The sequence below is a fragment of the Achromobacter sp. ISS7 genome (assembly GCF_056523125.1).
Genome location: NZ_JAWRZD010000001.1, coordinates 5,395,337 through 5,510,679, shown reverse-complemented (window position 1 = coordinate 5,510,679; position 115,343 = coordinate 5,395,337). Strand labels below are relative to the sequence as shown.

The following is a 115,343-nucleotide window of genomic DNA, read 5'->3' as shown; positions in this document are numbered from 1 at the left end:
CGACCAGCAAGACGCAAAAAAACGGGGGTGGGCCGAACGCCCGACCGACGCCTGGCGTCAGTCGACGAACAGCGAGCTGACCGATTCCGCGTTCGAGATACGCAGGATGGTCTCGCCCAGCAGCGCGGCGCACGACAGCTGGCGGATCTTGCCGCTGGCCTGGCCTTGCTCGGAGAGCGGAATGGTGTCGGTGACGACCAGTTCGTCCAGTTCCGACGCCTCGATGCGGTCGATGGCGCCGCCCGACAGCACGGGGTGCGTGCAATAGGCGTAAACGGCGCCGGCGCCGCGGTCCTTCAGGGCCTGGGCCGCCTTGCACAGCGTGCCGGCGGTGTCGACCATGTCGTCCATGATGATGCAGGTGCGGCCGTCGACTTCACCGATGATGTTCATCACTTCCGACACGTTGGCGCGCGGACGACGCTTGTCGATGATGGCCAGGTCGGCTTCGAGCTGCTTGGCCAGCGCGCGGGCCCGCACCACGCCGCCGATGTCCGGGGACACGACGACCAGGTTCGAGAAATTGCGGCGCCAGATGTCACCCAGCAGGATCGGGCCCGCGTAGATGTTGTCCACGGGAATGTCGAAGAAACCCTGGATCTGGTCGGCGTGCAGGTCCATCGTCAGGACGCGGTCGACGCCAGCCACTTGCAGCATGTTGGCCACGACCTTGGCCGAGATCGCGACGCGCGCCGAACGCGGGCGGCGGTCCTGGCGGGCGTAGCCGAAATAGGGAATCGCGGCGGTGATGCGGCCGGCCGAGGCGCGGCGCAGGGCATCGACCATCACCATGATTTCCATCAGGTTGTCATTGGTAGGCGCACAGGTGGGCTGCAGGACGAAGACGTCCTTGCCGCGCACGTTCTCGTTGATCTCGACCATCACCTCGCCGTCGGAGAAGCGACCAACGGTCATCTTGCCCAGGGACATGTCGAGGTGGTTGACTACGTCCACGGCCAGCCGAGTATTGGCCGTGCCCGTGAAGATCATGAAGCTATCGTTTGCCATGATGGATGATGCGATGGTCGTTTCGAGACACTAACGAGGTGATGCGAGAACCTGCTGAAACCGGAAAATAAAAAAGCTGCTGAACCCGGGCCAGTGTCTTACAGGCGTGTTCAACAGCTTTTTTATGTATTCGGTTGGCTGGGGAGGAAGGATTCGAACCTTCGCATGCCGGAATCAAAATCCGGTGCCTTAACCAGCTTGGCGACTCCCCAACTATCTTGCAATCCAATTCCGCAACGGATGCTCAGTCAACCCAGGACATGCCTGCACTAACCGGAACCGTGGTTGCGTTGTGCTGTTGAGTTTGCAGTTTGCTTCAACAGCGCCGCGCATTGTAGCGGTAATTTCCGTTTTCGCCAAAACGGCCTCCGAAAGTTCGGAAAACTCGGCGTATAAACACGCGCCAGATCCCGACATGCGAACTTGGGTACCCGTGTCTTTCAACACACCCTGCTCTGCAAGCCACCGCGATGCCCTGAGAACCTCAGGATAAAGACGGTAGACCACCGGCTCCAAATCATTTTTCCCGAAGGAAAATGTAGGCGAAGCAAGAAAGTCCGCTATTGTGATGTAAGAAGAATCCCTTGTCAAATCGGGTGCGGAAAAAATTCCAACAGTCGGCACGCTCGCGTCCGGCTGCGCCACCAGATAGGCCCGCGCCGGCAGGTCCAGCGCCGTCAGTTTCTCGCCCACGCCCTCGGCAAAAGCGGACTGGCCGAATACGAACACCGGCACGTCCGCGCCCAGCGGCAGCGCCAGGTCCATCAGCTCGCGCCGCGACAGGCCGGTGCCCCACAGGCGGTTCAACGCGATCAGCACGGTGGCCGCATCGCTGGAGCCGCCGCCCAGGCCGCCGCCCTGCGGGATGCGCTTTTCCAGCGCGATCTGCGCGCCCTGGCGCGTGCCGGTGGCCTGTTGCAGGGCGCGGGCGGCGCGCAGGGTAAGGTCGTCCTGTTCCGACACGCCGGGCAATTCCGTGGCGCGGCTGATGACGCCATCGGCGCGCGCCTCGAAATGCAGCGTGTCGCACAGGTCGATGAAGCGGAAGGCGGTCTGCAGCAGGTGGTAGCCGTCGGGACGGCGGCCCACCACATGCAGGAACAGGTTCACCTTGGCGGGCGCGGGTACGTCGTAGAGGGTCACGGCGGATCGGAAAAAAGGACGGTTGCGTCGATTTTAGCGATCCGCCGGATGTGGCGACGCGGGGCGCGGCAAAACCGGACCGCCGCCGCCCGCGATGCCACCCGCGATCAGGCGATCTGCGGCGCGGCGCGGCCGGCCAGGCGCTCGGCCGGGGCCTCGATCACCTGCCCTTCCGGCAGCTTGAACACCGCCACGGCGCCCGCCAGCTGGCGCGCCTGCTCTTCGAGCGCGCCGGCCGCGGCGGCGGCCTGCTCCACCAGCGCGGCGTTCTGCTGGGTCACGCCATCCATCTGCGTCACGGCGCGGTTGACCTGGTCGATGCCGGTGGCCTGCTCTTCCGAGGCGGCGGAGATCTCGCCCATCAGGCTGGTCACGCGCTGCACCGAGTCGACGATCTCGCGCATCGTGGCGCCCGCGGTTTCGACCTGCTCGGAACCGACGCCGACCTTCTGCGCCGAGTCTTCGATGAGCTGCTTGATTTCCTTGGCGGCGGCGGCGCTGCGCTGGGCCAGCGTGCGCACCTCGCTGGCGACCACGGCAAAGCCCTTGCCCTGCTCGCCGGCGCGCGCGGCTTCCACGGCGGCGTTCAGCGCCAGGATGTTGGTCTGGAAGGCGATGCCGTCGATCACGCCGACAATATCGGAAATGCGCGACGAGCTGCCCGAGATGGCGCGCATCGTCTCGACCACGCTGGAGACGGCCTCGCCGCCGCGTTGCGCCACGGCGGCCGAGGCCGCGACCATGCGGTTGGCTTCGCGCGCGGTGTCGGCGTTCTGCTTCACGGTGGTGGCCAGTTCTTCCATGCTGGCGGCGGTTTCCTCGAGCGAGGCGGCCTGCTCTTCGGTGCGGCTGGACAGGTCGGCATTGCCGGACGAGATCTCGCGCGCGCCGACGTTGATCTCATCGACGCCGCGGCGCACCGTGGACACCGTGCGCACCAGGCTGTCCTGCATCGCGCGCAGCGCGTTCAGCAACGCGCCGATCTCGTTGCGGCCGCGATCGGCCACGCGGCGCGTCAGGTCGCCCTCGGCGATGCGGCGGAAGATCTCGCCGGCTTCCAGCAGCGGACGCACGATCATGCGGCGGATCAGCACATGCGCGCCCACCGCCATCAACAGGCCCAGCACCAGGATGCCGGCCAGCAGGTAGGTGAAGATCATGTGGAACAGCGAGATCTCGTCCATCACCTCCTGCCCGGTGGTTTCGGCGCGGCGCATGAAGGCGTCGCGCTCGGACACCAGCAGTTCCTGCACCTGCTGCGTGCCCTGCTTGAAGTAGGCGTCCATGTCGCCGGCCTCGAGCACCTTGCCGACGCTCTGCAGGTTGCCGCTGAGGTTGTTGTAGGCCTCGATCAGGTCCTTGGACTCGGTCTTCTCCTGTGCCGACAAGCCGCCGGCAAAGGTCTGGAAGGCGCGATCGCCCGCGGCGATGCGCTGGCGCGCCAGCCGCAGCGCGGTGGTGTCGCTGGCATTGCCCTGCGCCACGCGGGTGGCGTAGCGGCTCAGGTCGGTGCGCGCCGCCACCAGCGACAACGCGGCCGTGTTCACGGCGTTGACCTGTTGCGAAGACAGGCGATAGAGCTGGCCGACGTCCTGGTTGGTCTGGCGCAGCGCGACGAAACCCATGCCGCCCACCAGCAGCTGGAAAGTGAAAAACACCGCGATGATCCCCAAGAGCATCGTCGCGATTCGCGTATTCCTGAACATTGGCATTCTCCGTAAAAAAGCGGCGGCGCGATCCGCGGCCACCGGCCTTGCATGCCGCGCGCAGGGGTCGTGCGCGCGGGTATCGGAAGAATTATTCAGGTTAAACAGAATCTATCAATCAGTAACAGAGTCGGTTTTGCAACGCTTATTTGCCAAATTGAAGCCGGAGGGACGTGCTACCGACCGACGACAAAACGGCCCCGAAGGGCCGTCGCGGTGGGCACGAAACAGCAGGAATCAGGGCTTGTTGACGACCAGCCGCACCATGATGCGGCGGCCTGGTTCCTGGCGCTCGAGCACCAGCATCTGCGGGCCGAGCGTGTCGTAGCGCGACAGCCGCGCGCGCCAGCCGCCCTGCTCGAACGCCACGGGGCGGCCCAGTTCGTCGTTGGAGACGTCGGTGGCCTCGGGCTGGCCCGGCAGCCTGCCGCGCAGCCAGTCGCGCAGGCCGGACACCGGCATGCTGCTGCCCAGGGCGTCTTCGGCCAGGGCGTCGGGGTTGTCGGCCACCAGGCGGGTGCCGTCGGCCTTGGTCAGGCTGGCCGCGCCGGGCTGGCCCTCGACCCGCGCCTCGGTCGAGCCGAGCGGGTTGGTCAGGTCCAGCACATAGCGGCGGCCGTCGTCCGACCAGGAAAAACCGCCTTGCACGGCATTTTGCTTGCCGCTTTCCTCGTTGACCGTGATGGCGAAACGGCCGATGCGCGAGAAGGCGTCGGCCGAGGTGCCTTCAATGGGCTTGGGCGTGGTGGTGCAGGCCGCCAGCGCGAAGGCCAGCAGGGCCAGCAAGGCCCAGCGCAGCCAGGCCATGCCGGCGGCCAGGCCGCGAGGCGTCGAGACTGCCGCTGCCGTCACAGGCTGACCCCGAGGCGCTTGACGACCTCGAGCACGGTCTTGTTCTTGGGATCCTTCAGCAGCGCGGCGCGCAGCAGCTCGACCGCCTGGTCGCGCTTGCCCTGGGTCCACAGCACTTCGGCCAGGTGGGCGGCGATGTCGGCTTCCGGACGCACGCTGTAGGCGCGGCGCAGGTAGTCGGCGGCGGCGACCTGGTCGCCCATGCGGAATTTGACCCAGCCCATGCTGTCCAGGATGAACGGGTCGTTGGGCGACAGTTCCAGCGCCTGGGTGATCAGGTCCAGCGCCTCGGGCAGGCGCTGGTTGTGGTCGGCCAGCGTGTAGCCCAGCGCGTTGTAGGCGTGGGCATGCTCGGGATCCAGCGCGATGACCTGGCGCAGCATGCGTTCGAGGTCGGCCAGGCGGTCCTGGCGCTCGTACAGCATGGCCAGTTCGTACTTGATCTCGACGGTGTCGGGCAGCGCCTGGTCGGCCGCTTCCAGCACCGACACGGCCTGGCCGACGCGGTCGGCGTCGCGCAGGATCTGGGCCTTGGTCAGCACGCCCAGGGTGCGTTCTTCCTCGTCCTGGGGCGCGGCGGCGTCGACCATCTTGATGGCGTCGTCGATCCGGCCCGACTTGGCGCGCAGGGCGGCCTGGCGCATGCGCGCCGAGAAGCGCAGCGACGGATCGTCGATGCGGCCGAGTTCGGCGATGGCTTCGTCGTACTGGCCCTGGTCTTCGGCGATGCGCGACAGCAGCACGTGGGCATCGGCCGCGGCGGCGCCGGCGTCGGTGGCGCCCGGCACGATGGCGCGCTGGCGCTGGTTCTGGACGTCCAGGTACTGCTGCAGCAGCGTCTTGGCCTGCGGCAGCTGGCCGGCCTTGTAGGCCAGCTGGGCCTGCATGAAGAGCAGGTCGAAATCTTCCGGCGAGCGCCGCGACATGGCCTGCAATTCGGCCAGGGCGCCGTTGTAGTCGCCGGCGTCGGCCATCTGGCCGGCCAGCATCAGCCGGACCTTGCGGGCGTTGGGATTGCGGTTGATATAGGCGCGGGCATCGGCCTGCGCGCGCTGCGGGTCGACCTTGGCGCCGTACTCGAGGACGCGCTGGGCGGCCGGTTCGGACTTGGGGTCGGCGGCCAGGGCGGCATGGGCCTCCTGGGAGGCGCGCGGGTAGTCGCCGGCGGCGGAGGCCACGTCGGCCAGCGCCAGATGGGCGGCGGGCAGCTTGCGCACGCTGTCGCTCAGGGCTTCGTCAAGGATGCGCAGCGCCAGGCGGCGGTCGTTCAGGCGGCTCAGCACGGCCAGGGCCTGGCCGATGGCGGCCGGCTTGTCGCGCGAGGCCTCGATGCGGTTGCGCAGGGCCTGCGACAGGCCCTTGGTCTGGCCGTTGGCGGCGGCCAGCGCCAGCTCGGTGGAGCTGGCTTCCAGGTCGTTGGGCGACAGGCGGGCCCAGACGCGGGCGGCGTCCAGGGCGCCCGGCAGGTTGCCGCCGGCCAGCTGGAATTCCAGGCCGCGGCGCGCCAGGCGGGGATCGCCGGTGTCGCGCGCCAGGCCGACCATGGTGTTGGCGGCGGTGCCGTACATGCCGCGCTGGGCCGCGATTTCCGACGCCAGGACGCGGTAGAAGATGTCGGCGGTCAGCGAGACGTAGGGCAGCTGGCCCGGACGCAGGCGGATCACCTCGGTTTCTGGCTGGCGGTTCTGGGGCGCCATGCGGGGGCCGGTCGCATCCCGCGTCCGGCTGTCGGCGGCCTGGGCCTGGGGGGCCAGGGCGGAGGCCAACGCAAGCGCCAGCGCGGCAATCCCGATATTCATTTGTTTGAAAGACGACTTCACGCGGCCCGTCCGGTTGGTGGCACAATCTTCGTACACGCAATTGATGATCTTACACTGGCTCATGCCGGAACTGCCTGAAGTTGAAACCACGCGTCGCGGAATCGACGCCGTCATCACCGGCCGCCCCCTCACGCGGCTGGTCGTCCACGAGCCCCGGATGCGCTGGCCCATCCCGGCCGACCTGCCTGCCCTGCTGGGCGGCCGGACCGTGCTGGAATGCGGCCGTCGCGGCAAATACCTGCTGCTGCGCTTCGACCACGGCACCCAGATCGTGCATCTCGGCATGTCCGGGTCGCTGCGCAGCGTGGCTCCCGGTGAATTCCTGCGCAAGCACGACCACGTCGAATGGATCTTCGACCAGGCCGTGCTGCGGCTGCACGACCCCCGCCGCTTCGGCGCGGTGCTGTGGCACCCCGATGCGGACGGACCGGTCGAAAACCACCCCCTGCTGGCCAAGCTCGGCATCGAGCCGTTCGACCCGCGCTTCGACGGCGCCTGGCTGCACCACCACTTCAAGAACCACGGCGCCGCGATCAAGCAGGTGCTGCTGGCCGGCATGGCGGTGGTGGGCGTGGGCAACATCTACGCCTCCGAAAGCCTGTTCCGCGCCCGCATCAACCCCAAGACCCCGGCCAACAAACTGTCGCGCGCCCGCTGCGACCGCCTGGCGGACATGGTGCGCGCCACCCTGGCCGACGCCCTGACCTCCGGCGGCAGCACCCTGCGCGACTACGTCGGCGCCACCGGCGAGCCGGGCGCGTATTTCGAGATCCACGCCGCGGTCTACGAACGCGCCGGCCAGCCCTGCCGGGTCTGCGGCACGCCGATCAAGCGCATCGTCCAGGGCCAGCGGGCAACCTATTACTGCCCCAAGTGCCAGAAGACCTGAGCGGGCCCATCGACACATCCCATCCCCTCGGGCCGCCCGCGGCCTGAAAGGTTCCCGTCCGGGCCGCCCTGCGCGGCCCGGATGCATTTGGGCAAGCCCCGCAAACCCAAGGGAAATCCCTGGCAAAAAGGGTCAATTCGTTTATAGCAAACGTATTGCACAACCACTAACGTCAAGCTATAGTCCGTCCACACACCCTATTCCTATAAAAGTGGAAGGAGCCTCCATGAGCAAGCAATTCGCTTCGCACGCCGACCTGACCGACAAGGTCGTCTCGTTCGAAAAGCTGTCCGACAACGCCTATGCCTACACCGCCGAAGGCGACCCCAACACGGGCGTGATCATCGGCGACGAGGCCGTCATGGTGGTCGACACCCAGGCCACGCCGGTCATGGCGCAGGACGTCATCCGCCGCATCCGCGAAGTCACCGACAAGCCGATCAAGTACATCCTGCTGTCGCACTACCATGCGGTGCGCGTGTTCGGCGCCTCGGCCTATAACGCCCAGGAAATCCTGGCCAGCCGCGACACCTACGACCTGATCGCCGAGCGCGGCGAGCAGGACAAGGCCAGCGAAATCGGCCGCTTCCCGCGCCTGTTCCGCAATGCCGAATCGATTCCCCCCGGCCTGGTCTGGCCCACCATGACGTTCAAGGGCGAGATGACCGTCGACCTGGGCAACCTGGAAGTCAAGCTGCTGCAGGTCGGCCGCGGCCACACCAAGGGCGACACCATCGCCTGGCTGCCCGAGCAGAAGATCCTGTTCGCAGGCGACCTGGTCGAGTACCAGTCCACCCCCTACTGCGGCGACGCCTACTTCCGCGACTGGCCCAGCACGCTGGACGCGCTGTCGGGCTTCGAGGCCGAGAAAATGGTGCCCGGCCGCGGCCCGGCCCTGAAGAACGCCACCGAAGTGCGCCAGGGCCTGGCCGGCACGCGCGCCTTCCTGACCGACCTGTACGGCGCGGTGAACCGCGGCGTGGCCGAAGGCAAGGACCTGAAGACGATCTACCGCGAGGTCTACGACTTCATGAAGCCGCGCTACAGCGACTGGGTCATCTTCGACCACTGCATGCCGTTCGACGTGTCGCGCGCCTACGACGAGGCCAGCGGCCACGTCCACCCGCGCATCTGGACCGACAAGCGCGACCTGGAAATGTGGGCCCAGCTGGAGGGCTGATCCCGCGCGGCCGGTTCGCCGGCCGCGGTTCCACCGATTGAAACGGCGCCGCACGGCCCGCCGGCCCGAGGCCGCGGGCGACGCGCGACGCCGCGCATAAAAACAAAATGACCCACACAGGAGACAACCGTGGGAGACATCGACTTTCAGGCGATGGAGTTCGCCTATGAGAAGCACGCCGACCAGGCCGCCGCGACGCAGGCGCGCCACCCGGTGGTGGTGGTGGGCGCCGGCCCGGTCGGCCTGACCACGGCGCTGGACCTGGCGCGCCAGGGCGTGCGGGTGGTAGTGCTGGACGACGACTACCGCCTGTCCACCGGCTCGCGCGCCATCTGCTTTTCCAAGCGCACCCTCGAAATCTGGGACCGCCTCGGCGTGGGCCAGCGCATGGTCGACAAGGGCGTGTCGTGGAACGTGGGCAAGGTGTTCTTCCGCGACCAGGAGGTCTGGCGCTTCGACCTGCTGCCCGAACCCGGCCACCGCCGCCCCGCCTTCATCAACCTGCAGCAGTACTACGCCGAAGGCTATCTGTACGAGCAGGCGCGCCAGGAACCGAACATCGACCTGCGCTGGAAGAACAAGGTAGTGGGCCTGGAACAGGCGGGCGACGGCGTGGTGCTGTCGATCGACACGCCCGAAGGCGGCTACGCGCTGCACGCCGACTGGCTAGTGGCCTGTGACGGCGCCCGTTCGCCGGTGCGCAAGCTGATCGGCCAGGAGAGCCACGGCCGCATCTTCCGCGACCGCTTCCTGATCGCCGACGTCAAGATGAAGGCCGACTTCCCGGCCGAGCGCTGGTTCTGGTTCGACCCGCCCTTTCACCCCAATCAATCGGTGCTGCTGCACATGCAGCCCGACAACGTCTGGCGCATCGACTTCCAGCTGGGCTGGAACGCCGACCCGGTCGAGGCCGTCAAGCCCGAGAACGTGCTGCCGCGCATCCGCGCCCTGCTCGGCCCGGACGCGCAGTTCGACCTGGAATGGGTCAGCGTCTACACCTTCGCCTGCGAACGCATGGACAAGTTCCGCCATGGCCGCGTGGTGTTCGCCGGCGACTCGGCGCACCGCGTCTCGCCGTTCGGCGCGCGCGGCGCCAACAGCGGCGTGCAGGATGCCGAGAACCTGGCCTGGAAACTGCGCCTGGTGCTGGCCGGCCACGCGCCCGAATCGCTGATCGACAGCTACGCCGCCGAGCGCGAACACGCCGCCGACGAGAACATCCTGAATTCCTCGCGCGCCACCGACTTCATCACGCCCAAGAGCGACATCAGCCGCAGCTTCCGCAACGCGGTGCTGAACCTGGCCCGCACCCATGCGTTCGCGCGCACGCTGGTCAACAGCGGCCGCCTGTCGCTGCCCGCCACCTACGCCGATTCGCCGCTGAACAGCCCCGACGGCGACACGTTCGCCGGCCGCATGCGGCCGGGCGCGGTGGCGCTGGACGCGCCGGTGCGCGGACCCGGCGACTCGCCGTGGTGGCTGTCGCAATTGGACGCCGGCTTCACGCTGGCCCTGTTCTGCGGCGACCAGCCGCCCGCGATCGACACCTTGCAGGCCCTGCGCGCGCTGCGCCTGGCCGCCGTGCCGGTGAAGGCCGTGCTGGTGGCCGGCCCCGGCTGCGACACCCCCGGCTGGCCGGAAGACATGGCGCGCGTCGTCGACAGCGAGAGCCTGCTGGCCCAGCGCTATGACGCGCTGGCCGGCACCGCCTATCTGATCCGCCCCGACCAGCACATCGCCGCGCGCTGGCGCGCCTTCCAGCCCGACGCGGTGGCGTCGGCCGTCAACCGCGCGATTGGCCGCGCCTGAACCCGGAGGCCCTATCCATGCTGAACACCGAAACCAACCTGGCCGCGCCGGACGACTTCTACGAAGCGCTGATCGACGCCCATCGCGACCTGAGCAACGAGCAGAGCCAGGAAATGAACGCCGCGCTGATCCTGCTGCTGGCCAACCACCTGGGCGACATGGCGGTGCTGCGCGAAGCCCTGGCGCAGGCGCGCGCGTCGGTCACGCCGGCGACGAACCCACCGCAAACGCATTGACGATCAGGGCGCGCAGCCACTGGTTGCCGCCATCGCGGTCGTAGCGGCGCTGCCAGTACATATTGGTCTGCAGCGCCGGCACCTTCACCGGCGGCGTCATGTAGCGCAGGCCGAACGGCGGCGCGGCGCTGGCCGCCAGCTTCTCGGGCACCGTCGCCAGCAGGTTGGTGGCGCTGACGATGTATGGCACGGCCGAGAAATGCGGCACGCTGAAGTGCTCGGCCGGCATCACCCCGGCGCGCTCCATCGACTGGACCACCTGACCGTAGGGCGCGGCGCGCGACACGATCAGGTGGCGCTCGGCGCGAAACGCCTTCAGTCCCATGCCGGCATGCGCGGTCGGATGCGCCTGGCGGAACAGCGTGGCGTACCCCTGCCGGAACAGCATGCGCTGCAAGGTGCCCGCCCCCATCTCGTCGAACGCGCCAATGGCCAGGTCGACCCGGCCCGCCTCCATCTCGCGCGGCAGGTCGGGCCCCTGCACCCGCACCGAATCGATGCGCACCTGCGGCGCGACCTGCACGCAGACTTCCATCAGCCGCGGCATGAAGTGGATCTCGCCGACGTCGGTCATCGCCACGCGGAAACGCCGCGTGCTGGTGCTGGCGTCGAACGCGTCCTGGTCCTGCAAGGCCTGCGACAGCATCGCCAGCGCCTCGCTCACCGGGCCGGCCAGGCGCTGCGCGCGCGGCGTCGGCAACATGCCCTGCGCGGTGCGCACGAACAGCTCGTCGCCGAACGCCAGCCGCAACCGGCGCAGGGCGTTGCTGACCGCCGGCTGCGACAGGTCCAGCCGCCGCGCCACGGCGGACAGGTTGCGGTCCTCCAGCAGGTGCTGGAACAGGATCAGCAGGTTCAGGTCGACGTCGCGCAAATCCGCCATTCAGGCACCCCTACTATTCACAAAATTTATAGTTGCTATTTTTGCATTCCCGTAGCCGTGGCGGGGGATTTTTCCGACAATGGCGTATCGACGCCGGACATCCCCATCCGGCGCGCCACGACCAAGACCGCGCGGCCATGCATCGCGCGCCACCCAGGAGGATTCCATGGAACTGCAATACCAGACCGGCTTCGGCAACGACTGTGCCACCGAAGCCCTGCCCGGCGCGCTGCCGCTGGGCCGCAATTCGCCCCAGCAATGCCCTTACGGCCTGTACGCCGAACAGCTGTCCGGCACCGCCTTCACCGCGCCGCGCAGCGAGAACCGCCGTTCGTGGCTGTACCGCATCCGCCCGGGCGCCCAGCACCTGCCGTTCGAGCCGTTCGGCGGCGCCGCGGGCTGGGAAAGCGCGTTCGGCCACGGCCCGGTCACGCCCAACCAGCTGCGCTGGAGTCCCCTGCCCATCCCCACCGCGCCCACCGACTTCGTCGAGGGCGTGAAGACCTGGGGCGGCAACGGCGGCCCCGACGAGCAAAGCGGCGTCGGCATCCACCTGTATGCCGCCAACCGCTCGATGCAGGGCCGCTATTTCTACAACGCCGACGGCGAGTTGCTGCTGGTGCCGCAGCAAGGCCGCCTGCGCCTGGCCACCGAACTCGGCCTGATCGACCTGGAGCCGCTGGAGATCGCCGTGATCCCGCGCGGCGTGCGCTTCAGCGTGCAACTGCTGGACGACACCGCGCGCGGCTACATGCTGGAGAACTTCGGCGCCGCGCTGCGCCTGCCGGAACTGGGTCCGATCGGCTCGAACTGCCTGGCCAACGCCCGCGACTTCAAGACGCCGGTGGCCTGGTACGAAGACGTGGAAGGCGACTTCGAACTGATCGCCAAGTTCACCGGCGGCTTCTGGCGCGCCGCGATCGGCCATTCGCCGCTGGACGTGGTGGCCTGGCACGGCACGCATGCGCCGTACAAGTACGACCTGCGCCACTTCAACACCATCGGCTCGATCAGCTACGACCATCCGGATCCGTCGATCTTCACGGTGCTGACCGCGCCGTCCGACACCCCGGGCACGGCCAACATGGATTTCGCCATCTTCCCGCCGCGCATCCTGGCGATGGAAAACACCTTCCGTCCGCCCTGGTTCCACCGCAACGTCGCCAGCGAATTCATGGGCCTGATCCAGGGCGTGTACGACGCCAAGGCCGACGGCTTCGCCCCCGGCGGCGCCAGCCTGCACAACTGCATGAGCGGCCACGGCCCGGATGCCGGCACGTTCGAGAAAGCCTCGCACGCCGATACCAGCCAGGCCCACTACATCCGCGACACCATGGCCTTCATGTTCGAGACGCGGCGCGTGATCCGCCCGACGGCGCAGGCGCTGGCCTCGGTAGAATTGCAGGGCGACTATTACCGGTGCTGGCAGGGCCTGAAGAAGCACTTCGATCCCCGCAAGGCGTGACCGGCGTTTCCGCCGTCACGCCCGACCACGGCGATGCGCGCAAGCGCATCGCCGTTTGGCTTTGGATTTTCCCGGCGCCCGCCGGCCCCTTACAAACACTGAACGAGACATTCCCGCCATGACCTCTCCCATCAACGAAACCCACGACCCGTCCCTGAAGAGCTGGATCGCCAGCGCCAACACGGGCACGTCGGACTTCCCGGTGCAGAACCTGCCCTACGCCGCGTTCCGCCGCAAGGGCTCGCAGGAATCCTTCCGCCCCGGCGTGGCCATCGGCGACCAGATCGTCGACCTGGCCGCGCTGGCCGCCGCCAAGCCGTTCGAGGGCGCCGCCGCCGAGGCGCTGGCCGCCTGCCAGGGCGACAGCCTGAACGCGCTGATGGCCCTGGGCCAGGCCCACTGGAGCGCGCTGCGCCTGGCGCTGTCGCGCGCCCTGCGCGAAGGCGCCGCGCTGCGCGCCACGGTCGAGCCGCTGCTGGTGGCCCAGGCCGACGCCGAATACACCACGCCCGCCCGCATCGGCGACTACACCGACTTCTACATCTCGGTGCACCACGCCACCGCCGTGGGCAAGCAGTTCCGCCCCGACAATCCCCTGCTGCCGAACTACAAGTGGGTGCCGATCGGCTACCACGGCCGCGCCTCCAGCATCGGCGTGGACCAGAAGTTCGCGCGCCCCGTCGGCCAGACGCGTCCCGCCAACGGGGGCGAGGCGCCGCAGTTCGGCCCGTGCGCGCGGCTGGACTATGAGCTGGAACTGGGCATCTTCGTCGGCACCGGCAACGCCCAGGGCGACCGCATCGCGCTGGCGGACGCCGACGCGCACGTGTTCGGCCTGTGCATCCTGAACGACTGGTCGGCGCGCGACATCCAGGCCTGGGAATACCAGCCGCTGGGCCCGTTCCTGGCCAAGAACTTCGCCTCGACCATTTCGCCGTGGATCGTCACGCTGGAAGCGCTGGAGCCGTTCCGCACGCAATGGAACCGCGGCCCGTCCGAGCCGCAGCCGCTGCCTTACCTGGCCTCCGACGCCAACCGCGCCAAGGGCGCCTACGACGTGCGGATGGAAGTGCTGCTGACGACCGAACAGTCGCGCGCCGGCAAGCAGGCGCCGGCCCGGCTGTCGGGCAGCAACTTCCGCGATGCCTACTGGAACGTGGCGCAGCTGATCACGCACCACACGGTCAACGGCTGCAACCTGCAGCCGGGCGACATGCTCGGCACCGGCACGCTGTCGGGCCCGCAGCCGTCGGAAGCCGGCTCGCTGCTGGAACTGAACCACGGCGGCAAGAACCCGATCGAGCTGCCCTGGGGCGAGAAGCGCACCTTCCTGCAGGATGGCGACCAGGTCATCATGCGCGCCGAGTGCGTCAAGGCCGGCTACCCGCGCATCGGCTTCGGCGAATGCTCGGGCACGGTGCTGCCGGCGCGGGTCTGAGCGGCGTCCGTCACGATCGGGGCGTGGCGGCCGCATCGGCCGCCAACGCCTCGATCTCGTCATCCTTGGCCTGCCACTGCTGGCCCAGCCAGTGGTGGAATTCGGTGCGGAAAGCCTTGTCGCGGCTGTAGTCGCCTTCGCAGAAGGCCGGCGGCACCGGCACGTGGTGCATGCGCACCCGCACCTCGCCCATGCGGCCGCAGGCCATGTCCCAGAAGCTGGGCACGCCCGCCGGATAGGCGATGGTGACATCGATCATCGAACGAAAACGCGTGCCCATCGCGTTCAGCGATACCGCCAGGCCGCCCGCCTTGGGCTTGAGCAGGTGGCGGTAGGGCGATCCCTGCGCGTCGCGCTTGGCCGGCGTGAAGCGCGTGCCTTCGGCGAACACCATCACGCTGGTCGGCACCAGCGAGAACTTCTGGCAGGCGCGGCGCGCGGTCTCCTGGTCCTGGCGGCCCAGGGCCGGATTGCGGCGCAGGGCCGCCTTGCCGTGGCGTTTCATGAACGGAAAATCCAGCGCCCACCACGCCAGCCCGATCACCGGCACGTAGATCAGCTGTTGCTTGAGGAAGAACTTCAGCAGCGGGATGCGGCGGTTCAGCGAGCCTTGCAGCACGAAGATATCGACCCAGGACTGGTGGTTGCAGTTGACCAGGTACCAGTCGGCGTAGCGCAGGCCGGTGTTGCCGCGCACGTCCCAGGGCGCGCGCTGGATGCGCGTGAACCAGGCGGTATTGACGCTGATCCAGGCCGTGGCGATGCCGTTCAGCACCGGATCGATGCGGCGCCTGGCCGCGGCGAACGGCAGCGCCAGTTTCAAGAGCGCCATGGGAAACAGCAGCAGGCACCAGAACAGCGTGCTGACGCCGATCATGAGCGTGCTGAACACGCCAGTCAGCCAGGCCAGGCGGCCACGCGGCACCGGCCAGCCGCGCCAGCGCGGGGCCGGGGCGGACGCGGGCGCGTCGGTTGCATCAGCGACAGGGGGCCGGATCGGGCCGGCGAGCGGATCGGGAAAAGTCATGAGCGCGAGTGTGCGAGGGCTGGCTTCGGGCCGGTTTGAGCGGGATCAAACCGGCCCCAGCCCCGGACGGGGTGAAGTCAAGGCAGGCGGTATTTTTCTTCGCGATAGACCCAGCTGGCCCATAGCGCGTGCGCCAGCGCCTCCTTGGTCAGCGCGTCATCCGCGGGCTCGACCGGTTCGTAGGTCTCGTCCTGCCCGACCGGCGCGGCGCGGTAGCGGAATTCGCGCGGCGCCTTGGACGGTTCCAGCACCAGCAGCTTGTCGCCTTGCAGGTAGCCGAAGTTGTCGGCGTACTGCATCAGCGCGCGGTTGGGATCGCGTTGCGTCAGGTCGGCGCCCAGCATCGGATTGACGTTGTCCAGCCCGATCAGCGACAGCAGCGTGGGCGCCATGTCGATCTGGCTCACGATGCGTTCATCCTGGCGCGGCGCGATGCCCGCGCCCAGGATCAGGGCCGGGATCTGGAAGTGCCGCACCGGCACCGGGATCGAGCCGTACACACGGGAATCATGGTCGGCAATCACCAGGAACACGGTGTTGTCCCAGTACGGCGCCTTGCGCGCCTTGTCGAAGAACTGGCCCAGCGCCCAGTCGGCGTAGCGCACGGTGTTGTCGACGCTGGCCGGTTCACCCACCGGCTGGATGCGGCCCGCCGGATATTCCCACGGCGAATGGTTGCTGACCGAGAACGCCAGCGTGAACACCGGCTTGTCGCCGTCGGCGCGCAGCAGGCGGTCGACCTGGGTGAACATGTCTTCGTCGGACGCGCCCCACGAGCCTTCGAACACCGGGTTCTCGAACTTCGGACGATCGACCACCTCGTTGAAGCCGTTGCCCAGGAAGAAGGCGCGCATGTTGTCGAAGTGCGATTCGCCGCCGTACACGAAGCGCGAGTGGTAGCCATGCTTGCCCAGCGCCTGCGCCAGCGTGAAGAAGCCGGTCTGCGAGCGCGGCAGCTTCACCACGGCGTCCGCCACGCTGGGCAGGAAGCCCGCCGTGACCGCCTCGATGCCGCGCACCGAGCGCGTGCCGGTGGCGTAGGCGCGGTGGAACATCCAGCCTTCCTTGCTGAGCCGGTCGATGTTGGGCGTGAGGTCCTTGCCGCCCAGGCTGCCGACGTACTGCGCGCCCAGGCTTTCCTGCAGGATGATCACCAGGTTGAGCGGCTTGTCGCGCCGCACCGTGGCCTTTTGCTCGTGCAGGCTGGGGTAGCGCGCATCCAGCGGCGCGCCCGTCAGGCCCGCCTTGTCGCGCACGATGGCGTTCATCTCGTCCACCGGCATCTTCGGATACATCGCGGCCGACGAACGTTCGTCGCGCATGCGGTAGGCGGCGTCGAACACGCTGTAGAGCGAATTGAGCGCCAGCGAATTGACCATGGCGTCCGAGCTGAAGGCGACCTTGGCCGGATTGATGGGGCGATGCTCGAGCGTGCCGCGCGCGCCCAGCACCACCAGCGCCAGGATCGCCAGCGACGCCAGCGGGCGCTTCCACCACGCCAGGAACGGATCGCGCACCCGCGCCGGGAACAGCTTGACCGCCAGCCAAGCGGCCACCAGCAGCACCACCAGGGCGGCCAGCAACACGCCCTTGTAGCCCTGCCACAGCATCGAGCCGACTTCCTTGGGGTTGAGCAGGTAGATGAAATACAGGCGGTTCGGGCGCGTGTCGTATTCGGCGATGAACTGCGGCGTGGAGACTTCCAGCAGCACGTACAGCATCCACCAGACGCGGAACCACCAGGCGGTGACGCGCGCGGCCCAGGGACGATGCCCCAGCCACGGCGAGAACACCGCCGGCAGCGCGATCACCATGGACAGCAGGCAGACGTCGATGCGCAGGCCGCCGAACAGCACCGGCCACAGGCCGCCGGCCGCCTCGACCCGATCCCACATCCACAGCGACAGGCCCAGCCGGCTCAGCGTCAGCAGAACCAGCACGGACAGTATGAAACGGAGCGTCAGGCGGCGCATGCGGCGGCCCTCCCCAGACAAATGGAATCCGTTGATGCGCCGCGATTACCCAGCCAAACCATGCCTGCCGTCCGGTGATTGAAAACGGCCAAGGTTAACGCGGATTGACGCGCCGCAGCGCCGCCAGCGGCTCGGCGCGAGGCCCGTATCAGGTGGATGACAACCTTGTCATGTTGTATGACATCCGATTTCAGTGCCAACGCGTAACGCAAGGCGCCCAGCTAGCCTCGAGCGCGCTCGCGGATCGGCGTCATTGCGCGCGGCGCAGGCGTTCGCGGCTGTTGCTCAGGTGGGTGCGCATCGCGGCGCGCGCGCCCTCGGCATCCTGGCGCAGGATGGCGCTGTAGATGTCCTCGTGCTCCAGGTTGACGCGCGCCAGGTAGGCGGCGCGGTCTTCGTGGGCGAACTTGGCGGAGTTGATGCGGGTGCGGGGAATGATGGCCGAGCCCAGGTGCGACATCAGGTCGGCGAAATAGCGGTTGTCGGTGGATTGCGACACCAGCAGGTGGAACTGGAAGTCGGGCGTGATGGTGTCGCCGCCGCTGTCCAGCGCGCTCTTGAAGGCGTCCAGCGCCCGCCGCATCTCGGTCAGCTGGGTCTCGCTGCGGCGCGTCGCGGCCAGGCCCGCGGCCTCGCTTTCCAGGCAGATGCGCAGTTCCAGCAGCACCAGCACGTCGCGCACCGTGGCGATATCGGCCGGGTCGACGCGGAAATCGCCGCTGCCGCTGGGCTCGAGCGCGTAGGTGCCGACGCCGTGGTGCGTTTCGACCAGGCCCGAGGCCTGCAGCCGCGACAGGGCTTCGCGCACCACGGTGCGGCTGACGCCGAACTGCCGCATGATCTCGGATTCGGTGGGCAGCTTGTCGCCGGGGCGGATATCGCCGCCGCGGATGCGTTCGGAGATGCTCTCGACCAGGCCCTGGGCCAGGTTCCGAGGACGACGCTGCGGCAAGACGGGGGTATCGACAGGAGCGTTCATCAGGGATTATCCGAGAGCGGTTGCGTGGCGCTTGACTGCAAAATTTCGTGCTTATTATACTTTGGACAGGTTGTACGATAACGTACCAGGTAAGTCCACTCCACCGCGCCATCCACCGAGCGTTGCGCCATGAGCCTAGCCGTCGACCGCATGCCTGCCTCCCCCCGCTGTCATCGCCTGTTATTGACCGGCGCGGCCGGCAACCTGGGCCGGGTCCTGCGCCCGCGGCTGAAAGCCCATGCCGACGTGTTGCGGGTCTCCGACATCGCGGCCATGGCGCCCGCCGCGGCCGGCGAGGAAGTCGTGCCGTGCAACCTGGCCGATCCCGCCGCCGTCTCCGAGCTGGTGCGCGGCGCCGACGCCATTGTGCACCTGGGCGGCGTTTCCGTGGAGCGTTCTTTCGAGGAAATCCTGCCGGCCAACATCCAGGGCGTGTATCACGTCTACGAAGCGGCGCGCATCCATGGCGTGCGGCGCGTGGTGTTCGCCAGCTCAAACCACGTCATCGGCTTCTACGAGCAGGGCGCGCGCCTGGATGCCGACGTGCCGTTGCGGCCCGACGGCTATTACGGCCTGAGCAAGGCCTATGGCGAAAACCTGTCGCGTTTCTACTACGACCGCTACGGCATCGAGACGGTCTGCCTGCGCATCGGCTCGTCGTTCCCCGAGCCCAGGGACCGCCGCATGATGGTGACCTGGCTCAGCTACGACGACCTGACCGACCTGGTGGCGCGCTCGCTGTTCACGCCGAATGTCGGCCACCTGATTGCCTATGGCGCGTCGGCCAACCGCGACAGCTGGTGGGACAACCACGGCGCCGCCGCGCTCGGTTTCGCCCCCAGGGACTCCTCCGAAATTTTCCGCGCGCAGGTCGAGGCGCAGCCGCCGCTGGCGGCCGACGACCCCGCCGCGCGCTACCAGGGCGGCGCGTTCGTAAAGGCCGGCCCGTTCCCCTTCCCCCCGCGCTGACCCCCCCCTTCCCCACCATGGCAACCTCGGCCGAACGCATCGGGACCCTGCTTTGCGGCGTGGGCGAAAGCCCCGTATGGCGCGCCGCCGACCAGGCGTTCCACTGGACCGACATCCCCGGCCGAGCGCTGTGGCGCTGGACGCCCGCCAGCGACCGGCTCGATCACTGGGCGCTGCCGCAGATGGCCGGCTGCATCGCCCCGCGCGGCGACGGCTGGCTGCTGGCGATGGAGGACGGCCTGTACGCCTGCGGGCCGCTGGTGGCCGGCGAACCCTGCCAGCCGCGGGCGCTGGCGCACGTGCGCCACGGCGCGCCCGGCATGCGCTTCAATGACGGCCGCTGCGACCGCCAGGGCCGTTTCCTGGCCGGCACCATGGTCATGGACATGGGCCTGGCCCGCAACGCCGGCAAGCTGTACCGCCACGGCCCGGGCCAGCCGCTGGAAGCGATCGTCGACGACCTGATCGTGCCCAACGGCCTGGCCTTCAGCCCGGACGGCAGGACCATGTACCTGTCCGACTCGCACCCGTCGCGGCAGGTGGTCTGGGCCTTCGACTACGACATCGACAGCGGCCTGCCGCGCAACCGCCGTGTCTTCATCCCGAAGCTGCCGGCCGGCCGGCCCGACGGCGCCGCGGTCGACGCCGACGGCGGCTACTGGATCTGCGGCAACGAAGCCGGCCGCATCTACCGCTATACGCCGGACGGCCGCCTCGACCGCAGCCTGGAGGTGCCAGCCGCCCGCGTCGCCATGTGCGCCTTCGGCGGGCCGGGCCTGGACCTGCTGCTGGTCACGTCCATCCGCCCCGCGGACGCCGCCCCCGACTCCGTCGCCGGCGCCGTCTTTGCCCTGCGCCCCGGCGCGCGGGGCCTGGAGGAAACCGCAAGCGCCGGTTAGCACCCGACCGCGGCGCCCCAGGCGCCCACGCACGAGTAGTGAGCAGGTCCGTACACATCGAAGAGCTTCGGGGCCGCAATGGCCCTCAACGAAACGCCGTACTCCAACCGGAGGTAGACATGTTGCGCCCGACCCTGACCCGCGCCATCCTGGCCGCGGCCGCTTTGCTGACGCTGATTCCCGCCACCCATGCCGCCGAGCTGCGCTCCGCGGACATCCATCCCGACGATTACCCCACCGTGCAAGCCGTGCGCCAGTTCGGCGAACTGGTCAAGCAGCGCACCAACGGCCGCATCACCGTCAAGGTGTACGCCGGCGGCGCGCTCGGCAATGAAGACGACTCGATCGAGCAGGTGAAGATGGGCGCGCTGGCCATGGCGCGCGTGTCCAGCGCGGCCATGCACAACATCTGCCAGACCACCCGCGTGCCGTCGCTGCCGTTCCTGTTCCGTTCCAAGGACCACCTGCACAAGGTGCTCGACAGCGAGATCGGCGAGCAGATCCTGAAGTCCTGCGAGTCGGCCGGCTTCGTCGGCCTGGCCTGGTACGACAGCGGCTCGCGCTCGATGTACACGCGCAACAAGCCGATCAAGACGCTGGCCGACGCCAAGGGCCTGAAGATCCGCGTGCAGCAATCGGACCTGTCGGTGGCGATGGTGGAAGCCATGGGCGGCAACGCCACGCCGATGCCGATGGGCGAGGTCTACACCTCGCTCAAGACCGGCCTGGTGGACGCGGCCGAGAACAACTATCCGAGCTACGAAAGCGCGCACCACTACGAGGTCGCCAAGTACTACGCGCTGACCGAGCACACCATGACGCCCGAGATGCTGATCTTCTCGAAGCGGCAATGGGACAAGCTGTCGGCCGAGGACCAGAAGATCCTGCGCGAGGCCGCGCGCGAATCGGTGCCCTACATGCGCAAGCTGTGGGACGAACGCGAACAGAAGTCGCGCGCGGTGGTCGAGAAGGCCGGCTCGCAGATCGTCGAGGTGGACAAGGCCTCGTTCCAGGCGGCGATGAAGCCGGTGTACGACCGCTTCGTCACCACGCCCGATATGAAAGACCTGGTCGCCAAGATCCAGGCCGTCCAATAAGGAATCCGCATGTTGGCTACCTCCACCCATGACCCGGATGTCGCGGCGGGGGGCCGGGCGCATGCCCCGGCTGCCCCGCTGGACGCCTTTTCCCGCGGCTGCGCCCGGCTGGCGCGCCTGTGCATGTGGACCAGCGTGTTCGGGCTGGTCTGCCTGATCATCGCGGTCACCTTGCAGATCTTCGGCCGCCACGTGCTGAACAGCACCCCCACCTGGGCCGAGAGCCTGGCGCTGCTGCTGGTGCTGTACGTCACCATGCTGGGCGCCGCCGTCGGCGTGCGCGACGCCGGCCACATCGGCTTCGAGTCGCTGGTCGACGCGTTGCCGGCGGCCGGCCAACGGCGCTTGAAGATCTTCATCCACCTGCTGGTGCTGCTGTTCGGCGCGCTGATGGCGTGGAACTGCGCCCTGCTGGCCGAATCCGTGTGGGCCTACAAGATCCCCAACCTGGGCATCTCCAACGGCTGGAAATACGTGCCCGCGGCCCTCTCCGGCGTGCTGATCATGCTTTTCTCGATCGAGCACGTCATCGCCTTGTCGCGCAACCAAAAGGTGGTACCGGCATGGCGCTGACCCTACTCTCGTTCACCTTCATGGGCTTCCTGGTGATCGGCGTGCCGGTGGCGTTCGCCATCGGGCTGTCGTCCATCACCGCGATCATGTACGAGGACCTGCCGCTGGCGGTGGCCTTCCAGCAGATGACCTCGGGCATGAATGCGTTTTCGTTCCTGGCCATCCCGTTCTTCATCTTCACCGGCGAACTGATGCTGTACGGCGGCATCGCCGACCGCATCGTCGCCTTCGCCAAGTCGCTGGTGGGCCACGTGCGCGGCGGCCTGGGCATGTCCAACGTGGTGGCCTGCACGCTGTTCGGCGGCGTGTCGGGCTCGCCGGTGGCGGACGTGTCGGCGATGGGCTCGGTGATGATCCCGATGATGAAGCGCGAGGGCTACCACGCCGACTACGCGGTCAACGTCACCACCCACGCGGCGCTGGTGGGCGCGCTGATGCCGACCAGCCACAACATCATCATCTACACGCTGGCGGCGGGCGGCAAGGTGTCGATCGCGGCGCTGATCGCGGCCGGCGTGGTGCCGGCGCTGATCCTGACGCTGTGCAACCTGGCGGCGGCGTATTTCGTGGCCCGCAGCCGCGGCTATCCGGCCGGCACGTTCCCCGGCTGGCACATCGTGGCGCGCTCGCTGGTAGCGGCGACGCCAGGGCTGTTCGTGGTGGTGCTGATCATCGTGGGCATCCTGAGCGGGGTCTTCACCGCCACGGAATCGGCCGCGGTGGCCGTGCTGTACGCGCTGGCGCTGACGGTCTTCGTCTATCGCTCGCTGACCTGGGACCAGTTCGTGCGGGCCGCCAGCAAGGCGGTCAAGACGACCGGCGTGGTGCTGCTGCTGATCGGCATCTCGGCCACCTTCGGCTACCTGATCAGCTTCTACGGCGTGGCGGAAAAGACCGGCGAGCTGATGGCGTCGGTGTCCACCAGCCCGTGGGCGATCTTCCTGATGGTCAACGTGATCCTGTTCGTGCTGGGCACGTTCCTGGACATGGCCGCGACCATCCTGATCTGCACCCCGATCTTCCTGCCGATCTGCATGCAGTACGGCATGGGGCCGGTGCAATTCGGCATGGTGATGCTGCTGAACTGCGCGCTGGGGCTGAACACGCCGCCGGTGGGCACCACGCAATTCGTGGGGTGCGCCATCGGCGGGGTCTCGGTCGGCACCGTGATGCGGACCATCTGGCCGTTCTACGGCGCCTTGCTGGCGGCGCTGGCGCTGGTCACCTACGTGCCGGCGTTCTCGCTGTGGCTGCCGGGCGTGCTGCTGAATTGAACCCCGGGCATGCGGGCCGGGCCGCGCGAGGCGGTCGGGCCCCGCAGCACCGGCCAGAAGAACAGCGCGGCCAGCAGCCACATCAGGGCCGCCGACCAGAGCGTCTGGCTCAGGAAATGCGCGCCCTGCAGGACGCGCACGACCGAGAACCCGAGGCCCGCGGCGATGCCCACGGCCAGCCCCCACCAGCGCCATCCGGGCCGCTGCGCGGCCCAGCCGGCGAAATACAGGGTCAGCATCGAGTAGCCCGCGCCCGCGTGGCCGCTCGGCAGCGCACCGCCCGCCTTGGCGCGATCCCAGGTCCACCACGACAGCGGATACGGGGTGTATCCGCCCAGCGTTTCCAGGTCAAAGGGGCGCGGCAGGGTGGTGTGGTGCTTGAGCTGCGTGACGGCCAGCTGCCCCACGATACAGGTCGCCGCCACCGCCAGCGCGGCGCCGCGCAGGTGGCGCCACGCGGGGATGCGATAGCTGGCCGCGACCACGCCGATCGCGCCCAGCGCCATGCCGATCGGCAGGGCCAGCACCATGCGATGGCCGATCAGTTCGAGCCAGCGGTTGGTGTGCAGGGGAAAGTCGTCCAGCGGCGCGCTGAACAGGGCGCGGGCGATGGCCAGGTCCAGGCCGGAGGCGTTGGCCCACCACGCCAGGCACGCCAGCATCAGCGTCACCCCGAGGACATGCGTGGAAAAGTAGAAAGCGGGCGTCGGCCGGACGGCCGCTGGCGGAGAAATGGGTGACATGTAGCGCGGGGGACGATGGCGGTCGGCCGAAGCAAACAGCTTAGGCGGCCGATAGTCGAAAATTCGTCAAATTCGGCTTCGGCGGGACCGGGCCGCCCCCCCCTTCATAGCCCCTTCAGTAGCCCCTGCCGCCGCCCCCGCGGTCGCCCTACGCCGCGCCCCCCGCCGCGTCCAGGCGCAAGGTGAAACGGGTGCCGCGCTGCGGCCCCTCGCGCGAGGAGTCCACCGTCAGCGTCCAGCCCTGCATGTCGCAGACCCGCTTGGCGATGGCCAACCCCAGGCCGCGCGCGGTTTCATCGCGCCCGGCCGTCCCCGAATCCCGCAGGCGGCCGCTGTAGTAACGGCGGAACAGGAACGGCAGGTCGTCCGCCGCGATGCCCTTGCCGTCGTCGCTCAGCTGCAACGCGCCGTCGGCGCCCAGGCTGGCCGTGAGCGTGGCCGGCGCCGCATGTTCGACCGCGTTGCGCACCAGGTTGCGCAGCACGGTCAGCAAGGCGTAGCGGTCGAGGATGCGGATGTGGTCCGCCGGGATGAAATTGTCGAAGCGCAGTTCGGCCATGCCGGCCTGGGTTTCGTAGCCGCGCCAGGCGTCCAGCATGCATTCGGACAGGTCGACCGGCTCGGGCGGACGCATCTGGTCGCGGGCCATCGCGCGGGCGCTTTCCAGGCAGACGATGACGTCGTCGACGTTGTCGATCACCCGCGTCAGCCGCTGGCGCTGGTCGGGCGTCAGGTCCTGGGTCAGCAGCATCAGTTCGCTGTCGGAGCGGATCGCGGCCAGCGGCGTGCGCACCTCGTGGCTGAGGTTGCCGGCGAACTCGCGTTCGCGCGCGATCGAGCGGTCGACCTGGTTCTGCACCCGGTTGAAGGCCTCGATCAGCCGGCCGGCCTCGTCGTCGCGGGTCACGGCCAGGTCCGGCGCGCCGGGCGCCCAGGTCGACAGGCGGTCGGTCAGGTCCAGCAAGGGCCCCACCGCCACCGCCGCCACCCGCCGCGACAGGGCGTAGGCCCCGACCACGCAGATCGCGCCGACCCCCAGCACGATCAGGCCGAAATCGTGCACCCGCTCTTCGTTGTCGGTGGCGTCATACAGCAGGTAGACCTTGCCGTTGCCGGTGTCGGCCACCATCACGTGCCAGGTGTAGGCGCCGGGTTCGATCAGGTGCAGGCCGTTGTCGAGCCCGCGGATTTCCTCCGGCATGCCGACGGGCGCCTCGCCGTCGACGCTGAGCCAGGCGCGCATCGAGCCGCCCAGTTCGCGGGCGCCGCGGCGCGGCAGGAACTGGTCGCTGGTGCGGGCATGCTGCACCAGGCGGTCCATTTCGGTGTTGAGGATATCGTTCACCAGATCGTCTTCCATCTGGTCGAACGTCAGGTAGGCGAGCAGCGCCAGCGCCGTCACGAACAACGCCACGGTGCCGGTCAGCGCCCACACCACCCGTTGCGTCAGGGTCCCGCTGCCCGCGATCCGGCTCATGCGCCGCGCTCCCCCGTCACCAGGCGCCAACCGGTGCCGTGCATGGTCTCGATGCCGTCGAAGCCGGCGTCGGCCAGGGCGCGGCGCAGCAGGTGCACCTGGCTGCGCAGCGCATCGGACGACGGCGGCTCGCTGCCCCACAATTGCGATTCCAGCTCCTCGCGCGACACCACCCGGCCCGGATCGCGCAGCAGCGCTTCCAGGATGACGATGGCCTTGCGCGTCAGGTGCACCGGCTTGCCGCCGATCGACACCATGCGGCTGCGGGTGTCATAGGACAGGTCGCCGAACACCCGCACCGTATCCACGGTCGAGCCCTTGGCGCGCTGGATCAGCGCCAGCAGGCGCGCCTCGACCTCGAGCAGCGCGAAGGGCTTGGTCAGGTAGTCGTCGGCGCCATGGGAGAAACCGGCCAGCTTGTCGTCAAGGCTGTCGCGCGCCGTCAGCACCAGCACCGGCAGGGGCAGGCGCCGGTCCGCGCGCAGGGTGTGCAGGACCGCGTGGCCGTCCATGCCGGGCAGGCCGATGTCCAGGATCATCGCGTCGAACCGCTGCTCTTCCAGGCGCTTGAGCGCGGCGGGGCCACTGTAGGCCACGTCCGGCAGGAAACCGCGCGCTTCCAGGAAGGAGTACAGATTGCCGGCGATGATGTGATCATCCTCGACGATCAGGATCCGGTGATTCGCACCCGCTGCGGGACTGGCCGCCATGTTCTCGTTCCCCATGGAAAGAAGGTTGTGTGCGCCCCGCTCAGGCTTGCAGCACCTTGCCGGGATTCATCAGGCCTTGCGGGTCGAGCGCGCGCTTGATGCGGCGCATCAGGGCCAGTTCGACCGGACTCTTGTAGCGCGGCAGCTCGTCGCGCTTGAGCTGGCCGACGCCGTGCTCGGCGCTGATGGAGCCGGCATGCGCATGCACGCTGTCGTGCACCACGCCGTAGATATCGCTTTGCAGCGCCAGCAGCTCGGCCTCGGTCTGGCCCGGCGCGTTGGCGACGTTGTAGTGCAGGTTGCCATCGCCCAGGTGGCCGAAGATCACGTGGCGCACGCCGGGAAAGCGCGCCTGCAGCAGGCCGTTGGTCTGGTGCACGAAACCGGCGATGGCCGAGATCGGAATCGAGACGTCGTGCTTGACCGACTTGCCCAGCTCGGCCTCGGCCAGCGGGATGCTTTCGCGCAGGTGCCACAGCGCCTTGCTCTGCGCGACATTGGCGGCGATGGCCGCGTCGTTCACCAGGCCGGCCTCGATGGCCTCGCCCAGCACCGTCTCGAAGCGCTCGCGCGCATGCGCCTCGCTTTCGCTGTCGGACAGCTCCAGCAGCGCGAACCACGGCGAGGCGGCGGACGCGCCCTCGAACGGCAGGCGCTGCTGCGGGAACAGGCGCACGACCGCCTGCAGGCAGTCGCCGCTCATCAGTTCGAAGCCGGTCAGCGCGGCGCCGAAGCCGGCGCGGGCGCGCGACAGCAGCTCGACCGCGTTGTCGATGCTGTCCAGCGTCAACAGCGCGGTGCAGGACGCCACCGGCCGCGGGAACAGCTTGAGCGTGGCCGCGGTGATGATTCCCAGCGTGCCTTCGCTGCCGATGTAGAGATCGCGCAGGTCGTAGCCGGTGTTGTCCTTGCGCAGGCCGCGCAGGCCGTTCCAGATCTCGCCCTCGGCGGTGACCACTTCCAGCCCCAGCGCCAGGTCGCGCGTGTTGCCATAGCGCAGCACCTGGGTGCCACCGGCGTTGGTGGCAAGGTTGCCGCCGATGGTGCAGCTGCCCTCGGCCGCCAGGCTCAGCGGAAACAGCCGTCCGGCGTCGGCCGCGGCCTGCTGCACGGCCTGCAGGATGCAGCCGGCTTCCACGGTGATGGTGTCGTTGTCGGTATCGAGCGCGCGCACCCGGTTCAGACGCGCGGTGGACAGCACCACGGCGTTGCCGGAACCGTCGGGCGTGGCGCCGCCGCACAGGCCGGTATTGCCGCCCTGCGGCACCACCGGCACGCCATGACGCGCGCACAGCTTGATGGCATCGGCCACTTCCTGCGTGGAGCCGGGCCGCACCACGGCCAGCGCCTGGCCGCGATAGCGGCGGCGCCAGTCCAGCGCGAAAGGTTCGGCATCGGCGCCGGTCAGCACATGGGACTCGCCCAGGAGGGACTGCAATTCGCTCAGCAAGGTCATAGGCGCCGCACGGAAAAATCGCGCCGGGCCGCGCCCGGGCGCTGTTCAAGGTTAGTGCGGACTATTGTAGAGGCAGAGCGGGCGCGGCGGCCTCAGCCGACCGCCTGGTCCAGGCGCGTGCCCGTCAGGCCCGTGCAATAGGCGCGCGAGGCGATGCGGTTCATCAGGAACGCCCGGTCGACGCCGGCGGGGCCGGGCATTTCGGACAGGGCGCGATAGGCGCGCCGCAGCGCTTCGCCGCGGGTGGCGCCGCACACCAGCAGGTGCGTGCACGGCATGTGGCGATCGGCGCAACCGTCGATGCGCACTTCCAGCGCATGCGCCGCGACCGGCTCGAAATCGGCCACGGCGGCGCCCGAACGCGGCTGGGCCTCGGCGCGGATCACGCGGAACACGCCGCTGCGGTCATCCAGCGAAAAGGCCACCGTGCCCATGCCCTGCCAGGCGCGATCCCGCGCCACGCTGGCGGCGATCCCGCGCAAGGCGCTTTCGACCGAGGCCGGCAGATGCGGCGCCGGGCATTCGGCGATCAGCACGCGCGCGTCGCGCCAGACGCAGCGCTCCCAGGCGCGGCCCGTGGCCAGTTCGCCCTCGGGCGATACGAATACATGAACGTCGAGCCGGCGCTCCCGCCCGGCCGCCGGCCCGGCGAAGTCCGTGGGCGGCCCGCGCCTGCGCCTGGCGCCGCCCGATGACGTGACTGTGGATACTTTGGCTCCCATGGGCCCCTCCGGTCTTTCTGGTCTTTCTGCTTGCATGACAAGCGTATCACCTTCGGATGACCAGCAAGTTCCATGCCATCGGCCGCCAAGACAGGAAGGGTCCGGTTCCGTTGCGCCGGCGCACCGGAACAAGGCGAAAAAGGCCCCCATCGCGCACCAGATCAGGGCGGCACGCGGCCGGCCAATGGAGGATAATTCAACTCCGCCCCCCTGGGCCGGCATGCGCCGGCATCCGGGTTTACCAGCAGGCCGCCGCCCTCCCGGACGGTCCTGCCGCGGCAAGCCGTAGCAAACAATAAGGATCCGACGTGGCCGACAACGCGCAATTCCCCTCCTCCGTCTTCAAGGCGTATGACATCCGCGGCACCGTGCCGGATCTGATCGACGCGCGCTTTGCCCGCTCGCTGGGCGCGGCGCTGGCCGCGGTCGCGCGCGACCAGGGCGTGCAGACGCTGGTGGTGGGCCGCGACGGCCGCCTGAGCAGCGAGATGCTGTCGCAGGCGCTGCAGGAAGGCATGCTGGAGGGCGGCGTCGATACCCTGGATATCGGACAGGTGCCCACGCCGCTGGTGTACTTCGCCACCCATATCATGCAAACCGGCTCGGGCGTGGCCATCACCGGCAGCCACAACCCGCCCAAGTACAACGGCTTCAAGATGATGATGGGCGGCCGCGCGCTATATGGCGAGGACGTCCAGGCCCTGGCGCGCCGCATGAACGGCGCCCCGGACGCGCCCGCCGCCCGCACCGGCGTGCGCCGCGAACTGGACCTGGTGGCCGCGTACATCGCGCGCGTCGCCTCGGGCGTGAAGCTCGCCCGCCCCATGAAAATCGCGATCGACTGCGGCAACGGCGTCGCCGGCGCCATCGCCCCGAAACTGTTCCGCGCCCTGGGCTGCGAGGTCACCGAGCTGTTCTGCGAAGTGGACGGCACCTTCCCCAACCACCATCCCGACCCAGCCGAACCGAAGAACCTGCAGGACCTGATCCACTGCCTGGCCACCACCGACTGCGAACTCGGCCTGGCCTTCGACGGCGACGGCGACCGCCTCGGCGTGGTGACCAAGTCCGGCCAGATCATCTGGCCCGACCGCCAGCTGGTGCTGTTCGCCCGCGACGTGCTGGAACGCAATCCCGGCGCCACCATCATCTACGACGTCAAGTGCAGCCGCCATGTCGGGCTGTCGGTGCAGGCGGCGGGCGGCGAGCCCCTGATGTGGAAGACCGGCCACTCGCTGGTCAAGGCCAAGCTGGCCGAGACCGGCGCGCCGCTGGCCGGCGAGATGAGCGGCCATATCTTCTTCAAGGAACGCTGGTATGGCTTCGACGACGGGCTCTACACCGGCGCCCGCCTGCTGGAAATCGTCTCGCGCCACGCCGATGCCGGCGCGCCGCTGGAGGCCCTGCCGCAGGACGTCTCGACCCCAGAGTTGAAGCTGGAAATGGAAGAAGGCCAGCCGTTCACGCTGGTGCAGGCGCTGCAGGAGCAGGGCCAGTTCCCCGGCGCGGTGCGCGTGGTCACCATCGACGGCGTGCGCGCCGAGTATCCCGACGGCTTCGGCCTGGCGCGCCCGTCCAACACCACTCCGGTCGTGGTGCTGCGCTTCGAGGCGCAAACCGCAGAGGCGCTGGCGCGCATCCAGGGTGACTTCCGGCGTGAACTGGCTAAACTGGCGCCCGACGCCTCCCTGCCCTTTTAAGAACATGTCCCTGCTCAACAGCCCCGCCTGGAAACGCTTCGCCACCGAGGCACGCAACGCCGACCGGCGCGGCGAGCAATTGCGACTGATCAACGCCCCCGGGCTGCGCCTGGACCTGACCGCGCAGGCGCATTCGCCGGCCTTGCAGGAGGCCGCGGCCGAGCTGCTGGAGCAGCAAGGCTTCGAGGCCGCGCGCGCGCAACTGTTCGACGGCGGCAACGCCAACTGGACGGAGCAGCGCCCGGCCTGGCATACCGCGTTGCGCGCGCCCCAGCCGCCGGCCATGGTGGCCGCCGCGGTGCTGGCCGAGCGCGAGCGCGTGCGCCAGTTCGTGCGCGAGGCCGACGCCGCCAAGCGCTACCGCTGCGTGTTGCACCTGGGCATCGGCGGCAGCGATTGGGGCCCGCGCCTGGTCAACCGGGCGCTGCGCTACGGCGGCATCCACCGCGAAGTGCACTTCGCCTCGAACGTCGATTCGCATTCCGTGGCCGACGCCATGGTGCGCCTCGACCCGCACGAGACGCTGGTGATCGTGGCGTCCAAATCGTTCACCACCACCGAACCGCTGGCCAATGCCGAAGTCGCCATGAACTGGCTGCGCGACGCCGGCGTGGCGGATCCGATCAAGCAGGTGGTGGCCGTGACGGCCAACGTCGAGGCCGCGCTCAACCTGGGCATCTCGCCGGACCACATCTTCCAGCTCTGGGATTGGGTCGGCGGGCGCTATTCGCTCTGGTCGGCCATCGGCCTGCCGGTCGCGCTGGCGCTGGGCAACGACACCTTCGATCAACTGCTGGTCGGCGCGGCCGCCATGGACGAGCATTTCCGCCATGCGCCGCTGGCCGAGAACGCGCCACTGCAACTGGCCCTGGCCGGCGTCGTCAACCGCAGCGTGCTGGGCTTCGACTCGCTGGTCATCGCGCCGTACGATTCGCGCCTCTTCCACGTGGTGCCTTGGGCGCAGCAGCTCGAGATGGAATCGCTGGGCAAGGTGGCCACGGCGGACGGCAGCCCCACCGGCGTGCCGACCGGCCCCGCCGTCTGGGGCATGCCGGGCACCGACTGCCAGCACACCTTCTTCCAGTGGCTGCACCAGGACACCGCGGGCGCGCCCGTCGACTTCATCCTGTGCGAACAGCCCGACCACGCCTATGCGCGCCACCATGAACTGCTGATCGCCAATTGCCTGGCCCAGCGCGCCGCGCTGTTGCGCGGCAAGTCGTTCGAGGAAGCGCTGGCCGAAACCTCGCAGGTCGAGGCCGATCCGGCGCGCGCGCGCCTGCTGGCGCAGCACAAGGTGCATCCGGGCGGCCGGCCGTCGTCGCTGATCGTGTTGCCGCACCTGGAGGCCTACACACTGGGCGCATTGCTGGCGCTGTACGAGCACAAGGTGTTCGCGCAGGGCGTGATCTGGGGCATCAACCCGTTCGACCAATGGGGCGTGGAATTCGGCAAGGCCCTGGCCAAGAACATCATCCGCGAACTGGACTCGCCCTCGCAGCAGGTCGCGCCGCAGGACCCCTCCACCCGCTTCTGGATCGACGCCATCGCGCGACGCAACCCGGGGTAGGCACCCGCCGTGGAGGCGGGCCCGGCGATGCACCGGCAAGGCCCGCCCGCTCCGGGGCCGCTATGGACAGGACGCCATGACGGGCGAATAATGGCCCGTCGTCCCACCCGGAGCGCCCCATGCCTACGCTAGCCCGCAGCACCGTACGGTTCCTGGCCGCCATCGCCTTGTGCGCGGCCGCCTCCGCCCAGGCCCAAGCTCAGACGCAACCCCAGACGCAGGCTGGCATGGTCGCCGCCGCCAATCCGCTGGCCGCTGCCGCCGGGCTCGACGCCCTCAAGCGCGGCGGCAGCGTGGTCGACGCCGCCATCGCCGTGCAGATGGTGCTGACGGTGGTAGAACCGCAATCGTCCGGCCTGGGCGGCGGTTCGTTGATGCTGGTGTGGGACCAGGGCAGCGCCACGCTGTCGGCCCTGGACGGCCTGGCCGCGGCCCCGGCGCGCGCCACCGCGAGCCTGCGCACCGACGTCAACGGCGACACCCTGCCGCTCAAGGACGTGGCGCGCTACGGCCGTCCGGTCGGCGTGCCCGGCACCGTGCGCGTCATGGCGCTGGCGCACCAGCGCTATGGCAAGCTGCCGTGGGCCAGCCTGTTCCAGGCCGGCATCCGCAGCGCTGAAGACGGCTTCCCGATGTCGCCCTATCTGCACGACAGCCTGCAGCGGCTGCCGCGGCTGGCCGAGAACCCGGCGATCCGCAAGGTCTTCTACGACGCGCAGGGCCAGGTGCTGCCGGTCGGCGCCACTGTCCGCAATCCGCTGTTGGCCGATGCCCTGCGCAAGGTCGCGGCCGATCCCGACGCCATCAACCAAGGCGCGCTCAGCGCAGACGTCCTCGCCGCCGTGGGCGCGGGCAAGTATCCCAGCCTGATCCAGGCGCAGGACCTGGCCGCCTATCGTCCGGTCGAACGCACGCCGATCTGCGGCCCCTTCCTGTCATGGAAGGTCTGCACCTTCCCGCCCCCCAGCTTCGGCGGCGTGTCCGTGCTGCAGCAGCTGGGCATGCTGGCCGCGCGCCGCATCGATACGCTGGCGCCCGGCTCGGCCGCGGCCGACCATCTGCTGATCGACACCGCCCGCATCGCCCGCGCCGACCGGCTGGCCTATATCGGCGATCCGGACCAGGTCAAGGCGCCGGTGCGCCAGCTGATCGCGCCCGACTACACGCGCGAACGCGCCGCGCTGCTGTCCGCCAAGGCCGTGACGCATCCGCGTCCCGGCGTGTTCGCGGGGGTGCCGGCGCCGGCCGGCGCCGAAGCGCCCGGCACCACCGAGACCAGCCAGGTCGCCATCGTCGACGCGCACGGCAACGCCCTGTCGATGACCACCACCATCAACCTGAACTTCGGCTCGTGGCTGATGCCGCACGGTTTCTTCCTGAACAACGCGCTGACCAATTTCTCGTCGGCGCATGGCAAGGGCGCGCCCAACGCCATGGCGCCCAACAAGCGGCCGGTCACGTCGATGGCGCCCACCATGGTGTTCGACCGCGACGGCAAGCTGGCGCTGGTCACCGGTTCGGCGGGCGGCGGCTACATCGTCGACTACATCGCCCAGGCCGTGGTCGGCACGCTGGCCTGGGGCCTGCGCCCGGCCGATGCGCTGGCGCTGCCGCACGTGGCGGGCAACACCGGCCGCAGCCAGGTCGAAAAGGGCCGCGTGCCGGCGGACGCCGCCGCACGGCTGGCCGCGCAGGGCCACAAGATCGAACAGGTGGAAATGAAAAGCGGCGCCGCCGCGATCCGCGTGACGCCGCAAGGGCTGGATGGCGCCGCCGACCCCCGCCGCGACGGCGCAGCACTGGGCCACTGAGGCGGACTCAGGCGCTCAGCGTGTCGTACAGCTCGACGTGGATGCGTGCCACCCGCTCGATGTTGAATTCGCGCTCGGCCAAGGCGCGGCCGGCCACTCCCATCGAGTGGCGCAGCGCCGCGTCGTCCACGAGCCGAGCAATGGCGTCGGCCAGGGCCTGCGGGTCGCGCACCGGCACCAGCAGCCCGGTCTTGTCCGGGTCGATCGCGTCGCGGCAGCCCGGCACGTCGGTGGTCACCACCGCGCGGCCGCAGGCGGCCGCCTCAATCAGCGACTTGGGCAGGCCTTCACGGTAGGACGGCAACACGGCGATGTGCGACGCCGCATACAGCTGTGGCACATCCGAGCGTTCGCCCAACGCCTCGACGCAGCCTTCGCGCTGCCAGGCCTCGACCTCGGCGGGCGTGGCCGAGGTCGGGTTGCCGGCATCCACGCCGCCCACCAGCCGCATGGTGACGGGCACGCCGCGCGCGCGCAGCAACCGCGCCGCCTCGACGAATTCCCACACGCCCTTGTCGCGCAGCAACCGCGCCACCATGGTGGCCACCACCGGCGGCGCCGCCGGCTCGGGCAGCGCCTGGCACAGGTCCAGATCGACGCCGGCGCCGCGAATCAGTACCACCTGTTCGTCACGCACGGCGCCCAGCGACTTGAGCAGGTCGCGGTCGCTGGCGTTCTGGAAGATCACCCGGCTGTTGGGATGGCCCAGCGCCAGGCGATACAGGCGCGCCACCACCGCGCGCACCAGGCGCATCTTCAGGGAATTGGACAGGAACACGAAGCCCAGCCCGGAAATCGCGGCCACCATGCCCGGCACGCGCGCCAGGCGCGCGGCGATGCCGCCGTACAGCACGGGCTTGATGGTCACCAGGTGCACCACCCGCGGCCGCAGGCGCCGGAACAGGCGCAGCAGCGCCAGCAGCGTGCCCAGTTCCTGCAGCGGACGCTTGCCGCTGCGCGTCATCGGAATCACGTGATGGGTCATGCCCAGCGCGACGATGTCGGCGACGGCGGGGCCGTCCATCGTGGCCACGTGCACGTCGTAGCCGGCGCGCTGCGCGGCCTGCGCCACCGGCAACCGGTGCGACATGAAGAACGCCGGGTTGTTGACCACGAACAGCAGACGACGGGCGGCGCTCATGCCGATGCTCCGGACAGACGGCGCCACACCGCGGCGTAGCTTTGCACCATGCGCGCCAGGTCGAAATTCTCAAGCACCCGGGCCCGTCCGGCCTCGCCGGCGCGGCCGCGGCCGCGCGACGCCACCTCGCGCAGCGCGGTCTCGATGCCGCGCGCCAGCGCCTCGGGTTGCTCGGGCGGCACCACCACGCCGGTGTCGCCGATGATATAGGCGGCATCGCCCACGTCCGTCGCCACGCAATAGGCGCCGCAGGCCATGGCCTCGGCCACCACGTTGGGGAAGCCTTCGGCACAACTGGACAACACGTGCAGGTCCAGTCCGTTCATCACGGCGGGCACGTCGTCGCTGGCGCCGGCCAGCACCAGCCGTTCGCGCAGGTCGAGCTTGTCGACCAGCGCCATCAATTCAGGGTTGTCCGCGGTCATGCCGCGTCCCACCAGCACGCAGCGCAGGCCGCCGTCGCGGCCGTCGCGCACCAGCGCCGCCACCGCGCGCAGCAGATTGGCGTGATCCTTCAACGGGTCCCAGCGCGCCACGCAGCCGATCACCGGCACGTCGCCGGCCAGGCCCCACTGGCCGCGCACCCGTTCCCGCGCGGCCGCGTCGGGCGCGTAGCGCGACAGGTCGTAGCCGTTGGCGATCACCACCATGCGGTCGCGGCGATAGCCCTTGGCCGCATGCCGTTCGGCCGCGTCCTGCGCGGCGCAGACGATGGCGCCGGGCAGCACGCCCGACAGCAGCGCGCAGGCGCGCAGCACCATGCGGGCCGACCGGCTGCTGCGCTCGAGATGGGCGCCGGAATTGCGGATGCCCCAGGCAATGGCGCGCACGCCCGCCAGCCGCGCCGCCAGGCCGCCGATCAGGTCGGCGTGGTACATCCAGGTCTGCACGGCGTCGGGGCGGGCAGCGGCGATCAGTCGGCGCAAGGCCATGAAGCCGCCCAGCGTGATGCGGCCGCGCGGCATGCCCAGCGTATGCACCGTCACGCCGGCGGCGCGCAGCCGCTCGCCGTAAACGCCCTCGTCGGTCAGCGACACGACGATGTGCTCGACCGCCTGCCCCGGATAGGTGGACAGGCGCCACAGCACGGATTCGGCGCCGCCCTGCCCCAGGCCGGCGATCACATGCACCACGCGCAAGGTCGCCGCGCTCATCGGCCTTCCCTCACGGCTTCGAACAATTCGTCCCATTCCGTCAGCACGCTGGCCAGCGCATAGCGCTGGCGCACCGCCGCGGCGCCGCGTTGGCCGAATTGCCGGCGCAACGCCACGTCGCCGAGCAGGCGGCGCAGCGACTCGCGCAGCGCGTCGCGGTCGCCCGCGGGCACCAGCAGCGCGTCCTGGCCGTCGCGCGTCATTTCGCGCGGGCCGCTGGGGCAGTCGAAGGCGGCGCAGGGCAGGCCCAGCGCCATCGCTTCCAGCAGCACGTTGGGAAAGCCCTCGACCAGCGAACTGAGTACGAAGGCCTGGCCCTGCGCCAGTTCATCCCAGGGCGTTTCGGTGCGGCCCGGCAGGCTGATCCGCGCCTGCAGGCCCAGGCGCGCGACCTGTTCCTCCAGCGCGCCGCGCTCGGGACCTTCGCCCCAGATGCGCAGGTTCCAGTCGGGAAAGTCCGGCGCCAGTTGCGCGAACACGTCGATCAGCAGGTCGAACTGCTTGTCGGTCACCAGGCGCCCCATCGCCAGCAGCGTGCGCGGCGCGCCATCGTCATGCTGCGGCACCAGCGGCGCGTCCAGCAGCGGCGCGGGCAAGGGGTTGGGAATCACGGCCAGGCGCTTGATGCCCGGCACCTGGCGCGAGAACGGGCCGGCCGTGTCGGCCGCCTGCACCGTCACCATGTCGGCGCGCGGATACAGCAGCCTGCGCAACCGGCGCCAGACCGTGCCGGTGGTGGTCTCGGCAACCGGGTTGGTGCGCTCGCAGACGATCAGCGGCACGCGCAGGCCGCGGGTGGCCAGGATGGCGGCCACGTTGACGTTGGTCAGGAACGACACCACCACGTCCGGCGCGGTGTCGCGGATGTGGCGGCGCAGCGTCAGCAGGCGCTTGAACGCGGCCATCGGCCCCGACACGCGGGTACCCGCCAGGTCCGCCAGCCAGTCCAGCTTGACCTTGTCCGACAGCGGGTAGAAGCAGGTGCCCTTGGACGAATAGGTCGGCGTCAGGGTGACGTCGTCACCGCGTTCGGCCCACGCATTGACCAGCGTGGCGGCCACGCGCTCTGCGCCGCCGGCGTGCATGGAACTGACCAGCATCAGTATCTTCATTCGTCAGCGACTCCCAACCGATCCTCCCTGTTCGCCACCGGCGCGGTAGCGGTCCAGCCAGGCCTGCATCATCAGCACGCCCCACAGATGGCTATCCCAATTGCGGTGCCCGGACACGTGCTCGCGCCATTTGCGCAGGATGGGTTCGGGCTCGAACCAGCCTTCCTGGCGCAGGCGCGCCGGATCCAGCAGCGCCTCGGCCCAGTCGCGCAGCGGTCCGCGCAGCCAGGATGCCAGCGGCACGGCGAAGCCGCGCTTGGGGCGGTCGACCAGCGCCTGCGGCACATGGCGGTACAGCACCTGGCGCAACAGCCACTTGCCGGTGGCGCCGCGCACCTTGTACTGGTGCGGCAGGCTCCAGGCGAATTCGTAGACCCGGTGGTCGATCAGCGGCACGCGGGTCTCCAGGCTCACCGCCATGGCGGCGCGGTCCACCTTCACCAGGATGTCGTCCGGCAGGTAGGTCACCGTGTCGAGCTTCATCATGGACTCGAAGGTCGAGCCGCGCATGGCCTGCGCGAATTCGGACACGGGTTCCACGCCGCCCTTGACCACGCGGGCCGGGTCCGACCAGTACGACACGAACAGGCGGTAGAAATCGCCGCGGCTGTCGGCGCGCAGCAGCTCGCCCAGCTTGCCGACCTTGCCGCGCCAGGCGCCGCGCCCCGGCAGGTGGGTCGAGGCGCTGAGCAGCGCGCCGGCCGGCGTGCGCAGCAGCGACGGCACGCGCTCGAACTTCTGCCACCAGTTGTTGACGCGGAAATAGCGCGAGTAGCCACCGAACAGTTCGTCGCCGCCGTCGCCGGACAGGGCCACGGTGACGTGCTGGCGCGCCATGCGCGTCACCAGCGAGGTCGGGATCTGCGACGAATCGGCGAACGGTTCGTCGTACATGTCGGCCAGCCCCGGCACCACCGCCAGCGCGTCGTCGGCGGTGACGTACAGCTCGGTGTGGTCGGTGCCCAGGTGCATGGCCACCGCCTTGGCGTGCTGCGCCTCGTCGTAGCCTTTTTCATGGAAACCGATGGCGAAGGTGCGCACCGGCTGCGAGCTCTGCGACTGCATCAGCGAGACGATGGTGGACGAGTCGATGCCGCCCGACAGGAAGGCGCCCAGGCTGACGTCGGACAGCATCTGGCCGCCCACGGCCTTGGACAGCACGCCTTCGAGCGCGTCGGTCGCCTGCGCGTCGGAATCGAACGACAGCAGCGATTGCGCCGCGGTGTCGGCGGCTTCGCGCGCCGACCAGTACACGCGCGGCTCCGGCATGCGGCGGCTGCGGGTGTCGTCGGCGGTGAATTCGATCCAGGTGCCCGGCGGCAGCTTGGCGATGCCTTCGTAGATGGATTGCGGCGCCGGAATGTAGTTGTGCCGCATGAACGACGCCAACGCATTGCGGTTCAGGTTGCGGCCGAACCCGGGGATCGGCATCAGGCCCTTGAGCTCGGAGGCGAACACCAGCTCGGCGCCCGAGTAGCCGTAGTACAGCGGCTTTTCGCCCATGCGGTCGCGCGCCAGCACCAGCTTGCGCGAGGCGCGGTCCCACAGTGCGATGGCGAACATGCCGACCGAGGCCTGCAACGTGGCCTCGATGCCCAGCGCGGTAAAGCCCGCCAGCAGGGTCTCGGTATCCGAATGGCCGCGCCAGGACGGCGCCAGGCCCGAGGCCTCGAGCTGCTGGCGCATGTCCATGTGGTTGTAGATCTCGCCGTTGAACACCATCACGTAGCGGCCGCAGGCGGACACCATCGGCTGATGGCCGGCTTCGGTCAGGTCCTGGATCGCCAGGCGCACGTGCGCCAGCGCCAGCTCGGCGCCGGTGTCTTCCCAGAAGCCGTTGCTGTCCGGCCCGCGGTGACGGATGCGGCGGCAGCTTTCCGCCAGCACTTGCGCCTTGCCACCCAGGGGGCCCCAAATTCCGACAATTCCACACATGATTTCAGGTTCTCGTGGTCACCGCAGCAACGGTGTGGCGCGGCCTAGCGGCCCGACGCACGCACACCGTCAAAAAGTTCTTTCCATTGGCCCAGCACCCGCTCGGCGGAGAAACGCTCGCGCACCGCCGTGGCCGCTTCGGCCATGCGCTGGCGCAGGGCCGCGTCGCCCATCACCGCATCCAGTTCGCGGCACAGCGCGTCGACGTCGCCATTGGGCCGCACCAGCACGCCGTCGACCCCCTCGCGCACGATCTCGCGCGGCCCGGTATCGCAATCGAATGCCACCGCGGCCAGGCCGCTGGCCATCGATTCCAGCAAGGTATTGGACAAGCCCTCGAAGCGCGACGTCAGCACGTACAGGTCGGCGCCCTGGTACCAATCGCCCACGTTGCCCGCGCGTCCCGGCAGGCTGACGCGATCCTGCAGGCCGGCCTCGCGCACCTGCGCTTCCAGCGCGCGGCGCTCGTCGCCCTCGCCCAGGATAACCAGATCCCAGTCCGGATGCGACGGCGCCAGCCGGACATAGGCCTGCAACAGCAGGTCGAAGCCCTTGTCCGCATGCAGCCGCCCCACCGCCAGCAGGCGCTTGCGGCCGTCGCCCGACGGCGGCGCCAGCATCGGTTCGCCCTTGGGCAGCGGCCAATGCACCGGATTGGGGATCACCGCCAGCCGCGAACCCGGCACATGCTGCTCGATCCATTGCGCGGTGCCGCGGGTCAGCGCCACCACCCGCGCGGCGCGCGGATAGGTCAGGCGGCGCAGGCGCTGCCAGAAGCCCGACAAGGTCTGCGACGGCGGATGGGTGTGTTCGGTGGCGACGACCCGGCACGACAGGCCGGTGCACGCCAGCACCGACAGCACCGATGCCGTGGTCATCATGCCCAGCACGATGTCGGGGCGGAACGCCTTGATCACGCGCCGCAACGCGCGCACGCGCTGCACATTGCTCCAGATGCCGCGCAGGCCGCCGCCCTCGCCCGCCGTGTGCAGCACCTCGCGCCGCACCTTCGGATGTAGGGTGTAGACGTCGCCGTCGGCGCTCGCCTGCGTCACCACCATGACCTCGCGGCCCATGCCGGCCCAATGCGCGCTCAGGTCGGCGGCGACCCGTTCGGCGCCGCCGCCGTGCAGCGAATGGATGAACAGCAGCACGCGCAACGGGCGGCCGGAGTCGGGAACGGCGGGCATTCAGGCGGCCTCTTTGGGTTCGGCGCGGCGCAGGGCCACCACCAGATAGCAGGCATAGGACAGCACGTACATCAGGCTGGTGGCCAGCATGATGCCCGCGGCGCCCATCTTCGGCGCCAGCACCGTATTGAGCGCGGCTTTCAACGCGAAATTGCCGACCGCGATGGCGGCCATGATGCGGTAGCGGTTCTGGCTGGCCAGCAACTGCACCAGGATCAGCACGCCGAAATAGAACGGCAGCTGCAACAGGCCCCAGCGCAGCACGTGCGCCACGGCCTCGGTATTCTCGGCGGTGAAGGCGCCGCGCTGGAACAGCACCGACACGCCCCACGGCGCCAGCACCCAGCCCACGGCCACCGCGACGGCGCCGGCCACCACCATCAGCACCGACCATTTCAACGCCATGCCGCGCGCGCGCGCGCTGTCGCCGCGCGCCTGCACGTCGGCCAGCACCGGCAGCGCCGCGCGGCCGACCGACACCGCGCCGATGCCCAGCAGCAGCGACAGCAGCCGGCTGGCGTAGCCCAGCGTGGCGTTGGCATTGGCGCCCAGGTTGGCGGCGGCGTATTGGTCCAGCGGGCCGACAAAGCTCATGGCCACCTGGCCGATCAGCATCACGCCCGCGGCGCTCATCAATTCGGGCCAGTGCGGCGATCGCAAAGTCAGTTTCGGGGCGCCCCAGAAACCGCCGTCGGCGCGCGCGGCCAGCCAGGCCAGCCACACGGTCTGGATCGCGTAGCCCACCAGCGTGCCCCACAGCAGCGGACCGACGCTCTCGGCGCTGGCCGCCAGCATCACCCACGCCAGCGTCGCCACCGCCGGCACGCTGTCCAGCAGCGTATTGACGTGGCGCTCGTGCGAACGCAGCCGCGCGGCGCTGATGCCGGCGACCAGCAACAGGGCCGCGACCGGCGCGAAGGCCAGCAGCAGTTCGCCCGTCATCTCGCCGACCCGGGCCGACAGCCCCTGGCCCAGCGCGCCCAGCACCTTGGGCCAGGCGAACCAGGTCAAGGCGGCCAGCGCGATGCCCGCGGCCGCCACCCAGCCCTGCAGTTCACGGATGAATTGTTCGCGTTCGGCGTCCTCGGCGCGGCGCAGCCGCACCAGCACCGGAATCAGCACCACCGACAGCACGCCCACGATCGTGACCGGCAGCCAGGTGGCCATGGTCATCGTGAACTGATAGGCGTCCACGGCGTCGCTGACGCCGTAGCGGTACGCCACCGCCATCTCCTTGATGGCGCCGGCGGCCTTGCCCAGCAGCAGAAACACCGCCACCCGGAACGCACCTTTGAAAATGCGTTGGTGGTCCGGGTGGATGCTGCCGAGTTTGCGGATGAGTGCTTTCAAATCAACGCAGGAATTGCGTGTACCAGGGCATCGCCACTTCCAGGCCCTGCAGCACGGTGTGCGTGGGCTCGTAGCCCAGCAGGCGGCCAGCCTTGCTGACGTCCGCCTGCGAATGGCGCACATCGCCCGCGCGGAAATCGCCGTAGACCGGCTGCTTGCCGTAGGCCACGTCCTGGTTGCCCAGCGCCCGCACCAGGAAACCGAACAGGTCGTTCAGGGTGCTGCGGCCGCTGACGGCCACGTTGTAGACCTGGTTGCGGGCTTCGGGCGGCGCCATGGCCGCCAGGATGTTCGCCTGGACCGCGTTCTCGACGAAGCAGAAATCGCGGCTGGTCTCGCCGTCGCCGTTGATGGTGACGTCTTCGCCCTTGATCATCGCCGCGGTCCACTTCGGGATCACCGCCGCATAGGCGCCGTCCGGGTCCTGGCGCTTGCCGAAGACGTTGAAATAGCGCAGGCCGACGGTCTCGAAGCCGTAGGAACGCGCGAACACGTCGGCGTACAGCTCGTTGACGAACTTGGTGACGGCGTAGGGCGACAGCGGATTGCCGATGTTCTCTTCGACCTTGGGCAGGGCCGGGTGGTCACCGTAGGTCGAGCTGGACGCCGCATAGACGAACGACTTGACCTCGGCGTCGCGCGCGGCGACCAGCATGTTCAGGAAACCGCCGATGTTCACCTCGTTGGTGGTGATCGGGTCTTTCAATGAACGCGGCACCGAACCCAGCGCCGCCTGGTGCAGCACGAAGTCCACGCCTTGAACCGCGCGACGGCAAGCCTCGAGATCGCGGATATCACCCTCGATGAAGGTCAGCCGCGCCCATTGCTCGGGCGTGACCGAGGCCTTCACCTCGTCCAGGTTGCGCTGGTGGCCGGTGGCGAAGTTGTCCAGGCCGGTGACGGTCTGGTTCAGCTTCAGCAGGGTCTCCAGCAGATTGGAGCCGATGAAGCCGGCGCAGCCGGTCACCAGCCACTTGCGCGGCGTGGCGGCGAGTTCCTGGGTGACGGATTCAAAGCGTGTAGTCATGCGACGTCCTCCTTTACAAGCGCAGATCGGATTCGGCGGGCGACAACACGTACTTCAAGTCATAAAGAATGTGTTCGGGCTTGCCCAGCTTGCGGATGCCCTCGGCGCCCATGTCCTTGAACTGGTGGTGCGCCACGCCCAGGATCACGGCGTCGTACTGCCCTTCGTCAGGCTTGGCGATAGGCGTGATGCCATATTCGTGCACGGCCTCTTCGGGCTCCACCCAAGGATCGTAGACATCGACGGCCACGTTGTAGTCGCCCAGTTCCTTGACGATGTCGACGATGCGGGTATTGCGCAGGTCGGGGCAGTTTTCCTTGAAGGTCAGGCCCATCACCAGCACGCGCGCGCCCTGCACGTGGATGCGGCGCTTGGTCATGGCCTTGACCAGCTGCGACACCACGTAGCCGCCCATCGAGTCGTTCAGGCGGCGGCCCGCCAGGATGATTTCGGGGTGGTAGCCGATCGACTGCGCCTTGTGCGTCAGGTAGTACGGGTCCACGCCGATGCAGTGGCCACCCACCAGGCCCGGACGGAACGGCAGGAAGTTCCACTTGGTGCCGGCGGCCTGCAGCACGGCTTCGGTGTCGATGCCCATCTTGTTGAAGATCAGGGCCAGTTCGTTGATCAGCGCGATGTTGACGTCGCGCTGGGTGTTCTCGATCACCTTGGCGGCCTCGGCCACGCGGATGCTGGACGCCTTGTGGGTGCCGGCGGTGATGATCTGCTTGTAGAGCTGGTCCACCAGCTCGGCCACGTCGGGCGTCGAGCCGGAGGTGACCTTCTTGATGGTGCTGACGCGGTGTTCCTTGTCGCCCGGGTTGATGCGCTCGGGGCTGTAGCCGGCGTAGAAGTCGACGTTGAACTTCAGGCCCGACACGCGTTCCAGCACCGGCACGCAGTCTTCCTCGGTGGCGCCGGGATAGACGGTCGATTCGTAGATGACGATGTCGCCGCGCTTGAGCACCGAACCGATGGTTTCGCTGGCCTTGACCAGCGGCGTCAGGTCGGGTTGCTTGTACTCGTCGATCGGCGTGGGCACGGTGACGATGAAGACGTTGGCCTGGCCGAGTTCCGCACGGTCGGCGGTGTAGGACAGTTGCTTGGCTTCGGCCAACTCGGCGTCGCTGACTTCCAGCGTGTGGTCGTGACCGGCCTTCAAGGCATCGATCCGGCGCGTGTTGATATCGAAGCCGATGACCGAACGCTTCTTGCCGAATTCCACCGCCAGCGGCAGGCCGACATAGCCCAGGCCGACGACCGCGAGTTTCACATCTTCAATACGCAACATAACTCTCCCTTTACCGTAAGGCGATTACGGCATTTTAAATATGGTCAGGGTGATGGATAACTAGGCCCCCGGCGGCAATCACCGGGGCGCCCAACACTTAATCGGCTCGCAGGACGGAGGGCAACAGCAGCCACCCCGGACGGCGCCACGACACCAGTCGCGCATACAGCCAGATATAGACGCTGGCGAACACCACCAGGCTGGCGCTGAGCGCCCAGGCGTTGTCCCACCAGATGGTGGCGGGCACCAGGCCGATCAGGGCCAGCACCCACATGTACGGCGACGCCAGGGCATTGCACAGCGCCGGCACCGCATGGCGGCGGCCGCGGCTGAAGGTGACGCGCACCAGGCGGCGGAACACCAGCTGGTGCAGGTGCAAGGCGTCCGGCTGGTCCACCGGCACGCCGCGCTTGAAGCGGCGGCGCCAGATGGAAAAGCCGGTTTCGAATACGGGGTAGAACAACACCGCCAGCGCGTAGAACGGCGACACCGAGGGGTTGCGCACCACCAGCAGCACCGCCAGCTCGGCCAGCATGAAGCCCAGGAAGTAGGCGCCGCCATCGCCCAGGAAGACGCGGCCGAACGGGAAGTTCCAGACCAGGAAGCCCAGCGTGGCCGACGCCAGCGCCGCCGCCACCAGGAAGATCGGCACGTCGCCCACCTGCAGCGCGACCAGGCTGATGGACACCGCCATCAGCGTCGCGACCATGCCGGCCAGGCCGTTCATGCCGTCGACGATGTTCAGGGCGTGGGTACAGCCACCGACCGCGAACATGGTGAAGATCAGGGAGACGGGCCAGTACGACAGGACGTAATCCACCGGGGCCATGCCGACGCGGCTGACGCCGCCCAGCAGCCACCAGGCGATCGCGGCCGACGCGAAGGCCGCCAGCAGGCGCTTGCTGGCGCCGATGTCCTTGGTGATGTCTTCGAGCAGGCCGGCCACGAACACGGGCAGCGCCGACACGAACAGCGCCGGCCACAGCCAGGTCAGGGTCATGTTTTCGGGCCCGAGCACCAAGAGGCCCATGAGCGTGCCCGCCAGCACGGCCAGTCCGCCCACGCGAGGCGTGGCGCGCGAATGGTTCGCTTGCGGTTTGTTGAGATCGCTGTCGCCGGTGAAGGCGCCATGCCAGCGCTCCGACGCCACGATGAGTCCCCCCACCATGAACGCGACCACGCATATGTACAGCCAGGTCACAGGGTCACCTCTGGTTGGTCTATCGAGACAGGCCGGCCATTATCGGCGGCAGGTGTAACGCCCATATATGGGAGGGATAAGGAAGTGCAAATCACCGGGACAGAACGTAACGTCCGCCACTCCGGCCGGGACACGTGCGGGGATCCCCGTTTGGCGGGAGATGCTGCAACGCGGCCGGCGGCGCGCGGAAATACGGATTTCATGCAGTAATTGTAGAGCTTTCCGCCTCTGTACATGCGAAATATCCAAGGGAAAACGCGGAGCACGCCAAGGCATGATCGCGGCCCTTCCGCCCCTGCCCCGCCCGGCGTTGACGGCCAGGTATCCAGCATAAATAGGGACGCATTATTTTGGCTTAAAAAAAAGCCCGAGATCGTGAGATCTCGGGCTAAATCCACCAAAGGAGGAGGGTGGAGGAGACAACCGTGGCATGTTGGGAGCCGCTTTCGCTCGCTGCGCTGTCGGGGTTCAGTGTTGCTGGGGTTTTGCTTTTGAACCGCGCCGACTGCGTTTCAACATCCGATGAGATGCATAGTATCGGGTTTTTTTGTGCGATGCAAGAATTTTTTTAAGCCCAGCGCACCGCAGCATTTCGCGTTGCATTTTTGCCGCAATCCCCGCGGCAGCCGCCCGCAAAGCCGCATGTAGCAATGACCTCCAAAAACGGAGGGTTATTGCCGAAGGGGTAAACCCCTTGCGGACTTACCCTAGATGATTCCGGGTATTCCCGCCCTATTCCTTGCACCGGAAAGGTGCATGCGGCACCAATATGCTGCAATTTTTGCGCATTGCAACATTTTTATGCCCCATGGGCAGGCATGCAGGGGGCTGGCCACCGCCCGCCCCCGACGCCGGGCCCCGCTGTCAGACCCAGTAAGCGGTGGTCGTCATGACCTTGGACATCGCCCGCATCGCGGCCTTGACCGGGCCGGGCAGCGGCACGCCGCCCGCGGCCTCGGCGCTGGCGCGGTGCTGCGCTTCGTCTTCCTTCATCTTCTGCACGATCTGGCGCGAGCGGGCGTCCTGCTCGGGCAGCGTGCGCAGGTGCCCTTCCAGGTGCGCCTCGACCTGCTTCTCGGTTTCGGCCATGAAGCCCAGGTTGCGCGGCGCGCCCGCGTAGCCGGCCAGCAGGCCCAGCGCGAACGAGCCCGCATACCAGACCGGGTTGAGCAGGCTGGGACGGCTGCCCAGTTCCGTCAGGCGCTGGTTGCACCACACCAGGTGGTCGACTTCCTCGCCGGCGGCCTCGAGCAACAGGGCGCGCGGGCCGGGTTCGCGGCACACCGCGGCCTGCCCGCGGTACAGCGCCTGGGCGCAGACTTCGCCCACGTGGTTGACCCGCATCAGGCCGGCCGCGTGGCGCTTTTCCTGCGCCGACAGGGTGTCCGGCGCCTCTTCGGCCGTGGCCGGATTGGCGCGGCCGGCGCTGGCGCTGCCGGACAGCACGCGCAGCGCCCGGTCGGCTTCCGCCAGCAGCGCATCCAGCGGATTCGAGCGGCGCAGGAAGGCGGCGGGACCGGATTGGGACAAGGTGGGGGACATGGACGGCTCCTGGATTGGCCGCACACCCCTGATGCGGGGCGGGGCTCTCAAGCGGAATTGTACGCAACGGGTATCATCAGCCATTGACTGCGCTCAAGCACAAGGACTGACAAATGGAATGCACGATCGACTGGGGCGGCCCCAACGGCATGCTCTTCACCGCCAGCACCGGCAGCGGCCACGTGGCCGTGATGGACGGCGCGGTGGACGGCGGCGGCCACAACCTGGCGCCCCGCCCCATGGAAATGCTGCTGGCCGGCACCGGCGGCTGCACCGCCTACGACGTCGTGCTGATCCTCAAGCGCGGCCGCCACGCCGTCACCGGCTGCAGCGTCAAGCTGCAGGCCGACCGCGCCGATGTCGACCCCAAGGTGTTCACGCGCATCCATTTCGCCTTCACCGTCACCGGCCGCAACCTGCCGCGCGCCGCGGTCGAGCGCGCGGTGCAGCTGTCGCACGAGAAATACTGCTCGGCGTCCGCCATGCTCGAAAAGACCGCCGAACTGACCTTCTCGGTGGATATCGTCGACACCCAGGAAGCCCCCGCGGCGGCCTGACGCGGCCCGTCGCCGACGCCACCTAAGCCTTTTCTGATTCTGTACCCATGAAACAATACCTGGACCTCGTTCAATCCATCCTCGACACCGGCGCGTGGCAGGAGAATCGGACGGGAATACGCACGCTGAGCATGCCGGGCGCCTCGCTGCGCTTCGACCTGCAGCAGGGCTTTCCGGCCGTGACCACCAAGAAGCTGGCCTTCAAGTCCGCCATCGGCGAGATGGTCGGCTTCCTGCGCGGCGTGCGCAGCGCGGCGCAATTCCGCGAACTGGGTTGCAAGGTCTGGGACCAGAACGCCAACGAAAACGCCCAGTGGCTGGCCAACCCCTACCGCGAAGGCCCGGACGACCTGGGCCCGGTCTACGGCGTGCAGTGGCGCCAGTGGCCGGCGTACAAGGTGCTGGACGCGGACCGCGCCGGCCAGGTCGACGACGCCCTGGCGCGCGGCTACACCAAGGTGGCCGACCTGCAGGACGGCGGCGTCTCCAAGGTGCTGCTCTATAAAGCGGTCGACCAGTTGCGCCAGTGCCTGGATACCATCCACGAGCGTCCGGGCGACCGCCGCATCCTGTTCCACGGCTGGAACTGGGCGCAGATCGAGGAAATGGCGCTGCCGCCCTGCCACCTGCTCTACCAGTTCCTGCCGAACGCCACCACCCGCGAAATCTCGCTGTGCCTGTACATCCGTTCCAACGATGTCGGGCTGGGCACGCCGTTCAACCTGACCGAGGGCGCGGCGCTGCTGCACCTGGTGGGCCGGCTGACCGGTTACAAGCCGCGCTGGTTCACCTACTTCATCGGCGACGCGCATATCTACGAGAACCACCTGCCGATGCTGCGCGAGCAACTGACCCGCACGCCGCACGAGGCGCCGCGGCTGGTGCTGTCCGACCGCATCCCCGATTTCGCCCAGACCGGCCGCTACGAGCCGGAATGGCTGGAAAAGGTCGAGCCGGGCGATTTCTCGCTGGAAGGCTACACCCACCACGCCCCGCTGACGGCGCCCATGGCGGTCTGAGGCCGGCGAGCGGCATTGCACACCGGCCCCCGGGCCGGCCGCCCAGGCGCCGGGAGCGCCCCTCTCGCGCAGGTGAAGATTGGTGAGCTTCTGGAGGCGCGTTTTCGGTATAACCCATCCCTTAGCCTCGGACGCGCGGCCAGCAAGCCCTGCGCGTCTTGGTTTCTGAACGGCCCATGTCGCGCCGTGCCTGCCACTCGCCGCGTAGCCGGGCAAGCCGCCCGACCTCGCCGACCGCCTGCAGTGCAGCGCCGCACCCCCCATCCAGACTAGTGAGTACGTAAATCGCCAGCGTCGACAGCAGGATCCTCTTGCGGCTCGTTTGCAACTGTTGACTACTAATTGATTTGAATTGAGGCCGGCGCGGCGGCTGTATGCGCTCAGGACAGGACCCCAAAAATGCTCGTTGGAACATATAACCCTTCGCTCGTCCTCGTATCCCTAGGGGTCGCCATCCTGGCGTCATACACGGCGCTGGGTATGGCCAACCGCGTCAGGGCGGCGAACGGACTGCCGGCGGCGCGTTACTGGCTGGGCGGCGGCGCGCTCGCCATGGGCATCGGCATCTGGTCCATGCACTTCGTCGGCATGCTGGCGTTCAACCTGCCGATCCCGATGGGCTACGACCTGCCGCTGACGGTGCTGTCGCTGGCCATCGCCATCGGCTGCTCGGCCTTCGCGCTGTGGATCGTCTGCAAGGACGACCTGCCCTGGCGCCGGCTGATCGTGGGCGCCCTGCTGATGGGCGTGGGCATCGCCGCCATGCACTACATCGGCATGGCCGCCATGCGCATGATGCCGGGCATCGTCTACGACCCGTTCTGGTTCGCGCTGTCCATCGTGATCGCGGTGGCGGCCTCGGGCGCCGCCCTCTGGATCACCTACCGCCTGCGCCATGACGGCCCGCGGGTGGCGTTGTCGCGGCCGCTGGCGGCCGTGGTGATGGGGCTGGCGATCGTCGGCATGCACTACACCGGCATGGAAGCCGCCGGCTTCCCCGCCGGCAGCATCTGCATGGCGGCGGACGGCGGCATCTCGGCCGGCTGGCTGGCCATCGCCGTCACCGCCGTGACCCTGAGCGTGCTGGCCATCGCCCTGGTGGTGGCGGTGCTGGACAACCGCCTCGAGGCCCGCACCTCGGCGCTGGCCTCGTCGCTGGCCGAGGCCAACGAAGAACTGGTGCAACTGGCGCTGCACGACACGCTGACCAAGCTGCCCAACCGCATCCTGCTGGAAGACCGGCTGGAGCAGGCGATCGAGAGCGCCAGCCGCCGCAAGGGCTACTTCGCGGTGCTGTTCTTCGACCTGGACGGTTTCAAGGCGGTCAACGACGCCTACGGCCACCATACCGGCGACGCCCTGCTGATCGACCTGGCCCAGCGCATCCGCCAGACGCTGCGCACCCACGACACCGTGGCGCGGCTCGGCGGCGACGAATTCATCGTGCTCAGCGAAGTGGTGGAACCGACCGATGCCGCCAACGTGGCGGACCGCCTGATCGAGGCCATCGCCCGCCCCGTCATGGTGTACGGCCACGAAGTGCTGGTGACCTCCAGCGTCGGCATCGCCATCTACCCCAATGACGGCGAGGACACCCACGCCCTGCTGACCAACGCCGACGCCGCGATGTACCACGCCAAGCGCCTGGGCGGCACCGGCTACAGCTTCTTCGAGCCGTCGATGAACGCCGACGCGCACGAGCAGATCGAGCTGCTGCACGACCTGCGCCTGGCGCAGGAACGCGACCAGTTCGTGCTGCACTACCAGCCCAAGTACGAAGCGCCCGCCGGCCCCATCATGGGCGCCGAGGCGCTGCTGCGCTGGAACCACCCGACCCGCGGCCTGGTGGGTCCGGACCAGTTCATCCCCACGGCGGAAAAGACCGGACTGATCCTGTCGATCGGCGAATGGGTCATCAACGAAGCCTGCCGCCAGATGCGCGAGTGGATCAACGCCGGACAGGGCCACTGGACCATCGCCGTCAACATCTCGGCGTTGCAGTTCGCCCATTCCGGCCTGGTCGAGACCGTGCGCAGCGCGCTGGCGCGCCACGACGTGCCGCCCGCCTGCCTGACGCTGGAAGTGACCGAGTCGACCGCGATGCGCGACGCCGAGGCCAGCCTGACGGTGCTCAAGCGCCTGTCGGGGCTGGGCGTGACCATCTCGATCGACGATTTCGGCACCGGCTACTCCAGCCTGCTGTACCTGAAGCGCCTGCCCGCCACAGAACTGAAGATCGACCGCGGCTTCGTCAACCAGCTGGACAACGACAACGAGGACGCCGCCATCATCTCGGCCATCGTCGCGCTGGCGCAGCAGCTGAACCTGCGCATCGTGGCCGAGGGCGTGGAAACCACCGCGCAGCAGAAATTCCTGACCGGCCTGGGGTGCGATTCGCTGCAGGGCTTCCTGCTGGGCAAGCCGATGCCGGCGGCCGAATTCCTGGAACACGCCTCCAGCTGAATCGGCGCGGGCCGCGCCCCGCGGCCCGGCGGCGGTTCTACCCGCCGCCCTTGGCGGCCAGATTTGCTACGCTTGGGGTCTTCCCGCCGGCCACGCCGGCTCCCCTTGCCTGAGCGCCCCGCCCGCATGTCCGCCCGCCTGACCCTGATCGTCGCCTATTCCACCAACCGCGCCATCGGCCGCGACAACGCCCTGCCGTGGAAACTGCCGGGCGACCTGGCGCACTTCAAGCGCAGCACCCTGGGCCATCCCATCGTCATGGGCCGCAAGACCTGGGATTCGCTCGGCCGCCCCCTGCCCGGCCGCGCCAATATCGTCATCAGCCGCAACCCCGCCTTCGAGGCCGCCGGCGCCACCGTGGTGCCGACGCTGGAAGCCTCCATCGCCGCCTGCGGCGACAGCGCCGAGGCCTTCGTCATCGGCGGCGCGCAGATCTACACGCAGGCCCTGGCGCTGGCCAGCCGCATCCTGGCCACCGAAGTCCACGCCGAGGTCGAGGGCGACGCCTTCTTCCCGCTGCTGCCCGGCTTCCAGTGGCGCGAAACCGCGCGCGAGGCGCAGCCGGAGGAAAACGGCTACCGCTACGACTTCGTGACGTACGAACGCGCCTGAACCCGCGGCATGAATCGGGCGCCGGCCGCCCTGGATGCCGCCGGCGCCCAGGCTGGCGGCCGATTACCGGCCCGTGCGAGGCGCCTTTCCGTGTGAACAGGCCCTAGGCCGCGCCCTCGTTGCGCATGAAGCGCCACAGCGCCGGCGCCTCCGAATACGCCACGTTGAAGCGCACCCACGGCGTATCGGCCTCGTCGGCCTCGAAGTACGACCCCGGCGCCAGCCAGATGCCGTCCTTCAGCGCCAGCCCGGCCAGGCCGTTGGCGCCGCGCTCGCGCCACTGTCCGGCCACCTTGGCCCACAGGAACAGGCCCGCCTGGGGCCTCGCATAGATCTCGAAACCGTGCTGCGCCATCAGCCCCGCCACCGTCGCGTGGGCCTGGGCCAGCCGTTCACGGGTGCGTTCGATGTGCGCCCGGTAGCGGCCCTCGCGGATCACCTGGTGCACGATGCGCTCCATGATCTCGGGCGAAGTCAGCCCCACCGCCATCTTGGTGCGGGCGATGTCGCGCGCCAGGTCGCGGTGCGCCACCACGTAGCCCACCCGCACCGACGGGCTGATGACCTTGGAATAGCCGCCCAGGTAGACCACCCGGCGGCCGCCGTCCAGCGCCGCCAGCATGGGCGTGACGCCGGGCGCCAGTTCGCGGGAGATGTCGTCCTCGACCACCCACAGTCCGTGGCGCTCGGCCAGTTGCAGGATGCGGAAGGCGTTGGCCATGCTGATGCTGGCGCCGGACGGGTTCTGCAGCGCAGTGTTGACGAACAGCGCGCGCGGCCGGTGCTGCGACGCGGCCTGCTCCAGCGCCTCGCAATCGAGCCCGTCCAGCGTGCGCGCCACCGGCACCACCCGCAGCCCCGCCAGCCGCAGCATCTGCAGCAGGTTGGCGTAGGCCGGCTGCTCGACCAGCACGGTATCGCCCGGGCGCAGCAGGGTGCGGATCACCATGTCGAGCCCGTGCGTCACGCCCTGGGTCAGCAGCACCTGCGACACCTCCACTTCCATGCCCTGGGCGCTGAGCGTGGCGGCGATGGTCTCGCGCAGCGGCGCGTAACCATAGGGATGGCCGTAGTTGGCGATGCGCATGGCCGGCACCCGGCCCATGTGGCGCAGCGCCATGTGCAGCCCCTCTTCATTGAGCCACTCGCCCGGCAGCCAGCCGCAGCCGGATTTGATGGGGATGGAGTGGTCGGCAAAGATGTCCGACAGCAGCCAGGCGGCGTTCAGCCGCGGCGGCTCCCAGGACTGCGGCTCGCCCCGGCGCGGCGGCGCGTCGGGCGAGGCCACCCGGTAGCCGGCGCCCGGACGCGCCACCAGCCAGCCCAGCGACACCAGCCGGCTGTAGGCGCTGGCCACGGTGAAGGTGCTGACCTGGTGCTGGCGCGCGAAGTCGCGCACCGAGGGTAGGGACATACCCGGACGCAGCTCCTGCGCCTCGATGGCGCGCAATACGGCCGCCACCACCTGGTCCACCAGGGTCGGCGCCTGGCCGCGGGCACGGACGGGCTGGAAATCGATCACGGCGCTACGCTAACTGTACAGTTGTCATGCTTGCAACTATACAGTTAGCCCGGTTTGCGCGGATTGTATATTTTCATTCCTCGCCGGACGTACCAGAATCAATCGCATCCCGCCGGCCGCCCGCCCGAAACGCGCGCAGGCTCCGGCGCTTGTCCTTCCCCTGGAGCCGCCATGAACGCCCCCGCCGAGTTGCCCGACCTGTCCCATCTCTGGATGCCCTTCACCGCCAACAAGCAGTTCAAGGCGCATCCCCGCATGCTGGCGTCGGCCAAGGGCATGTACTACACCTCGGCCGACGGCCGCCAGGTGCTGGACGGCACCGCCGGCCTGTGGTGCGTCAACGCCGGCCACGGCCGCCAGGAGATCGTCGAGGCGATCTCGCGCCAGGCCGGCATCATGGACTACGCCCCCGGCTTCCAGCTCGGCCACCCGCTGGCCTTCGAAGCCGCCACGGCCGTCGCCAGCTTCATGCCGCAGGGCCTGGACCGCGTGTTCTTCACCAACTCGGGTTCGGAGTCGGTCGACACCGCCCTGAAGATCGCCCTGGCCTACCACCGCGCCCGCGGCGAAGGCCAGCGCACCCGCCTGATCGGCCGCGAGCGCGGCTACCACGGCGTGGGCTTCGGCGGCATCTCGGTCGGCGGCATCTCGACCAACCGCAAGACCTTCTCCGGCGCGCTGCTGCCCGCCGTGGACCACCTGCCCCACACCCACAACCTGGAGCACAACGCCTATTCCAAGGGCCAGCCGGCCTGGGGCGCGCAGCTGGCCGACGAACTCGAGCGCATCGTCGCGCTGCACGACGCCTCGACCATCGCCGCCGTGATCGTCGAACCGATGGCCGGCTCGACCGGCGTGCTGATCCCGCCCAAGGGCTACCTGGAAAAGCTGCGCGAGATCACCTCCAAGCACGGCATCCTGCTGATCTTCGACGAAGTCATCACCGCCTACGGCCGCCTCGGCGCCGCCACCGCGTCGGAATTCTTCGGCGTGACGCCGGACCTGATCGCCATGGCCAAGGGCGTCAGCAACGCCGCCGTGCCCGCGGGCGCGGTCGCGGTGCGTCGCGAGGTGCATGACGCCATCGTCAACGGCCCGGCCGGCGGCATCGAGTTCTTCCACGGCTACACCTATTCGGCCCACCCGCTGGCGGCCGCCGCCATCCTGGCGACGCTGGACATCTACCGCCGCGAAGACCTGTTCGGCCGCGCCCGCAAACTGTCCGGCGCCTTCGAGCAGGCCGCCCACAGCCTGAAGGGCGCGCCGCACGTGATCGACGTGCGCAACCTGGGCCTGGTGGCCGGCGTCGAGCTGGCGCCGCGCGCCGGCGCGCCGGGCGCGCGCGCCGCCGAAGTGTTCCAGAAGTGCTTCGACAGCGGCCTGATGGTGCGCTACACCGGCGACATCATCGCCGTCTCGCCCCCGCTGATCATCGACGAGGCCCAGATCGGCCAGATCTTCGAGCAGATCGGCAAGGTGCTCAAGGAAGTCGCGTAACTCCCGCGCGGCGCAGGCGCCGCGCATCGCACACAATGGCGGGCGGCCCCGGGCCGCCCTCCGGCGTTTTCAAAGAACCCCGCTCCGAGCTTTCCCATGAAGAAGAACCTCTCCCACTACATCAACGGCCAGCCCTACGATGGCCGCAGCAACCGCTACGCGGATGGCTTCAACCCGGCCACGGGCGAGATCATCACGTCCGTGCCGCTGGCCTCCACCGATGAGGTGGCGCTGGCCGTGGCGTCGGCCAAGGCCGCCTTTCCGGCCTGGTCGGAAACCCCCGCGCTCAAGCGCGCCCGCGTGCTGTTCAACTTCAAGGCGCTGCTGGACAAGCACCAGGACGAACTGGCCGAGCTGATCACGCGCGAGCACGGCAAGGTGTTCTCGGACGCCAAGGGCGAAGTGATGCGCGGCATCGAGATCGTCGAATTCGCCTGCGGCATTCCGCATCTGTTCAAGGGCCAGTATTCCGACCAGATCGGCGGCGGCATCGACAACTGGAGCATGCGCCAGGCCCTGGGCGTGGTGGCCGGCATCACGCCGTTCAACTTCCCGATGATGGTGCCGTGCTGGATGTTCCCGGTGGCCATCGCCTGCGGCAACACTTTCGTGCTCAAGCCGTCCGAACGCGATCCCTCGGCCTCGCTGCGCCTGGCCGAGCTGCTGACCGAAGCCGGCCTGCCGCCTGGCGTATTCAACGTGGTGCACGGCGACAAGCAGGCGGTGGACGCGCTGATCGCGCACCCCGACGTCGAGGCCCTGTCGTTCGTCGGTTCGACCCCGATCGCCGAATACATCTACGCCGAAGGCACGCGCCGCGGCAAGCGCGTGCAGGCCCTGGGCGGCGCCAAGAACCACCTGGTGGTGATGCCCGACGCCGACCTCGACCAGGTCACCGACGCGCTGATGGGCGCGGCCTACGGCTCGGCCGGCGAGCGCTGCATGGCGATCTCGGTGGCCGTGGCGGTGGGCGACGTGGCCGACAAGGTGATCGAACGCCTAATCCCGCGCGTCAAGGCGCTGGTGGTCAAGGACGGCATGCAGGGCGACGCCGAAATGGGCCCGCTGGTCACCGCGCAGCACCGCAACAAGGTCATCGGCTACATCGAGGACGGCGTCGCCGCCGGCGCCGAGATGGTGGTCGACGGCCGCGGCCTGAAGGTGCCGGGCGCCGAAAAGGGCTTCTTCCTGGGCGGCACGCTGTTCGACAAGGTCAAGCCCACGATGAACATCTACCGCGAAGAGATCTTCGGACCGGTGCTGTGCGTGGTGCGCGTGCCCGACTTCGCCGCCGCCGTCGAACTGATCAACGCCCACGAATTCGGCAACGGCGTGGCCTGCTTCACGTCCGATGGCGGCGTGGCGCGCGCCTTCGCCCGCCAGATCAAGGTGGGCATGGTCGGCATCAACGTGCCGATCCCCGTGCCGATGGCCTGGCACTCGTTCGGCGGCTGGAAGCGCTCGCTGTTCGGCGACCACCACGCCTACGGCGAGGAAGGCATCCGCTTCTACTCGCGCTACAAGAGCGTGATGCAGCGCTGGCCCGACAGCATCACCAAAGGCGCGGAATTCACCATGCCGGTGGCCAAGTAATCATGTAGACGTTCTCACCGCCCCGAGCCGCGAAGCGGCCGGGGTTTTGCCGAAAGACACACAACAAGGGGAATCCTGATGCGCATCGGGATCGGCGGCTTTCAGCATGAAACGAATACCTTCGCGCCTTCGCGCGCGGCCTGGGAGGACTTCGCCGACAAGGGCGGCGGCTGGCCGAAGCTGGTCAGCGGCCCGGCGATGTTCCAGGCCGTGGCCGGCGCCAACATTCCGGTGGCCGGCTTCATCGAGGCCATGCAACAGCACACGCTGCTGCCGGCCACGTGGGCCGCGGCCAGTCCTTCCGGCCCGGTCACCGAGGATGCGTTCGAACGCATCAGCGCGCTGATCCTGCAGGGCCTGAAAGCGGCCATGCCGCTGGATGGCGTGTACCTGGACCTGCACGGCGCCATGGTCACCGAGCACCTGGACGACGGCGAGGGCGAACTGCTCAAGCGCGTGCGCGCGCTGGTCGGCCCCGACGTGCCGGTGGTGGCCAGCCTCGACCTGCACGCCAACATGACGCCGGCGATGGTGCGCCACGCCGACGCGCTGGTCTGCTATCGCACTTATCCGCACATCGACATGGCCGAGACCGGCCAGCGCGCCGCCGCGCTGCTGGCGCGGCGCCTGGCCGGCGCGCCGCGGCCCTGCGTGGCGCTGCGGCAGCTGCCCTACCTGATTCCGCTGTGCTGGCAATCGACCGACATCGAGCCGGCGCGCGCGCTCTATCAAATGGTGGGCGACATCGAGGCGCGCGGCGCCCCGAGCGTGTCGCTGGCCACCGGTTTCCCGACGGCGGATTTTCCCGATTGCCTGCCCGCCGTGTGGGCCTACGGCGCGACCCAGGCCGAGGCCGACGCAGCCGCCGACACGCTGGCGCGCGCGGTGCTCGATGCCGAGCGCGATTTCGGCGGCACGCTCTACACGCCGGACGACGCCGTCACCACCGCCCTGCGGCTGGCGCGCGAGGCCAGCGCGCCCGTGGTCATCGCCGACGCGCAGGACAATCCCGGCGCCGGCGGCAGTTCCGACACCACCGGCCTGCTGCGCGCCCTGATCCGCCACCAGGTGCGCGACGCCGCCATCGGCCTGATCGTCGATCCGGAAGCCGCATTGGCCGCGCACCGCGCCGGCGTGGGTAAAACGGTCCGCATTGCACTAGGTGGACATTCGGGTATTCCCGACGACGAACCGCTGGACGCGGAGTTCATCGTGGAGAAAACTTCGGATGGGCGCTTCGATACGCACGGCGCGTTCTACCGCGGCTTCCACATGGACCTGGGCCCCAGCGCCTGTCTGCGCATCGGCGGCGTGCGCATCGTGGTGGCGTCCAACAAGGTGCAGATGGCCGACCAGGAAATGTTCCGTTTCGCCGGCGTCGAGCCGCGCCGCACGGCCATCCTGGCGGTGAAAAGCTCGGCGCATTTCCGCGCGGATTTCACGCCGATCGCGCACACGATCCTGGTTTGCGCCGCGCCCGGCTCGATGCTGATGGATGCGGCAAAACAACCATGGACACGGTTGCGTCCGGGCATCAGAATGGCGCCTTGCGGCCCGGTCTTCGCCGGCGCCGCAACCGACTGACCCTCGCACGCCGCGCCCCGGCGCGGCGCGTCAACGACGTAGCGGCAATCCGCGCCGCTCACTACGCATAAAAGGGGAATTTCATGCTCAAGTTCGTCCGCGCGGCCGCGTTCGCCGGCGCCACCCTGCTGATGGCCCACGGCGCCTACGCCGACACCGTCATCAAGGCGGTGATGCACTCGCCGCTGCGCCTGACCGATCCGCACGCCACCACCGCGTACATCACGACGTGGCACGGCTACATGATCTACGACACCTTGCTGGCCACCGACGCCGACAACAAGATCCAGCCGCAGATGCTGGAGAAATGGGATGTCTCGGCCGACGGCAAGACCTACACCATGACGCTGCGCCCGGGCCAGAAATGGCATGACGGCAAGCCCGTCACGGCCGAGGACTGCGTCGCGTCGATCAAGCGCTGGGCCGCGGGCGACGGCATGGGCCGCACGCTGCTGAAATTCACCGACAAGATCGAAGTCATCGACGACAACAGCTTCCGCATCGTCATGAAGGAACCCACGGACCTGGCGCTGCGCGCCCTGTCCAAGCCGACCGGCACCGCGCCGTTCATGATGCCCAAGCGCATCGCCGAACAGGCCATCGGCCAACCGATCACCGACATGACCGGCTCGGGCCCGTTCAAGGTGGCCGAATTCAAGCCGGGCGTGAAGACCGTCTACGTCAAGAACACCGACTACGTGCCGCGCAAGGAACCCGCCAGCGGCCTGGCCGGCGGCAAGGTGGTGAACGTGGACAAGGTCGAGTGGGACGTGATGCCCGACGCCCTGACCACCGCCAACGCCCTGCTGGGCGGCGAGATCGACTTCGTCGAGCAGTTCCCCTATGACCTGCTGCCGATGGTCGAGGGCAACAAGGACCTGAAGGAAGAGTCGCTCAGCCCGGTCGGCTACTTCACGATGTACCGCTTCAACTTCAAGTACCCGCCCTTCAACAACAAGAAGATCCGCCAGGCCGCGATGTACGCCATCGGCCAGGAAGACGTGATGAAGGCGCTGGTCGGCAATCCCAAGTACTGGAAGACGTGCGCCTCGCTGTGGGGTTGCGGCACGCCGCTGGAATCGGACATCGGCAAGGACGTGGTGGTGCCCTCGAACATCGAGAAGGCCAAGGCCCTGCTGAAGGAAGCCGGCTATGACAACACCCCGATCCTGGTGATGCACGCCACCGACGTCGGCACGCTGTCGGCCCAGCCCGTGGTGATGGCCCAGGCCCTGCGCAAGGCCGGCTTCAACGTCAACCTGGCGGCGATGGACTGGCAGAGCGTGGCCACCCGCCGCGCCTCCAAGGCGGCGCCGGCCGAAGGCGGCTGGAACATCCACAACACCAACTGGTACGCCACCGACGTGATGGACCCGGTGCGCTCGGCGCCGGCCGCGGCCAACGGCGACAACGCCTGGTTCGGCTGGCCCGACTTCCCCCAGGTCGAGGAACTGCGCACCAAGTTCGCGCTGACCTCCGATCCGGCCGAGCAGAAGAAGATCGCCGATGAGCTGCAACGCATCGGCATCGACGAAGGCCTGTACGTGCCGCTGGGCCAGATGTCCGTGCCCACCGTCTACACGACCAAGCTCTCGGGCCTGGTGCACGCACCGGTGTTCGCGTTCTGGAACGTCAAGAAAGCCCCTTGATGGGCAAGTAGTTCAGGGGGAAATACATGCTGGCATTCGTCTCACGCCGGCTCCTCGCGACCATCCCCGTTCTGGTGATGGTCGCGGTGGTGGTCTTCGCGATATTGCGTCTGAGCCCGGGAGATCCGGCCATCATCATGGCGGGCGATGGCGCCACGCCCGAGCGTATCGAACAGATACGCCAGACGATGGGCCTGGATAAACCGGTCGTCAAACAATTCGTCATCTGGGGCGGCAAGCTGCTGCAGGGCGACCTCGGCACCTCGCTGATGTCCGGCGTGCCCGTGACCCAGCTCATCGGCCAGCGCCTAGAGCCTTCGTTGAGCCTGGCGGTGCTGACGCTGGTCTTCACGCTGATCGTGGCGATTCCGCTGGGCGTGCTGGCGGCCTGGCGCCAGGGCCGGCTGCTGGATCGGGCGGTGATGGGCTTCTCGGTGCTGGGCTTTTCGGTGCCGGTGTTCGTCACCGGCTACCTGCTGATCTGGGCCTTCGCCATCAAGCTGGGCTGGTTCAACGTGCAGGGCTACACGCCGCTGGCCAATGGCTTCTGGCTGTTCCTGCACCGGCTGATCCTGCCGTCGCTGGCGCTGTCCACGGTGTACATCGCCCTGATCGCCCGCATCACGCGCACCAGCGTCATCGAGGTCATGGGCGAGGACTTCATCCGCACCGCGCGCTCCAAGGGGCTGACCGAGACCGGCGTGCTGCTGGGCCACGCGCTGCGCAATGCCGCCGTGCCCATCGCCACGGTGGTGGGCCTGGGCATCGCGCTGCTGATCAGCGGCGTGGTGGTGACCGAATCGGTGTTCAACATCCCCGGCCTGGGCCGGCTGGTGGTCGAAGCCGTGCTGGCGCGCGACTATCCCGTGATCCAGGGCCTGACGTTGTTCTTCGCCTTCGTCTACGTATTCATCAATCTGGTTGTCGATTGCGCCTACACGGTGTTCGACCCCCGTATCCGATACTGAGGCCACGCCATGCAAACGCCAACCGACGCCGCCGCGCAAGCGGCCGCCGATCTTCCCGGCGGCGGCACGCCCCACGTCACCGCCTGGCGCCAGATCCGCCAGGGCCTCAGGAGCTGGCCGGTCATGCTGGCCCTGGTGGTGCTGCTCATCATCGTCGCCATCGCCCTGTTCGCGCCGCTGCTGGGCACGGTCGACCCGACCTACATCAATCCCGGCGCGCGCCTGAAGCAGCCGTTCACCGACTACCTGTTCGGCACCGACGCGTTCGGCCGCGACGTCTGGTCGCGCGTGGCCTACGGCGCGCGCGTCTCGCTGATCGCGGGCCTGGGCGCCGCGGTCGTCAGCGTCGCCATCGGCCTGGTGGTGGGCGTCATCGCCGGCTGGTTCCGCTCGCTCGACGGCATCATCATGCGCACCATGGACGCGATCATGGCGATTCCCGGCATCCTGCTGGCGATCGCGCTGGTGTCGGTGACCGGCGCCAGCCTGATGACGGTGCTGGTGGCCATCACCATTCCCGAGATCCCGCGGGTGGTGCGGCTGGTGCGCGGCCAGATCCTGACCGTGCGCGGCGAACCCTACGTCGAGGCCGCGCTGGCGCTGGGCACGCCGCTGCCGCTGCTGCTGTGGCGTCACATGGTGCCCAGCACGATCGCGCCGCTGACGGTGCAGGGCACCTACGTGTTCGCCTCGGCCATGCTGACCGAGGCCATCCTGAGCTTCCTGGGCGCGGGCATCCCGCCCGAGATCGCCTCGTGGGGCAACATCATGTCCGAGGGCCGCATGTACTTCCGCATGCTGCCCGGCCTGATCCTGTTCCCGGGGCTGTTCCTGTCGCTGACCGTGCTCAGCGTGAACATCCTGGGCGACGCGCTGCGCGACGCCCTCGATCCGAAAATGGTGCGCAGGATCTGATGCCGATGACCTACTCTCCCACTCCCCCCGCGGGCGACACCTCGTCCGCCGTGCTGGCCATCCGCAACCTGTCGGTGGAAGTCGGCGGCGCCGGCAACCGCGTGGTGCGCAACCTGAGCCTGGACGTGCATGCCGGCGAGACCGTGTGCGTGGTCGGCGAGTCCGGCTCGGGCAAGTCGGTCACCTCGCTGGCCGTCATGGGCCTGCTGCCGCCGGGCGTGCTGCGCATCAGCGCCGGCTCGATCCGCGTCGAAGGCGAGGACGTGGCCACCGCCACGCCGCGCCGCCTGCGCGAACTGCGCGCCACCCGCATGGCGATGGTGTTCCAGGAACCCATGACCGCGCTGAATCCGGTGCACACCGTCGGCAAGCAGGTCGACGAAGTGCTGCGGCTGCATCGCCGCATGTCGGCCGCCGAACGCCGCGCCAAGGTGCTGGAGATGTTCCGCTCGGTGCACCTGCCCGACGTCGAGCGCATCTACGACGCCTATCCGCACCAGCTCTCGGGCGGCCAGCGCCAGCGCATCGTCATCGCCATGGCGCTGATCCTCGAACCCAAGCTGCTGATCGCCGACGAGCCGACCACGGCCCTGGACGTCACCACGCAGAAACAGATCCTGCTGCTCATCAAGGAACTGCAGGTCAAGCACCAGACCGCCGTGCTGTTCATCACGCACGACTTCGGCGTGGTCGCCGAGATCGCCGACCGCATCGTGGTGATGAACCGCGGCGACCTGATCGAAAGCGGCACGCGCCACGAGATCCTGGCCGAACCCAAGCAGTCGTACACGCGGCGGCTGGTGTCGTCGGTGCCGAGCCTGGTGCCCTCGCACCGCGAGGCGCCCGTCGGCCAGCCGGTGCTGCACGTCAAGGGCCTGGGCCGCACCTATGGCGGCAAGAACTCGCTGTTCTCGCGCCGCGCGCCGCAGAACGTGATCGCCGCCGCCGACGTCAACCTGACGCTGCGCAAGGGCGAGATCCTCGGCATCGTGGGCGAATCCGGGTCGGGCAAGTCGACCGTGGCGCGCTGCATCGTGCGCCTGATCGAGCCCACCGCCGGCCACATGATGATGGGCGGCGAAGACCTCAGCACGCTGTCCGGCGCGGCCCTGCGGCCGGTGCGGCGCCGCATCCAGATCGTGTTCCAGGATCCGTACCGCTCGCTCAACCCGCGCCGCACCGTGGGCGAGTCCATCATCGAGGGCCTGCTCAATTTCGGCGTGCCCCGCGACAAGGCCGAGCAGCGCGCCGGCGAGACGCTGTCGGTGGTCGGCCTGAGCCCCGACGCCATGCGGCGCTATCCCCACCAGTTCTCCGGCGGCCAGCGCCAGCGCATCTGCATCGCCCGCGCGCTGGTGATGGACCCCGAGATCCTGGTGGCCGACGAGGCCGTGTCGGCGCTGGACGTGTCGGTGCAGGCGCAGGTGCTGGAATTGCTCGAGCAGGTGCGCCAACGCACCGGCGTGGGCGTGCTGTTCATCACCCATGACCTGCGCGTGGCCGCGCAGATCTGCGACACCATCATGGTCATGCAGCGCGGCAAGGTCGTCGAGACCGGCGCCGCCCAGGCCGTGCTGACCGATCCCCGCCACGAGTACACCCGCGCCCTGATCGACGCGGCGCCCGGACGCGACTGGGACTTCCGCAACTTCCGGCCCGTGGCGGCCGGCCTTGCGTCCCCCGCCGCCTAGGAACTCCCCGGCAACCTACCGTCCATTGGAACCCGCCATGTCGCAACCGCATGAACTCTCGGCCCAGGAACTGCTGGCCGCCTATCGCAACAAGACCCTGTCGCCGGTCGAGGCGACCCGCTCGGTGCTCGATCACATCGCGCGCTGGGAACCGCACATCCACGCCACTTACGCGCTCGATCCCGACCAGGCGCTGGCCCAGGCACGCGCCTCCGAGGCACGCTGGATGAAGGGTGAACCGCAGGCCTGCGGCGGCTACTCGCTGGACGGCGTGCCCGCCACCATCAAGGAAAACATCGCCACCCGCGGCGTGCCGGTGCCGCTGGGCACGGCCGCCACCGACCTGACGCCGGCCGCGGCCGACGCGCCGCCGGCGGCGCGCATGCGCGAGGCCGGCGCCGTGGTGCTGGGCAAGACCACCATGCCCGACTACGGCATGCTGTCCTCGGGGCTGTCGAGCTTCCATGCGCTGACGCGCAACCCCTGGGACCTGGGCAAGAACCCGGGCGGCTCCAGCGCCGGCGCCGGCGCGGCGGCGGCCGCGGGCTACGGCCCGCTGCACATCGGCACCGACATCGGCGGCTCGGTGCGCCTGCCGGCGGCCTGGTGCGGCATCGCCACGCTCAAGCCCAGCCTGGGCCGCATCCCCATCGATCCGCCCTTCATGGGCCGCTGCGCCGGCCCCATGACGCGCGACATCGCCGACGCCGCGCTGATGATGGGCGTGCTGTCGCAACCCGACGCGCGCGACCACATGAGCCTGCCGTTCCAGGACTTCGACTGGCTCAACCTGGAACTGGACGTGCGCGGCCTGCGCATCGGCCTGCAGCTGGACGCCGGTTGCGGTCTGCCGCTGGATCCCGAGATCCGCGCGGCCGTCGAGGCCGCGGCCCGCCAGTTCGAAGCCGCCGGCGCCATCGTCACCCCGCTCGAGCCGTGGATGACGCCCGACATGCTGGACGGCGTCGACCGCTTCTGGCGCACCCGCTCGGCCATCGACCTGGGCGCCCTGCCCGAGGCGCGCCGCGCCAAGATCCTGCCGTTCATCCGCGCCTGGGCCGAAAGCGGCGGCGGCCAGACCGGCGAAGCCGTGTTCCGCAGCTACTACGAAACCCTCAACGTGCGCGCCAGGACGGTCGCCGCGACCGCCCCCTTCGACTACGTGCTGTCGCCGGTGGCGCCGGTGGTGGCCTACAACGCCGAGTGGGCCGCGCCCACCAACGAGGTCGCCACCACCATGCACCACATCGGCTACACGCTGCCCTACAACATGAGCGAGCAGCCGGCCGCCTCGGTCAATTGCGGCTACACCCGGGCCGGCCTGCCGATCGGCCTGCAGATCGCCGGCGCGCGCTTCGACGACCTGGGCGTGCTGCGCGTGGCCCGCGCCTGGGAGCGCATGCGCCCGGCCCAGCATCCCTGGCCGCAGCCGCCCCGCGCCGCCTGACGCCCGCCGGCGGAGCCCCCCTTTCCCTTTGGCAACCCACAGGAATTTCCATGCGTTGGCTTCTGGCAATGATCAAGCACGAGACGAACACCTTCTCGCCCGTGCCCACCCCGCTCGCGCGTTTCTTCCGCGGCAACCCTGAAATCCTGGCCGGCGAACGCGCCATCCGGGCCTACGAGAACACCGATAGCGGCCTGGGCGGCTATATCGAGGTGGCGCGCCGGGTCGGCGCCGAGATCGTGGTGCCGGTGGCGGCCGAGTCCTGGCCCAGCGGCCCGACCAGCGCCGAGACCCACGAACTGCTGTGCAAGCTGGTGCTGGACGAGGTCCGCAAGGGCGGCTACGACGCCATCCTGCTGGACCTGCACGGCGCCATGGTGGCCGAGGGCGTGGAAGACGCCGAGGGCGACCTGCTGCGGCGCCTGCGCGAGATCGATCCCAAGACGCCGGTGGCCGTGACGCTCGACATGCACGCCAACATCTACGCCGACATCGTCGACCACGCCACCGTCATCAGCGGCTTCCACACCTATCCGCACGTGGACATCCGCGAGGCCGGCGTGCGCGCCGCCAACGTCATCGTGCGCACGCTGCAGGGCGAGATCAAGCCGGTCATGACCTGGGCCAGCAAGCCCATGCTGCCGCACGTCATGTGCCAGGGCACCCACGCCGAGCCCAACAAATCGCTGCAGGAACGCTGCCGCCAGCTGGAGGCCGAAGGCGTGCTGGCGGCGTCGGTGTTCGTCGGTTTCCCGCACGCCGACATCCGCGAGGCCGGCCTGAGCGCGGTGGTCTGTACGGACGCCAACCTGGCCCAGGCGGAGCAATACCGCGACGAACTGCTGGAGCGCGCCTGGAACGACCGCGCCAAGTGGGTGTTCCATCCCGAGCCGCTGGCCCCCACCATCGCTCGCGCCAAGGCCATCGAGCAAGGCCCGGTGGTGCTGCTGGACCACTTCGACAACACCGGCTCCGGCGGCACCATGGACACCACCGCGGTGCTGGCCGAAGTGCTGCGCCAGGAACTGGACAACGTGGTGTTCTACGCCATCTGTGATCCGCAGGCGGCGCGCGAGGCCGCCACGGCCGGCGTCGGCAGCACCGTCACCCTGCCGCTGGGCGGCAAGGTCGCCATGCCCGCCATCAAGCAGGCCAGCGAGCCGCTGACCGTGACCGGGCGGGTCAAGCTGGTGTTCGACGGCGTCTACCTGAACCGCGGGCCCATGTACCGCGGCGTGCGCAACGACACCGGCCTGACCGTGGTGATCGACACCGGACGGGTCGAGATCGTGGTGGTGTCGCGCCACCAGGAGCCGTTCGACATCAACTGCCTGCTGTCGGCCGGGATCGACCCGCTGCAGAAGCGCTACGTGGTGCTCAAGAGCCGCGTCCACTGGCGCGCGGGCTTCTCGGCCATGGCCACCGAGATCATCGAGTGCACTGGCGTGGGCGTCACCACCTCCGACTACGCCCAGCTCGACTTCCAGCACGTGCGGCGGCCGATCTACCCGCTCGACCCGCTGTAAAACCGGTTTTGTCGACAATATGGCCGGCGCCCGAGGGCGCCGGCTTTCATTTTGAAATCTTCGGTAACCGCGCGCACGGCAACGTGCCGTTGCGCCTCGGTATACTCGCCGCGGGTCCTGACAGGCCGATGAACATGTCCGTGCCCCCCGACGCGCCGTCACCGGCGCCGCGCCGCAGGGACAAGACTCGACAATCAACGACAAAGCAAAACGATGAAAAAGAGCGTAGCGATCACCCTAGCCGTGGTCATAGTGGGAGCGGGAAGCTGGGTAGGTGCCACGTGGTACACCGGCAAGCGCATCGAGGAAAGCACCCAGCAGCGCCTGGCCGAGGCCAATGAGAAGCTGGCCAAGCTCACGCCCCTGTTCGGCCTGCGCATCGACCAGATCAAATACGAGCGCGGCCTGTTCTCGACCCAGGCGCGTTACGGCCTGTCGTTCGTCAAGAACGACAAGACCCCGGACGACATGCCCGCCGGCATGATCGAATTCGACACGCGTATCGAGCACGGCCCGTTCCCCAAGAGCGCGCTGGCGCGCGGCGCCATCGCCCCCAAGCTGGCCTTCGTGCACGCCGAGCTGGCCAAGACCGACAACGTCAAGCCCGTGTTCGAGCTGACCAAGGACGTCTCGCCGCTGGTGTCCGACGCCGTGGTCAGCTTCGGCGGCCACACCGCCTCGACCGCCCGCATCGCGCCGGTGAAGGTCGTCCATGACGGCAACTCGGTCGATTTCAGCGGCATGGAAATCACCGGCACCTTCGACCGCGGCCTGCAGGCGATCACCGCCACCGCCAAGACCGACACGCTGGCCGTGGACGGCAGCAAGAGCAGCGACCCGATCAAGATGCTGATGACGGGCCTGACGATGGACGTCGACAGCCGCATGGGCAAGTTCGGCCTGTCGGTCGGCGATTCGGCCATCAAGATCAAGCGCATCGATGTCACCAAGCCTGACGTCGACGTCAAGGTCGCGCTCGACAACTTCGGCTACACCGTCAAGCTGTCCGAAGACGACAAGAACATCAACATCCAGGCCGCCTACCAGACCGGCGAACTGAACGTGAACGACGTGGCGCTGGGCAACGGCCAGGCCGTGATCAAGCTGGCCAAGCTGGACGGCGCCGCGGTCAAGCAGCTGTCGGACACCTACAACCAGCTGATCCGCCAGTACATGGCCGGCACCCGCGACGAAGGCCTGAACGACGAACAGTTCCAGGTGCTGCTGGACAACGCCGGCAAGCTGCTCGCGGGCAACCCGTCGTTCAGCATCGACCCGATCAGCTGGAAGACCGGCAAGGGCGAAAGCAAGCTGACCGTCCAGCTGGACCTGGCCAACCCGCCCGACGTCAAGAACCTGACGCCGCAGGAAATCGTGGTCAAGGCCATCAAGCAGATCGACGCCACCCTGATCATCTCCAAGCCGATGGTGCAGGACCTGATGGTGCAGTACGCCATCAAGAAGGACGGCATGGCCGCCGACAAGGCCGCCGCCGAAGCCGCCGACAACGTGCGCAGCATGTCGGGCATGGCCGAGATGTTCAACGTCGGCAAGAACGACGGCGACAACATCGTCGGCAAGTTCCACTTCGCCGACGGCATGGGCGACCTGAACGGCAAGAAGATCCCGGCCGACGAACTGTTCTCGGGCCTGCTCGGCGCGACCGGCATGAACAGCGCGATGGACGACGATGAGGACGAAGCGGAGCCGGCCGCCGGCGCCACCGCCATGGACGACGACATGGCCGCCACCAGCAACGCCGACGTGGTCAATGAATTCGACGTCGACGCGGTCGCCCACATGCTCGAAGACATGGGCTACAACACGCGCAAGACCGACGGCGACGAAGGGCCGGTCCTGATCCTGGACGCCAGCAGTACCGGCGCCACCGACCTGCGCCTGGAATTCCTGTGCAACGACTTCTCCGAGAAGTGCTACGACCTGGTGGCCACCGCGACCTACGCCAGCAAGAAGCCGGCCACGCTCAAGGCCATCAACGCCTGGAACCAGGAATACCGCTGGACCCGCGCCTACCTGGACGACAAGAACCAGGCCGTGCTGCAGATGGACATGAACGCCGAAGGCGGCATCGGCAAGAAGAACCTCCAGATCCTGCTGAACACCTACTTCAGCATCACCGAGGACTTCGCCAACACCATCACGGCGGCGCCGGCCAAGAAGTAAGGCTGCCGCGCAAAAACAAAACCCCCATCTTGCGATGGGGGTTTTTTTTGCCTGTCGCCAGGCGGGCCTCGAGGGTGCGCCCCGTGGGGCGAACCCTCATGCGGCATCAGGCGTAGGCTTCGATCGGCAGGCAGGCGCACACCAGGTTGCGGTCGCCATAGGCGTTATCCACGCGCGCCACCGGCGGCCAGTACTTGGCATCGCGCAGCGACGCCACCGGGTAGGCGGCCTGCTGGCGCGGGTAGTCGTGCAGCCATTCCTCGGCCAGCAGCATCTGCGCGGTGTGCGGCGCGTTCTTCAGGACGTTGTCCTCGCGATCGCGTTCGCCGCGCTCGACCTGGGCGATTTCCTCGCGGATCGAGATCATCGCCTCGATGAAGCGGTCCAGCTCGGCCACGCCTTCGGATTCGGTCGGTTCGACCATCAGCGTGCCGGCCACCGGGAAGCTCATGGTGGGGGCATGGAAACCGTAGTCCATCAGGCGCTTGGCGATGTCCTCGGCGCTGATGCCGCTGGTGTCCTTGAGCGGACGCACGTCCAGGATGCACTCGTGCGCCACGCGGCCGTTACGGCCCGCGTACAGCACCGGGTAGTGGTCGCGCAGGCGGGTGGCGATGTAGTTGGCGTTCAGGATCGCGACTTCGGTGGCGCGGCGCAGGCCGTCGGCGCCCATCAGCGCGATGTACACGAACGGGATCGGCAGGATGCCGGCCGAGCCGAACGGCGCGGCCGAGACCGGGCCCACCTTGGCTTCGCCGGGCAGCTTGCCCTGTTCGTTGACCACGCCCGGCAGGTACGGCGCCAGATGCGCGCGCACCGCGACCGGACCGACGCCCGGGCCGCCGCCGCCGTGCGGGATGCAGAAGGTCTTGTGCAGGTTCAGGTGCGACACGTCCGAGCCGAACTTGCCCGGCTTGGCCACGCCAACCATGGCGTTCATGTTGGCGCCGTCCAGGTACACCTGGCCGCCGGCCTGGTGCACCAGGTCGCAGATCTCGGTCACGGCTTCCTCGAACACGCCGTGCGTGGACGGGTAGGTGATCATCAGCGCGGCCAGCTTGTCGCCGACCTGTTCGATCTTGGCGCGCAGGTCGACCAGGTCGACGTTGCCGTTGGCGTCGGACGCCACCACCACCACTTCCATGCCGGCCAGCTGCGCCGACGCGGGGTTGGTGCCGTGGGCCGACGACGGGATCAGGCAGACGTTGCGCTGGTGCTGGCCGTTGGCCTGGTGGTAGCCGCGGATCGCCAGCAGGCCGGCGTACTCGCCCTGCGCGCCCGAGTTGGGCTGCAGGCTGATGTTGTCGTAGCCGGTGATTTCGCACAGCGCGGCCGACAGGCGCGTGATCAGCTCATCGTAGCCCTTGCTCTGCGCGGCGGGCGCGAACGGGTGCACCAGCGCGAACTCGGGCCAGGTGATGGGGATCATCTCGGCCGTGGCGTTCAGCTTCATGGTGCACGAACCCAGCGGGATCATGGTGCGGTCCAGCGCCAGGTCCTTGTCGGCCAGCTTGCGCAGGTAGCGCAGCATGTCGGTTTCCGACTGCACGCTGGAGAACACCGGGTGCTTGAGGATGGCGCTTTCGCGCGCCACGGCGGCGGGAATGCCGCCGGCGGCGGCGGCGTCCAGCGCGTCGATGTCCAGTTCGACGTCATCGTGCTCCAGGCCGGCGGCGAACACGTTCACCAGGGCCTGCAGGTCGGCGGCGGTGACGGTCTCGTCCAGCGACACGGCCAGGCGGGCGCCGTCGACGCGGCGCAGGTTGACGTGCTCGCACTCGGCGGCCGTGATGATGGCCGGGGTGGCGGGGCCGGTTTCCAGCAGCAGCGTGTCGAAGAAGGTGTCGTTGGCGACCTTGAGGCCCAGCTTGCCGAGTTCGGCGCGCAGGATGGCGGTGTAGCGCTGCACGCGCTCGGCGATGCGGCGGATGCCGGCCGGGCCGTGCCAGACGGCGTACATGCCGGCCATCACGGCAAGCAGCACCTGCGCGGTGCAGATGTTCGAGGTGGCCTTCTCGCGGCGGATGTGCTGTTCGCGCGTCTGCAGGGCCAGGCGCATCGCCGGGTTGCCCTGGGCGTCCTTGGACACGCCGACCAGGCGGCCGGCCATGTTGCGCTTGAAAGCGTCCTTGCAGGCCATGAAGCCCGCGTGCGGGCCGCCGAAACCGAACGGCACGCCGAAGCGCTGGGCCGAACCGATGGCGATGTCCGCGCCCCACTCGCCCGGCGCGGCCAGCAGCGCCAGCGCCAGCAGGTCGGTGGCGACGGCCACCACCGCGCCTTGCGCGTGGGCGGCCTCGGCCAGCTTGCGGTAGTCGGCCACCGAGCCGGTGCTGTGCGGGTACTGCAGCAGCACGCCGAAGCACTCCGGCAGGCCTTCGGCCTCGTCGCCGATGGCGATCTCGATGTCCAGGCCCTCGGCGCGCGTGCGCACGACTTCGATGGTCTGCGGATGCACGTGGCGCGAGATGAAGAACACCGGGCTCTGCGACTTGGCGCCACGGCGCGCCAGCGTCATGGCTTCGGCGGCGGCGGTGCTTTCATCGAGCAGCGAGGCGTTGGAGATGTCCAGCCCGGTCAGGTCGGCGACCATGGTCTGGTAGTTCAGCAGGGCCTCCAGGCGGCCCTGCGAGATCTCGGGCTGGTACGGCGTGTAGGCCGTGTACCAGGCGGGATTCTCGAGAATGTTGCGCAACACCACGTTGGGCGTCTGCGTGCCGTAGTACCCCTGGCCGATGTAGTTGCGGAAGACCTTGTTGCGGCCGGCGATCTGCTTCAGTTCGGCCAGCACGTCGGCTTCGCTGCGCGACGGCGGCAGCGCCAGCGGCGCCTGGCTGCGGATCTTGGGCGGCACGACTTCTTCGATCAGGGCGTCCAGGCTGGGGCTGCCGATCGCGGCGAGCATGGCGGCCTGGTCGGCGTCGGAGGGGCCGATGTGGCGGGGAATGAAGTCGGTGTGGGTGTCTAGGGCGCGCGACATGGGGGGATCTCGAGATGGCGGTGTCGTCGGAGGGACGGACGGTGATGCATGGACGGGCGGCGGCGCCAGCGCCGCGCCCGCCCTGACGGGCTTAGCCGTTGGCGACGGCTTCGTAGCCGGCCGCGTCCAGCAGCTTGTCGGCATCGGCGGCGTTGACCGGCTTGATCTTGAAGATCCAGGCGGTGAAGGCCGATTCGTTGATCAGGTTGGGGTTGCTTTCCAGCTCGTCGTTGAAGGCAACGATCTCGCCGGCCACGGGCGCGTAGATGTCGGAGGCGGCCTTGACCGACTCGACCACGCCGGCGGTCTCGCCCGCGTTCAGCTTGGCGCCGACCTTGACGTCGCCGACGAAGACCAGGTCACCCAGCTGGTCCTGGGCGGTATCGGTGATGCCGACGACGAACACGTCGCCTTCGGCTTTGACCCATTCATGGGACTCGGTGTACTTGCGATCGGTGGGCAGACTCATGGGAACTCCTGGGGGATTCGGATAAGGAAATGGTGTTGCGCGCCTCGCGCCGACGGCCCTGCCCCGAGGGGCCGGCCAGCGGCGCGAAGCTTCGAGTTTACGAGTGTTCGACGGCTTTGCCGTTACGGACAAACGGCAGTTTGCAGACCAGGGCGGGCACCCACTTGCCGCGGATGTCGACCTCGACCGTGTCGCCCGCGGCCACGCCTTGCGGCAGGCGCGCGAAACCGATCGAGACGCCCAGCGTCGGCGACATGGTGCCGCTGGTCAGCTCGCCCACGCCGTGCGGGGTGCGCACCGCCATGTGGGCGCGCATCACGCCGCGCTCCTGCAGTTTCAGGCCGATGAAGGTGGCGGGCGTGGCGAACTGCTCCAGCGCGTCGCGGCCGATGAAGCGGCGCTCGGGGTTTTTCAGGGACACCGTCCAGGTCAGCGCGGCTTCGCCGGGCTGGGTCAGTTCGTCCATGTCCTGGCCGTACAGGTTCATGCCGGCTTCCAGGCGCAGCGTGTCGCGCGCGCCCAGGCCCGCCGGGCGCACGCCCTGGGCCGCCAGGTCGCGCCACAGTTGCACCGCCTCGGTGGCAGGCAGCACGATCTCGAAACCGTCTTCGCCGGTGTAGCCGGTGCGCGCCACCAGGGTGTCGTCGCCGACGCGGGCGGCCACGAACGGGGTCAGCGGCTCGCTGGCGGCCTGCCAGGCCGGACGCGCGGCCCAGACCTTGGCGCGGGCATTGGGGCCCTGCACGGCGATCATGGCCAGGTCACGGCGCGGCGTGATGGCGACGTCGAACTTGCCGGCCTGCTTGACGCGCTGCATCCAGGCCATGTCCTTGTCGGCCGTGCCGGCATTGACCACCACGCGCCATTCATCGGCGGCGAAGAAGTAGACGATCAGGTCGTCGATGACGCCGCCCTGCGGGTTCAGCATGCAGGTGTAGAGCGCCTTGCCGGGCACGGTCAGCTTGGCCACGTCATTGGCCACCAGGCGCTGCAGGAAGGCAAAGGCATCGGGGCCGGTGACGTCGGCGTTGAGCATGTGCGAAACGTCGAACATGCCGGCGTCCTGGCGCACCGCGTGGTGTTCTTCCAGTTGCGAGCCGTAGGCCAGGGGCATGTCCCAGCCGCCGAAATCGACCATGCGGGCGCCGGAGGCGATGTGTTCGTCGGCCAGCGGGGTGCGTTTGAGGGTTGCGGACATGCGCGGGTACTCCGGAGCGGCAGCGGTGCCAGGGTTACGGAATGCCGCCGGCGGACAGGAAACGCCCGCGCAACGGCTGAATTTTCCGCCCCTCTGTCCTTTTGCCTGAGAGTTGCCCCGCGTGGCGGGTTTGCACCTTCGGCGCCTGGGCTGCGCGCTATGTCCCTGTTTGGGCAGCGGCGCCAGGTCTCTCCAGAGTGCTGCTTTGCCGCGTCCGCGCGGTAAAAACCGGGACAGGGCAAACATGCGCGGTATGGGATACCTGAGCGATTCTGGGCGAATTGCGCCTTCGGCGGCGGCCGCGGACGGCCGCTCTCTCCCGCAACATGCGTGACAGCGCCGAAAGCATACCGCGAAACGCCGTTCCGTTGTTGATCCACGGCCTTGATACGCGGCCTCGATCCGAGGCCGCGGGCCCGCCCCCCGCGCGACGGCCGCTCAGCCCAGCGCGGTGTCCAGCAGCATCATCAGCACGAAGCCCAGCATCAGCCCGCAGGTGGCGTAGACCTCGTGCCCCTTGCGGTGCGATTCCGGGATGATCTCGTGGCTGATCACGAACAGCATCGCCCCGGCGGCGAAACCCAGCCCCCACGGCAGCAGCGCCGCCGACCAGCCCACCACCGCCGCGCCCAGCACCGCGCCGACCGGCTCGACCAGGCCCGACAGCATGCCCAGCGCCACCGCGAACGCGCGCTTGTAGCCGGCGGCGATCAAGGCCACGGCCACCACCAGCCCCTCGGGAATGTCCTGGATGGCGATGCCGGTGGCCAACGCCGTGCCGCGCACCGGATCGTTGCCGGCGTAGCCCACGCCGATGGCCAGGCCCTCGGGCAGGTTGTGCAGCGTGATCGCGAAGACGAACAGCCAGGTGCGGCGCAGGCGGTGCGCCTCGATGCCCTCGCGGCCCTTGATGAAGTGCTCGTGCGGCAGCAGCCGGTCCATCAGCAGCAGTACCGCCGCGCCCAGCAGGATGGCGGCGCCCACCGTCAGGCCCGCGCCCCACGGGCCGGCGCCCTGGGCCTCGGCCGCCGCGATGCCCGGCGCCACCAGCGAAAAGGCGCTGGCCGCCAGCATCACGCCGGCGCCGAAGCCGAACATGCTGTCCTGCATCTTCTGCGGGATGGTGCGCGCGAACAGCACCGGCAGCGTGCCGGCGGCGGTGGCGCCGGCCGCCACCATGCCGCCCAGCAGCGCGTCGGCCACGTGCGGCGCGTGCTCGTTGAAATAGACCCACATCTGGTGCAGGCCCAGGCAGGCGACCAGCACCGCCAGCGTCCAGACACTGACGCTGATGGCCGCGGGCCGGATGCGATGACGGCTGAAAGTGTTCATGGACCGCTGCCCCCGCGCAATGCCGGCTCAGCCCACGGCGGCGGCGTAGCGGCGCGCCACCTCGGGCCAATCGATCACATTGTAGAAGGCGCCGATGTATTCCGGCCGGCGGTTCTGGTACTTCAGATAGTAGGCGTGCTCCCACACGTCCAGCCCCAGGATCGGCGTGTTGCCCTGCATCAGCGGGCTGTCTTGGTTGGCGCTGCTTTCCACCAGCAGCTTGCCGGCCGGCGTGACGCTGAGCCAGGCCCAGCCGCTGCCGAAGCGCGTCAGCGCCGCCTTGGTGAAGGCTTCGCGGAAGGCCGCGTGGCCGCCCAGTTCGGCGTCGATGGCGCGGGCCAGGGCGCCGTCGGGCTCGCCGCCGCCCTGCGGCGACATCACCGACCAGAACAGGCTGTGGTTGGCGTGGCCGCCGCCGTTGTTGCGCACCGCGCCGCGGATGGCCTCGGGCAGTTGGTCGATGCGCGCCACCAGGGCGTCGACCGGCTCGTCGGTGGCGATGCCGGCGCCGTCCAGCGCGGCGTTCAGGTTGTTGACGTAGGTCTGGTGGTGCTTGCTGTGGTGGATCTCCATCGTCAGGGCGTCGATGTTCGGCTCGAGCGCGTCGTAGGCGTAAGGCAGGGGCGGCAAGGTGTAGGCCAAGGCGGTCTCCGTCGGGCGACGCTGCCGGTGATGACAAGCGTCTGATTTTTAGAAATACAAATGATAGGTATTTTTATTTGATATCACAACGATAACGTTGCAATGCCTGTCATGCAGCCAGGCTATGAGCCGCGCAGGCCCTTGGCGGGCAGCACGAAGCGTGCCCGCGCCGATGGGCGGGAAACGCGTGGGACGAAGCGGGCGGCGCGCCCGGAGAATGCGGCTGGAGCGCCTAGAGCGCGTTGCCGCAGGCGACGCCCGAGGCCCAGGCCCACTGGAAGTTGTAGCCGCCGAGCCAGCCGGTGACGTCCACGGCCTCGCCGATGAAGTACAGGCCGGGGGTGGTCTTGGCCTGCATCGACTTCTGGTCCAGGCCGCGGGTGTCGACGCCGCCGCGCATGACCTCGGCCTTCTTGTAGCCGGCGGTGCCGCTGGGCACCAGCGTCCACTGGTGGATGTCCTGCGCCAGGGCGCGCAGGGTCTTGTCGGGCGCGTCGGCCAGGCGCAGCGCCGCCAGGCCCGGCTTGCCGCCCTGCTCCGCCAGCTGCAGCCAGCGGTCGGCCAGGCGCTTGGGCCACAGGCCGGCCAGCACCGTGTGCAATTGCTGCCGGTTGCCGGACTTGGCGGCCAGCAGTTCGGCGGCCAGGTCGCGCCCCGGCGCCAGGTCGATGACGATCGGCTCGCCCGGTTTCCAGAAGCTGGAGATCTGCAGGATGGCCGGGCCCGACAGGCCGCGATGGGTGAACAGCAGGTCCTCGAGGAACTCGCCGCGCGCCTTGCCCTGCCCCGTGGCCAGGTTGACCTCCAGCGCCACGCCGGACAGTTCCGACAACGGCTGCCAGTGCGCGGCGTCGAAGGTCAGCGGCACCAGCGCCGGCCGCGGCTCGACCACCTTCAGGCCAAACTGGCGCGCCAGCTTCAGGCCGAAGTCGGTCGCGCCCAGCTGCGGGATCGCCATGCCGCCCGTGGCCACCACCAGCTTGGCCGCGCGGATCGCGCCCTGGCTGGTGCGCAGCTCGAAGCCGGCCTCGCCATGGGCTACCTCGGCCACCTGGCAGCCCATGCGCCATTGCACCCCGCCGGCGTCGCATTCGGCGCGCAGCATCTCGATGATGGATTCGCTGGAATCGTCGCAGAACAGCTGGCCGCGGTGCTTCTCGTGCCAGGCGATGCGGTGGCGCTTGAGCAGCGCCAGGAAGTCCTGCGGCGTGTAGCCCGCCAACGCCGACCGGCAGAAATGCGGATTGTCGGACAGGAAGTTGGCGGGACCGGCGCCGAGGTTGGTGAAGTTGCAGCGGCCGCCGCCCGAGATGCGGATCTTCTCGGCCAGCCGCTCGGCGTGATCGACCAGCACCACGCGCAGGCCGCGCTGGCCGGCGACCGCGGCACACATCATGCCAGCGGCGCCGGCGCCGAGAACGGCGACATCGAACATCAAGACTCCGGACCCGATCAGTCTTCGATCAGGCAGTCAACGTAGTAACGCTTCTCGCCGTCCGGACCCACTTCGTCGGCCAGGCCGTGGATGTAGGTCTCGAAGCCCGGGAAGCGCTCGTTGAACTCACGCGCGAACTGCAGGTACTGGACGATGGTGCGGTTGAAGCGCTCGCCCGGGATCAGCAGCGGGATGCCCGGAGGGTACGGCGTCAGCAGCACGCCGGTGACGCGGCCTTCCAGCTGGTCGATGTCGACACGCTCGACCTCGCGGTGCGCCATGCGGGCGAAGGCGTCGGACGGCTTGAGCGCCGGCACCATGTCGCTCAGGTACATCTCGGTGGTCAGGCGGGCCACGTCGCGCTCGCGGTAGGCCTCGTGGATCTGCTGGCACAGGTCGCGCAGGCCCATGCGCTCGTAGCGGCGATGGCCACGGCAGAAGTCCGGCAGGATGCGCCACAGCGGCTGGTTGCGGTCGTAGTCGTCCTTGAACTGCTGCAGCGCGGTCAGCAGCGTGTTCCAGCGGCCCTTGGTGATGCCGATGGTGAACAGGATGAAGAACGAATACAGGCCGGTCTTCTCGACCACCACGCCGTGCTCGGTCAGGTACTTGGAGACCAGCGCGGCGGGGATGCCGGTTTCGCCGAAGCTGCCCGACATGTCCAGCCCCGGCGTGATGACCGTGGCCTTGATCGGGTCCAGCATGTTGAAGCCTTCGGCCAGGTCGCCGAAGCCGTGCCAGTGCTCGTTGGACTCCAGGACCCATTCATCGCGGTTGCCGATGCCTTCGGACACCAGGCGGTTCGGGCCCCAGACCTTGAACCACCAGTCGTTCTTGCCGAACTCGGACTCCACCTTGCGCATGGCGCGGCGGAAGTCCATGGCTTCGCGGATGCTTTCCTCGACCAGCGCGGTGCCGCCCGGGGGCTCCATCATGGCCGCGGCCACGTCGCACGACGCGATGATCGCGTACTGCGGCGAGGTCGACGTGTGCATCAGGTAGGCTTCGTTGAAGACGTTGCGGTCGAGCTTGCGGGTCTCGGACTCCTGCACGATGATCTGCGAGGCCTGCGAGATGCCGGCCAGCAGCTTGTGCGTGGAGTGGGTGGCGAACACCATCGCGTCCTTGCTGCGCGGACGGTCCTGGCCGATGGCGTGCATGTCCTGGTAGAACTCGTGGAACGAGGCGTGCGGCAGCCAGGCTTCATCGAAGTGCAGCGTGTCGACATAGCTGCCCAGCTGCTCCTTGATCATCTCGACGTTGTAGATCACGCCGTCGTAGGTGCTCTGCGTCAGCGTCAGGATGCGCGGGTTCTTGTTCACCGCTTCGCGCGCGAACGGGTTGGCCTCGATCTTCTTGCGGATGTTGTCCGGGTGGAACTCTTCCAGCGGGATCGGGCCGATGATGCCCAGGTGGTTGCGCGTCGGGCGCAGGAACACCGGGATCGCGCCCGTCATGGTGATGGCGTGCAGGATCGACTTGTGGCAGTTGCGGTCCACCACCACGACGTCGCCGGCGGCGACGTTGGCGTGCCACACCACCTTGTTCGAGGTCGAGGTGCCGTTGGTCACGAAATAGCAGTGGTCGGCGTGGAAGATGCGCGCCGCGTTCAGTTCCGATTCGGCCACGGGGCCGGTGTGGTCCAGCAGCTGGCCCAGTTCGTCGACGGCGTTGCAGACGTCGGCGCGCAGCATGTTCTCGCCGAAGAACTGGTGGAACATCTGGCCCACCGGGCTCTTCAGGAACGCCACCCCGCCCGAGTGGCCGGGGCAGTGCCAGGAATAGGAGCCGTCCTGCGCGTACTTGACCAGCTCGCGGAAGAACGGCGGCGGCAGGCTGTCGACGTAGCTGCGGGCTTCGCGGATGATGTGGCGCGCCACGAATTCGGGGGTGTCCTCGAACATGTGGATGAAGCCGTGCAGTTCGCGCAGGATGTCGTTCGGAATGTGTTCCGAGGTGCGCGTCTCGCCATACAGGTAGATGGGAATGTCGGCGTTGCGAAAGCGCAGTTCGCCGATGAAGGTGCGCAGGTTCTTGATCGCGCTGGCCACGTCCTCGGGCGAATCCACGTCGAACTCTTCATCGTCGATCGACAGGATGAAGGCGCTGGCACGGCTCTGCTGCTGGGCGAACGAACTCAGGTCGCCGTAACTGGTCACCCCGATCACCTCGACGCCCTCGGCCTCGATCGCCGAAGACAAAGCACGGATACCCAGACCGGACGCGTTCTCGGAACGGTAGTCCTCGTCGATGATGAAGATGGGGAAGCGGAATTTCATGCAGGCGCTCCTGGGGGCAAGGCGAATCGGACCGTGTTGGCGGACGCGAGTGTACTTCTAGTGAAAAACCGTCTGATGACAGGCGGGCGCGAGGTCCCCGCCGGCGGCGGGAATGGCCGAATTGTAGGGCCGTTTTTCTCCAGACCCTATGGTTTTCCCGAAGACCGTTGCAACGAGTCCGCGAGCGGCGCCCGCGGGGCGGCCGGCAGGACGCCGGCCAGGCCCCCGCGCGAGGCGCGCGGACCTACCTCAGGGTGCGGGCCTCGCCCGCGTCCAGGGCCGCGATGAAGCGCTCGAAGTACGGCGGGATGGCCTCGGCGGCGCCGTAGCGGATGCGCCGCTCGACCTTGGCGATGGCGCCGAAGCAGACCTCGGCGTCGGGCTCGCCGCAGACCAGCACCACCGGGTCCTCGTCGTCGCAGACCTCGTACAGGCCGCCATGGGCGCGCCGGGCCACCTCGTAGAGGTAGGCGGCGGCGCCGACGGTCTGCATGGGAGTCAGGGGCAAGGTGCCCACATGCGCGGCTTCGAGCGCATCTTCCAGCGCATGGACGCTCGACGGTGTGTAGTCGAGCCCGGCTCCGGCGGAACCGGCGGCCTGGACGAAATCCTCGGCGGCGTGAGCCACGCGGGCCACGAACTCTTCCTGGACCTCGTCGCGCTCGGCCTCATGGTTTATCTTGAGGAAACCGAACATCATTGGCTCCTTTGTGAAAACCGCAAGCGGCGTTGCCCCATTATAGGCAGCCCGCACGCCTATACTGGCCCGACAGCACCAAGACCGTACCCTATTCCCAACACTGCCCCGTCCCGTGAATTCCCCATCCGACCTGCTTGTCCGACGTCTGATCCCCCAGGATGCCCAGGGGCTGCGCCAGTTGCGCCTGGATGCCCTGCGCGAGACCCCGGAAGCGTTCGGATCGAGTTACGAAGAGGAACACACGCTGACACTGGAAGACATCCGCGGCTGGATCGCCCCGGCGGACGACAGCGCGATGTTCGGCGTGTTCTCGGCAGCGGCGCTGGCCGGCATCATCGGCGTCACCCGCCAGCGCAAGCTCAAGATGCGCCACAAGGCGCACATCTGGAGCGTCTACGTGGCGCCCGGCTGGCGCGGCCGGGGGCTGGCGCGCCAGTTGATGCGGGCGGCCATCGAGCATGCCGGCGCCATGCGCGGCGTGCGCACGGTGCAGCTGAGCGTCACCGCCAACAACGCGGCGGCGCGGCAGCTGTACGCCAGCCTTGGCTTCGAGGAATACGGCCTCGAACGCGAGGCCCTGTGCGTCAACGGCGAGCTGTACGACGAAGTGCTGATGGCGCTGGCCCTGCCCGGCCGCTAGGGGCTGTTTGCACTAACCGCACCACACTCCGGCATCGGGCGGCGCCGAGATCAGGCGGCGCCCGCGCGGCGTCGCGAACCGTAGGCCCAGACCTGGTTGCGGCCGCCGTCCTTGGCCTTGTACAGCGCCTGATCGGCCGCCTTGATGACCGCGTCCGGCGCGCGCAACGCCTCGCCACGCTCGGCCACCCCGATGCTGACCGTGACCCGCAGCGGCCGGGTATTGCGGCCGCGACCGCCGCGGCGGCGCAAGCCGACCTGGTCCGCCTTGGGCCGCGCCGGCTTGTCGCGCAGGCGCATCTGGTAGGCCTCGATCGCGCGCCGCACGGTTTCCAGGTGCGGCATGGCCTCGATCGCGGTCTTGCCCGGAAACACCAGCGTGAATTCCTCGCCGCCGTAGCGGTAGGCATAGCCGCCGCCCGGCACCCGGCGCAGCTGCGCCGCGACCATGCGCAGCACCTGGTCGCCGACGTCGTGGCCATGGGTATCGTTGAACGCCTTGAAGTGATCGACGTCGGCCATCGCCAACGTGTAGACGCGGCCCATGCGCTGCAGCCGTTCGTTGAGCGCGCGGCGGCCCGGCAGGCCGGTCAGCTCGTCGCGGAAGGCCATGTGGTAGCCCTCGTGCGCCAGCGAAATAGACAGCGATGTCAGCGCGGCCGATGCCATCACGGCCAGTTCGATCGCGTGCTGGCCGCCGCGCGGCAGCGCCCAGGCCATGCAGACGAAACCCAGCCATTGGCCAGCCTGCTGCGGGCGGCCATAACGCAACAGCAGCAGGGTCAGGGTCAGGCCGGTCACCAGCAGCGCCGCCAGCGCCTCGGCCGGGATGCCGAGCCGGGCCAGCGTGCCCTGCACCGCCAGCGTGCCGAACCACTGCCCCACGCCGTCCTTGCCGGCCAACGCGATGGCCGCGGCGCCCACCGCCATCAGGCCGATGCGCGCGGCCAGATCCCACAGCATGCCGGCGCGTTCCGCCCAGAGCGCGTTGATGGTGTAGGCCAGCGACCACCACACCAGCGCCGGCCCCAGCGCCCACGGCGCCTCGCTGGCCAGGGTCGGCCAGATGGCCACGGCCGTCAGCACGCCCAGCATCAGCGCCAGCGTCTGCGAACGCTGGTACATCAGGCAGATCGCCGCGCCGACCAGCGCCATGACCCATGGCACGAACGGCACGATCAGCGCCAGCGCCGGCGGCCACTGGCGCCACAGCAACAGCCCCACCGCCGCAATCACCGGCAGCGCGGGATAGAACAACAGGGGCAGCCAGGGGATATGGGGGTAACGCACGGATAGGCCTTGCTCACGCTTGCTGAGATGACGTCGCCAAATCGGCAAACACATATGTCATTTTACGGTCGCGCCCCCGCGTTCTTTAGCGCCGCGCAAGCCGCTGGCGCGATTGCAACGCGGCGTGCGCGCCATGCTATGTTTTGCGATCCCCTCTGCGGAAAGACCTCATGCGCATCCTGGTCAACATCGACGTGCCCGATCTCGAGGCGGCCATCGACTTCTACAGCCGCGCCTTCGGCCTGGCGCTGCATCGCCGCCTCGGTCCCGGGGCCGCGGAAATGCTGGGCGCGCAGGCGCCGATCTACCTGCTGGAAAAGGCCGCCGGCACGCCCGCCGCGAGCGCCGCGCGACAAGCGCGCGACTACGCCCGCCATTGGACGCCGGTGCATCTGGATGTGGTGGTCGACGACGTCGACAGCGCTGTCGAACGGGCGGTGGCGGCGGGCGCGACGCTGGAGGATCCCCCGGTATCGCATGACTGGGGCCGCATCGCCCACCTGAGCGATCCGTTCGGCCACGGCATCTGCCTGCTGCGGTTCCTGGGCCAGGGCTACGACGCGCTGGCGGCGGGCGCGCTACGCGACGTGCCGGCCGCTCCCGCCGATTTCGAGGCCCTGCTGGCCATCCGCATCGAGGCCATGCGCGACAGCCTGGAACGCCTGGGCCGGTTCGACCCCGAGCGGGCCCGCGCCCGCCTGCGCGATACCTTCCGGCCGGATCACACCTGGATCATCGAGCGCGACGGCGCGCGCGTCGGCTTCTACGCGCTGCGTCCCGACGGCGACGGCCTGCGGCTGGATCATCTGTATGTGGTGCCCGCGGCGCAAGGGCTGGGGGTGGGCGGCCAGGTGCTGGGCCGCCTGCTGCTCGATGCCGACCGCCGTGGCCTGCCGGTCAGCGTGGGCGCGCTGCGCGGCAGCGACTCGAACCGCTTCTATCGCCGCCACGGCTTCGTGCAGGTGTCGGAAAGCGAGTGGGACATCGAATACCTGCGCCCGGCGCCGGGGCGCCAGGCCGCCCCTGGCGGGCGTTGAGGCAAGGCGGGGCGCGCCGGGCGGCGCCCCCACCGCGGGCGATCAGGTGCGCGGCAGGGTCACGCCGCGCTGGCCCTGGTACTTGCCGCCCCGGTCGGCGTACGAGGTCTCGCAGACCTCGTCGCTTTCCAGGAACAGCATCTGGGCGCAGCCTTCGCCGGCGTAGATCTTGGCCGGCAGCGGCGTGGTGTTCGAGAACTCCAGCGTGACGTGGCCTTCCCATTCGGGTTCCAGCGGCGTCACGTTGACGATGATGCCGCAGCGCGCGTAGGTGCTCTTGCCCAGGCAGATCGTCAGCACGCTGCGCGGAATGCGGAAGTATTCCACCGTGCGGGCCAGCGCGAATGAGTTGGGCGGGATGATGCAGACGTCGCCCTTGAAGTCCACGAACGAGCCTTCGTCGAAATTCTTGGGATCGACGATGGTGGAGTTGATGTTCGTGAAGATCTTGAATTCGTCGGCGCAACGCACGTCGTAGCCGTAGCTGCTGGTGCCGTAGCTGACGATGCGCCCGCCATTGGCCGTGCGGACCTGCCCCGCTTCGAAGGGTTCGATCATGCCGGCTTCGGCCTGGCGGCGGATCCAGCGGTCGCTTTTGATGCTCATGGTGGCGAGAGTGCTTGGGGAAATGGAATGGGCGTCATTTTATCCCGAGCGCGCCGACCCGTCCCCGAACGGGGACGGAACCGTCACGCACGTCAATCGCCGAAGAACGTCCGGTAGACCAGCGCGATGCCATTGACCGAGCCTCCCTTCAGGTCCAGCGACAGGCCGCGCGCCAGCCGGTAGCTGGCCCGGCCGACGGTGTCGCTGCCCGCCAGCGCCTGCTCGACGCTCAGCGTGATGCCGTTGGCGAACGTCTTGCTGGCCACCAGGAATTGGGTCGCCAGCTGGCTGTCGCTGTCGCGGTTGACGTCGCCGGCCACGGTGCGGTCCGGCAGGATGCTGCCCGAGCTGCCCAGATTGCCGGTGCGCACGCTGACGTCGTCCAGCCCGAACTGCTTGTAGAACGGCTGGCCGCCGCCCAGCAGCGCCGTGCCCACCGACAGCAGCAGCGCGGCGTCGCTGCCGCTCTCGTCCGGCCCCCGGCCCAGCAGCAGCCACGACAGTTTCTCGACGTCGCTGACGTCCGGGTACGACACCAGGTCGATGCGTGGCCGCTGCGCGGTGCCCACCACCTTCACGCCCGCCTCGACCTGTTCGCCGGTGCGCAGGGCCTCGATGTCCAGCAGCGGATTGTCCAGGCGGCCCTGGAAGGTCAGCGTGCCGCGCCGCAGCCGCAGCTTCTGGCCATAGGCCTCGATGCCGCCGCCGCGGGTGCGCAACGCGCCCACGCCGGTCAGGCGGCCGTCGTTCAGCAGGATCTGGATCGCCCCCAGCAGGCCGGCGTCCAGCCCCATGCCGGTGATGTAGAAGCGCGGCCCCATGTCGAACTTCAGGTTCATGGTGGTCTGCAACGGGGTCGACACGGCGCCGGGATCGTCGCCCGCGCGCCGCACCTTGACGTCGTCGTCCAGCGAGGGCACGCCCTGCAGGATCTCCAGGCTGAACCAGCCGGCGTCCGCCTTCAGGTCGCCGACGATGTCGATGCGCGGCATCGCGGCGTTCAGGTCGATGGTGCCGGACACCATGGCGTAGCGGTCCGAGCGCTGCAGCGCCGGGAAGCGGTACAGCGTCAGGCGCACGCTGCCGCCGCCGTCGATCAGGTTCCACTGTCCCTTGGCCTCGGCATAGCCGTCCTTGGCCTCGGGATTGGTGGTGATCCATTCCTTGGTGCGCCATTCGGCCGGCATGACCCGCAGCGAGGCCGGGAAGCGCAGGCTGTCCAGCACCAGCTTGTCGCCATCCAGGCGCGCCGACAGCTTGCCCTCGATCAGGCGCACGCCGTCGTCGATGCGCACCACCCGCAGCTTGTCGCCGCGAATCGCGCCGCTGGCGCTCCATTTGCCATTGAGCGTGCCCTGGGCCTCGAGGTTGGCCTTGACCTGGCCGCCGATTTCCATCGAATCGCCGACGAACAGGCCGACCCAGGCCAGGTCGGTGATGTCCGCGTCCAGCCTGGCGCGGATCGGCTGGCGCGGATCCAGCGCCATGCCGCCCTTGGCGTCGACCGCCAGCACCGCCGTGCCATTGCCCGCGATCTTGCCCATCTTGTCGGTGGCCAGGTCCAGCTTGGCGTCCAGGCGGCTGGCGTTGGCCGAGGTCGGCGTGGCCGTCAGGTCCAGCACCAGCGCTTTCACGCCCAGCGGCACCGGCGGATCGCCCGGAATCAACAGATCGCCGTCGCGGCGCGCGATGCGGGCGCGGCCGGCCAGCCGGCCGTCGAATTTCAGGTCCCAGGACGCGTCCAGCGCGATGCGGCGCTGGCTCTCGGCCACGGTGGCGTTGACGCGCTTGGGCCCTTTGCTCATCTTCGCCGCGGCCTCGGGGTCGACGGCGGCGATCACCTGGCGCGCCATGGCGGCCGTGATGACGAGGTTATCGGCCTGGCCGGCGGTTTCCCAGCGCTTGGCATCGCCGCGCGAGCCCTTGTGGGCGATCGCCAGCTTTTCCTTGCCGGGCAGGGCCACGCCAATCACCGTCTGGCCCACCTGCCACTGCCATTGCGGCGCCAGCGCCGCCGGCAGGTACGACAGCGTCACCGGCCGGTCGACCGAGACGGTGAAGCCGGCGCTGTCGACGGTCAGGCGCGAAAAGGCGCCGCGCCAGCCGGTCAGGGCGGCATCGGGCTCGCCCGCCGCGCCCTTGCCCCAGCCCCCGGTGAAGGCAAGAGTGGCCTGGGCGCGTGATTCGCCCAGCACGCCGGGGCGCGGCTTGGCCGGGTTGTAGCCGGCCGTGATTTCGCCTTTGTGGGCGGCAACGGTGCCGCCGAGCTTGCCCTTGAGGTCGGCGCCGCCCGGGATGCCGGGCCAGAACGCGTCCAGCTGCGGCGCCTGCGCGTCCAGCGTCAGCGCGCCGTCGGCGCCGCCGATCTCGCCCTGCGCCCGGACCCGGTTCGGGCCCAGTTTCAGGTCCACGTCCAGGCCGTGGATGCGCAGGCCGGCCAGCAGGTCGGCGGTTGCGGCGGCGGGCGGCGTGGCGGCATCGGCCCCCGCGCGGGCGGCGCCGTCAGCGGGCGGCGGCGCGGCCGGGGCGGCGGCGGGCGCGGCGATATCCACCTGCGCCTTGACCGTGCCGGCCAGCACCTGCTTGTTCCAGCGCGCGCCGTCTTCGAAGCGCAGGTCGATCGCGGCCTGGCGCAGCTGGCTGAGGTTCTCGAATTCGGCGCTCAATTGCGCATTGGCGCTGACCACGGCCGGCGGCAGCGCGTCGCCGAGCCAGGGCGACAGGTCCAGCCGCTGCGCCCCGAGCGTGCCGACGATGCGGTCGCGGCCCGGCTGGCCGTCCACCGCCTGCAGGTCCAGCCGCGCCGACAGCGTCGATTTGTCCGGCAGCCGCGCATCGGCGCGCGCGCTGCGCAGCACCAGCGGCGTGCGCGGCGCCAGGTCGGCCACCACGTCCAGCGCCAGGCCGGCGCCGGCGCCATCCAGCTTGGCCTGGATACTGTCGAGCGAGCCGGCCGCGTCCGCGCGCAGGATCACCTGGCAGGCGGGCGCCGGCGGGCCGACGAATGCGGTGGCGGCCTTGTCCGCGGCGGCGTCCGGCGACGTCCCGGCCGGCGTCTTGGCGTCGGCGGCGGGCGCCTTGGCGCTGGCGGCGGCCTTGCCCTTGGCGGCATCGGCCCTGGCCGCGCCGGCCCGGGGCTTGGCCGCGTCCGGCGCCTTGGAAGCCTGCACCGGCGGCGCGAACTTGCCGCTCAGCTGATCCGCCTGGCACAGCGGCGAATCCGGGCCCGACCCGCGCGCCGTCACGTCCAGCCGCGCGGCGAATGGCCAGGGGTCGGCCAGGCCCTGCAGCTCGGCCTGCCCGCTCAGTTGCGCCTGGCCGATCTCGTGGCCCACGCGCAGGTTGGCGATGCGCAACTGCGCGCCCTGCTTGCCCGCGGCGAACGTGGCGTTCAGGTCGCCCAGTTCGACCGGCAACGGCTGGCCGTCCTGCAGCAGATGGAATTCGCCCAGCGCCAGCCGGTCCACCGCGATGTCCACCGGCAGCGCCGGCAGGCTGAAGGGTTCGTCGGGCTTGTCATCGGCCGGCGCGTCCTCGCCGGCGGTCAGGCCGATCTCCACATTCGTGGCCGAGAGTTCGCGCACATGCAGCAGCCGGTTGCCCAGCGCGCGCCAATTCACGTTCAGGCGCAGGTCGCTGATGCCGATGCGGGTGCCGCTTACATTCAGGTCGAGCCGGCCGACCTCCAGCCCGCGCAGGACCGAACCGCGCACCGCCAGCGCCTGGCCGTCCAGTTGCTGGGCGGCGGTGGTCAGCAGCAGGCGCGATCCGGTCTGCGAGGCCAGCAGCCAGAACACGAAGCTGCACGCCAGCACGGCCAGCATCGCCAGCCCCGGCAACCACCACACCAGCACGTGGCGCAGGAATCGGCGCAGCCCCGTCAAAACGCGATCCCCAGCGAGAAATGCAAGCGCAGGTCGCGCTCGCGCTGGCCATAGGCCACGTCCAGGAACAGCGGGCCGGCCGGCGTGCGCACCCGCGCGCCGACGCCGTAGCCGACCGCCAGCGACATGTCGCCGAACGACTGCGCCGCGTCGCCCGCGTCGACGAACACGCCCATGCCCCAGCGTTCATTGAAGTAGTGGTCGTACTCGATGCTGCCGACCACCAGCGTGGGCGCGCCCACCACGGCTTTGTCGCGCTTCAGGCCGATGCTCTGGTACTTGTAGCCGCGGATCGAGCGCGCGCCGCCGGTGCGGAAACCGAAATCGTCCGGCACCTGCACGTTGCCGTTGGCCCAGACGCGGCCGACCTCGCCGCGCACGGTCAGCACGTCCAGCTTGCCGATGGGCCACCACTTCTGGGCGCGGAAACGCGCGCGGGTGTAGGGCTCGCCGGTATCCAGCGTCACGCCCACGCCGCCGCCCAGCGCGATCAGGTTGCCCTCGCGCGGGTCGTACTTGTTGTCCACGTCGCGCCGCAGCCACTCGCCGGTGGCGGTCAGCGTGGGCAGCGAATATTCGTCGCCGCCGTCGATCTTGACGTCATCGTGCGCCAGCAGCAGGCCCCAGCGGGTCTCGTAGGTGACGCGGCTGTCGCCGGCGCCCTTGCGTTCCTGGCTGCGAGTGGCGCCCAGCGCGTAGCGGGTTACCGCCAGGCCCTGGATGTCGGAATGCTGCGCCAGCACCCCGACGGAATCCTTGTAGCCGCGCTCGGTCGGCGGCAGCAGGATGTCGGTGTAGACGCGCTGCTGCAGCCGGTCCACGCTGAAACCCGATTCCATCGTCACGGGCTGGCCGAACACCACGTTCTGGCGGTACAGCGATTCCAGCCGCACCCCGGCCTCGTCGTCGACGCCGATCGACGCCGAGAAACGCTTGGGCGGCGCCTCCACCACCCGCACCTGCACCGGCAGCGTCACTTCGCCATCGGAATCGTAGGCGGGCGGCGGCGGCGGCATGGCGCCGGACACCACCGGATCTCCCGCCGGCGCGGCCTCGGCGGCGTTGGCCGCGCCCGGCGCGCGGGCCCGGTCGGACAACGGCTCGGTCGTCTGCTGGTCGCTGCCCGGCTGCCGCAAGGCCACGAAGGCACCGCGGAAGAAGGCCGTGGACTGCAGGTCCTGCTGCCATTCGTCCAGGCGGTTCTGGTCGTAGGGCGAGCCCGGCGAATAGCGCACGTAGCGGGTGATGAGCTTGGGCGGCACCCGCTCCAGGCCGTCGGTGCTCAGTTCGCCCATGCGCACCTGCGGCCCGCTGTCGATGGTGACGCGCAAGGCGGCCGATGCCGTGTCGGCCTGCACGTCGGCCTCCGAGGCCGTCATGCGCGCCAGCATGAAGTCGCGCACTGAGGTCTCGTCCAGCAGGTTGGACTTGGCCTTGTTCCAGTCGGCGTTGATGAACGGCTGGCCGGGCTTGAGCAGCCAGTCGTCGCGCAGCTTCTGCACGCGCTGCGCGTATTCCGGCCGCGTGATGCGGCCGGTGAAGGTCAGGTCGACCGACGACACCGTGGTGCGCTTGCCCGGCACGATGCCGATGTCCCAGGTTTCGCCGCCGATGTCGGTGCCGGCCTCGAGCGTGACGGTGGGGGTGAAATAGCCCTGGGTGGCCAGCGCGGCCAGGGTGGCGTCGCGCGCGCGGCGCCGCAGGCGGTTGATTTCGCCGCCGTCCTGGTCTTCAGCCAGGCGCGCGATGGCGCCCACCGCCTCGGTGATCGCCTGCAGCGCCGCCGGCGGCACGCCGCCGGGGTCCACGATGATTTCCGGGCGCTTGGCCACGGCCTCGCCCGCTACTACGCAAAGTCCTGCCAAGAGGGCCCGGGCTGTCCACCGCATGCGTCAGGTCGGCTGCTGCACGACGATGGACGGGAATTTCCCGGCCATGTCCCGGGGCAGCGCCGCGACGCCGGCCACCAGCTTCCTGGCGATGGCGCGGTACAGCCCCGCGGCTTCGCTGCCCGGATCCGCCACCACGGTGGGCGTGCCCGCGTCGGTCTGCTCGCGGATCGCCAGCGTCAGCGGCAGGCTGCCGAGCCACGGAGTTTCATACTGCTGGGCCATGCGCTGGCCGCCGCCTTCGCCGAAGATGTGTTCGGCGTGGCCGCATTGCGAGCAGATGTGGATGGCCATGTTCTCGACCACGCCCAGGATCGGCACCTCGACCTTCTGGAACATGCGCAGGCCCTTGCGGGCGTCCAGCAGCGCCACGTCCTGCGGCGTGGTGACGATGACCGCGCCCACCACCGGCACCTTCTGCGCCAGGGTCAGGGCCACGTCGCCGGTGCCCGGGGGCATGTCGACGATCAGGTAGTCGAGGTCGCGCCAGTTGGTCTGGCGCAGCAATTGTTCGAGCGCCTGCGTGACCATCGGGCCGCGCCAGATGGCGGGCGAATCGGCATCGATCAGGAAGCCGATGGAATTGGCCTGCAGGCCATGGCCGGTCAGCGGCTCCATGCTCTTGTTGTCCAGACTCTCGGGACGGCCCCAAATGCCCAGCATGGTCGGCACGCTGGGGCCGTAGATGTCGGCGTCCAGCAGGCCCACCTTGGCGCCCTCGGCGGCCAGGGCCAGGGCCAGGTTCACGGCCGTGGTGCTCTTGCCCACGCCGCCCTTGCCGGAGGCGACCGCAATAATGTTGCGCACATTGGGCAGCGGCTTGAGGCCCTTCTGCACGGCGTGCGCCGCCACCTTCCAGGACACGCTGACCTGGGCGCCGGGCGCGCCGGCGGCGGCCAGCGCCGCCACGGCGATCTCGCGCACCTGGTCGCGGACGGCATCGGCCGGATAGCCCAGTTCCAGCGCCACGGCGACGCGGCCGCCGTCGATCTGGATGTCACGATCTTTTACAGATACGCCCAGGTCCAGGCCGGTATTCGGGTCTTGCGCGGCGCGCAGCGCGGCGCGGATGTGTTCTATCGTTATACTCATGTCACTATGGTTCCGTAGGCAGCGCGGCTTCTGCGGCCCGCCATCCCCTAAAGGATAGCGGATACCGGGAACCTTTCGCTGCGTTTTGCATCCGACCTTCATGACCAATACTCTTATCCGCTTCTTCCGAGCCGTCTTATTCGCCGCCCTGGCCTTGATCGGCATGGCGATGGCGCTGGTCTTCATGCTGTCCACGGCGATCGCCGTGGCGATCCTGTACGTGGTCGCCAAGGTGCGCGGCAAGCCTTTCGGCGTGCGCGCCTACTGGAGCCAGCGTCAGGGCGCCCGTCCGGGCCCGTTCCAGTCCGCCACCGCTCCGTTCGCCACGCAGCCGCGCGGCGACGTGATCGACGTCGAGGCCCGCGAGATCCGCTGAGCGCGGCCTCGCCGGCGCCCGCCGCATCCCGCGGCGGCCCGCGCCGCGCACTCGCGGCCGACCGACCGGCTCGCTGTCCCCCAACCCGCCTGGCGCCCCCGTGCGCGACCGGCGGGTTGTGTCGTTTCAAGGGCCCGCCGCCCGTCGCCGCGGGCGCATCGCCGCCATTGCCCTAAAATGGCCGGCCAACCCATTTTTCCCCTCAACCTCGACCGACAACCATGTCTCGCACCCTCTTTGTCACCACTGCGCTGCCCTACGCCAACGGATCCTTCCACATCGGCCACATCATGGAGTACATCCAGGCCGACATCTGGGTTCGTTCGATGCGAATGGCGGGCCACACGGTGCACTTCGTGGGGGCCGACGACGCGCACGGCGCGCCGATCATGCTGAAGGCCGAAAAAGAAGGCATCACGCCGCAGGCGCTGGTGGCGCGCTACGCCGCCGAGCGCCCGCAGTACCTGAACGGCTTCCACATCCGTTTCGACCACTGGCACACCACCGACTCGGCCGAAAACGTGGCGCTGTCGCAGGACATCTACCGCGCGCTCAAGGCGCAGGACCTGATCGAGACCCGCTCCGTCGAGCAGTTCTACGACCCGGTCAAGGGCATGTTCCTGGCCGACCGCTACATCAAGGGCGAATGCCCCAAGTGCCATGCCAAGGACCAGTACGGCGATTCCTGCGAGGTCTGCGGCGCCGTCTACGCGCCCACCGAACTGATCAACCCGTACTCGGCCCTGACCGGCGCCACGCCGGTGCTGAAGTCGTCCGACCACTTCTTCTTCAAGCTGTCGGACCCGCGCTGCGTCGAATTCCTGCAGCAATGGACCACCGGCAGCAACGCCAACGGCGGCAAGCACCTGCAGCCCGAGATGCTGGCCAAGACCCGCGAATGGCTGGGCGCCGAGGACGGCGAAGCCAAGCTGGGCGACTGGGACATCTCGCGCGACGCGCCCTATTTCGGCATCGAGATCCCGGACGCGCCGGGCAAGTACTTCTACGTCTGGCTGGACGCGCCGGTGGGCTACCTGGCCTCGCTGAAGTCGTACTGCGCCGTCCGCGGCCTGGACTTCGACGCCCTGCTGGACCCGGCCGGCAACACCGAGCAGGTCCACTTCATCGGCAAGGACATCGTCTACTTCCACGCGCTGTTCTGGCCCGCGATGCTGAAGTTCGCCGGCCGCAAGACGCCGGACGCGGTCAACGTGCATGGCTTCATCACCGTCAGCGGTGAAAAGATGTCCAAGAGCCGCGGCACCGGCATCTCGCCGCTGCGCTACCTGGAACTCGGCATGAACGCCGAGTGGATGCGCTACTACATCGCCGCCAAGCTGAACGCCCGGGTCGAAGACATGGACTTCAACCCCGAGGACTTCATCGCCCGCGTCAACAGCGACCTGGTCGGCAAGTACGTCAACATCGCCAGCCGCGCCGCCAGCTTCATCACCAAGCACTTCGACGGCGCCCTGGCCTATTCGGGCGACACCGCCGCGCTGTCGGCCGAATACGCCGCGCAGGCCGAGTCGATCCGCGCCGCCTTCGAGGCGCGCGAGTACAACCGCGCCATCCGCGAGATCATGGCCTACGCCGACCGCATCAACCAGGCATTCGACACGGCCCAGCCGTGGGTGCTGGCCAAGGGCATCGCCACCGCCGACGACGCCCAGAAGGCCGCGCTGCAGGACATCTGCTCGCGCTCGCTGGCCGGCTTCAAGGCCCTGTCGGTGATGCTGGCGCCGGTGCTGCCGGCCCTGGCCGAGCGCGTCGCGCGTGAACTGTTCGCCGCCGACGCCAACTTCACCTGGGCCGACGCCGCGGTGCTGCCGCAGCGCGTGGCGCCGTTCAAGCACCTGATGCAGCGCGTCGAACCGCAGATGCTGGAAGACCTGTTCGAGCCGCCCGCCGCCCCCGCCGTGATCCCCGGCGGCGAGCCGCTGGCCGAGACCATCTCGATCGACGACTTCGCCCGCGTCGACCTGCGCATCGCGCAGATCGTCAACTGCGAGCACGTCGAAGGCTCGACCAAGCTGCTGCGCCTGACGCTGGACGTGGGCGAAGGCCGCCACCGCAACGTCTTCTCCGGCATCAAGTCGGCCTACAAGCCCGAGGACCTGATCGGCAAGCTGACCGTCATGGTCGCCAACCTGGCGCCGCGCAAGATGAAGTTCGGCGTCTCGGAAGGCATGGTGCTGGCCGCCAGCCACGCCGACGAGGCGGTCGACGCCGGCATCTACGTGCTGGAGCCGTTCCCCGGCGCCAAGCCCGGCATGCGCGTGCGCTGATCGCCCGATCCGCTTCCCGCGCCATGAAAAAACCCGCCGATCGGCGGGTTTTTTTCATCGTGGCGGGGATGCGGCTGCGGAAGGCGCAACCCCAGCCCGGGCGCGATCAGTCCTGGCTCGGCGCCAGCGCCGGGTCGAGCGAAATGCGTTCGTCGAACACGAAGCACTTGCCGTCGAACCCCGGGCCGCCGGTTTCCTCGAAATACTTGAGGATGCCGCCGTCGAGCTGATAGACGTTTTCGATGCCGGCCTCGTTCATGTAGATCGCGGCCTTCTCGCAGCGGATGCCGCCGGTGCAGAAGCTGACCACGGTCTTGCCTTCCAGCTCCGCGCGGTGCGCCTGCACGGCCGCCGGGAACTGCGTGAAGCGGTCGATGCGCCAGTCGATGGCGTCGCGGAACGTGCCCTCGTCGACTTCAAAGGCGTTGCGCGTGTCCAGCATGACCACCGGACGGCCGTTGTCGTCGGCGCCCTGCTCCAGCCAGCGCGCCAGCGTCTTGGCATCCACGCCCGGCGCGCGGCCGGCCTCGGGCCGGATCGTCGGGTGGTCCATGCGGATGATCTCGCGCTTGATCTTCACCAGCAGCTTGCGGAACGGCACCTGCGCGCTGTGGCTGAATTTCACTTCCAGGTCGGCGAAGCGGGCGTCGCCGCGCAGATCGCGCAGGAAGGCATCGATGCCGTCGGCCGCGCCCGCCAGGAACAGATTGATGCCTTCGCCGGCCAGCAGGATGGTGCCCTTCAGGCCGGCCGCGCCGGCCTCGGCCAGCAGCCGCGCGCGCAGCTCGGGCAGCGCGTCCAGCGAGACGAATTTGTAGGCGGCGATATTGACGACGGAAGACATGGCAAAGCGGGGCGTGGAACGGCGAAGGCCGTAATAGTAATCGCTGGGCCGCGCCGCCCGCTTGCCGCGGGTCAAGCGCGGCCCGCCGCGCGGCGGCTCAGCGCCGCACGATTTCCTGTTCCACCACCGTATCCAGCACCCAGCGCAGCCCCGAGGCGTCGGCGGGCGGATTGGGATCGCGGACCTCCACCACCCGCAGGCGGTAGCGGATGCCGGGCTGGAAATTGAAGCCGGTGATGTCGCCATACCAGAGCTGCCACGGCTGCGCCGCGCTGTCGCGCACCTGGTAGCACATGGCGCGGCCGGCGCCGGCGTTGCACGGCACGCGTTCGGCATTGACGTAGACCAGCTTGGTCGGCCCCACCTGGCCGCCGGCGACCGGGTCGGTGCGGCGGCCGAAATCGAGCGTATCGCCGTTGCTGAGCGCCCAGGTCATGCGCTGCGGATTGTTGGTGTTGTCGAACGAGGTGGCGGTGATGCGCGTCAGCGAGGCCAGGAATTCCTGCTCGAGCTGCATGCTCACGGGCGCGCAGGCCATCATCGTCGCCACCGGGTTGGACTGGATGATCAGCTGGCCGTTGGCCACCGTGTAGGGCGCGCTGTAGGTGTTGCAGCCGGCGAAGCCCGTGGCGCGCGTGGCGCCCTGGTCATGGATGAAGCCGATGGTGAGCGGGCGCGAGCCCGAGGATGGGTGCGGGATCGAGCGCAGCGCGCCGCCCGGACGGGTCCAGCGCGCCAGGTCCCAGCTGGTCTGCGCCAGCACGTCCGAGGCCGCGGCCGGCTGGAAGCGCGGGTCGTGCCCGTCCGCGGTGCGCGGCGGGGCCGCGCAGGCCGCCAACGTCAACGCCAGCGCGCACGGCGCGATCCAGCGCCAGGAAGTGGACAAGGCCATGGAACTCTCCCGCAAGAAGCAAAAACGGCCCGCCGCCGGCACGCTTGCCGGCGGGCTCGGGCAGCGCCCATTGTAGGCGTGGCGCGGCGGACGCCTACGCGCGCCAAACAGACTGAAACACCTGGCCCGCGCGGCGCGCTCAGGGCGTCGGCGGATCCTGGCGACGCTCGAATTCCAGCACGTCGCCGCCGCGCAGGTTGAAGGTCAGGTGGCGCGGCGCGCCGCCGCTGTCCAGCGTGAACGTGTCGATCGTGGTCAGGCCGCGCAGGTAGTCGTTTTCCAGCTCGGCGCGCGGGGCCGGCACGCAGGCCATGCGGGTGGAGGCGGGCGCGTCGATGGACAACTTGCCGGCCTGTAATTTGTACGTGCCCTTGTATTCGTTGCAGCCCGAGAAGCCCTCGGCGCGGTACTGCTTGCCCTGCGCCAGGAAGGTCAGGCGGATCGGCTCGCCGTTGTCGCCATGCGGAATGTCGCGCAGGGCGCCGCCGGCGCGTGTCCAGCGCACCAGTTCCCAGCTGGTCTGGGCCAGCGAGTCGGCGCTGCTGGCGGCATTGGCGGCCGCGGCGCCCTGGGCGCGCGCGCCCCCGGTCGACCCGGCGCAGCCGGCCAGCGCCACGGCCAGCACCCCGATGCCGAGCAGCCGGCAACGCGAAGACAGGGAAGTAAACATGGACAGCACTCCTGAAAGGACACACCCCCGACTGTAACCGCCATGGGACCCGCACGTCCCGTGCCTCCCCCCGACAGCCGAATCCGAAAGCTGCACGCCGCCCCGGACGCGCTACGCCGCGCGCAGGGGGGGCTGCATCGAATGCCGCATGGCGGCGCGCCCGCGCCACGCGCAGAATCGACTGACCCCTTCCGCCCCGCCGGCGCAGACCGGCCGCGGAACCGGGCCGATCCATCCTTTCCGGAGACACGGCGATGGGCATGCTGAGAACGTTGCTGGCGCTGTCCGTCGTCCTGGACCACCTGGGCGGTGGCACGACCGACTGGCTGGTGGGTGGGCGCCTGGCGGTGCAGCTTTTCTACGTGATTTCGGGCTTCCTGATCTCCTATGTGCTGACGGCCACCGACCACTACCGCGGCGCGCCCGGCCGGTTCTACGCCAACCGCGCGCTGCGCCTGTACCCGGTCTACCTGGCCGTGGCCGCGCTGACGCTGCTGGCCTATGCCGCCGGCGGCGACGCCTTCTGGCGCGTCTACGACGGCCTGCCGCTGGCCGCCACGCTGTTCCTGGCGCTGTCGAACCTGGTGATCCTGGGGCAGGACTGGCTGATGTTCTTCGGCATCGACCACGGCGCGCTGGCCTTCACCGGCAGCTTCGCCCGCAGCGACGTGCCGCTGTACCAGGGCCTGCTGGTGCCGCAGGCCTGGACGCTGGGCGTCGAGATGAGTTTCTACCTGATCGCCCCCTTCGTGCTGCATTCGCCACGGCGCCTGCTGGTCCTGCTGGCGGCATCGCTGGCACTGCGCGCGGTGCTGATCGCCAGCGGCATCGGCCTGAGCGATCCCTGGACCTACCGCTTTTTCCCCACCGAACTGGCGTTGTTCCTGGCCGGATCCCTGTCGCACCAGGTGCTGCTGCCGCGCTGGCAGGCGTGGAGCCGCCGCGTCGCCTGGCTGCCCGAACTGGGCACCGGTCTGCTGACACTGTACGTGCTGGTCCATTTTTCCATCGGCCTGCCGCACACGCTGCGCGACGGCCTGGCGGTGCTGCTGTTCGCCGCGCTGCTGCCACTGGCCTTCGTGTTCCAGTCGCGCCACCGGCTGGACAAGATCATCGGCGAGCTGAGCTACCCGATCTACATCTGCCATGCGCTGGTGATCCTGTTCTTCGGCTGGCTGCTCGACGGCACCCAGCTGCGCCAGCCAGCCATGTTCACGGCCCTGGTGGTGGCGGGCTGTATCGGCTTGGCCGCGTTGCTCAACAGCCTGATCGCCGATCCGGTGGAACGCCTGCGCCGGCGCCTGCGCACGGCGCCGCCACCGGCGCAAGCGGAGGCCGCGCTCGAGGCGGCGCGCAGGAAGGCGCCGCGCCAACGAGCCGCCGCATCCACCGCCGTGGGGACTATTCGCCGCGCGCCTTGATGTAGGCCGCCAGCACCTGTTCGATCTGGCGCTTTTCCTGCTGGCTCAGGCGCGCATAGGTGGCGTACGACACCGTCTCGAACGGCCAGGGCGGCTGCTCGGGATGGTTGCTCGCGTTCGTGGCGGGCTCGGCATAACCGGGGTTGAGCATCGGCCCTTCGCCGGTGCTGAGCCACATGGGATTGACCCGCAGTGCCCGGGTCAGCTTGATGAGCGCGTCGCTGGAAGGCTGCAGACGTTGGCCGCTCTCATAGTTGCCGATAGCGCTTTGCGACAGGTTGCTCGCGACTGCCAAGTCTTTCTGTGTCCATCCCTGAAGCATTCTTGCATTGCGCAGACGATGGCTAAACGTGTCCAATCGATCAACCTGAGACATTAATATGAATTTATTTATTTGATTAAAACATCTCAATACTGCCGTCAAATAAACGGATTACACCCCAATTCCTGGGCTAATCCGTAAATCGCGGCGCCCTCCTCGGCCCGTGTCGGCGCACTGCCCCCGGCCGGCGCCGGGACCCGCGGGGAATTGAAAAAACCCCTTGCTATCATCGGTTTGCGCGCACGTGCCAGACCCGGCCCTGCCTCCCTCCTCCAAGTTCCGCGGGTGCCAGGCTGGCCATTAAGGCCGGCCCGAGTTTATGGGCATTCGACGATTAAAAATAGAAAATAATGTATCGGTAATACTTAATATTTTATTGTCGCAACCGCATAAACAAACAGCGTTTCAAGTGCTTCGGACGGATATGCGTCGAGGCTCGTGTTACCAGCAGAAACTACAGAAACGTATCTTCACAAAAAAACACGCCCGTGTTTAAATGAAACACGGGCGTGACTTCCATGCGGAATCGGATCATCGGCGGCCTGGGCGCAATGCGCCCGAGCCAAGCGCCGTCCCAGACCCCGACCGTAGCCTCAGCGGGCCGTGGCCCCGGCACGGATCAACAGTTCAGACCTTCGCCCGCCACCAGACAACATCGCCAGATGCCGCCACATCCTGGCGCAGCAGAGGGAGAGGGGCATGACACGCAACGCAGGCGCAGGCGGGTATCCATGAACAACACGCTGGATGTCATCTTTCTCGGCCTGGAAGACGCCAGGCACGCCCGGCTGGTCGAAGCCCTGTCCCACCTCGGATTCAGCGTGCGCCGCTGCCATGACCTGGCGGACGTCTACGACCGCTATTCCCGCCGCCCCAGCCCGCTGATCATCCTGGAAGCGCCGCTGCCCGACATCCACAATGCCGCAGTGCGGCTGCGCGCCATCGACCGCGGCCTGGGCATCGTCGCCATCGCCCCGTTCGGCAATGAAGAGAACCGCATCCGCACGCTGCTCTGTGGCGCCGATGCCTGCCTGCCGCCGGACGTCACCGGGCTGGAGCTGGCGGCCGTGCTGCAAGCGCTGGTGCGGCGCGCGGTGGGCCTGGACATGTCCGACCAGATGACCGACGGCGCGGCCGACGAACCGCAGCAGGAGGCCTGGCGGCTGGTCAACAAGGGCTGGACGCTGATCAGCCCGAGGGGCTACAGCCTCGGCCTGACCACGGGGGAACGCGATTTCCTGACCCGGCTGGTGAACGCGCCGGACCGCAAGGTCAGCCGCGATGCGTTCTACCCGGACGGCGCCGAGGATGCCGACGGCGCCATCACGCGGCGCCGCTTCGTCGACGTGATGATCAGCCGGCTGCGGCGCAAGGCGGCCGCCAATCACATGACGTTGCCGATCCGCGCCGTGCATGGCTGGGGCTATATGTTCGCGGCGGATATCACGCTCGAACTGGAACCGCGGGAGGGGGGAGAAGAAGGTCGTCCGGAAGGACAGGGAGACTGGCGCCGCTATACGCTGGATGCGAACGCGCCCTCTTACTGATACGCTACGGGCCAGGAGGCTGGCGCCAGGCGAAAAAAACGCGGCGCTGCCCCGAAGGTAAGACGCCGCGCTAAAACAACACGTGAGCCTGGAGTCATCAGCCGGCACTGATGCCTTCTACCTAGATCACGCGATTCCAACATTCGTGCCTCGTACAACTCACGCACGGGCTAGCCGTGAGCCCGGTTGGGGTCTCTAGTCCCCGCCCAAGCTGCAGCGTGATTAACGCCCGGGGATTTCGTCCGCCCTAGCAGCTGGCGGGCTTGTCGCCCGTATCAGCGGCGTTCCTTTCGGATAGCCGCGTGATGAAGGAAGTTTAGGACGTCGGCCGCAATTCAAGTAATTCTTTGTTGATAGCCTTCTATACATATTGGATATAGCAAGCCCCGCGCGAGGGCCGATAGAATGCTGCCAAAGGACGCCCCCGCCATGCCCCCTCTGCTGACCCGCGCCGCGCGCCGATTGCGCCGCGCCATTGCCCTCGTGCCGCCCAACTGGTGCCTCGCCATCCTGGTGGCGCTGGACGGGTATGCCTTCATGCATCCGGTGCTGCGCGAAGTGCGCGCCCGCGAGTATTCCTTCTGGCTCGCGCTCGACAACTGGCATGACGTCATGCAGGTGGTCGGCCTGCTGGAGATCCCCCGGCTGGTGCTGGGCGTGGGCCTGCAGATCATCGCGCTCGGGCTGATCCTGAAGGCGCGCATCGCCTGGGCCTTCTCGCTGGTGCTGCTGATCGGCATCGGCACCTTCGCCATCCTGGGCGACGGCGGCCGCGCCGGGCTGGGCATCTATACCCTGGTGCTGGTGGTCGCGCTGATCGCGTACTGGCGCCGCTTCGACCGCGCCAGCGTCACCGCGGGCTCGCTGTTCGCGCTGGTCAGCATGGTGTCGCTGTTGATCTACGCGGTCTTCGGCACGCTCTACATGGGCGAGGAATTCAATCCGCCGATCAAGGACGCGGCCACCGCGCTGTATTTCTCGATCGTCTCGATGTCGACGGTGGGCTATGGCGACATCACGCCGCACAGCAACGCGGCGCGCCTGTTCACCGCGTCGATTATCATTCTTGGCATCACCGTCTTCGCCACCTCAATCAGCGCGATCGCCGGCCCGGTGATCGGCGGCAACCTGAAACGGCTGGTCAAGGGCCGGTTTTCCAACGCCATGAGAAAGAACCACATCATCATCGCCGGCGCCACGCCCCTGGCCATGAGCGTCTACGACGGCCTGCGCCGCCGGGGCGATGAGGTCACGGTCATCGTGCCGGCCGGCACCCCTCAGGAGTACCCGGCCACCACCGACCTGATCGAAGGCGACCCCTCCAGCGTCGAGGTGCTGCGCAGCGCGGGCATCGCCCGCGCGCGCTACGTGCTGGCGCTGCGCGAGGACGACGCCGAGAACGCCTTCATCGTGCTGGCCGCCAAGGAGGCCACCGGCGACGAGGGCGCCAAGACCGTGGCCCTGGTCAACACCAGCAAGCACCTGGAGAAGATCCGCCGCGTGCAGCCGGACCTGGTGTTCTCGGTGCAATTGCTCGGGGCCGAGCTGCTGACGCGCGCCATCAACGGCGAGCCGCTGGACAGCCAGTCGATCACCGAGCTGTTCTTCGCCAAGGCCGCGCCGCAGGCCAAGGCCGGCTGAGGCCGGCCGTCGCGGCCGCGGCGCGGCCACTGCACGCGCCGGCCGCCTCCCCTGCTCGTTAACCGCAACGATAGACGTTGCCCGACAGCGTGACGTTGGTCTGTTCCTGGTGGTCCTTGCCGCCCGTCTGGCCGGCGCGCTGCGTCAGCAGGTAGACCACATTGCCGCCCAGCGCCGCCGCGCGGTTCTTCAGGTCGTTGCGCGCGCCCGTCTCCAGGTCGGCGTTGGAGGTGATCGCCCCCGCCAGGAAGTTGCCCTGGCTGCCGGTGACATCGCCCAGGAACACGCACTCCTTGCCGGGCTCGTTATGGGTGATGCGCACATTGGCGGCGGCGCCGGGCGCCAGCGCGGTGGGCGCGCAGGCGGCCAATGGCGCGGTACAGGCCAGCAGGAACACGGCGCGCCGCGCGGCGCGGGGAATCGCGGAGAGAACGGGCATGACGACAGGCATCCATCAAAGGGACGTGGGAAGCCGGCGCGCCGGCGGAACCGGCACGTCGGGTGACAGGAAAATGAGAGAGCGGGTCAGTCCGGGTCGGCGTCGTCCGACGGCACGCCCGGCTGGTACTCGAGCAGGTCGCCGGGCTGGCATTGCAGCACTTCGCAGATGCGTTCCAGCGTGTCGAAGCGCATGCCCTTCACCTTGCCCGACTTGAGCAGCGACAGGTTCGGCTCGGTGATGCCGATTTCCTGGGCCAGCAGGCGCGCCTTCATCTTGCGCTGCGCCAGCATCACATCCAGCCGCACGACGATCGCCATCAGATGAACCCTCGGTTTTCCTCGGCGACCTGGGCCGCCTCTTCCATGGCCCAGGCCAGCGAGAACAGCAGCCCGCCGAGCAGGGCGAGCAGGATGTCGCTGACGTCGATATCGATCAGCATGTGGCGCCCGCCCGGCCCGTTGGCCAGGGTCAGGGCCAACACCAGCACCGTCTTCAGCACCGGCACCGCCAGGCTGAAGGCCGTGACCAGCGCGGCGATGCCGCGCAACCGGCGCGCGGTGGCGACCGTCAGCACGTCGCCGCGGCCGAAGTCCGTGAACATGGCATAAGCGTGCGCGATGCCGCGCAGCGCCAAGCCGGCGAGCACGCCGAACAACGCGAAGCCCAGCACCCGATAGCCAAAGCCCAGTTGCAGGCGCGGCGCGTTCAGCGTCGGCGCCAGGCCGATGCGCAGCGCGTCGCTCCCGGCGGCCTGCGGCGACGGCGTGACGCCCAGGAACGAATAAATGGCGCGGGCCAGCACCGCCTCGGAAGTGAAGAACCACATGCCGATCATCGCGGCGACCAGCAGCACCGCCGCGGCGATGAGCAGGCCGCGCATCCAGCGGGACAGGCCGCGGATGCGTTCAAGCCGGTTGCGCGCCGGCCTGGCGGCGGGCTTCTGCTGGGAAGTTGGGGGTGTCAGCGCGGCGGCCACGAAGGTCTCCAGAACACATTGCGAGGGTCATAAAGTTGCTGTAGTGTAGCAACAAATTATCGTATAACAATAATTTTTTCATCCCAAGAGGTAAATCATGCGGCTTGCCTTGGCGCTCGCCTCGCTGCTGGTCGCGCTGCTGCTTTTCTCGCTGGCCCTGCCGGGCGCCTGCGGCGACTGCGCGTCGGCGTCGGCCTGCCGCCGCGGCGATGACGACGCCCGGGCCCCGCGCATGGCCAGCGTCTGGTCGCTGAGCCGCCGCTTTTCGCTGTTGAACCTGCCGCGCCTGTCGTTTCCGTCGCTGCGCGAGGCGCCCTGCATCGGCTGGAGTCAGGGCCTGCCGACACCCATGCGCGCCACGCGGGCCGCGGCGCGGCCTCAGCCGGCGGTCTCTTGCGCCACGGGCGGCCGCGCCGCGTTCTCGGCATACCAGCGGACGAAGTCGGCCGAGCGCATCGGCCGCGCGAACAGATAGCCCTGGATGTAGGCCACGCCGCGCGCCGTCAGGTAGGTGAATTGCTCCGGCATCTCGACGCCTTCGGCCACCACCGCCAGGCCCAGCCGGTGCGACAGCGTGATGATCACGTCGAGCACGGGCGTTTCCTCGCCGCCGGGCTCGATGGCCTGCACGAACCCCTTGTCGATCTTGAGATAGTCGACCGGGAATTTCTGCAGGTACGACAGCGAGCAATGCCCGGTGCCGAAGTCGTCGATGGCCACGAACACGCCCTGTTCGCGCAGCGTCTCGATGTTCCTGCGCGCCTGGCCGCTGTCCGAGATCAGGCTGCGCTCGGTGATCTCCAGCACCATCAGCGACGGCCGGATGGCGCCGCGGAAGGCCTGCACGTCCGCCACCAGCGCGGGGCAGGACAGGTGTTCCGGCGCCACGTTCACGGCGATGTGGAAATCCGGCGGCGTGGCCCAGCCCTGCATGTCGCGCTGGATCAGCTTGAGCAGGTGCTGCGTCAGCGGCACGATCATGTTCTCGGCTTCGGCCGCCGCGATGAAGATGTCGGGCCGCACCGGGCCCACGCCCGGGCGGGTCCAGCGCATCAGGGCCTCGGCGCCCTCGCAGCGGCCGGTGCGGTTGCCGTACACCGGCTGGTACTCGACGTGGAACTCGTCGGCCGCCATCGCCCGCCGCAGTTGCTCCTTGAACGACTGCCGGTTGGCCTGCAACCGATACGCGCCCAGCGCCAGCAGCGCGCCGCACAGCAGGGCCACCGGCAGATACGCCATCAGCAGCTGCTGCCAGGCGCGCACCACCGCTTCGGGCGGCGCCATGACCTTGATGGCCAGCTCGCCGCGGCCGGCGATCGATATCGCCGATCCGCCCATCTGCTCCAGGCCGGCCGCCGACCAGCCCTCGTTGTGGATCGGCGCGCCGTTGCCCAGCGTCACCTCCAGCTGGTAGGTCCCGAGCGACGAGACCGCGTTCAAGACATCCTGGATGTAGCGGCCATCCACCACCACCGCGCCGCCATGGCCGTTTTCGCCGGCCATGCCCAGCAGCAGCGCGGGCCGGTCCGGCGCCAGTGGCGTGCCGGACACGCTGAGGAACCATTGCGTCGGCGAGATGCCGACCGGCCAGCGCTGGAACACGCCCGAGTCGTAGTCCACTTCGCCCAACGCGGACGAGCAATAGATGTGCGTGTGATTGACCAGCAGCAGCGAGCGGAAATAGGGGTTGAGCGTGCCCCAGCGGTACAGGTCGGAACGCGCCTCTTCACAGGACCTGGCGGACAGGTCGGTGACGCGCGGCAGGATATCCAGGGCGCGGGCCAGGATCTGCTCGGTCTGGACCCGCACGATCTGGGCCGCGATGGCGGCATCGGCGCGCTCGCTGCGCTGGGCATGCAGCCAGGTCCAGGCCACGCACGCGAGCACGGGCAGCACCAGGGCCAGGGCCACGGGGAAATAGCGCCAGGACGGCGCGCGGACCGTCATTCCAGAGGTAGGCACATCGTCCTCGCTGCTGCAGTCATGAGAGTGACGCAAGGATACAGGGCGACGCGATCCCGCGCGCGGGGCAAACGCAATCGCTCGGCAACGCGCTTTTCCAATATACTGAATGATACTTATTCCTGATTCCTGGTACGTCCCATGGGAAAGCTCCCCGCCTTCTCCGCCCTTGCTTCCCTGTACGTGGACTACCGGCCCTGGCTGGTGGACCGGCTGCGCTTCCGGCTGCGCAACCACGCCGACGCCGAAGACCTCGCCTCCGAGACGTTCCTGCAAGTGGCCGCGGCGCGCTCGCCCTGCCAGATCGCCGAACCCAAGGCCTACCTGTCCACCATCGCGCGACGGCTGCTGTTCCATTTCTGGCGGCGGCGCGAACTCGAACAGGCCTATCTGCAATGGCTGGCGCTGCATGCCGGCGACTGCGCGCCCTCGCCCGAATCGCAGGCCTTGACCATGGAAATGCTGCTGCGCGTGGACACGCTGCTGGCCGGCCTGCCGCCCGCCGTGCGCGCCGTGTTCCTGTACAGCCAGCTCGATGGCCTGGGCTATGCCGAAATCGGCCAGCGCATGGGGCTGTCGGTGCGCACGGTGCAGCGCCATTTCGCCCAGGCGCTGGAACGCTGCCTGCGGGCGCAACGCGAGGACCGCGCATGACGCCCGAGATCGACCGCCAGGCCGTGCAATGGATGGTGCGGCTCTGTTCCGGCGCCGCCAGCGCCGAAGACCAATCCCGTTTCAGGCAGTGGTGCGAGGCGGCCCCCGCCCATGCGCTGGCCTGGCAGGCGCTGCAAACCAGCATCGGCGCGCCGTTGCAGGCGTTGCGGGCCACGGGCCAGCCTTGCGCCGACGGTTCGCCGCTGCGCGACCTGCTGGCGCGCGGCCCCGCGCGGCGCCAATTCCTGGGCAAGACGCTGGCCCTGGCGGGCGTGGGCGTCGGCAGCGCCTGGCTCGGCAGCCGCCTGTGGCAGGCGCGCGGCGATCTCGGCACCGGCATCGCGCAACGCCTGTCGATCGCGCTGGACGACGGCAGCAGGCTGGACCTGGATGCACGCACCCAGGTCCGGCTGGAATTCGACGCCGACGTGCGGCGAGTCCGCCTGCTGCGCGGCGCGCTGGTCGCGGCGGTCGCGCCCGACCCCCGGCGGCCATTCGGCGTCACCACCGAGGACGGCACGGCCTGGGCCCGCGGCACCGAGTACATGGTGCGCAAGGACACCGACCACAGCCTGGCGGCGGTGCTGGTCCACGAGGTGCGCATCGACAGCCGCTCGGGCCAGCAACTGGACCTGGGCCAGGGACAGGCGGCGCGCTATGGCGCCGCCGGCATCGAGACGCTGGACGCGGCATCGGCGGCCGCCCTGGCGGCCTGGCGCGAAGGCCGCCTGGACGTGCTGGACGCGCCGCTGGCCACCGTGGCGGATGCGCTGCGACCCTACATGCGCGGCGCCCTGCACCTGTCCGGACGCGCCGCCGCCCTGCGGGTACAGGGCGTCTTTTCGCTCGACCATCCCGACCAGGCCTGGGCCGCGCTCGCCGCCTCGCTGCCGCTCAGGGTCACCCGCTATGGCGGCTGGCTCACCTGGGTCGACGTGGCCTGACCCGCCGCCGGCCGCAACGCACCTTTGTTACACATTGCCTGTCCGGTTTTCCGGCGCCCATACACCTCCGGGTAGATCCACCCCCTTTCTGCTCCCGGAGACCCCCGCCATGCCCCGCCTGTCCCGCGCCAGCCTGCTCTTCCTGGCCGCGCTGATCGCCCCCGCCGCCACCGCGCAATCCGCCCGCCTCGACTACGACCTGCCGGCCGCGTCGCTGGCCGTCACGCTGAACCGCATCGCGATACAGAACAACCGCGTGTTGTCGCTGGACCCCGCCGTGGTGCGCGGGCTCGAAGCGCCCGCGCTGCGCGGCGCCTACACGCTGGACGAGGCGCTGCGGCACGTGACGGCCGGCTCCGGCCTCGAGGCGGTGGCGCTGCCCGGCGGCGCGCTCACGCTCCGGCGCAGCACGCAACCGGTCCCCACGCTGGCGCCGATCGGCGTCACCGGCGCGCCGGAAAGCGCCTGGGGGCCGGTACAGGGCTATGTGGCGCGCCGCAGCGCCACCGGCACCAAGACGGACACGCCCATCATCGAAACGCCGCAGTCGATCTCGGTGATCACCGCGGACCGCTACAACGCGCTGGGCGCCACCAACATCAAGGATGCCCTGGCCTACACGCCCGGCGTGGCCGTCACCACCTACGGCGCCGACTCGCGCTACGACTGGGTCTCGCTGCGCGGCTTCGACGCGTACAGCCCGGGCTTCTTCCTGGATGGCCTGCCACTGCGCAACAACGGCAACTGGGGTATCTGGCAGACCGAGAACTACGGCGCCGAGCGCATCGAACTGCTGCGCGGCCCGGCCTCCGTGCTGTATGGCCAGAGCGGGCCCGGCGGGCTGGTCAACGTGGTCAGCAAACGGCCGCAGGACGAACCGCTGCATGAATTGCAGGCGCAGGTGGGCGATCACCAGCGGCGCCGCATCGCGGCCGATTTCACCGGCCCCCTGGATGAAGAGGGCAAGTGGCTCTACCGCTTCGTCGGCATGGGGCTCGATTCCGAGCTGCCCACGCATGGCATCGACAACGACCGCCTGTACCTGGCGCCGTCGCTGACATGGCGGCCGTCGGCCGACACCACGCTGACCCTGCTGGCGCAGTACGCGAGCAAGCGCGGCGGCACCTACACGCGGGCGCGTCCCGCCGAGGGGTCGCTGGTGCCGACCGCCGCGGGCACGCACATCCCGGCGTCGCTGTTCGTCGGAGAACCCGGCTACGATTACTTCAACCAGAAGCAATGGCTGGCGGGCTACGAGCTGGAGCATCGCGTCAGCGACGCGCTGACCCTGCGCCAGAACCTGCGCTACGGCCGCCTGGATCTCGACTACTCGGCGGTCCAGGCCAACGGTTATCTGGCCGTGAACGACGATGCCACCGACCCGACCAACTACCAGACGCTGCGGCGCTCGGTGTCCGGCAGCCGCGAACGCATCAGCAGCTTCACCATGGACAACCAGGCGCAGACGGACCTGGCGCTGGGCGACTGGCGCCACCGCATCCTGGTCGGCGTGGACTACCAACGCACCGGCATCGACCAGGTCAGTTTCAGCGGCGGCAGCGCGCCCCCGCTGAGCGTGTATGACCCGAAATATCACCAGGGCTCGGTCATGCGCGCCGCGCCCTGGATGGACGCGGACCTGACCCTGGCACAGACCGGCCTGTACCTGCAGGACCAGATCAAGTGGAACGAACGCTGGGTCGCCACGCTGGGCGGCCGCTACGACATGGCCGACATCAAGGTCCGCAGCCGCCTGGATGACAGCACCACCAAGTTGCGCAACAACAAATTCAGCGGCCGCGCCGGTCTCGTGTACGTCGACCCGACCGGCTGGGCGCCGTACGTCAGCTATTCCGAATCGTTCATTCCCACGGCCACGCTGGACCCGACCCAGAAGCAGCCGTTCAAGCCCGAGACCAGCCGCCAGTACGAGGCCGGGATCCGCTACCAGCCTCCCGGCACCAAGGACAGCTACAGCGCGGCGGTGTTCGACCTGCGGCGCCAGAACTACATCAGCTACGACGCCGACGCCATGCCCAGGCAGACCGGCGAAGTCACCGTGCGCGGCGTCGAGTTCGAAGCCACGCTGCAACCGATTCCGCGCCTGAATGTGATCGCCTCGTACTCGTGGACGCCCAAGGCGGTGGTGACCGCCAGCAGCAATCCCGCCGAGATCGGCAAGCAGGCCACCGCCGTGCCGCTGAACCGGGCGTCGCTGTGGGTGGATTACCGCTTCGAGTCGCGAATCAAGGTCGGCCTGGGCGCGCGCTTCACCGGCTCCAACCGTGGCGACGGTGGCGAAGCGCCTGTGCCGGTGCCGTCGTTCGTGCTGTTCGACGCCATGATCGGCTACGAGACCGGTCGTTGGAACCTGGCGCTGAACGCGCGCAACCTGACCAACAAGACCTATATCGCCAACTGCGGCTACGGCAGCTGCTACTACGGCGACCCGCGCACGGTGGTCGCCACCGCCAGCTATCGCTGGTAGCGCGTCGGCGGGCGCGTTACAGCAGCCCGCAGATCAGCGCCACGTGCGCCTCGCGCCGTTCCGGCAGGTTCAGGCGCTCGTCCGGTCCCAGCAGGATCGCCATGAAGATGGCGTGCACCACTGGCGACAGCAGCAGCCACGGATGCCGCAGCGCGGCGCCGTCGCCGCACAGGCCGCGCTCGCGCGCCAGTTCCAGCAGGCGCGCGATATCGGCCTGGTGGGCGTCGGCGGTGTCCTGGCGCCAACGCCGCGCCAGGTGCGGTACGCGGCCGCTTTCGGCCAGCAGCAGGCGCATCGCGGTGATCATGGCCGGGTTGGCCAGGCTGGCATGGAGATGGTTGACGATGCGCTCGGCCAGATGGCGCGGCGTGGCCGAGCCCTCTACCAGGGCGCGGGCGTCCAGCCGCGGCGGGCTCAGGTAGCGCGCCAGCAGCGCCTCGAACACCTCTTCCTTGCTGGCGAAATGCGCGTACAGGCCGCCCTTGGACAGGCCGGCGCGCGCGGCGATGTCGTCCATCCGGGCGCCGGCATAGCCGGCGGCCGAAAACTCCTGCAGCGCGGCGTCAAGGATCTGCCCGACGCGCACGGTTGGCGGGAGACGCTGACGTGGCGTGCTCATCACCCTGGCTCCTGTGCGAGTTGGCGCGACGTCATGGCCGGCCAACACACCCATTAAAAACCGACCAGTCAGTCGTTAGCTTGATCCTGATCAAGGATTGCCCACCCCCGCGGCGGCACAATGGACGCAAGACGGTTGAGTCGGATTGGTCCGACGCCAGGCCACAAACCCGGTTTCGTGACGGTCCGGCCCCACGCGAGCGGCACTCCCGCCGCCCGCGCCACGGAGCCATCATGCCGAAAACGCCCCCGCCAGCCCCCAAGCAGACCGCGGCGCCCGCAGGCCGGTTCGATGACGACGCCTGGCGCCAATGGCCCTATGCGCTGTGGCGCCTGGGCTTCGAGCAGGCCCGGCGCAACGGCGACGCCTATGTCCGCGCCCTGCCCCTGGCCGACCGCCACCAGCGCGAGCTGGCCGCCTTCGCGGCGCGCCAGTGGCTGGAGCCGCTGGCGCCCGACAACAACCCGTTCACCAACCCCGTGGTGCTGCGCCAGACCGTCCGCGAGGGCGGCGCCAACCTGCTGCGCGGCGCGCAGGCGGCCTGGGAAGACGGGCTGCGCCAATGGAGCGGACTGCCGCCGGCCGGTGCGGACCGATTCCGTCCCGGCCACGAAGTGGCGGCCACGCCCGGCAAGGTGGTGCTGCGCAATCGCCTGGCCGAACTGATCCAGTACCGCCCCATGACCGCCCGCACCCGGCCGGAGCCGATCTTCATCGTGCCCGCCTGGATCATGAAGTACTACATCCTGGATCTGTCGCCGCACAACTCGTTGATCGCCTATCTGGTCGGCCAGGGCTACACGGTGTTCTGCGTGTCGTGGAAGAACCCCACCGCCGCGGACCGCGACCTGGGCATGGACGACTACCTGCGCCTGGGCGTGCATGAGCCGCTGGCGGCGATCGAGGCGATCGTCCCCGGCGCCGCGATCCACGCGGCGGGCTATTGCCTGGGCGGCACGCTGCTGGCGATGGCCGCCAGCGCCATGGCGCGCGACGGCGACCGGCGCCTGGCCAGCCTCAGCCTGCTGGCCGCGCAGACCGACTTCAGCGAACCCGGCGAACTGGGCCTGTTCATCGACGATGTCCAGGTCGCGCTGCTGGAAACGCAGATGGCGGCCCTGGGCTACTTCCCGGCGCGGCAGATGAGCGGCGCGTTCCAGCTGCTGCGCTCGCAGCAGCTGGTGTGGTCGCGCATGGTGTCGGAATACCTGCTGGGCCAGCGCCGCCCCATGACCGACCTGCAGGCCTGGAATGCCGACGCCACCCGCATGCCGGCGCGCATGCACGGCCAATACCTGCGCCGCCTGTTCCTGGACAACGACCTGGCCGCCGGCCGCTATGAGATCGATGGTCGTCCGCTGCGACTGGCCGACCTGACCCTGCCGACGTTCTGCGTCGGCACCGAAACCGACCACGTGGCGCCATGGCGCTCGGTCTACAAGCTGCACGACCTGTCGCCCGCGCCGCTGACCTTCGTGCTGACCAGCGGCGGCCACAACGCCGGCATCGTCAGCGAACCCGGCCATCCACGGCGGCGCTTTCGCAGCCTGCTGCGGCCGGCCGCCGCGCCGGCGTTGGCCCCGGACGACTGGCTGGCGGCCGCCACGCCGCACGACGGTTCCTGGTGGCCGCACTGGCGCGCCTGGCTCGATGCCCTGTCGGGCGACCCCGCCAAACCGCCGGCCCTGGGCGCCGCGCGCAAGGGCTACCCCCCGCTGGGCGATGCGCCCGGCACTTACGTGATGGAGAGATAAGGCATGACTCGGCGTACCCCTCCGGCATGGCGCGCCGCCCGCCTCGCGCCCGTTGCGCTGGCCCTGCTGCTGGCGCAAGGCTGCGTGTCCATGGCGCCGCAGTACGTGCGCCCCGACCTCCCGGTGGCCGCGACTTATCCCGAACCGGCCGGCGCGGCGACGGCGGCTCCCGACGCGGCCCGCGTGGGCTGGCGCGACTACTTCGCCGATCCCGTGCTGCAGGGCCTCATCACCGACGCCCTGGCCTACAACCGCGACCTGCGCACCGCCCTGCTGCGCGTGGAAGAGGCGCGCGCACTCTATGGCATCCAGCGCGCCGACCAGTTCCCCACGCTCGGCGTGCAGGCCGATGGCGCTCGCGGCCGCACGCCGGGCGACCTGAACCTGACCGGCCAGCCGCAAGTGGCCAGCCAGTACCAGGTCGGCCTGGGCATGGCGGCCTGGGAACTGGACTTCTGGGGCCGCGTGCGCAGCCTGAAGGACGCCGCGCTCGAGAACTACCTGGCTTCCGACGCCGCCGCCGAGGCGGCCACGCTGAGCCTGATCGCGCAGGTGGCCGACAGCTACCTGTCGCTGCGCGAACTGGATGAACGCCTGGCGCTGACGCGCGAGACCATCGCCTCGCGCGAGGAATCGCTGCGCATCTTCCGCCGCCGCTACGAGGTCGGCTCGATCTCCAAGCTCGACCTGACCCAGGTCGAAACCCTGTGGCAGCAGGCCCGCGCGCTGGGCGCCGATCTCGAACGCCAACGCGCCACCCAGGCCCACGCGCTGGAGCTGTTGACCGGCAAGCCGCTGGCGCTGCCCCTGCCGCAGGCGGGCCTGGACGACGCCAGCGTGATGCGCGACCTGCCCGCCGGCCTGCCCTCCGACCTGCTGGCGAACCGCCCCGACATCGTCGCCGCCGAACACCAGCTGCGCGCCGCCAATGCCAACATCGGCGCGGCCCGCGCCGCGTTCTTCCCCCGCATCACGCTGACCGGCGCCTTCGGCACCGCCAGCGCCGAACTCGACGGCCTGTTCGGCAGCGGCAGCCGCGCCTGGAACTTCGCGCCCAGCATCAACCTGCCGATCTTCGACGCCGGCCGCCGCGGCGCCAACCTGGACCTGGCCGAGGTGCGCCGCGACCAGGCCGTGGCCGGCTACGAACGCGCCATCCAGAGCGCCTTCAAGGATGTCGCCGACGCGCTGTCGGCGCGCCGCTGGCTGGCCGAGCAGGTCGAGGTGCTGCGCGCCACCGTCGCCGCGCAAGGCGAGCGCGCGCGCCTGGCCAAACTGCGCTACGACCACGGCGCCTCGCCCTACCTCGAAGTGCTCGACGCCCAGCGCGACCTGCTGGCCGCGCAACAGACGCTGGTGCAGACGCGGCGCGCGCTGCTGTCGGCCCGCGTCGGCCTGTATGCCGCGCTCGGCGGCGGCACCCAGGCGCCCGCCACGCCGACGCCCACGCCCGACACCGCCGCCGTCCCGACCGCCCCCGCGCCGACCGACACAGGATCCGCATCATGAAGCTGCCCACCCGAAAACTGATTCCCGTCCTCGTGATCCTGGCCGTGGCCGCCGCAGGCTACTACGGCTGGCGCATGCTGTCCGACACCGGCCCCGGCGCCGGCTTCGTCAGCGGCAACGGCCGCATCGAGGCCACCGAGGTCGACGTCGCCACCAAGCTGGCCGGCCGCGTGCAGGACGTGCTGGTGAGCGAGGGCGACTTCGTCGCCGCCGGCCAGCCGCTGGCGCGCATGCAGATCGACACGCTGCAGGCGCAGCGCGAGGAAGCCCGCGCCCAGCACCAGCAGGCCATCAACAACGCCGCCAGCGCCAGCGCCCAGATCGCGCAACGCGAGAGCGACAAGCTGGCCGCCGAGGCCGTGGTGGTGCAGCGCGAAAGCGAGCTGGACGCCGCGCGCCGGCGCCTGGCGCGTTCCGAGACCCTGTCCAGGGAAGGCGCCTCGTCGATCCAGGAACTGGATGACGACCGCGCCCGCGTGCGCAGCGCGCAGGCCGCCGTCAACGCCGCGCGCGCCCAGGTCAAGGCGGCGCAGGCGGCCATCGACGCGGCCAAGGCGGCCCAGGTGGGCGCCCAGTCCGCGGTCAACGCGGCGCTGGCCACCATTGCCCGCATCGAGGCCGACATCACCGACAGCGAGCTGCGCGCGCCGCGCGACGGCCGCGTGCAGTACCGCGTGGCGCAGGCCGGCGAAGTGCTGGGCGCCGGCGGCAAGGTGCTGAACATGGTGGACCTGGCCGACGTCTACATGACCTTCTTCCTGCCGGAGCAGGCGGCGGGCCGCGTGGCGCTGGGGCAGGACGTGCGCATCGTGCTGGACGCCGCGCCGCAGTACGTGATCCCGGCCAAGGTGTCGTTCGTGGCCAGCACCGCGCAGTTCACGCCCAAGACCGTCGAGACCGCCACCGAGCGCCAGAAGCTGATGTTCCGCGTCAAGGCGCAAATCGATCCCGAGCTGCTGCGGCAACACCTGCGGCAGGTCAAGACCGGGCTGCCCGGCGTGGCCTGGCTGAAGCTGGACGGCGACGCGCAATGGCCCGCCAACCTTGAAGTCAAGGTGCCGTGATGACCACGACCACGACAGCCTCCTCCGCCCCGGTGGTCAAGCTGTCGGGAGTGACGCTGCGCTATGGCAAGACGCTGGCGCTGGACGATATCTCCCTGGACATCCCCGCCGGCCGCATGGTGGGCCTGATCGGCCCGGACGGCGTGGGCAAGTCGAGCCTGCTGGCGCTGGCCGCGGGATCGCGCGCGGTGCAGGCCGGCACGGTCGAGGTGCTGGATGGCGACATGGCCAGCAAGGCGCACCGCGACGCGGTCTGCCCGCGCATCGCCTACATGCCGCAGGGCCTGGGCAAGAATCTCTACCCGACCCTGTCGGTGGAAGAGAACCTGCAATTCTTCGGCCGCCTGTTCGGCCACGGCGAGGCCGAGCGCCGCCGCCGCATCGACAGCCTGACGCAGAGCACCGGCATGGCGTCGTTCCTGTCGCGTCCGGCCGGCAAGCTGTCCGGGGGCATGAAACAGAAGCTGGGCCTGTGCTGCGCGCTGATCCACGACCCCGACCTGCTGATCCTGGACGAACCCACCACCGGCGTCGACCCGCTGGCGCGCGCGCAGTTCTGGGACCTGATCAACGACATCCGCCGCGAACGCCCGGGCATGAGCGTAATCGTGGCCACCGCCTACATGGACGAGGCCCAGCGCTTCGACTGGCTGATCGCCATGGACGCCGGCCGCGTGCTGGCCACCGGCACGCCCGACGAGCTGCGCCAGCGCACCGACACCGACACGCTGGAAGCCGCCTTCATCGCCCTGCTGCCCGAGGAAAAGCGGCGCGGCCACAAGCCCGTCGAGATCCCGCCGCTGACGCTGGACGACGACGCCGTCATCGCCATCGAAGCGCGCGACCTGACCATGCGCTTCGGCGACTTCGTCGCGGTCGACCACGTCAACTTCCGCATCCGCAAGGGCGAGATCTTCGGCTTCCTGGGCTCCAACGGCTGCGGCAAGTCCACCACCATGAAGATGCTGACCGGCCTGCTGCCGGCCAGCGAGGGCAAGGCCTGGCTGTTCGGCGCCGAGGTGGATCCGCGCAACATCGACACGCGGCGCCGCGTCGGCTACATGTCGCAGGCCTTCTCGCTGTACGGCGAGCTGACGGTGCGGCAGAACCTGGTGCTGCATGCGCGGCTGTTCCACGTGCCCGAGGCCGAGATTGCGGGCCGGGTCGACGAGATGGCGGCGCGCTTCGACCTGGGCGAGTCGCTGGATGAACTGCCCGAGAAGCTGCCGATGGGCGTGCGCCAGCGCCTGTCGCTGGCGGTGGCCATGGTGCACAAGCCCGAACTGCTGATCCTGGACGAGCCGACCTCGGGCGTGGACCCGGTGGCGCGCGACAACTTCTGGCGCCTGCTGATCGCGCTGGCGCGGCGCGACCAGGTCACCATCTTCATCTCGACCCACTTCATGAACGAGGCGCAGCGTTGCGACCGCATGTCGCTGATGCACGCCGGCAAGGTGCTGGTCAGCGCCGCGCCCGACGAGATCACGCGGATGCGCGGCGCCAGGACGCTGGAAGAAGCCTTCATCGCCTACCTGATCGACGCCGGCGCGGGCACCCAGCCGGGCCAGGCCCAGGCACAGGCGCCCGCCCCCGCCGCCGCCCCGGAACCGGCGGCGCACGAGGCCCGCGGCTTCAGCCTGCAGCGCACCTTCAGCTACATGTGGCGCGAGGCGCTGGAACTGCGCCGCGACCCGGTGCGCGCCACGCTGGCGCTGGCAGGTTCGCTGCTGCTGATGTTCGTGATGGGCTTTGGCATCAGCCTGGACGTGGAAGACCTGCGCTACGCGGTCATGGACCGCGACCAGACCACGCTGAGCCAGAACTACAGCCTGAACCTGGCCGGCTCGCGCTATTTCATCGAGCAGCCGCCGATCACCAGCTACGAAGACATGGACGCGCGCATGCGCAGCGGCGAGCTGTCCCTGGCGATCGAAATCCCGCAGGGCTTCGCGCGCGACGCCGAACGCGGCCGCGACGCCCAGGTCGGCGTCTGGATCGACGGCGCCATGCCGCAGCGCGCCGAAACCATCCGCGGCTACGTGCTCGGCATGCACCAGGGCTGGCTGCAGCAACAGGCGCGCGAACGGCTGGGCGCGGCCGCCACGCAGGCGGTCGGCATCGAAACGCGCTTTCGCTACAACCCCGACGTGCGCAGCCTGCCGGCCATGGTGCCGGCCGTGATCCCGCTGTTGCTGCTGATGATGCCGGCGATGCTGACGGCGCTGGCGGTGGTGCGCGAGAAGGAACTGGGCTCGATCATCAACCTGTACGTCACGCCCGTGACGCGGCTGGAATTCCTGCTGGGCAAGCAGGCGCCCTACGTGGCGCTGGCGATGCTGAACTTCCTGTTGATGGCGCTGCTGGCGGTGACGCTGTTCGGCGTGCCGATCACCGGCAGCTTCACCACGCTGCTGGCGGCCGCGCTGATCTACAACGTGGTGGCCACCGCCATCGGCCTGCTGGCCTCGACCTTCACCCGCAGCCAGATCGCGGCGCTGTTCTTCACCATGATCGGCACGCTGGTGCCGGCGGTGCAGTTCGCCGGCCTGCTCAACCCGGTGTCGTCGCTGGAAGGCGCGGGCAAGCTGATCGGCCAGGTCTACCCGGCCACCCACATGCTCACGATCAGCCGCGGCGTATTCAGCAAGGCGCTGGATTTCTCCAACCTGCAGGGATCGTTCTGGCCCCTGATCGTCGCGATTCCCGTTATCCTGGGCGCGTCGGTGCTCCTTTTGAAAAAGCAGGAGACCTGAGCCATGCCGCGACATACCGCCAATATCTTCCGGCTGGGCGTGAAGGAACTGTGGAGCCTGGCGCGCGACCCGATGATGCTGGTCCTGATCTGCGTGTCGTTCACGCTGATGATCTACACGGCCGCCACCGCCGTGCCCGAGTCGCTGCACAACGCCGCGATCGCGGTGGTGGACGAGGACGCCTCGCCGCTGTCCGCGCGCATCACCTCGGCGTTCTACCCGCCGCACTTCACCCGGCCCGAGATGGTCACGTCGGCCGAGGCCGACGCCGGCATGGACGCCGGGCGCTATACCTTCGCCGTCAACATCCCGCCGAACTTCCAGCGCGACGTGCTGGCCGGCAAGCCGGCCGAGATCCAGCTGAACGTGGACGCCACCCGCATGAGCCAGGCGTTCACCGGCAGCAGCTACATCCAGCAGATCATCACCGACGAGATCAATGAATTCGTCAAGCGCTACCGCAAGCCGACCGAGCTGCCGGTGGACCTGGCGGTGCGCATGCGTTTCAACCCCAACCTGACGCAGGCCTGGTTCGGCAGCCTGATGGAGATCATCAACAACGTCACGATGCTGTCGATCATCCTGACCGGCGCGGCGTTGATCCGCGAGCGCGAGCACGGCACCATCGAGCACCTGCTTGTCATGCCTGTTACACCGACCGAGATCATGCTGGCGAAAGTCTGGTCCATGGGACTGGTGGTACTGGTGTCGGCTGGGCTATCGTTGACATTCGTCGTGCGTGGCCTGCTGCAGGTGCCGGTCGAGGGATCGGTGGCGCTGTTCCTGGCCGGGGTGGCGCTGCACTTGTTCGCGACCACCTCCATGGGCATCTTCATGGCCACCCTCGCACGCAGCATGCCGCAATTCGGCATGCTGCTTGTGCTGGTGCTGCTGCCGCTGCAGATGCTGTCGGGCGGCACCACGCCGCGCGAGAGCATGCCGGACTTCGTGCAGAACATCATGCTGGCTGCCCCCACCACCCATTTCGTGGAACTCGGCCAGGCCATTCTTTTCCGCGGCGCGGGCTTGAGCGTCGTGTGGCAGCCCTTCCTGGCGCTGGCGCTGATCGGCAGCGTCCTGTTCGCCTTCTCGTTGACCCGATTCCGCAAGACCCTCAGCCAGATGG

General features: G+C 69.0%; 91 protein-coding genes, 1 tRNA gene and 2 riboswitches (1 of these 94 cut by a window edge). Of the genes, 44 read left to right on the top strand and 48 right to left on the bottom strand.

The window, feature by feature from the left end:
• Positions 1–57 precede the first annotated feature (57 nt).
• The 6 genes from AC1HFW_RS25005 to AC1HFW_RS24980 all read right to left on the bottom strand — a co-directional run bounded on the left by AC1HFW_RS25005 (position 58) and on the right by AC1HFW_RS24980 (position 6,592).
• Positions 58–1,008, bottom strand: a complete 951-nt coding sequence (locus AC1HFW_RS25005; RefSeq protein WP_006227587.1) for a ribose-phosphate pyrophosphokinase — start codon at positions 1,006–1,008, stop codon at positions 58–60.
• A gap of 135 nt (positions 1,009–1,143) precedes the next feature.
• Positions 1,144–1,220, bottom strand: a tRNA-Gln gene (locus AC1HFW_RS25000).
• A gap of 1 nt (position 1,221) precedes the next feature.
• Complete coding sequence (ispE, locus tag AC1HFW_RS24995; protein ID WP_061073298.1) at positions 1,222–2,151, bottom strand: 4-(cytidine 5'-diphospho)-2-C-methyl-D-erythritol kinase; 930 nt, start codon at positions 2,149–2,151, stop codon at positions 1,222–1,224.
• A 107-nt stretch (positions 2,152–2,258) separates the two neighbouring features.
• Entirely contained in the window at positions 2,259–3,857 is a 1,599-nt protein-coding gene (locus tag AC1HFW_RS24990; protein ID WP_479285478.1) for a methyl-accepting chemotaxis protein, read from the bottom strand.
• Positions 3,858–4,094: 237 nt separating this feature from the next.
• The gene (gene lolB, locus AC1HFW_RS24985; protein ID WP_061073296.1) at positions 4,095–4,664 is read right to left on the bottom strand and encodes a lipoprotein insertase outer membrane protein LolB; all 570 of its coding nucleotides are present in this window, start codon (positions 4,662–4,664) and stop codon (positions 4,095–4,097) included.
• Between the two features lie 41 nt (positions 4,665–4,705).
• Complete coding sequence (locus AC1HFW_RS24980) at positions 4,706–6,592, bottom strand: tetratricopeptide repeat protein (RefSeq protein ID WP_061073295.1); 1,887 nt, start codon at positions 6,590–6,592, stop codon at positions 4,706–4,708.
• On the opposite strand from AC1HFW_RS24980, the gene mutM reads away from it, so the two are divergent.
• The 4 genes from mutM (at position 6,591) to AC1HFW_RS24960 (ending at position 10,643) form a co-directional block, all read left to right on the top strand.
• On the top strand, positions 6,591–7,418 hold the full coding sequence (gene mutM, locus AC1HFW_RS24975; protein ID WP_479285477.1) for a bifunctional DNA-formamidopyrimidine glycosylase/DNA-(apurinic or apyrimidinic site) lyase: 828 nt from the start codon (positions 6,591–6,593) through the stop codon (positions 7,416–7,418). The genes AC1HFW_RS24980 and mutM overlap by 2 nt on opposite strands.
• Before the next feature lie 226 nt (positions 7,419–7,644).
• Positions 7,645–8,598, top strand: a complete 954-nt coding sequence (locus tag AC1HFW_RS24970; RefSeq protein WP_238888865.1) for an MBL fold metallo-hydrolase — start codon at positions 7,645–7,647, stop codon at positions 8,596–8,598.
• A 129-nt stretch (positions 8,599–8,727) separates the two neighbouring features.
• Positions 8,728–10,407 carry an FAD-dependent oxidoreductase gene (locus AC1HFW_RS24965; RefSeq protein ID WP_479285476.1) on the top strand — a complete coding sequence of 560 codons (1,680 nt, stop codon included), beginning with the start codon at positions 8,728–8,730 and terminating at the stop codon, positions 10,405–10,407.
• A gap of 17 nt (positions 10,408–10,424) precedes the next feature.
• A complete protein-coding gene (locus AC1HFW_RS24960) occupies positions 10,425–10,643 on the top strand; it encodes a DUF2783 domain-containing protein (RefSeq protein ID WP_006391371.1) in 219 nt (72 codons plus the stop codon).
• On the opposite strand, the gene AC1HFW_RS24955 is transcribed toward AC1HFW_RS24960, so the two are convergent.
• The gene (locus AC1HFW_RS24955) at positions 10,609–11,526 is read right to left on the bottom strand and encodes a LysR family transcriptional regulator (RefSeq protein ID WP_479285475.1); all 918 of its coding nucleotides are present in this window, start codon (positions 11,524–11,526) and stop codon (positions 10,609–10,611) included. The two genes, AC1HFW_RS24960 and AC1HFW_RS24955, sit on opposite strands and share 35 nt — an antisense overlap.
• A gap of 166 nt (positions 11,527–11,692) precedes the next feature.
• Between AC1HFW_RS24955 and hmgA the strand changes: the two genes are divergently transcribed.
• Together hmgA and fahA are read left to right on the top strand one after the other, a co-directional pair.
• Positions 11,693–12,991: a homogentisate 1,2-dioxygenase gene (gene hmgA / locus AC1HFW_RS24950; protein WP_006391373.1), complete on the top strand. Its 1,299-nt coding sequence runs from the start codon at positions 11,693–11,695 to the stop codon at positions 12,989–12,991.
• Between the two features lie 118 nt (positions 12,992–13,109).
• Positions 13,110–14,429, top strand: coding sequence for a fumarylacetoacetase (gene fahA, locus AC1HFW_RS24945; RefSeq protein ID WP_479285474.1), 1,320 nt, complete (start codon positions 13,110–13,112; stop codon positions 14,427–14,429).
• 10 nt (positions 14,430–14,439) lie between these two features.
• Here fahA and AC1HFW_RS24940 read toward each other — a convergent pair whose 3' ends face one another.
• The 3 genes from AC1HFW_RS24940 to AC1HFW_RS24930 all read right to left on the bottom strand — a co-directional run bounded on the left by AC1HFW_RS24940 (position 14,440) and on the right by AC1HFW_RS24930 (position 18,408).
• Positions 14,440–15,354, bottom strand: a complete 915-nt coding sequence (locus AC1HFW_RS24940) for an acyltransferase (RefSeq protein ID WP_479286547.1) — start codon at positions 15,352–15,354, stop codon at positions 14,440–14,442.
• A 179-nt stretch (positions 15,355–15,533) separates the two neighbouring features.
• Positions 15,534–17,429, bottom strand: a complete 1,896-nt coding sequence (locus tag AC1HFW_RS24935; protein ID WP_479285473.1) for an LTA synthase family protein — start codon at positions 17,427–17,429, stop codon at positions 15,534–15,536.
• A gap of 250 nt (positions 17,430–17,679) precedes the next feature.
• Complete coding sequence (locus tag AC1HFW_RS24930) at positions 17,680–18,408, bottom strand: FadR/GntR family transcriptional regulator (protein ID WP_035359536.1); 729 nt, start codon at positions 18,406–18,408, stop codon at positions 17,680–17,682.
• A gap of 129 nt (positions 18,409–18,537) precedes the next feature.
• Between AC1HFW_RS24930 and AC1HFW_RS24925 the strand changes: the two genes are divergently transcribed.
• The 5 genes from AC1HFW_RS24925 to AC1HFW_RS24905 all read left to right on the top strand — a co-directional run bounded on the left by AC1HFW_RS24925 (position 18,538) and on the right by AC1HFW_RS24905 (position 23,220).
• Positions 18,538–19,377: an NAD-dependent epimerase/dehydratase family protein gene (locus tag AC1HFW_RS24925; protein ID WP_479285472.1), complete on the top strand. Its 840-nt coding sequence runs from the start codon at positions 18,538–18,540 to the stop codon at positions 19,375–19,377.
• Positions 19,378–19,394: 17 nt separating this feature from the next.
• The gene (locus AC1HFW_RS24920) at positions 19,395–20,276 is read left to right on the top strand and encodes an SMP-30/gluconolactonase/LRE family protein (RefSeq protein WP_479285471.1); all 882 of its coding nucleotides are present in this window, start codon (positions 19,395–19,397) and stop codon (positions 20,274–20,276) included.
• A 119-nt stretch (positions 20,277–20,395) separates the two neighbouring features.
• A complete protein-coding gene (locus AC1HFW_RS24915; protein WP_061073287.1) occupies positions 20,396–21,373 on the top strand; it encodes a TRAP transporter substrate-binding protein in 978 nt (325 codons plus the stop codon).
• A gap of 9 nt (positions 21,374–21,382) precedes the next feature.
• Positions 21,383–21,946: a TRAP transporter small permease gene (locus AC1HFW_RS24910; protein ID WP_479285470.1), complete on the top strand. Its 564-nt coding sequence runs from the start codon at positions 21,383–21,385 to the stop codon at positions 21,944–21,946.
• A complete protein-coding gene (locus tag AC1HFW_RS24905) occupies positions 21,937–23,220 on the top strand; it encodes a TRAP transporter large permease (protein ID WP_006391382.1) in 1,284 nt (427 codons plus the stop codon). The genes AC1HFW_RS24910 and AC1HFW_RS24905 overlap by 10 nt, the downstream gene beginning before the upstream one ends.
• On the opposite strand, the gene AC1HFW_RS24900 is transcribed toward AC1HFW_RS24905, so the two are convergent.
• The 5 genes from AC1HFW_RS24900 to AC1HFW_RS24880 form a co-directional block, all read right to left on the bottom strand.
• Positions 23,172–23,963, bottom strand: coding sequence for a phosphatase PAP2 family protein (locus AC1HFW_RS24900; RefSeq protein WP_035359542.1), 792 nt, complete (start codon positions 23,961–23,963; stop codon positions 23,172–23,174). The two genes, AC1HFW_RS24905 and AC1HFW_RS24900, sit on opposite strands and share 49 nt — an antisense overlap.
• Positions 23,964–24,111: 148 nt before the next feature.
• Entirely contained in the window at positions 24,112–25,440 is a 1,329-nt protein-coding gene (locus tag AC1HFW_RS24895) for a sensor histidine kinase (RefSeq protein ID WP_006391384.1), read from the bottom strand.
• A complete protein-coding gene (locus AC1HFW_RS24890) occupies positions 25,437–26,150 on the bottom strand; it encodes a response regulator transcription factor (RefSeq protein ID WP_241069250.1) in 714 nt (237 codons plus the stop codon). Before AC1HFW_RS24890 ends, AC1HFW_RS24895 begins: the two co-directional genes overlap by 4 nt.
• A 40-nt stretch (positions 26,151–26,190) precedes the next feature.
• Positions 26,191–27,606, bottom strand: coding sequence for an FAD-binding oxidoreductase (locus AC1HFW_RS24885; protein ID WP_061073285.1), 1,416 nt, complete (start codon positions 27,604–27,606; stop codon positions 26,191–26,193).
• Between the two features lie 92 nt (positions 27,607–27,698).
• Positions 27,699–28,328 carry a BPTD_3102 family carboxylase-like protein gene (locus AC1HFW_RS24880; RefSeq protein WP_035359544.1) on the bottom strand — a complete coding sequence of 210 codons (630 nt, stop codon included), beginning with the start codon at positions 28,326–28,328 and terminating at the stop codon, positions 27,699–27,701.
• Positions 28,329–28,636: 308 nt separating this feature from the next.
• Here AC1HFW_RS24880 and AC1HFW_RS24875 point away from each other — a divergent pair, with 308 nt between their 5' ends.
• The 3 genes from AC1HFW_RS24875 to AC1HFW_RS24865 all read left to right on the top strand — a co-directional run bounded on the left by AC1HFW_RS24875 (position 28,637) and on the right by AC1HFW_RS24865 (position 33,409).
• Positions 28,637–30,028, top strand: a complete 1,392-nt coding sequence (locus tag AC1HFW_RS24875) for a phosphomannomutase/phosphoglucomutase (protein ID WP_006391388.1) — start codon at positions 28,637–28,639, stop codon at positions 30,026–30,028.
• Between the two features lie 4 nt (positions 30,029–30,032).
• A complete protein-coding gene (pgi, locus tag AC1HFW_RS24870; RefSeq protein WP_479285469.1) occupies positions 30,033–31,598 on the top strand; it encodes a glucose-6-phosphate isomerase in 1,566 nt (521 codons plus the stop codon).
• 119 nt (positions 31,599–31,717) lie between these two features.
• A complete protein-coding gene (locus AC1HFW_RS24865; protein WP_479285468.1) occupies positions 31,718–33,409 on the top strand; it encodes a gamma-glutamyltransferase family protein in 1,692 nt (563 codons plus the stop codon).
• A 7-nt stretch (positions 33,410–33,416) separates the two neighbouring features.
• Here AC1HFW_RS24865 and AC1HFW_RS24860 read toward each other — a convergent pair whose 3' ends face one another.
• From AC1HFW_RS24860 to coq7, 10 genes are all read right to left on the bottom strand, one after another.
• Complete coding sequence (locus tag AC1HFW_RS24860) at positions 33,417–34,550, bottom strand: glycosyltransferase family 4 protein (protein WP_006391393.1); 1,134 nt, start codon at positions 34,548–34,550, stop codon at positions 33,417–33,419.
• A complete protein-coding gene (locus AC1HFW_RS24855) occupies positions 34,547–35,704 on the bottom strand; it encodes a glycosyltransferase family 4 protein (protein WP_479285467.1) in 1,158 nt (385 codons plus the stop codon). Before AC1HFW_RS24855 ends, AC1HFW_RS24860 begins: the two co-directional genes overlap by 4 nt.
• On the bottom strand, positions 35,701–36,816 hold the full coding sequence (locus tag AC1HFW_RS24850) for a glycosyltransferase family 4 protein (protein WP_006391397.1): 1,116 nt from the start codon (positions 36,814–36,816) through the stop codon (positions 35,701–35,703). The genes AC1HFW_RS24855 and AC1HFW_RS24850 overlap by 4 nt, the downstream gene beginning before the upstream one ends.
• Positions 36,817–36,819: 3 nt before the next feature.
• The gene (asnB, locus tag AC1HFW_RS24845) at positions 36,820–38,751 is read right to left on the bottom strand and encodes an asparagine synthase (glutamine-hydrolyzing) (protein WP_479285466.1); all 1,932 of its coding nucleotides are present in this window, start codon (positions 38,749–38,751) and stop codon (positions 36,820–36,822) included.
• A gap of 44 nt (positions 38,752–38,795) precedes the next feature.
• On the bottom strand, positions 38,796–39,941 hold the full coding sequence (locus AC1HFW_RS24840) for a glycosyltransferase family 4 protein (protein WP_241075048.1): 1,146 nt from the start codon (positions 39,939–39,941) through the stop codon (positions 38,796–38,798).
• Positions 39,942–41,291: a murein biosynthesis integral membrane protein MurJ gene (gene murJ, locus AC1HFW_RS24835; RefSeq protein ID WP_006391400.1), complete on the bottom strand. Its 1,350-nt coding sequence runs from the start codon at positions 41,289–41,291 to the stop codon at positions 39,942–39,944.
• A gap of 1 nt (position 41,292) precedes the next feature.
• The gene (locus AC1HFW_RS24830) at positions 41,293–42,318 is read right to left on the bottom strand and encodes an SDR family oxidoreductase (protein WP_241075047.1); all 1,026 of its coding nucleotides are present in this window, start codon (positions 42,316–42,318) and stop codon (positions 41,293–41,295) included.
• A 13-nt stretch (positions 42,319–42,331) separates the two neighbouring features.
• Entirely contained in the window at positions 42,332–43,609 is a 1,278-nt protein-coding gene (gene tviB / locus AC1HFW_RS24825) for a Vi polysaccharide biosynthesis UDP-N-acetylglucosamine C-6 dehydrogenase TviB (RefSeq protein WP_241075046.1), read from the bottom strand.
• A gap of 97 nt (positions 43,610–43,706) precedes the next feature.
• The gene (locus AC1HFW_RS24820; protein WP_006391403.1) at positions 43,707–44,810 is read right to left on the bottom strand and encodes an MraY family glycosyltransferase; all 1,104 of its coding nucleotides are present in this window, start codon (positions 44,808–44,810) and stop codon (positions 43,707–43,709) included.
• An 864-nt stretch (positions 44,811–45,674) separates the two neighbouring features.
• Complete coding sequence (coq7, locus tag AC1HFW_RS24815) at positions 45,675–46,352, bottom strand: 2-polyprenyl-3-methyl-6-methoxy-1,4-benzoquinone monooxygenase (protein ID WP_162876344.1); 678 nt, start codon at positions 46,350–46,352, stop codon at positions 45,675–45,677.
• A 113-nt stretch (positions 46,353–46,465) separates the two neighbouring features.
• Here coq7 and AC1HFW_RS24810 point away from each other — a divergent pair, with 113 nt between their 5' ends.
• From AC1HFW_RS24810 to AC1HFW_RS24795, 4 genes are all read left to right on the top strand, one after another.
• Positions 46,466–46,909 (top strand): OsmC family protein, encoded by a 444-nt coding sequence (locus tag AC1HFW_RS24810; RefSeq protein ID WP_006391405.1) that lies wholly within the window; start codon positions 46,466–46,468, stop codon positions 46,907–46,909.
• 47 nt (positions 46,910–46,956) lie between these two features.
• Positions 46,957–47,928: a thymidylate synthase gene (locus AC1HFW_RS24805; protein ID WP_006391406.1), complete on the top strand. Its 972-nt coding sequence runs from the start codon at positions 46,957–46,959 to the stop codon at positions 47,926–47,928.
• Between the two features lie 399 nt (positions 47,929–48,327).
• Positions 48,328–50,391: a putative bifunctional diguanylate cyclase/phosphodiesterase gene (locus AC1HFW_RS24800; RefSeq protein ID WP_479285465.1), complete on the top strand. Its 2,064-nt coding sequence runs from the start codon at positions 48,328–48,330 to the stop codon at positions 50,389–50,391.
• A gap of 126 nt (positions 50,392–50,517) precedes the next feature.
• Positions 50,518–51,003: a dihydrofolate reductase gene (locus AC1HFW_RS24795; protein WP_479285464.1), complete on the top strand. Its 486-nt coding sequence runs from the start codon at positions 50,518–50,520 to the stop codon at positions 51,001–51,003.
• A gap of 103 nt (positions 51,004–51,106) precedes the next feature.
• On the opposite strand, the gene AC1HFW_RS24790 is transcribed toward AC1HFW_RS24795, so the two are convergent.
• Complete coding sequence (locus AC1HFW_RS24790; protein ID WP_479285463.1) at positions 51,107–52,525, bottom strand: aminotransferase-like domain-containing protein; 1,419 nt, start codon at positions 52,523–52,525, stop codon at positions 51,107–51,109.
• Between the two features lie 171 nt (positions 52,526–52,696).
• Here AC1HFW_RS24790 and aptA point away from each other — a divergent pair, with 171 nt between their 5' ends.
• From aptA to AC1HFW_RS24740, 10 genes are all read left to right on the top strand, one after another.
• Positions 52,697–54,022 (top strand): omega-aminotransferase AptA, encoded by a 1,326-nt coding sequence (aptA, locus tag AC1HFW_RS24785; protein WP_061073277.1) that lies wholly within the window; start codon positions 52,697–52,699, stop codon positions 54,020–54,022.
• A gap of 96 nt (positions 54,023–54,118) precedes the next feature.
• On the top strand, positions 54,119–55,615 hold the full coding sequence (locus AC1HFW_RS24780) for a CoA-acylating methylmalonate-semialdehyde dehydrogenase (RefSeq protein ID WP_479285462.1): 1,497 nt from the start codon (positions 54,119–54,121) through the stop codon (positions 55,613–55,615).
• A gap of 78 nt (positions 55,616–55,693) precedes the next feature.
• The gene (locus tag AC1HFW_RS24775) at positions 55,694–57,199 is read left to right on the top strand and encodes a M81 family metallopeptidase (protein WP_479285461.1); all 1,506 of its coding nucleotides are present in this window, start codon (positions 55,694–55,696) and stop codon (positions 57,197–57,199) included.
• Between the two features lie 83 nt (positions 57,200–57,282).
• A complete protein-coding gene (locus tag AC1HFW_RS24770; RefSeq protein ID WP_049076225.1) occupies positions 57,283–58,848 on the top strand; it encodes an ABC transporter substrate-binding protein in 1,566 nt (521 codons plus the stop codon).
• Between the two features lie 26 nt (positions 58,849–58,874).
• On the top strand, positions 58,875–59,816 hold the full coding sequence (locus AC1HFW_RS24765) for an ABC transporter permease (protein WP_006391414.1): 942 nt from the start codon (positions 58,875–58,877) through the stop codon (positions 59,814–59,816).
• A 9-nt stretch (positions 59,817–59,825) separates the two neighbouring features.
• Entirely contained in the window at positions 59,826–60,731 is a 906-nt protein-coding gene (locus tag AC1HFW_RS24760; protein WP_061073274.1) for an ABC transporter permease, read from the top strand.
• A 5-nt stretch (positions 60,732–60,736) separates the two neighbouring features.
• Positions 60,737–62,422, top strand: a complete 1,686-nt coding sequence (locus AC1HFW_RS24755) for an ABC transporter ATP-binding protein (protein ID WP_479285460.1) — start codon at positions 60,737–60,739, stop codon at positions 62,420–62,422.
• Positions 62,423–62,459: 37 nt separating this feature from the next.
• Entirely contained in the window at positions 62,460–63,869 is a 1,410-nt protein-coding gene (locus AC1HFW_RS24750) for an amidase (RefSeq protein ID WP_061073273.1), read from the top strand.
• Positions 63,870–63,919: 50 nt separating this feature from the next.
• The gene (locus tag AC1HFW_RS24745) at positions 63,920–65,395 is read left to right on the top strand and encodes a M81 family metallopeptidase (RefSeq protein WP_006391418.1); all 1,476 of its coding nucleotides are present in this window, start codon (positions 63,920–63,922) and stop codon (positions 65,393–65,395) included.
• Between the two features lie 213 nt (positions 65,396–65,608).
• Positions 65,609–67,579, top strand: a complete 1,971-nt coding sequence (locus tag AC1HFW_RS24740; RefSeq protein WP_035359556.1) for a DUF945 family protein — start codon at positions 65,609–65,611, stop codon at positions 67,577–67,579.
• A 106-nt stretch (positions 67,580–67,685) separates the two neighbouring features.
• Here the strand turns inward: AC1HFW_RS24740 and gcvP are convergent, their stop codons facing one another.
• The 8 genes from gcvP to AC1HFW_RS24700 form a co-directional block, all read right to left on the bottom strand.
• Positions 67,686–70,559 (bottom strand): aminomethyl-transferring glycine dehydrogenase, encoded by a 2,874-nt coding sequence (gene gcvP / locus AC1HFW_RS24735; RefSeq protein ID WP_479285459.1) that lies wholly within the window; start codon positions 70,557–70,559, stop codon positions 67,686–67,688.
• Between the two features lie 91 nt (positions 70,560–70,650).
• Complete coding sequence (gcvH, locus tag AC1HFW_RS24730) at positions 70,651–71,028, bottom strand: glycine cleavage system protein GcvH (RefSeq protein ID WP_006385867.1); 378 nt, start codon at positions 71,026–71,028, stop codon at positions 70,651–70,653.
• A gap of 97 nt (positions 71,029–71,125) precedes the next feature.
• Positions 71,126–72,226, bottom strand: coding sequence for a glycine cleavage system aminomethyltransferase GcvT (gene gcvT / locus AC1HFW_RS24725; protein ID WP_061073271.1), 1,101 nt, complete (start codon positions 72,224–72,226; stop codon positions 71,126–71,128).
• Positions 72,227–72,309: 83 nt separating this feature from the next.
• A riboswitch (glycine riboswitch) is annotated at positions 72,310–72,432 on the bottom strand.
• Between the two features lie 33 nt (positions 72,433–72,465).
• Positions 72,466–72,558, bottom strand: a riboswitch (glycine riboswitch).
• 106 nt (positions 72,559–72,664) lie between these two features.
• Positions 72,665–73,558 (bottom strand): ZIP family metal transporter, encoded by an 894-nt coding sequence (locus AC1HFW_RS24720; RefSeq protein ID WP_479285458.1) that lies wholly within the window; start codon positions 73,556–73,558, stop codon positions 72,665–72,667.
• Positions 73,559–73,585: 27 nt separating this feature from the next.
• Positions 73,586–74,200 carry a superoxide dismutase gene (locus AC1HFW_RS24715; protein WP_479285457.1) on the bottom strand — a complete coding sequence of 205 codons (615 nt, stop codon included), beginning with the start codon at positions 74,198–74,200 and terminating at the stop codon, positions 73,586–73,588.
• 232 nt (positions 74,201–74,432) lie between these two features.
• Positions 74,433–75,635 carry a BaiN/RdsA family NAD(P)/FAD-dependent oxidoreductase gene (locus tag AC1HFW_RS24710; protein WP_241069239.1) on the bottom strand — a complete coding sequence of 401 codons (1,203 nt, stop codon included), beginning with the start codon at positions 75,633–75,635 and terminating at the stop codon, positions 74,433–74,435.
• Positions 75,636–75,652: 17 nt separating this feature from the next.
• A complete protein-coding gene (locus AC1HFW_RS24705; RefSeq protein WP_006391425.1) occupies positions 75,653–77,914 on the bottom strand; it encodes an arginine/lysine/ornithine decarboxylase in 2,262 nt (753 codons plus the stop codon).
• A gap of 244 nt (positions 77,915–78,158) precedes the next feature.
• Positions 78,159–78,611, bottom strand: a complete 453-nt coding sequence (locus tag AC1HFW_RS24700; protein ID WP_035359558.1) for a hypothetical protein — start codon at positions 78,609–78,611, stop codon at positions 78,159–78,161.
• Between the two features lie 115 nt (positions 78,612–78,726).
• Between AC1HFW_RS24700 and AC1HFW_RS24695 the strand changes: the two genes are divergently transcribed.
• Entirely contained in the window at positions 78,727–79,254 is a 528-nt protein-coding gene (locus AC1HFW_RS24695; RefSeq protein WP_428993843.1) for a GNAT family N-acetyltransferase, read from the top strand.
• Between the two features lie 50 nt (positions 79,255–79,304).
• Here the strand turns inward: AC1HFW_RS24695 and AC1HFW_RS24690 are convergent, their stop codons facing one another.
• Entirely contained in the window at positions 79,305–80,543 is a 1,239-nt protein-coding gene (locus tag AC1HFW_RS24690) for a GGDEF domain-containing protein (RefSeq protein WP_035359560.1), read from the bottom strand.
• A 170-nt stretch (positions 80,544–80,713) separates the two neighbouring features.
• Between AC1HFW_RS24690 and AC1HFW_RS24685 the strand changes: the two genes are divergently transcribed.
• Entirely contained in the window at positions 80,714–81,580 is an 867-nt protein-coding gene (locus AC1HFW_RS24685; RefSeq protein ID WP_006391429.1) for a GNAT family N-acetyltransferase, read from the top strand.
• A gap of 42 nt (positions 81,581–81,622) precedes the next feature.
• On the opposite strand, the gene dcd is transcribed toward AC1HFW_RS24685, so the two are convergent.
• The 4 genes from dcd to apbC form a co-directional block, all read right to left on the bottom strand.
• Positions 81,623–82,186, bottom strand: coding sequence for a dCTP deaminase (gene dcd, locus AC1HFW_RS24680; protein WP_006226186.1), 564 nt, complete (start codon positions 82,184–82,186; stop codon positions 81,623–81,625).
• A gap of 92 nt (positions 82,187–82,278) precedes the next feature.
• The gene (locus AC1HFW_RS24675) at positions 82,279–86,070 is read right to left on the bottom strand and encodes a translocation/assembly module TamB domain-containing protein (RefSeq protein WP_479285456.1); all 3,792 of its coding nucleotides are present in this window, start codon (positions 86,068–86,070) and stop codon (positions 82,279–82,281) included.
• Entirely contained in the window at positions 86,067–87,959 is a 1,893-nt protein-coding gene (locus tag AC1HFW_RS24670; RefSeq protein ID WP_035359564.1) for an autotransporter assembly complex protein TamA, read from the bottom strand. The genes AC1HFW_RS24675 and AC1HFW_RS24670 overlap by 4 nt, the downstream gene beginning before the upstream one ends.
• A gap of 3 nt (positions 87,960–87,962) precedes the next feature.
• Positions 87,963–89,051, bottom strand: a complete 1,089-nt coding sequence (gene apbC, locus AC1HFW_RS24665) for an iron-sulfur cluster carrier protein ApbC (RefSeq protein ID WP_479285455.1) — start codon at positions 89,049–89,051, stop codon at positions 87,963–87,965.
• Positions 89,052–89,151: 100 nt separating this feature from the next.
• Between apbC and AC1HFW_RS24660 the strand changes: the two genes are divergently transcribed.
• The gene (locus tag AC1HFW_RS24660; protein ID WP_006226181.1) at positions 89,152–89,427 is read left to right on the top strand and encodes a hypothetical protein; all 276 of its coding nucleotides are present in this window, start codon (positions 89,152–89,154) and stop codon (positions 89,425–89,427) included.
• 221 nt (positions 89,428–89,648) lie between these two features.
• Positions 89,649–91,715: a methionine--tRNA ligase gene (gene metG, locus AC1HFW_RS24655; protein ID WP_479285454.1), complete on the top strand. Its 2,067-nt coding sequence runs from the start codon at positions 89,649–89,651 to the stop codon at positions 91,713–91,715.
• Between the two features lie 106 nt (positions 91,716–91,821).
• Here the strand turns inward: metG and AC1HFW_RS24650 are convergent, their stop codons facing one another.
• The 3 genes from AC1HFW_RS24650 to AC1HFW_RS24640 all read right to left on the bottom strand — a co-directional run bounded on the left by AC1HFW_RS24650 (position 91,822) and on the right by AC1HFW_RS24640 (position 94,121).
• Positions 91,822–92,559, bottom strand: a complete 738-nt coding sequence (locus AC1HFW_RS24650; RefSeq protein WP_479285453.1) for a sulfurtransferase — start codon at positions 92,557–92,559, stop codon at positions 91,822–91,824.
• A gap of 97 nt (positions 92,560–92,656) precedes the next feature.
• Positions 92,657–93,451, bottom strand: a complete 795-nt coding sequence (locus tag AC1HFW_RS24645) for an META and DUF4377 domain-containing protein (protein ID WP_035359566.1) — start codon at positions 93,449–93,451, stop codon at positions 92,657–92,659.
• A gap of 139 nt (positions 93,452–93,590) precedes the next feature.
• On the bottom strand, positions 93,591–94,121 hold the full coding sequence (locus AC1HFW_RS24640) for an META domain-containing protein (protein WP_006391438.1): 531 nt from the start codon (positions 94,119–94,121) through the stop codon (positions 93,591–93,593).
• Between the two features lie 260 nt (positions 94,122–94,381).
• On the opposite strand from AC1HFW_RS24640, the gene AC1HFW_RS24635 reads away from it, so the two are divergent.
• Complete coding sequence (locus AC1HFW_RS24635; RefSeq protein WP_479285452.1) at positions 94,382–95,542, top strand: acyltransferase family protein; 1,161 nt, start codon at positions 94,382–94,384, stop codon at positions 95,540–95,542.
• Here the strand turns inward: AC1HFW_RS24635 and AC1HFW_RS24630 are convergent.
• On the bottom strand, positions 95,523–95,918 hold the full coding sequence (locus tag AC1HFW_RS24630; RefSeq protein WP_081105139.1) for a helix-turn-helix domain-containing protein: 396 nt from the start codon (positions 95,916–95,918) through the stop codon (positions 95,523–95,525). The genes AC1HFW_RS24635 and AC1HFW_RS24630 overlap by 20 nt on opposite strands.
• A gap of 677 nt (positions 95,919–96,595) precedes the next feature.
• On the opposite strand from AC1HFW_RS24630, the gene AC1HFW_RS24625 reads away from it, so the two are divergent.
• Positions 96,596–97,411, top strand: coding sequence for a response regulator transcription factor (locus tag AC1HFW_RS24625; RefSeq protein WP_006391444.1), 816 nt, complete (start codon positions 96,596–96,598; stop codon positions 97,409–97,411).
• Between the two features lie 441 nt (positions 97,412–97,852).
• Entirely contained in the window at positions 97,853–99,052 is a 1,200-nt protein-coding gene (kch, locus tag AC1HFW_RS24620; protein ID WP_428993848.1) for a voltage-gated potassium channel protein, read from the top strand.
• Positions 99,053–99,110: 58 nt separating this feature from the next.
• On the opposite strand, the gene AC1HFW_RS24615 is transcribed toward kch, so the two are convergent.
• The 3 genes from AC1HFW_RS24615 to AC1HFW_RS24605 all read right to left on the bottom strand — a co-directional run bounded on the left by AC1HFW_RS24615 (position 99,111) and on the right by AC1HFW_RS24605 (position 100,470).
• On the bottom strand, positions 99,111–99,491 hold the full coding sequence (locus AC1HFW_RS24615) for a DUF4156 domain-containing protein (protein ID WP_241069234.1): 381 nt from the start codon (positions 99,489–99,491) through the stop codon (positions 99,111–99,113).
• 86 nt (positions 99,492–99,577) lie between these two features.
• Positions 99,578–99,811 (bottom strand): helix-turn-helix domain-containing protein, encoded by a 234-nt coding sequence (locus AC1HFW_RS24610; RefSeq protein WP_479285451.1) that lies wholly within the window; start codon positions 99,809–99,811, stop codon positions 99,578–99,580.
• A complete protein-coding gene (locus AC1HFW_RS24605; RefSeq protein ID WP_479285450.1) occupies positions 99,811–100,470 on the bottom strand; it encodes a hypothetical protein in 660 nt (219 codons plus the stop codon). The genes AC1HFW_RS24610 and AC1HFW_RS24605 overlap by 1 nt, the downstream gene beginning before the upstream one ends.
• Positions 100,471–100,567: 97 nt before the next feature.
• On the opposite strand from AC1HFW_RS24605, the gene AC1HFW_RS24600 reads away from it, so the two are divergent.
• Positions 100,568–100,945, top strand: a complete 378-nt coding sequence (locus tag AC1HFW_RS24600; RefSeq protein ID WP_157146192.1) for a hypothetical protein — start codon at positions 100,568–100,570, stop codon at positions 100,943–100,945.
• Here the strand turns inward: AC1HFW_RS24600 and AC1HFW_RS24595 are convergent.
• Entirely contained in the window at positions 100,849–102,432 is a 1,584-nt protein-coding gene (locus tag AC1HFW_RS24595) for an EAL domain-containing protein (protein WP_479285449.1), read from the bottom strand. The two genes, AC1HFW_RS24600 and AC1HFW_RS24595, sit on opposite strands and share 97 nt — an antisense overlap.
• Before the next feature lie 141 nt (positions 102,433–102,573).
• Here AC1HFW_RS24595 and AC1HFW_RS24590 point away from each other — a divergent pair, with 141 nt between their 5' ends.
• From AC1HFW_RS24590 to AC1HFW_RS24580, 3 genes are all read left to right on the top strand, one after another.
• Positions 102,574–103,086, top strand: coding sequence for a sigma-70 family RNA polymerase sigma factor (locus tag AC1HFW_RS24590; protein WP_061073257.1), 513 nt, complete (start codon positions 102,574–102,576; stop codon positions 103,084–103,086).
• Positions 103,083–104,030 (top strand): FecR family protein, encoded by a 948-nt coding sequence (locus tag AC1HFW_RS24585; protein ID WP_479285448.1) that lies wholly within the window; start codon positions 103,083–103,085, stop codon positions 104,028–104,030. Before AC1HFW_RS24590 ends, AC1HFW_RS24585 begins: the two co-directional genes overlap by 4 nt.
• 109 nt (positions 104,031–104,139) lie before the next feature.
• Positions 104,140–106,518 carry a TonB-dependent siderophore receptor gene (locus AC1HFW_RS24580; RefSeq protein WP_479285447.1) on the top strand — a complete coding sequence of 793 codons (2,379 nt, stop codon included), beginning with the start codon at positions 104,140–104,142 and terminating at the stop codon, positions 106,516–106,518.
• Positions 106,519–106,534: 16 nt separating this feature from the next.
• Here the strand turns inward: AC1HFW_RS24580 and AC1HFW_RS24575 are convergent, their stop codons facing one another.
• A complete protein-coding gene (locus tag AC1HFW_RS24575; RefSeq protein WP_035359571.1) occupies positions 106,535–107,137 on the bottom strand; it encodes a TetR/AcrR family transcriptional regulator in 603 nt (200 codons plus the stop codon).
• Between the two features lie 233 nt (positions 107,138–107,370).
• On the opposite strand from AC1HFW_RS24575, the gene AC1HFW_RS24570 reads away from it, so the two are divergent.
• The 5 genes in view from AC1HFW_RS24570 to AC1HFW_RS24550 are tightly spaced (at most 3 nt apart) and all read left to right on the top strand, a layout consistent with a single transcriptional unit that may run on beyond the window.
• A complete protein-coding gene (locus AC1HFW_RS24570; RefSeq protein ID WP_479285446.1) occupies positions 107,371–108,891 on the top strand; it encodes a PHA/PHB synthase family protein in 1,521 nt (506 codons plus the stop codon).
• A 3-nt stretch (positions 108,892–108,894) separates the two neighbouring features.
• Complete coding sequence (locus AC1HFW_RS24565; RefSeq protein ID WP_479285445.1) at positions 108,895–110,400, top strand: efflux transporter outer membrane subunit; 1,506 nt, start codon at positions 108,895–108,897, stop codon at positions 110,398–110,400.
• The gene (locus AC1HFW_RS24560) at positions 110,397–111,464 is read left to right on the top strand and encodes an HlyD family secretion protein (protein ID WP_006391456.1); all 1,068 of its coding nucleotides are present in this window, start codon (positions 110,397–110,399) and stop codon (positions 111,462–111,464) included. The genes AC1HFW_RS24565 and AC1HFW_RS24560 overlap by 4 nt, the downstream gene beginning before the upstream one ends.
• Positions 111,464–114,217: a ribosome-associated ATPase/putative transporter RbbA gene (rbbA, locus tag AC1HFW_RS24555; protein ID WP_479285444.1), complete on the top strand. Its 2,754-nt coding sequence runs from the start codon at positions 111,464–111,466 to the stop codon at positions 114,215–114,217. Before AC1HFW_RS24560 ends, rbbA begins: the two co-directional genes overlap by 1 nt.
• Before the next feature lie 3 nt (positions 114,218–114,220).
• On the top strand, positions 114,221–115,343 hold the 5' portion of the coding sequence (locus tag AC1HFW_RS24550; RefSeq protein WP_006391458.1) for an ABC transporter permease. It continues 5 nt past the right edge of the window; 1,123 of the gene's 1,128 nt are visible here — the first part of the coding sequence; it begins with the start codon at positions 114,221–114,223; its stop codon lies off the right edge, out of view.

Bases quoted from the DNA above. Each gene is read 5' to 3' on its own strand.
- AC1HFW_RS24895 (WP_006391384.1), bottom strand. From the start codon at position 25,440: ATGAGCCGGATCGCGGGCAGCGGGACCCTGACGCAACGGGTGGTGTGG.
- AC1HFW_RS24710 (WP_241069239.1), bottom strand. From the start codon at position 75,635: ATGTTCGATGTCGCCGTTCTCGGCGCCGGCGCCGCTGGCATGATGTGT.
- AC1HFW_RS24660 (WP_006226181.1), top strand. From the start codon at position 89,152: ATGACCAATACTCTTATCCGCTTCTTCCGAGCCGTCTTATTCGCCGCC.
- AC1HFW_RS24630 (WP_081105139.1), bottom strand. From the start codon at position 95,918: ATGTCTCAGGTTGATCGATTGGACACGTTTAGCCATCGTCTGCGCAAT.
- AC1HFW_RS24575 (WP_035359571.1), bottom strand. From the start codon at position 107,137: ATGAGCACGCCACGTCAGCGTCTCCCGCCAACCGTGCGCGTCGGGCAG.
- AC1HFW_RS24635 (WP_479285452.1), top strand. From the start codon at position 94,382: ATGCTGAGAACGTTGCTGGCGCTGTCCGTCGTCCTGGACCACCTGGGC.
- AC1HFW_RS24745 (WP_006391418.1), top strand. From the start codon at position 63,920: ATGCGTTGGCTTCTGGCAATGATCAAGCACGAGACGAACACCTTCTCG.
- gcvH (WP_006385867.1), bottom strand. From the start codon at position 71,028: ATGAGTCTGCCCACCGATCGCAAGTACACCGAGTCCCATGAATGGGTC.
- AC1HFW_RS24740 (WP_035359556.1), top strand. From the start codon at position 65,609: ATGAAAAAGAGCGTAGCGATCACCCTAGCCGTGGTCATAGTGGGAGCG.
- AC1HFW_RS24880 (WP_035359544.1), bottom strand. From the start codon at position 28,328: ATGGGAGCCAAAGTATCCACAGTCACGTCATCGGGCGGCGCCAGGCGC.
- AC1HFW_RS24775 (WP_479285461.1), top strand. From the start codon at position 55,694: ATGCGCATCGGGATCGGCGGCTTTCAGCATGAAACGAATACCTTCGCG.
- AC1HFW_RS24625 (WP_006391444.1), top strand. From the start codon at position 96,596: ATGAACAACACGCTGGATGTCATCTTTCTCGGCCTGGAAGACGCCAGG.
- AC1HFW_RS25005 (WP_006227587.1), bottom strand. From the start codon at position 1,008: ATGGCAAACGATAGCTTCATGATCTTCACGGGCACGGCCAATACTCGG.
- gcvT (WP_061073271.1), bottom strand. From the start codon at position 72,226: ATGTCCGCAACCCTCAAACGCACCCCGCTGGCCGACGAACACATCGCC.
- AC1HFW_RS24800 (WP_479285465.1), top strand. From the start codon at position 48,328: ATGCTCGTTGGAACATATAACCCTTCGCTCGTCCTCGTATCCCTAGGG.
- AC1HFW_RS24905 (WP_006391382.1), top strand. From the start codon at position 21,937: ATGGCGCTGACCCTACTCTCGTTCACCTTCATGGGCTTCCTGGTGATC.
- AC1HFW_RS24910 (WP_479285470.1), top strand. From the start codon at position 21,383: ATGTTGGCTACCTCCACCCATGACCCGGATGTCGCGGCGGGGGGCCGG.
- AC1HFW_RS24805 (WP_006391406.1), top strand. From the start codon at position 46,957: ATGAAACAATACCTGGACCTCGTTCAATCCATCCTCGACACCGGCGCG.
- AC1HFW_RS24890 (WP_241069250.1), bottom strand. From the start codon at position 26,150: ATGGCGGCCAGTCCCGCAGCGGGTGCGAATCACCGGATCCTGATCGTC.
- metG (WP_479285454.1), top strand. From the start codon at position 89,649: ATGTCTCGCACCCTCTTTGTCACCACTGCGCTGCCCTACGCCAACGGA.
- fahA (WP_479285474.1), top strand. From the start codon at position 13,110: ATGACCTCTCCCATCAACGAAACCCACGACCCGTCCCTGAAGAGCTGG.
- AC1HFW_RS24850 (WP_006391397.1), bottom strand. From the start codon at position 36,816: ATGAAGATACTGATGCTGGTCAGTTCCATGCACGCCGGCGGCGCAGAG.
- AC1HFW_RS24830 (WP_241075047.1), bottom strand. From the start codon at position 42,318: ATGACTACACGCTTTGAATCCGTCACCCAGGAACTCGCCGCCACGCCG.
- dcd (WP_006226186.1), bottom strand. From the start codon at position 82,186: ATGAGCATCAAAAGCGACCGCTGGATCCGCCGCCAGGCCGAAGCCGGC.
- AC1HFW_RS24960 (WP_006391371.1), top strand. From the start codon at position 10,425: ATGCTGAACACCGAAACCAACCTGGCCGCGCCGGACGACTTCTACGAA.
- AC1HFW_RS24795 (WP_479285464.1), top strand. From the start codon at position 50,518: ATGTCCGCCCGCCTGACCCTGATCGTCGCCTATTCCACCAACCGCGCC.
- apbC (WP_479285455.1), bottom strand. From the start codon at position 89,051: ATGAGTATAACGATAGAACACATCCGCGCCGCGCTGCGCGCCGCGCAA.
- AC1HFW_RS24600 (WP_157146192.1), top strand. From the start codon at position 100,568: ATGCGGCTTGCCTTGGCGCTCGCCTCGCTGCTGGTCGCGCTGCTGCTT.
- AC1HFW_RS24760 (WP_061073274.1), top strand. From the start codon at position 59,826: ATGCAAACGCCAACCGACGCCGCCGCGCAAGCGGCCGCCGATCTTCCC.
- pgi (WP_479285469.1), top strand. From the start codon at position 30,033: ATGTCCCTGCTCAACAGCCCCGCCTGGAAACGCTTCGCCACCGAGGCA.
- AC1HFW_RS24585 (WP_479285448.1), top strand. From the start codon at position 103,083: ATGACGCCCGAGATCGACCGCCAGGCCGTGCAATGGATGGTGCGGCTC.
- AC1HFW_RS24705 (WP_006391425.1), bottom strand. From the start codon at position 77,914: ATGAAATTCCGCTTCCCCATCTTCATCATCGACGAGGACTACCGTTCC.
- AC1HFW_RS24610 (WP_479285451.1), bottom strand. From the start codon at position 99,811: ATGGCGATCGTCGTGCGGCTGGATGTGATGCTGGCGCAGCGCAAGATG.
- lolB (WP_061073296.1), bottom strand. From the start codon at position 4,664: ATGGCCTGGCTGCGCTGGGCCTTGCTGGCCCTGCTGGCCTTCGCGCTG.
- AC1HFW_RS24865 (WP_479285468.1), top strand. From the start codon at position 31,718: ATGCCTACGCTAGCCCGCAGCACCGTACGGTTCCTGGCCGCCATCGCC.
- AC1HFW_RS24565 (WP_479285445.1), top strand. From the start codon at position 108,895: ATGACTCGGCGTACCCCTCCGGCATGGCGCGCCGCCCGCCTCGCGCCC.
- AC1HFW_RS24700 (WP_035359558.1), bottom strand. From the start codon at position 78,611: ATGTTCGGTTTCCTCAAGATAAACCATGAGGCCGAGCGCGACGAGGTC.
- AC1HFW_RS24810 (WP_006391405.1), top strand. From the start codon at position 46,466: ATGGAATGCACGATCGACTGGGGCGGCCCCAACGGCATGCTCTTCACC.
- AC1HFW_RS24970 (WP_238888865.1), top strand. From the start codon at position 7,645: ATGAGCAAGCAATTCGCTTCGCACGCCGACCTGACCGACAAGGTCGTC.
- AC1HFW_RS24570 (WP_479285446.1), top strand. From the start codon at position 107,371: ATGCCGAAAACGCCCCCGCCAGCCCCCAAGCAGACCGCGGCGCCCGCA.
- AC1HFW_RS24560 (WP_006391456.1), top strand. From the start codon at position 110,397: ATGAAGCTGCCCACCCGAAAACTGATTCCCGTCCTCGTGATCCTGGCC.
- AC1HFW_RS24580 (WP_479285447.1), top strand. From the start codon at position 104,140: ATGCCCCGCCTGTCCCGCGCCAGCCTGCTCTTCCTGGCCGCGCTGATC.
- AC1HFW_RS24650 (WP_479285453.1), bottom strand. From the start codon at position 92,559: ATGTCTTCCGTCGTCAATATCGCCGCCTACAAATTCGTCTCGCTGGAC.
- AC1HFW_RS24840 (WP_241075048.1), bottom strand. From the start codon at position 39,941: ATGCCCGCCGTTCCCGACTCCGGCCGCCCGTTGCGCGTGCTGCTGTTC.
- mutM (WP_479285477.1), top strand. From the start codon at position 6,591: ATGCCGGAACTGCCTGAAGTTGAAACCACGCGTCGCGGAATCGACGCC.
- AC1HFW_RS24755 (WP_479285460.1), top strand. From the start codon at position 60,737: ATGACCTACTCTCCCACTCCCCCCGCGGGCGACACCTCGTCCGCCGTG.
- AC1HFW_RS24900 (WP_035359542.1), bottom strand. From the start codon at position 23,963: ATGTCACCCATTTCTCCGCCAGCGGCCGTCCGGCCGACGCCCGCTTTC.
- AC1HFW_RS24720 (WP_479285458.1), bottom strand. From the start codon at position 73,558: ATGAACACTTTCAGCCGTCATCGCATCCGGCCCGCGGCCATCAGCGTC.
- AC1HFW_RS24640 (WP_006391438.1), bottom strand. From the start codon at position 94,121: ATGTTTACTTCCCTGTCTTCGCGTTGCCGGCTGCTCGGCATCGGGGTG.
- AC1HFW_RS24615 (WP_241069234.1), bottom strand. From the start codon at position 99,491: ATGCCCGTTCTCTCCGCGATTCCCCGCGCCGCGCGGCGCGCCGTGTTC.
- AC1HFW_RS24930 (WP_035359536.1), bottom strand. From the start codon at position 18,408: ATGAACGCTCCTGTCGATACCCCCGTCTTGCCGCAGCGTCGTCCTCGG.
- tviB (WP_241075046.1), bottom strand. From the start codon at position 43,609: ATGTTGCGTATTGAAGATGTGAAACTCGCGGTCGTCGGCCTGGGCTAT.
- gcvP (WP_479285459.1), bottom strand. From the start codon at position 70,559: ATGTCGCGCGCCCTAGACACCCACACCGACTTCATTCCCCGCCACATC.
- AC1HFW_RS24885 (WP_061073285.1), bottom strand. From the start codon at position 27,606: ATGACCTTGCTGAGCGAATTGCAGTCCCTCCTGGGCGAGTCCCATGTG.
- AC1HFW_RS24770 (WP_049076225.1), top strand. From the start codon at position 57,283: ATGCTCAAGTTCGTCCGCGCGGCCGCGTTCGCCGGCGCCACCCTGCTG.
- AC1HFW_RS24860 (WP_006391393.1), bottom strand. From the start codon at position 34,550: ATGAGCGCCGCCCGTCGTCTGCTGTTCGTGGTCAACAACCCGGCGTTC.
- AC1HFW_RS24955 (WP_479285475.1), bottom strand. From the start codon at position 11,526: ATGGCGGATTTGCGCGACGTCGACCTGAACCTGCTGATCCTGTTCCAG.
- AC1HFW_RS24925 (WP_479285472.1), top strand. From the start codon at position 18,538: ATGAGCCTAGCCGTCGACCGCATGCCTGCCTCCCCCCGCTGTCATCGC.
- AC1HFW_RS24990 (WP_479285478.1), bottom strand. From the start codon at position 3,857: ATGTTCAGGAATACGCGAATCGCGACGATGCTCTTGGGGATCATCGCG.
- AC1HFW_RS24980 (WP_061073295.1), bottom strand. From the start codon at position 6,592: ATGAGCCAGTGTAAGATCATCAATTGCGTGTACGAAGATTGTGCCACC.
- AC1HFW_RS24935 (WP_479285473.1), bottom strand. From the start codon at position 17,429: ATGCGCCGCCTGACGCTCCGTTTCATACTGTCCGTGCTGGTTCTGCTG.
- coq7 (WP_162876344.1), bottom strand. From the start codon at position 46,352: ATGTCCCCCACCTTGTCCCAATCCGGTCCCGCCGCCTTCCTGCGCCGC.
- hmgA (WP_006391373.1), top strand. From the start codon at position 11,693: ATGGAACTGCAATACCAGACCGGCTTCGGCAACGACTGTGCCACCGAA.
- AC1HFW_RS24645 (WP_035359566.1), bottom strand. From the start codon at position 93,451: ATGGCCTTGTCCACTTCCTGGCGCTGGATCGCGCCGTGCGCGCTGGCG.
- asnB (WP_479285466.1), bottom strand. From the start codon at position 38,751: ATGTGTGGAATTGTCGGAATTTGGGGCCCCCTGGGTGGCAAGGCGCAA.
- AC1HFW_RS24765 (WP_006391414.1), top strand. From the start codon at position 58,875: ATGCTGGCATTCGTCTCACGCCGGCTCCTCGCGACCATCCCCGTTCTG.
- AC1HFW_RS24855 (WP_479285467.1), bottom strand. From the start codon at position 35,704: ATGAGCGCGGCGACCTTGCGCGTGGTGCATGTGATCGCCGGCCTGGGG.
- AC1HFW_RS24685 (WP_006391429.1), top strand. From the start codon at position 80,714: ATGCGCATCCTGGTCAACATCGACGTGCCCGATCTCGAGGCGGCCATC.
- aptA (WP_061073277.1), top strand. From the start codon at position 52,697: ATGAACGCCCCCGCCGAGTTGCCCGACCTGTCCCATCTCTGGATGCCC.
- AC1HFW_RS24750 (WP_061073273.1), top strand. From the start codon at position 62,460: ATGTCGCAACCGCATGAACTCTCGGCCCAGGAACTGCTGGCCGCCTAT.
- AC1HFW_RS24590 (WP_061073257.1), top strand. From the start codon at position 102,574: ATGGGAAAGCTCCCCGCCTTCTCCGCCCTTGCTTCCCTGTACGTGGAC.
- AC1HFW_RS24920 (WP_479285471.1), top strand. From the start codon at position 19,395: ATGGCAACCTCGGCCGAACGCATCGGGACCCTGCTTTGCGGCGTGGGC.
- AC1HFW_RS24780 (WP_479285462.1), top strand. From the start codon at position 54,119: ATGAAGAAGAACCTCTCCCACTACATCAACGGCCAGCCCTACGATGGC.
- AC1HFW_RS24915 (WP_061073287.1), top strand. From the start codon at position 20,396: ATGTTGCGCCCGACCCTGACCCGCGCCATCCTGGCCGCGGCCGCTTTG.
- rbbA (WP_479285444.1), top strand. From the start codon at position 111,464: ATGACCACGACCACGACAGCCTCCTCCGCCCCGGTGGTCAAGCTGTCG.
- AC1HFW_RS24670 (WP_035359564.1), bottom strand. From the start codon at position 87,959: ATGCGGTGGACAGCCCGGGCCCTCTTGGCAGGACTTTGCGTAGTAGCG.